The organism is Halomonas litopenaei, assembly GCF_017303055.1.
Taxonomy (GTDB): domain Bacteria; phylum Pseudomonadota; class Gammaproteobacteria; order Pseudomonadales; family Halomonadaceae; genus Halomonas; species Halomonas litopenaei_A.
On sequence record NZ_JAEKJT010000001.1, the window covers coordinates 224,600 to 338,528 of the forward strand.

Below are 113,929 nucleotides of genomic sequence, written 5' to 3' on the forward strand. Positions count from 1 at the left end.
CGCTGACCGGCTATCGCGTCGTGCGCACCCACGGGGCAGAGCAATACGAGATGACCCGCTTCCATGACGCCAGTGAGGTCAATCGTCGACAGAGCCTCAAGGAGGCCTTGACCAAGGCCACCAGCACCCCGGTCATCCAGCTGTTGGTCGCCCTGTCGCTGGCGCTGCTGGTGTGGCTGGCGATGTCGCCTGCGCTGATGGACAACATGACCCCAGGCGAATTCGTGGCCTTCATCACTGCAGCGTCGCTGATGGCCAAGCCCATCCGCTCATTGAGCGAGATCAATGGCACCATCCAGAAGGGGATCGCCGCCTCCAGTGAGCTGTTCGGCCTGCTGGACGAGCCCGAGGAAGTCGATAGCGGGAGCTTGGTCCCGGGTCGTCTGCGTGGTGACATTCAGCTCGAGCAGGTGCGTTTCGCCTATGGCAGTGACCAGCCGGAGGTGCTCAAGGGCATTGACCTCAGCGTTCGTCAGGGGGAAATGGTTGCCATCGTCGGACGCTCGGGCAGCGGCAAGTCCACCCTGGTGAGCCTGTTGCCGCGCTTCTATCAAGCTACCGGCGGTCGCATTCTGATTGATGACGTAGCCATTGAGGAGTACCAGCTGACGGCGCTGCGTCAGCAGATCGCCCTGGTCAGCCAGCAGGTCACGCTGTTCAACGCCACCATCGCCGAGAACATCGCCTATGGCGTCCCAGACGCGGATCCTGCCGCGATCGAGGCTGCCGCCAAGGCGGCCCATGCCCACGAGTTCATCGAGCGCATGCCCGGCGGCTACCAGGCGCTGGTCGGAGACAACGGCGTGATGCTGTCAGGCGGCCAGCGTCAGCGCATGGCCATCGCCCGGGCGATATTCAAGGATGCCCCGATCCTGGTGCTCGATGAAGCGACCTCTGCGCTCGACACGGAATCCGAGCGCCATATCCAGGCGGCTTTGGAAGAGGTCTGCAAAGGCCGCACGACGCTGGTCATCGCTCACCGCCTGTCGACGATTGAGCGCGCCGATCGCATTCTCGTGATGGAGCAGGGGGAAATCATCGAGCAGGGCAGTCACAGTGAGTTGCTGGAGCGTGAGGGGGCTTACGCCGCCCTGCACCAGCTGCAGTTTCAGGAGGCCTGAATGGGGCTTGGTCAACGCTGGCTCGATGCCGCCTACCGAGGCTCGCCGTGGCTGACCTTGCTGCGCCCGCTGGAGCTTCTGTATCGGCGTGAAGTCGAGCGGCGCGCCAAGGCGTACCGAAAGGGTTCTCGCCAGGCCTGGCGAGCGTCCGTACCGGTCATCGTCGTGGGTAATCTGACCCTGGGCGGGACCGGCAAATCCCCGCTGGTGGCCTGGCTTGCTCGGCGCCTGAAGGAGCAGGGTTGCCGCCCTGGAGTGCTCTCGCGCGGTTATGGCGGTAAGTCGGACGCCTATCCACTGCTGCTGACGCCCACCACTGAGGTAGCAGAATGCGGCGATGAGCCCCGGATGCTGGCGGATCAGACCGGACTGCCGGTGGTGGTGGATCCGGACCGCCCGCGTGGCGCTCAGCGCCTCATCGATGAAGGCTGCGACGTGATTGTCACCGATGATGGCCTGCAGCATCACGCCCTGGCTCGCGACATCGAGCTGGTCGTGGTGGATGGCAGGCGCGGGTTCGGCAATCGACGCTGCTTGCCCGCCGGGCCCTTGCGTGAGCCCTTGGCCCGACTTTCCAGTGTTGACGCCTTGTTGATCAATGGCGATGGAGCTGCCAGCTTGCCCGCAGGGTACCGCATGCGGCTCGAGCCTTCAGGCTGGCGCCGGTTGGGGGATTCACGGGTCTATCCGCCGTCACCCTTGCCGTTCGACGGCCCAGTAGTGGCCGTGGCCGGCATCGGGCATCCGCAGCGATTTTTCGCCACCCTGGATGAGCTGGGGGTCGACTACCTGGCTCGGCCTTTCAGCGATCATCATCGTTATACCCCTGCGGATGTAACGACGGACAACGGGCAGCCAATGGTCATGACCGCCAAGGATGCGGTCAAATGCAGGGACCTGGCTCCGACTGATGGCTGGGTGCTGGATGTGGAGGCGCGTCCAGATCCTGACTTTATTCGCTGGTTCGATCAGCGCACGGCTGGTTGGTCGGATGGGCGCCGAGATACGGCGGCAGGCGCCTCCGGCGCTGACGGTATCCAATGACGAGATTCTGAAGTGGGGAGACGATGATGGACAAGGAACTTCTGGCAATGCTGGTGTGCCCCCAATGTCAGGGCAAGCTGCGCTATGACCGCGAGGCCAACGAACTGTGCTGTCTGTATGACGGTCTGGCCTATCCGGTACGAGACGGGATTCCGGTGATGCTGGCAGAGGAAGCCAGGGTCATGGACGTGGACGAGACGCTGAAGAGCCATCCAGGGCGCGGCGAGCCGCAAGGGTAGGGAGCAGTATCGATGCAGGATTTCATTGTCGTGATTCCAGCACGCTACGCCTCGACGCGGTTGCCGGGCAAGCCTCTGGCCGATATCGCCGGGCGTCCCATGGTGGCCAGGGTCTGGGATCTGGCCAAGCGCTCACTGGCCAGTCGAGTCGTGATCGCTACCGATGACCCGCGCATCGAGCAGACAATGTCTGACCTTGGTGCGGAAGTGGTGATGACCCGTGCGGATCACTCGACCGGCACCGATCGGCTGGCGGAAGTGGTCGACCTGCTGCAGCTGAACGATGAGGCAGTGCTGGTCAATGTTCAGGGCGATGAGCCCTTGCTGCCGCCGGAGCTTGTCAATCAGGTGGCGATTCGCCTGATGCGGGACGAGGGGGCATCGGTCGCGACCCTGGCAGAATCCATTGGCGATGTGGACACCTTGTTCAATCCCAACGTGGTCAAGGTGACCCGTGCCGCCTCGGGGCGGGCGCTGACCTTTACCCGGGCGCCGATGCCGTGGGACCGAGAGGGCTTCCGTGAGCCCCCCAGCGTATTGACCACCGATGCCTGGCTACGCCATATCGGGCTGTATGCGTATCGCGCGGGCTTTTTGCGCGCCTACAGCGAGTGGCTGCCCGCTCCTATCGAGCAGCTGGAGCAGCTGGAGCAATTGCGCGCGTTGCACTACGGACACGCTATTCAGGTGGCCCTGGCAGAGCAGACGCCAGGAGCCGGCGTGGATACAGAGGAGGACCTCGCCCGCGTGCGCGCTCACTTCGAGCAGCGGGCGAGAGGAGCCACGCCATGAGACTGGACGACTCGCCCGCGAAGATTCGTGTGCTGTTTGTCTGCCTGGGCAATATCTGCCGCTCGCCGACCGCAGAGGGAGTGTTCCGTCAGCAGGTGCGCGCGTTAGGCCTTGATGACCGTGTCGAGATTGACTCGTGTGGCACCGGCGGCTGGCACATCGGCGAGCCCCCCGATGCACGGGCGCAGCAGGCGGCGAAGCAGCGGGGCATCGATATTTCCGGGTTGCGTGGTCGGCAGCTGTGCCAAGAGGATTTTACGCGTTTCGATGTTGTACTGGCGATGGACCACGACAACCTCGCCGAGCTGGAGCGATGGATGCCGACCGATAGCCAGGCTTCGATAGGCTTGTTGATGGAGTGGGCCGGTGAGCCTGGGGCGGCCGTGCCGGATCCTTACTATGAAGGTGGCTTCGATAGGGTCTATGCGATGATCGAGCGGGCCTCCCAGGCGCTTGCGGCAGAGCTGGAACAGCGCCTGGAGGCGGTGAGGTGAAGCTATCCATCGAGCACGACGTGATGCTGTCCGGGGCCAACACGCTCGGCCTGCCCTGCAGGGCGGAGCGAGTGGCAGTCGCCAGGGATCGTCAGCAACTGGCAGCACTGCTGGAGAGCAGCCGCGATGAGCCGGTGACGCTGTTGGCCGGGGGCAGCAACCTGATCCTGCCCAGCGTGCTTCCAGGACTGACGCTTCGGCCCCAGCTGGACTACTGGTGGATCGAGCGTCGCGGCAGCGAGGCCCTGGTGCACGTGGGGGCGGGGGTCAGCTGGCATCGGCTGGTGATGGCCCTGGCTCGCGACGGCTGGTGGGGGCTTGAGAACCTTGCCCTGATTCCCGGTCATTGTGGAGCGGCACCCATACAGAATATCGGTGCCTACGGCGTCGAACTGGCCGACGTGCTGGCCTCGGTGAGCGTTCTTCATCGCGCCGACGGCAGGGCGGAGACTCTGGACGTAGATGCCTGTGGCTTCGGCTACCGGGAGAGTCGCTTCAAGGGGGAGTGGCAGGGGAAAGTGATCATCACCGACCTGACCCTCAAGGTGACTCGCCATGGAGCTCCCAGGCTCGGATATGGCGATCTGGCCCAGCGGGTGAGTGCCAAGGCGTCGGCCCTGGAGGTCGCCGAGGCCGTCTGTCAGGTGCGTCAGGAAAAGTTGCCGGACCCGCAGGTCCTCGGCAACGCCGGCAGTTTTTTCAAGAATCCTGTGGTGGATGCGTATCGGGCTGAGGCATTGGCCGAACAGTTTCCCGCCATGCCCCGCTACCTGCTGGAAGATGGCAGGGTGAAGCTGGCCGCTGGCTGGTTGATTGATCAGTGCGGTTTGAAAGGCTGGCGCGACGGCCACTTCGGCGTTCATGACCGCCAGGCGCTGGTGCTGGTGCATCATGGTGGTGGCGATGCACAGGAGCTGCTGACTTTCGCCGACAAGGTGGCTGGACGGGTGGCAGAGCGCTTTGGGGTTACGCTGGAGAGGGAGCCCCGCCTGGCCTAGGCGATGGTGGCCACGGGCCAAGGTCGCTGAGCACGGTGTCTATCACGTTTGCACAAAAAAACGCCCGCAGCCTTGGCTGCGGGCGTTTTTGGTTGGCCGAGACTAGACGTTGTGACTATCGCCCGTCTTGTCCTGGCTGGCAGCCACCGAGCCTGACTCACGCTTTCGCTGTTCGCGCGGGTCGTTGTGGGCACGGCGACGGCGGCGACGAGCAGGCTTGTCCGACGCGCTGCTCTTGCTGTCGCTATCGTCTTCTGCCTTGGCTTCAGCTGTCGGGGCCTCAGCAGCCTTGCTCTCAGCTTCCGCCTTCGTCTCTGCCGGCTTAGCCTCAGCCGCCTTCGCTTCAGCCGTCTTGGACTCGCTCGGCTTTGCTTCGGTCGGCTTGGTTTCGCTCGGCTTTGATTCGGTCGGCTTGGGCTCAGCAGGCTTTGACGCAACAGCCTTGCTGTCAGTCACCGCCTTGGCTTCCGTCGGCTTCGTTTCAGCCGCTTTGGCCTCAGCCGGCTGGGCCTCGACAGCCTTGGACTCAACAGCCTTGCTGTCAGTCACCGCCTTGGCTTCCGTCGGCTTGGCTTCAGCCGCTTTGGACTCAGCAGGCTTGGCCTCGACAGCCTTGGTCTCGGCAGGCTTGGACTCAACAGCCTTGCTGTCAGTCGCCGCCTTGGCTTCCGTCGGCTTCGCTTCAGCCGTTTTGGACTCGGCAGGCTGGGCCTCGACAGCCTTGGTCTCGGCAGGCTTGGACTCACTAGCCTTGCTGTCAGTCGCCGCCTTGGCTTCCGTCGGCTTCGCTTCAGCCGTTTTGGACTCGGCAGACTTGGACTCGACAGCCTTGCTGTCAGTCGCCGCCTTGGCTTCCGTCGGCTTCACTTCCGCTGGCTTGGTCTCAGCCGACTTGGTCTCGGCGGGCTTGGACTCAACGGGCTTGGACTCAGCAGCCTTGGTGTCAGCCGCCTTGCTGTCAGCTTCCGCCTTGGTGTCAGCTGGCTTGGCTTCGGTCGGCTTGGCTTCAGCGGTTTTGGTCTCAGTCGCCTTACTGTCCGCTTCCGGCTTGGCTTCAGCAGGCTTGGCTTCAGCGGTCTTGCTGTCAGCTTGCTGCTTGGGATCCGCTGCCTTGGCGTCGGTGGGCTTGGCGTCTGCCGTCTTGGCGTCAGCAGCCTTGGACTCAGTCCCCGCCGGGGCGTTGACGTTCTGGTCGGCCTTAGTGGCTGGGGCCTTGGGAGCGTCAGTGGTGCCCGCTTCGGCTGACTGACCATGGTCGTCGCTAGCGGCAGCCTCTGCCTGCAGGCGCTGTTGCTCCTTTACGGCATCGGGATTGATCGCCTGCTTGCGGCTGCGATTACGCGGATTGTTGCGGGTGCGCTTGGGCTTGGTGTCCTTGGGTGCGTCGCTGGCAGCCGGGCCGTCAGCCTGAGCGGCGCTCTGGCTGTTCTTGGCCGTGCTGGGCTTGGCACTGGATGCCTTACTGTCGTCGCCCTTGCGAGACTCCTGCTGACGCGGCTCTTGCTGGCGTGACGCCTGCTGACGTCCGTCGTCGCGACGTGAGCGCTGACGGTTGTCGTTGCCATCGCTCTTGTCGTTACGGGTGTCGGCCTTGGGCTGACGACGATCCTGCTGGCGGCGGTCCTGACCACTGCTGTCACTGCGACGTTCCTGGCCGCTGTTGTCACTGCGACGGTCCTGGTTATCGCTGCGCCCGGCGCGTTGGCTGTTGCTCTGCTGGCGCTGGTTGGTCTGACCGTTGCTGCGACGATTGCGCTGACGTCCGCTGTCGCTACGCTGGCCGCCGTCAGAGCGCTGCTGCCGTTCGGAGGCGTTGGCGTTCGTCTTGCGCGTGTCGGAGCGAGCGCTGTCGCTGGTGTCTTCTTCGCCGCCGAGGAAGCGAGCGAAGCCTTTCACCAGGCGCCCAAACAGTCCCGCATTGTGCACGCCCGCCTGACTGGTATTGGCTGCCGGCTGGCGCTGTTGCCGCGCAGGGGTCTGGCGGCTGGCGCGCTGAGGCGCTGCCGGGCGCGCTTCCTTGGCCACTTCTTCCTCGTTGAGAGAAGCGGGGGCGGGAGCGTTATGCACGACGCTCTTCACCGCTGCCTCGGCGCGCTGCACCGGCTTGCCGAACGCAGCGTCGGGTTCCTTGCCGACCTCGGTGTCGGTGGACAGCTCGAAGCTGGAGGCGTGGGCGGTGCCTTCTTCATCGACGTGATCATCGCGCAGGCGCTGCACGTCGTAGTGCGGCGTATCCATGTCCGGGCTGGGCAGCACGACCACGCGTACGCCTTGGCGACGCTCGATTTCGGCCAGTACGGCGCGCTTCTCGTTGAGCAGGTAGGTGGCTACCGGCACCGGCAGAATGGCGCGAATCTGCGCGCTGCGCTCCTTCATTGCCTCTTCTTCGATCAGGCGCATCACCGACAGCGACAGCGAGCGGACATCGCGGATAGTGCCCTGACCATCGCAGCGGGGACAGACCACGCCGCTGGTTTCGCCCAGGGAAGGGCGCAGGCGCTGGCGTGACATTTCCATCAAGCCAAAGCGTGAGATGCGTCCGATCTGGACCCGGGCGCGATCAAGCTTGAGGGCATCACGCGCGCGATTCTCGACCTCACGCTGATTGCGTGCGGGCCCCATGTCGATGAAGTCGATGACCACCAGGCCACCGATGTCCCGCAGACGCAGCTGTCGTGCGATTTCGTCGGCAGCCTCGAGGTTGGTCTGCAGTGCGGTCTCTTCAATATCGCTGCCGCGGGTGGCCCGCGCCGAGTTGATGTCGATGGACACCAGCGCCTCGGTGTGATCGATGACGATGGACCCACCGGAGGGCAACTTGACCTCCCGCTCGTAGGCCGTCTCGATCTGTGACTCGATCTGGAAGCGGGAGAACAGCGGTACCTCATCGGCGTACAGCTTGATCTTCTGCTGATAGGAGGGCATCACCTGGCGAATGAAGGAGAGCGCTTCCTGGTGAACCTCGGGGCTGTCGATCAAGACCTCGCCGATGTCCTGGCGCAGGTAGTCGCGCATGGCGCGAATAATGACGTTGGATTCGCGGTAGATCAGGAAAGGCGCAGAACGCTTGCCGGCCTCTTCGGTGATGGACTCCCACACCTGAACCAGATAGTCCAGATCCCACTGGAGTTCTTCCGGGGAGCGCCCGATACCTGCGGTACGGACGATCAGGCCCATCTTGTCAGGCACCGTCAGCTGGCCCATGGCTTCCTTGAGCTGGGCACGTTCCTCGCCTTCGATGCGACGCGAGATACCGCCGGCGCGGGCATTGTTGGGCATGAGGACCAGGAAGCGGCCAGCCAGGCTGACAAAGGTGGTCAGTGCAGCACCCTTGTTGCCACGTTCTTCCTTGTCGACCTGAACGATGACTTCCTGGCCTTCCTTGAGGACTTCCTTGATGCTGGGACGTCCTGAGGGCTCCTTGATGAAGTACTCGCGAGCGATTTCCTTGAGCGGCAGGAAACCGTGTCGCTCGGCACCAAAGTCGACGAACGCCGCTTCGAGGGAGGGTTCCACGCGGGTGATCTTGCCGCGATAGATGTTGGCTTTTTTCTGTTCCCGGGCACCGGATTCGATGTCCAGGTCGTACAGGCGTTGTCCATCCACCAGGGCGACGCGCAGCTCTTCAGGCTGGGTCGCGTTGATGAGCATCCGTTTCATGTTGTCTCGCAAAATGGGCGCGCCGGAGGGCGCCCATTGGCAACGGCAATGGTGAACCGCTGGTGCAGCGTGCTTGTGCTCAGCGCATGTCGCGGAAGCTGCGCCCGGCCACGACATCCAGCTGCGATCGCCGTGGCATGATCATGTTGAGTACGGGGCGGAGGGAGAACGTGTCTCGGTGGGGCCTTGCCCATCCGGTCCTGCCGTCACCGCCAACACCTGGCATTCAATCGATTCACCGTTGCCGGCCTCCGGCACGGTGTTGTACGTCTCCCGACGACAGTGGAGGGCGACCACTCAGGGTGGAGGCATGTCCGTTGCGTCGGGCGTGATGTTGTCACCTTTACATCGGCGGCGGGATCTCTCAGGGATCGTCGCGGCCTCTGCGGTAAACGCTGTGTCAGTCACATTTCGCTCAGGCCTGCGTGTCTGTCGTGCAGGCGCTTGCTGGGATCAATCGGACCCGGGGAGCGAGAGGGCAATATAACAGTAATGCCAAGGGTCAGCAATTGGCGACAAGCTGCGCTAGAATGGCGTTTTAATGCGGGTTTCCAGTGGAGTGACAGCGTGGCCGAAGGGCGTGACGTACAGTGGGTGGAAGTGACCGAGGGCCAGGTCGGCCAGCGCGTCGATAACTTTTTGATGAGTCGGCTCAAGGGCGCGCCGCGCTCGCTGGTGTACCGGATCGTGCGCAAGGGCGAGGTGCGGGTCAACAAGAAGCGGGTGAAGGCGGACACGCGTCTAGCGCTGGGGGATCTGGTGCGTATCCCGCCGCTCAAGCTGGCGCCACAGGAGGCTGTGCGCGAGGTCAGTGACAACCTGCGCAACCTGCTGGCCGGCAGTGTGCTGTTGGAAGGGCCGGACTGGATGGTGCTGAACAAGCCCTCAGGGCTTGCCGTGCATGGAGGCAGTGGCGTCAAGATCGGCTTGATCGAGGCGCTCCGCCAGGTGCGGGAAGATCTGGATTTTCTTGAGCTGGTGCACCGACTGGACCGTGACACCTCCGGCTGCCTGCTGTTGGCCAAGTCGCGTCCTGCGCTGCTGTCGCTCAACCAGTCCTTGAAGCAACACAAGATGAACAAGCAGTACCTGGCGCTGGTGGCCGGGCGCTGGCCCGCCCGACGTGACTTCGTGAGTGCACGCCTGGATCGCTACGACGCCGGCAATGGCGAGCGACGGGTGAGAGTCGATGCGGCGGGCAAGGTGGCGCGTACTCGTTTCGCCGTGCGCGAAACCTTTGCCGGTGCCACCCTGGTCGAGGCGGAGCCGATTACCGGTCGTACCCATCAGATTCGTGTGCATGCGACCCATGGCGGCCATCCATTGCTTGGTGATGACAAGTACGGCAGTCGTGAGGGCGCTCGCCTGAGTCGCGAACTGGGTCTTGAGCGGCTGTTCTTGCACGCGGCGTCACTGACGTTCCCCGAGCCGACCAGTCAGCGGCCGGTGCAGATTCGGGCGCCGCTGGATGACGCTCTCGAGGCGGTGCTCGAGCGCGCGAGAAAGCGTCAATAAGTCAGCTGGAGGAGGTCTCAGGCGGCCTGCTGGCATGTCCTTCAGGGGTATCTCGCCTGCACACCTTTTTGTGGCGGTGGCTGCTGCCATGACCAACTCTTCGGGTAAGGAGTCGGCGCCTTGCGGCGACGACTCAGGACAGTCCCAGAGGAGAGATGGCGATGCGTGTGTTGAGCGAGAAGGTGACCTTTGCCGGTCAGGATGGACAGCAGCTGGCGGCGCGCCTGGATCGCCCCGAGGGCAGCGAGCCCCAAGCCGTGGCGATCTTTGCGCACTGTTTCACCTGCACCAAGGATATTCTTGCCGCCAAGCGTATCGCCGCCGGACTGGTATTGCGCGGCGTAGCGGTGCTGCGCTTTGACTTTACTGGGCTGGGACACTCCGAGGGTGAGTTCGCCAACACCCACTTTTCATCGAATGTCGACGACCTGTTGGCGGCCGCTGCTTATCTGGAGGGAATGGGCTTGGCGCCAGGACTGCTGGTCGGGCACTCCCTGGGCGGAGCCGCAGTGCTGGCGGCGGCGGGTCAGCTGCCGGCGGTGAAGGCGGTGGCGACCATCGGTGCTCCGTTCGATCCGGCCCATGTGCTGCATAACTTTGGCGCAAGTCTGGAGCTCATTGAGCGACAAGGCGAAGTCAAGCTGGAGTTGGCAGGCCGCCCCTTCACCATCCGCAAGACCTTTGTCGACGACCTGCGTGAGCAGCGCCAGCGTCAGCGTATCGAGGCGCTAGGGCGCCCCTTGCTGGTGTTGCATGCGCCGGGGGATGAGACCGTCGACATCGAGAATGCCGCTGCGATATTCGGCGCCGCTCGCCATCCCCGCAGCTTTATCTCCCTGGATGATGCCGACCACCTGCTGACCCGGGCCGCCGACGCCGAGTACGCCGCCGAAGTGGTGGCCAGTTGGGCGTCCCGCTATCTGGGGCTGGTGGCGCCCAAGCCACTGCCGGGGGTGCCCGAAGGGGTGACCCGGGTGTCCGAGGCGGACCCCGGCGGGTTTCGCCAGGATGTGCTGGCGGGGGCGCATCATCTGCTGGCGGACGAGCCGCTATCCTATGGCGGAACCAATCTGGGATTTACGCCGTATCAGCTGCTCGCGGCCGCCCTGGGCGCCTGCACGTCGATGACGGTGCGTAGCTATGCCAGGCGCAAGAAGCTGGCCCTCGATGATGTGACGGTGGATGTCAGTCACGACAAGATTCATGCCGTGGACTGTAGCGAATGCGAGGCGAGCGGTGGCAAAATCGACCGCTTCGAACGTGTTCTCCACCTTGCCGGTGCCTTGACCCAGGATGAGCGTGATGCGCTGCTGGCCATCGCCGACCGTTGTCCTGTACATCTCACCCTGGAAGGTCAGGCCCTGGTGGTCACTCGACTGGCGGGCGAACCCCGCTGAGGGGTGGCAGGACACGACCCATGCAGTGAGGGCTCCCCTGCGGTGCCCGCCGAGGAGCCATGTCTTGCGCTACGATCTGACCATATTTGATTGGGATGGCACCCTGATGGACTCCATCGCCCGCATCGTTTCCTGTATGCAGGCGGCGGCCCGAGAGGTCGAGTGGGGCGAGTTGGGTGCTGCCGAGGTGCGCAACATTATCGGTCTGGGGCTGCCTGAGGCGATCGCGACGCTATGCCCCGGCATCTCTCCCGACCACGCAGAAAGACTGAAAGCGCGATATTCCTGGCACTTCGTCGAGGGAGATTCGACGCCGGTCACCTTCTATCCGGGGGTAGAGGCAGGGCTTGCTGAGCTCTCTCGGCAAGGCGCCTTGGCCGTGGCCACCGGCAAGAGCCGCAAGGGCTTGGATCGCATCTTCCGGCAGAGCGACACCGGGCGTTTCTTTGTGGGAAGCCGGACCGCCGATGAAACTCGCTCGAAGCCGCATCCGCAGATGCTGGAGGAGTTGCTCGCCGAGTGCGGCGTGCCGCCCGAGCGAGCGATCATGATCGGCGACACCGAATATGACATGGAAATGGCGCGGGCCATCGGCATGCCGCGTATGGCGGTCAGCTACGGTGTGCATGACGTGGCAAGGCTTGAGCGCACGCAGCCGGTGCTGATCGCTGATGACTTTGGTCAGGTGCTTGAGCACTTGCGCGGATAGTGGGATGGATCATCGGACGGCTAGCTGACGTCGTGGGTGCAATAGAGCGCCAGGTGGCGGTGATGACGAGTGGACAGCTTGTACCGTTGTCTGGCTATCCAGAGTGTCGAGGAGTGAGATATGGCAAACACGCCCAAGGATGATCCCTGGACCGAGGGGGAGGCGTCAGTGCAGCCTGCTGCGCCAGAGCGCGGGGGGGATGACAATGCTGAGGTCCTGCGAGAGCGTCAGAGGCTCGCGCAGATCGAGAGCATGGATCGCTGGATACAGGGCGTGCTGGTCGAGCAGCGGCGTGGGCGGCGGTGGAAGCTGTTCTTTCGCTTTGCCTGGCTGCTGCTGGTGGCGGGCGTCATTGCATCGGTGTGGTATGCGTTGACGATGACACCCGACGAGGATGCCGTGCAGGGGGAGCACCTGGCGCTGGTCAGTGTCGAGGGCGTCATCGACAGCGAGTCACCGGCGAACGCCGAACGCCTGATTGAGGGTCTCGAGGCCGCGTGGGAGGCGCCGGATGCTCGCGCCATCGTGCTTCACATCAATAGTCCGGGCGGCAGTCCTGTACAGTCACAGCGGGTGTATCGGGCGATTACGGCGCTGCGCGAACAGGGGGACAAGCCGATCATTGCCGTGATCGAGGACCTCGGCGCAAGCGGTGCCTATTATATGGCGGCGGCTGCGGATGAAATCGTGGCGGCTCCGTCCAGCCTGGTGGGATCCATCGGTGTGATCTATGCCGGTTTTGGGCTTGATCAAGTGATCGACGACCTCGGTGTCGAACGTAGAGTGTTTACCGCGGGTGATAACAAGGCATTTCTCGACCCCTTCTCCGAAATGCGCCCTGATCAGCAGGTGTTCTGGCAGAACGTGCTTGATACGACCCATCAGCAGTTTATTGACGCGGTCAAGGCCGGTCGTGGCGAACGCCTTGCCGAAGACCCGAAGGTCTTCAGCGGGTTGATCTGGACCGGGGAGCAGGCCCTGGAGCTGGGCTTGGTGGACCGCCTCGGCACTCTCGATGATGAGGCTCGTCACTGGCTGGACGAGCCAGTCATCGAGGACTATACCCCCTCCCAGGACCCGCTGGACCGTCTGGCTCGCCGCTTTGGCGTGTCGCTGGCGCATTGGATGGGGTTGCCCCAGGCAGCGTCGCCGCTGCGCTACCAATTACCTTGAGTCACTGTGCTGTCAGCTGCCTTGAGCCGCGAGCGCTATGAGTTGCCGGGAGTCGTTGCCTGGCGTGTAACGCTGACCACAGAGCATAATCCGCTGCCTTTGCCTTAAGTGGGCGGGTCAGGGCGTCGCCAGCAACGGATCCGCGCCTGCCTCTCGCAGCCATCGGCAGAGCAGGATCAGAGGTAGCCCAATCAAGCTATTGGGGTCGTCTCCCTCGAGTCGTTCGAACAGGGTGATGCCGAGGCCCTCCATGCGGAAGCTGCCGGCGCACTGCAGGGGTTGCTCGCGCTCGACGTAGGCCTCAATCTCGGCGGCGCTGAGCTGCCTGAAGACAACGTCGAAGTGCTGGTGTCCTACCCAGTGTCGTTGGCGGGCGGTGTCGAGCAGGGCGAGGCCGGTGACGAAGCGCACGCGCTCGCCGGAGAACTGAGCCAGCTGAGCGCGCGCACGCTCTGCCGTATGGGGTTTGCCCAGGATCTTGTCGCCAAACACGGCGACCTGGTCGGAACCGATGATCAGGTGCGACGAATAGATGTCCGCCAGGGCCATGGCCTTGGCGGAGGATAGTCGCTGGACCAGGGTCGTGGGAGATTCCTGTGGGCGCGGGCTCTCGTCAATATCGGGGCTGGCCCAGGAGAAGGGCAAGCCCAGGCGCTCGAGCAGTTCGCGGCGCCAGGGTGAGCTGGAAGCCAGGACCAGAGGTGTCATGCCGTTTTCCTTGTCGACAGTGTGGGGTAAGGCCGAGGCGCGGCGGCGTTAACGCCGGGCGTGCCGCGGATGAAAGATGAAACATGGTAACCTATTGAGTACTGGGCTTTGACAGGGGGCAGACGAGTGCCTATCATTGCGCGCCTATGTTGACCTCACGATTGCCCGGCCGGGTCGAGCCCTATAAGCTCGCAGCCCAAGCCGAACACCTTGAAGGCCTGGTGGCACTGGCCGAAATGAGTCGCTTGACCGACGAAGTCGGCGCTCAGCAGGGCGATGCCAGCGCGTGGCTGGAATTCGCCATCGACGCCCAAGGGCGTCGGGTGATCCGGGGGCGCCTGGAGGCCGAATTGCAGCTGCCCTGTCGCCGCTGCCTCGAGCCCATGGCTCAACATGTCGCAAGCGACTTCCTGCTCGGGCTCGTCAGCAGTGACGACCTGGCCGCGGACCTGCCTAGCACCCATGAGCCGGTGCTGGTGGAAAATGAACAGCTGGATCTCCTGGGTGTGATCGAGGATGAACTGATCCTCAGTCTGCCCCAGGTGGTCTACCACGACGAGTCAGAGTGTCCTGTCTCGCGCGACCAGCTGAGCAGCGGGGCAGAGGCCGAAGTTTCGGAAGCGCCCTCTGGCAGCCCCTTTGACGTGCTCAAGCGCCTCAAGGGCAACACCGATACCTGATCGATATTTTGTGGAGTGATTTCCCATGGCAGTTCAACAGAACCGTAAGACTCGTTCCAAGCGCGGCATGCGTCGTAGCCACGACGCCCTGAGCGCGCCGACCCTGTCCCAGGACAAGGAAACTGGTACTACTCACCTGCGTCACCACGTGTCTCCGGACGGCTTCTACCGTGGTCGCAAGGTTGTCGACGTATAAGTCGACAACGGCTGATGCTCGCTGGCCGCCGTAATGCGGATCGCCGTTGATGCCATGGGTGGGGACAAAGGTCCTCGCGCCACCGTGGCAGGCGCGGCCAGCGCTGTCATCGAAGACCCCCAGATCGATATCCAGCTGTTTGGCCCCAAGGCCCTGTTGGAAGATGAGATCTCACGCCTGCCGCGGCCTCTGGTCGCGGCGGCGTCGCATTTGCACCTCTGTGATGCTCCAGACGTCATCGCCGCCGATATGCGCGCCTCCCAGGCGCTGCGAAGCGGTGGCCGTTCGAGCATGGCGCGTATGCTGGAGAGTGTTGCAGCAGGTGATGCAGCGGTTGGGGTGAGTCCGGGCAACACCGGCGCTCTGATGGCGCTGTCGCGCCGAGCGCTGGGAATGGTGCCCGGCGTACCGAGGCCTGCCATCAGCACCGCCATCCCGACGCGGGATGATGGGCGCTGTTATTTGCTTGACCTGGGTGCCAATGTCGATGTTTCGGCAGAGCGATTGGTGGACTTTGCCCTGATGGGCGATATTATGGCCCGCCACGTTGATGGCCTGGTCGCCCCGAGGATCGCGCTGTTGAATGTCGGCGTTGAATCCACGAAGGGTTCTGCCGTGGTCCAGGACGCTGATGCCATGCTGCGACAGCTGCCTGGGCTCAACTATCTGGGGTTTATCGAGGGCGATGGCGTGTTTGCCGGCGAGGCAGACGTCGTGGTCTGCGATGGCTTTGTCGGCAATGTGCTGCTCAAGGCCAGCGAAGGGCTGGCCAAGATGCTGGTAAGGCGCGTTCAAGCCACCTTCGAGGCGCACTGGGGTAGTCGCCTGGTGGGACTGCTGGCGCGCCCAGCCCTTAAACGATTGAAGAGCGAACTGGATCCCGTTCGCTACAATGGCGCCAGTCTGCTTGGGCTGGCCGGGATCGTGATCAAGAGTCATGGCAGCTGTGACGCCCAGGGCTTTCACTACGCCCTGAGACGCGCGTCCCAGGAGGTGCGCCGTGACTTGCCGAGCCGGCTGCACGCCGAGCTCGACCATCGTCGTTTGGCACGGACGCGCACCCGCTGAGGGTGGGCGTGGTGCCGGGCGGCAGCCAACAAGAGCATAGGTGATCAAGATGACACAACCGCTTGCCCTCATCTTCCCTGGGCAGGGGTCGCAACAGATCGGCATGCTGCGCGATCTCGCCGAACGCTACAGCGTGGTGAGAACCACCTTCGAGGAAGCCTCCGAGGCACTGGGCTATGACCTTTGGCAGGTGGTCCAGGAGGGGCCGGAAGAGTCGCTGAATGCAACGGCATGCACGCAGCCAGCGCTGCTGGCATCCAGCGTGGCCATCTGGCGTGTCTGGCAGGAGCTTGAAGGGCCTCGCCCCGGTGCCATGGCTGGCCACAGTCTCGGCGAGTACAGCGCCATGGTGTGCGCTGGAGCGCTGCCGTTTGCAGAAGGTATTCGTCTCGTGCGTCTGCGCGGCGAGGCCATGCAGCAGGCGGTGCCTGCGGGGCAGGGCGCCATGGCGGCCATACTTGGGCTGGACGACGCTGCGGTAGAGCAGGCCTGTGCGTCCGCCGCTGAAGGCGACGTGGTCTCGGCGGTCAACTACAATGCACCCGGTCAGGTGGTGATTGCGGGCAGCAAGGCGGCCGTAGAGCGCGCCATTGTGGCGTGTCAGGAGGCTGGGGCAAAGCGCGCTATGCCGCTGCCGGTATCCGTGCCGTCTCACTGTGCCTTGATGCGCCCTGCGGCCGAGAAGCTCGAGCAGGCCTTGGCCGAGGTCGAGTTGAAGGCGCCCCGCTATACCGTGATCCAGAACGTGGACGCGCAGGCTCACGCGGACGTGGCGACGCTGCGCACACGGCTGGTCGAGCAGCTGTATCAGCCGGTGCGCTGGGTCTCCTGTGTCGAGAAGATGGTGGCGGATGGCGCTGACGTCTTTATCGAGTGCGGGCCTGGCAAGGTGCTGACAGGGCTGAACAAGCGCATTTCTCGCGGTACGCGCGGGCTGGCGGTGAATGACCCCGACAGCCTTGCTGCGGCGCTTGAGTTGGCGCGTGAGGTGCCCGCGGTTTGACGGTGGCTGACGCCCTGACGCGTCGCCTTTTGGCCCGGCAAGAAGCCGGGCAGCAATGACCAAGCAATGGAAGTGACCATGACAACCGAGCCTAGAGTCGCCCTGATCACCGGAGCCAGTCGCGGGATTGGCCGAGCCATTGCCCACGAGCTGGGTCGGCAGGGTCGCATTGTGATTGGCACCGCCACGTCTGATGCTGGTGCAGACCGCATCGACGCGGACCTCAAGGAGCAGGGCATTCAGGGGGCGGGCCGCCGCCTGGACGTGACCGACATGGCCAGCATCGAAGCTCTGATGAAGTCCATCAATGACGAATTCGGTGCGCCGACGATCCTGATCAACAATGCTGGCATCACCCGTGACAACCTGCTGATGCGCATGAAAGAGGATGAGTGGGATGGCGTGCTGGATGCCAACCTGAAGTCCGTCTATCGTCTCAGCAAGGCCTGCCTGCGCGGCATGAGCAAGGCTCGCTGGGGGCGTATCGTGTCGATCAGCTCCGTGGTGGCCACCATGGGCAACGCCGGTCAAAGCAACTATGCTGCCGCGAAGGCTGGCATGGAAGGGTTTACTCGCGCCCTGGCGCGTGAGGTGGCATCTCGGGATATCACGGTCAACGCCGTGGCGCCGGGCTTCATTGCCACTGACATGACCGATGCACTGTCTGACGAGCAGCAGGACAAGCTCAAGGGGCAGGTGCCATTGGCTCGTCTGGGCAAACCCGAAGAGATCGCTGCTGCGGTAGGCTTCTTGACCAGTGAGGGCGCAGGCTATATCACTGGTGAAACCCTGCACGTCAATGGCGGCATGAACATGCGTTAAATGCACGCTCTGCGTGTGTTGCGTCGACCCCAAGGGGTCTATAAACTACCCCGCAGTTTAGTTGCGGAATTAACCAGCTGGTCATCAGAACGGCTAACGTGAACGACTGGAGTATGTCTAAATGAGCACCATCGAAGAGCGCGTGAAGAAAGTTGTAGCAGAGCGCCTGAACGTCAAGGAAGAAGATATTCAGAACTCATCTTCCTTCACCGAGGACCTGGGCGCTGATTCCCTGGACACCGTTGAGCTGGTGATGGCGCTGGAAGAGGAATTCGACACCGAAATTCCTGACGAAGAAGCCGAGAAAATTACCACCGTTCAGGAAGCGATCGACTACGTCAACGCCAACCAGTAAGCCCGTCTCGATACGTCGAGTCGGTCTTGCGGTGGCGGACATGTCCGCTTGCTGAAAGGCCGGGGAGTCTACTCCCCCATGAGCCGCTCTGGTTATTCCAGGGCGGCTTTTGCGTGGTCGGCCAGGTAGCCTCGAACCAGGTTGCCGGGGGGAGCACAGTGGCATCTGTCTCGGGTATAATGCGCGCAACCGACGGTCCCCTGAGGGCAGGGCCGCAATTTCAAGGAAGTCTGGAGGAAAGCTGATGGCTCGCAGAAGGGTAGTGGTGACCGGCCTTGGTCTGGTCACGCCGGTGGGCAACACCGTCAAGGAAAGCTGGGACAGCATTCTGTCCGGCAAGAGCGGTATCGCGCCCATCGAGCACTTCGATGTCAGCGGCTTCAATACCCGCTTTGGCGGCTCGGTGAAGAACTTCGACATCAGCCCCTATCTCAATCCCAAGGATGCCAGGAAGATGGACCTGTTCATCCAGTACGGGATTGCGGCAGGCGCTCAGGCGATTGAGGATGCGGGCATCGAGTGCACCGACGAAAATGCCGACCGCATCGGTGTAGCCATCGGCTCGGGCATTGGCGGCTTGCCGATGATCGAGCACAATCACAACGCGCTGAACAAGAGTGGCGCCCGGCGTATCTCGCCGTTCTTCGTGCCGGGGTCCATCATCAACATGATCTCCGGCAACCTGGCGATTCAGCACGGCTTCCGCGGTCCCAATATTGCCATCACCACGGCCTGCACCACCGGCACTCACAACATCGGCTACAGTGCCCGCACGATTGCCTACGGCGATGCCGATGTGATGGTCTGTGGTGGCGCCGAGATGGCGACCACGCCGCTGGGTCTTGGTGGTTTCTCGGCCGCTCGTGCGCTGTCGACGCGCAACGACGATCCCCAGTCGGCAAGCCGCCCCTGGGACAAGGATCGCGATGGCTTTGTGCTCTCCGACGGCGCTGGCGTGGTGGTCCTGGAAGAGTACGAGCATGCCAAGGCCCGTGGCGCCACCATCTACGCGGAGCTGATCGGTTTCGGCATGAGTGATGACGCCTACCATATGACGTTGCCACCGGAAGATGGTCGTGGTGCGGCGGCCTCCATGGCCAACGCCATCAAGGATGCCGGTATCGATGCCTCCGAGATCAACTACGTGAACGCTCACGGTACCTCGACGCCTGCCGGTGACCTTGCCGAGAGTCGCGCGGTCGAGAAGGTCATGGGTGCGGCGGCCAATCAGGTGGCCGTCAGTTCCACCAAGTCGATGATCGGTCATCTGCTGGGGGCCGCCGGTGCCGTAGAGGCCGTCTTCAGCATCCTGGCGATCCGTGATCAGGCGCTGCCGCCGACCATCAACCTGGACAAGCCCCAGGAAGGCTGCGTGCTGGATTACGTTCCGCACACCGCTCGCGATGCCAAGGTGGATGTCACGCTGTCCAACTCCTTTGGGTTCGGCGGCACCAACGGCACCCTGGTGTTCAAGAAGGTGTAATGGAAGAGCCCGTGCTGCCCCTGAGCGATCGGGGGCTTGCTTATGGTGACGGCCTGTTCGAGACGATTCTGGTGCGTGATGGCCGGCCGCTTCTGTGGGCCGAGCACGTGGATCGGTTGCTGCGAGGGTGTCGAGCGCTGAGTCTGCCGCCTCCGGGGTCGGTCGAGCTGATCGACAGCCTGGCATGTTGCGGTCCGGGCTTGGGGGTGCTCAAGCTGGTGTATACCCGCGGTAGCGGTGGCCGAGGCTATGCGCCTCCCCCGTCGGTGAGTCCGCGCCTGGTGTCGACCTGGTCTTCATTCACGCCGGACGCCCGGCGTTGGCACGAGGGCGTGCAGGTGCGCCTCTGCCGGCTGCGGCTGGCCGCACAGCCGGCGCTGGCGGGCATCAAGCACTTGGCGCGTCTGGAGAATGTCCTGGCACGCAATGAATGGCACGACACCGAGATCGCTGAGGGTCTGATGCTGGATGAGCATGGCGCGGTAGTGGAAGCGACCGCCATGAACGTGTTCTTGCGAGCGTCTGAAGAGGCTCCTGTGGTGACGCCGCCACTCGATCGTTGCGGCGTGGCGGGCACGCTGCGCCAGGCCTTGATCACGGCCGGAGCGGTCAGCGAGGCGCCGCTGGACGTCGATCAACTACAGGCGGGAGCGTCGCTGTGGGTGGGCAACAGCGTCCAGGGTGTCTGGCCGGTCAAGCAGCTGAGTGACAGCCAAGGGCGGCAACTATCGCATTGGACGGTCACGCCGTCCGGTAGCTGCCAGTTTCAGCAGCAGGCGCACGCCCTGTTGGGTTATTGAGGTGCCGCTGGCTGTCCCTCCGCTTCCCCCTCATGCGGTGCCAACGGATGTTGACCTGCGTCGAATCGGCGCAACCTGATAAGGAATGATCATGCGCACAGCGCTGAAAGCTCTGTTGATTCTTGTGGTGCTGGGTGCCACCGCGATGTTTGGTGGTTATCAGTACTGGCAGCAGCGCCTTGGGGCCGAGATTAGGCTGGATCAGCCCATGCTGTACGAGGTCTCTCCCGGCGACGGATTCAACCGCGTGGTGAGTGATCTTGAACAGCAGGGCGTGCTGGCCGATGCCTGGGCCTTCAAGTTGCTGACTCGGATCGAGCCCGATCGCGTGCCGTCGCTCAAGGTCGGCGAGTATCTGCTGGAGCCGGGCATGAGCGGCATGCAGGTGCTGGATAAACTGGCCAGCGCCGATGTCGTGACCTATAGCGTGACGATTCCGGAAGGCTGGACCTTTCAGCAGATGCGCGACGCTCTCGACGGTGCCGAAAAGCTGGCCCACCTGACGACCGACATGTCCAGCGATGACCTCATGGCAGAGCTTGGGCGAGAGGGTGATCACCCTGAAGGGCGCTTCTTTCCAGACACCTACACCTATCACAAGGGAGTATCGGACCTGGAAATCCTGCGTCAGGCCATGAAACAGATGGATGACCTGCTAGCCGGTGCCTGGGCCGAGCGCGACGATGACCTGCCGCTGGCGACGCCGTATGAGGCGTTGATCATGGCATCGCTGATCGAGCGCGAGACCGGTGCTCCCGAGGAACGTCGCGAGATCGCTGGCGTGTTCAAGCGACGGATGGAGCGCGGTATGCGGCTGCAGACGGACCCCACGGTCATCTACGGCATGGGAGAGCGTTATGAGGGCAACATCACCCGTGCCGATCTGCGTGAAGCCACCCCTTACAACACCTATGTCATCGATGGCCTGCCGCCGACGCCCATTGCGCTTCCAGGGCGTGCCGCCATTGAGGCAGCGGTGCATCCGGCCGAGGGCGAGACCCTGTATTTCGTGGCGAAAGGGGATGGCACGCATCATTTCTCGCGGACCCTTCGCGAACACAACAACGCCGTCAACCGTTACATTCGTGGCCGCTGACGATAGCGCCATGGGTTGATCCCCTGTTTCCACTACGGTGCTTCATGACTCACGACAAGCAAGAAAAGGCCGGGTTGCCGCGCGGTCGTTTCATCACCCTGGAAGGAGGAGAGGGGGTCGGCAAGTCCACCAACGTCTCCTTCGTGGTTGCCGAGCTCGAGGCGCGCGGTATCGAGGTGGTGCAGACCCGAGAGCCCGGCGGCACGCCGCGGGCCGAAGCCATACGTGAGCTGCTGCTGGCGGCCGCCGAGGAACCCCTGGACAGCGATGCCGAGCTGCTGCTGGTATTCGCCGCCAGGGCGCAGCATCTTGCTCAACGGATACGTCCGGCGCTGGCACGGGGTGCCTGGGTGGTCTGCGATCGCTTTACCGATGCCACCTTTGCCTATCAAGGTGGAGGTCGAGGGCTGTCCTTTGAACGTATTGCGCTGCTTGAGCGGCTGGTGCAGGCGGAGCTGACTCCCGACCTGACGCTGCTGCTCGATATGCCGTTAGAGGTCGCCGAGCAGCGCCTTGCGGCTCGGCTGGATCGCACCAAGACGTCGCGCGATCGCTTTGAACAGGAGCAGCGCGACTTTTTTGAGCGGGTGCGCCTGGCCTATCTCGCGCGGGCTGAGCAGGATTCACGGCGGGTGGCGACCATCGACGCCGACGGCAGTCTGGACATGGTCCAGCAGCGTATCCGCCTGGTGCTGGACGAGCGAGTGCAGCAATGGACGTAAGGCATGCCATGGCCGAGCCAATGCCGTGGCTGATGCCGCGCTGGCAGGAGTTGGTGAGGCTGATGGACAGCGCAAGGCTGCCCCACGCCGTGCTGCTGTCGGGACCTCGTGGGCTTGGCAAACAGACCCTGGCAGAAGCGCTTATCGCCCGTGCTCTTTGTGCTGCACCTGGCGAGACGGCCTGCGGCCACTGTCACGGCTGTCATATGCTGGCGGCAGGCTACCATCCTGACCTGCTGCGCGTGACGCCTGACGAGGGCAAGCGAATGATCCGCATCGACCCGATTCGTCAGGTCAATGCCTTCGTCTCGCAGACGGCCCAGCAAGGCGGGCGTCGGGTGATCGAGATTCGTCCTGCAGAGGCGATGAACGTGGCCGCCTCGAACGCATTGCTGAAAAGCCTCGAGGAGCCGGGTGAGGACACCCTGTTCGTGCTGGTGTCCGATATGCCGTCCCATTTGCTGCCGACCATTCGTTCTCGCTGCCAGCAGTGGAGCTTGAAGCCCCCCGCGTTGGAGGAATGCCTGCCATGGTTGTCCCGTGAGCTTGGCTCCGACGAGGAAGCGCGTTTCTGGTTTCGCGCGGCCGGAGGCTTGCCGCTGGCCGCCCGTGAGCTGGCCGAGCCAGGGTCACGCAGCCTGCGCCAGCAGCTGCATGAAACCTTTGATGCCCTGGTGCGAGGCGCCGAGCCGGTGGCCGAGGCGGCACGCCTGGACCGCCAGGCCATCGATGCCATCCTGTGGTACGGTATCGCCTGGCTCGAGGACTTGATTCGTCTCGGCCTTTCCGGAGAAGCCGCAGAGCTGCGCAACCCGGATCTGGCGCCGCTGTATCGGCAGGCCGTCAAGAATGCCCGGGTCCGGGACTGGTTTCGCCTGCTCGATTACGCCCGTGAGCAGCGTCGGCTGCTGGCCGAGGGGGGCAACCCCAATCCCCAACTGGTGCTCGAAGCCTGGCTGGTGCGCTGGGCTGCCCTGTTGCGCTCCTGAACGGCGTCAACGTGCGTTGATATCACTTTGCCGAGCAGGCGGCTCTCACCTGGTCGGGTGATCCCTGCCTGCTGTCAGTGTCCGACAAGAGATTCCGATGTTCATAGATTCCCATTGCCATCTCGATCGCCTTTCCGAGGATACCCACGGAGGAGATCTCGACGCCGCCCTGGAGGCGGCGCGTCAGCGTGGTGTGCAGCAGTTCCTGGCGATCAGTGTGACCCTTGAGGGAGCGCAGAATCTTGCCGCCATTCGGGCCCGGCATGCTGACGTCGTCATGTCGGTAGGCGTGCATCCGCTGCATTCGGTCGAGCACGAGCCCACGGTTGCCGATATCGTTGCCTGCGCCAAGGCGCATCAAGCGGTCGCGATCGGCGAGTCCGGCCTCGACTATCATTACGACAGCGTACCGGTCGATGTGCAGCGAGAGCGCTTTATTCGTCATCTCAAGGCGGCGACCGAGCTATCTCTGCCGATCGTGATTCATACGCGTGAGGCGCGGGAGGAAACGCTGGCCCTGATGCGCGAGCATAGCGACCCCTCGGTAGGTGGGGTGCTGCACTGCTTCACTGAAGACCTGGATATGGCCAGGGAAGCCGTGCGGCTAGGGTTCTACATCTCGCTGTCAGGGATCGTCACCTTCCGCAACGCCAAGCAGGTGAAAGAGGTGGCCCGCCGGGTTCCTCTCGATCGTCTGTTGATCGAGACCGACAGTCCTTATCTGGCTCCGGTGCCACACCGCGGCAAGCCTAATGAACCGGCTTGGGTGGTCGAAGTGGCCCAGTGTATCGCCGACGAGCGGGGGATCAGTGTCGAGGAGGTGGCCATGCAGACCACCGCCAACTTCTATCGTCTGTTTCCTGCGGCAGCCCCCGAGGCGCCGGAGGAAATCAAGCAGGCCTTACGTGATGCTGGCTTCGTCGAATAGCTGGCCGTCTTCAATGAGTAGCCGCCTGTGTTTATCGAGTGGGCGCCTGTCTTCATTGAGTAGCCGCCTGTTTTTATCGAGTAGGCGTTAGGGAGAACACGTTCATGCGACTGGATCACATCCTCCAAGGCATTGCTGAATTTGGCGAGCGTCCGCCGCTGGACGAGTGGGCTCCCGCGCTCAGCGGCGAGATGGATCTGGTCATCACCCGTGATGGTCGTTGGGTGCACGAAAGCCGTGATATCGAGCGTCCTGAGCTGGTCAGGCTCTTTGCACGCATCCTTCGGCGTGAGTCAGACGGTCAGTACTATCTGGTCACTCCGGTCGAGAAGTGGCGAATACAGGTAGAGGACACCGCGTTCGTCGTGGTGGATGCCGACTATGTCGACCCCTGCTGGTGGCTGACGACCAATGTGGGCGAGCGTGTGAGTCTGGGGAAAGCGGCGCGGCTGACCCTGACCACCACGCCCATGGGGGAGTGGGTGCCAGAGGTGGGGCTGCCGTTCGGGCTGAGTGCGCGTCTCGGACGCAACGTGTTCTATCGGCTGGTGGAGCTTGCAGAGGTGAAGGAGGCGGATCTGGGCATCCATAGTGAGGGTGTCTGGCAGCCGTTGGGGCGGTTGGAGGGCGAGTCGCGCTGATGTCTGCTGTTGGTGATAGGTTTCCCTCTTCTTCCGCGGACGCTCAAGCGGACACGCTGTGGTCGACGCTAACCCCGGAGCAGCAGGCCGTGGTGTCACATCAGCGCGGTCATGCCAGGGTGGCGGCGGTTGCCGGTGCCGGCAAGACCACCACGCTGGTCGCCAGGGTGTTGCACCTGCTGGCCGGTGGTGCCCAGGCTCGGCGCATGATGGTGCTGATGTTCAACCGAGCCGCGCGGGAAGACTTCCAGCAGCGCTTGGCCGCGATGGCGCCGGCGGGTATCGAGTTGCCCGAGGTGCGCACCTTCCATTCCCTCGGCCATCGACTGACGTCCAGTCTGGTGCGCTGGGGCGCCTTGCCTCGACGGGAACTGCTGACCGCCGACTGGCAGCAGGAGCGGCTGTTACGTCAAGCGACCCTTCAGGCCCTGGAAGACGTCGACGAAGACCGCGACGCGGCGCTGGAGCCAGATCGCATCGAGGAGCTGGCGCATTTCTGCGCGCTGGCCAAGGCCGAGGTCATCGAGCCCCAGATACTGTATGAGCGACTCGAGCTTGGCGATGGAACCCGCCATTTTGTCAGTGCCTTTCACTGTCTCGAAACCCTGATGGCCGACAATGGCGTCATGACCTACTCGGATCTGCTGTTCCGTCCCTTGCTGGCACTGGAAGGAGACGAGGGGTTGCGGCGTCGCGTGCAGGGGTTTCTCGACCACGTCATCATTGATGAATACCAGGACATCAATGCCGCCCAGCAGCGGTTACTGGCAGTGCTCGCCGGTACCCGGGCAGATGTCATGGCCGTGGGGGATGCCAACCAGTGCATCTATGAGTGGCGAGGGGCGCATCCCGACGCCATGCTCGATAACTTTACCCAGGTATTTGGCGCGGCGACCGACTACCCGCTGTCCACCACCTTTCGTCATGGTCATGCCCTGGCCCTGGCCGCCAATCATGCCATCGCCGGCAATGGCCGGGGGGCGGATCAGCTGTGTATCGCCGGGCCCAGCACGCCCCAGACCAGCCTGTCGGTGGCCCGAGGCGCGAGCGCCTTTCTGGAGACACTGGCGGCGTGGCAGCAGCAGGGCCGCTGTCTCAGCGACGCCTGCCTGCTGGTGCGCAGCTGGACCCTGTCGGTGCCTTTGCAGCTGGCGCTGTTGCGAGAAGGCATTCCCTTTCGCCTGGCCCGTGAAGACCGGTTCGTCTTCCGCCTTCCGTTGGTCGAGGCCCTGGCCGGTTATCTATCTCTTGCCCTGTGGCCGGAGCAGCTGCGCGATCCTGCCGCGTTGATGCCGATGTTCGCCCAGCCGACCTGCTTTGTGCCCCGGGAGGTGCTGTCCTCGCTGGTACAGCGCCTGGCCGAGACCCAGGCTTGGCCGGGGCCGGGTGATGCCCTGCTTGAGCGGCTCAAACCTCATCAGAAGCGCACGCTGAAGCGTCGCTGGGCGCTGCTGTGCGAGCTGCCTCGACTGTCGCGCCTGAGTGCGGATGCGCTGCTGGAGCACGTTGTCGCCGAAGTCGAGGCCGAAAAGGTGCTCAAGCGAGCCGCATCGCGACGTGACAAGGGCGAGGAGGACGTGCGCCTGCTCGACGTGCTGATCGAGCAGGCGCGCGAGGTCAAGGACGTCGCCACCTTCATCGAGCTGTTGCGACGACCGGTGGAAAACCAGGAACAGGGCGTGCTGATCAATACCGTGCATGGCGCCAAGGGACTGGAATGGCCGTTGGTGATCGTCGGCTCCGTCAATGAAGAAGACTTCCCGCACTACAGTCGCGACAACCCGCTATCGCCTCAACGACTCGAGGAAGAGCGTCGCCTGTACTACGTCGCCATTACCCGCGCCATCGAGCGGCTGGTCGTGTTGCATGACGGTGGCGACCACCGGCCGAGTCGTTTCATTCAGGAAAGCGCCTGCCAGGACGCCAGCGCGGTGGCCGAGGCTCTGTATGCTGGCACCAGTGAAGCGCCGCCGGCACCGTCGGAGCCTCTCAAGGTGGCGGCGCCGGCTCTGATCCAGCGCTACCTGGCGGCGATCGGTCAGAGCCTGACGCTCTCCGCGGCGGAGCGGGCCCGCGCTGACGGCGAGTATCGTGTCGGTGAGCGTGTTCGCCATGGGGTCTTTGGTGACGGCGAGGTCGCCGTCGTCGAAGGAGATCCTGCCAATCCGGTCATCGAAGTGCGTTTTGACCACGCCGGCAAGCGCCGACTGATCGCTCGCCGTGCCCCCATCGAGCGGCTGGGCCATCCCGCCTGAGCGCCGTCTTCCAAGGGTGACGCTAGCCTGTGACGTTGGCGTTGTGGACGGCAACGCCTATGCTGTCGGTTCCTTTGTCGAAACGGAGTTCGCCATGGTGCATCCATTGATCGATGCCGAGACCCTGCGCCAGGAACTGGAAAGCGAGACACCGCCGCTCGTGCTGGACTGTCGGGTTCGGCTTGGAGATCCCCAGGCTGGCGCGGCGTTGTGGCGACAGGCCCACGTGCCGGGTAGCCTGCATCTCGACCTGGACCGTGATCTATCCGGTCCGAGCGACGGTCCTGGCGGGCGGCACCCGCTGCCCACCCAAAGCGATTTTGCCGCCTCCCTGCAGCGGCTCGGGGTATCGCCACAGCAGCCGCTGGTAGTGGTGGATGACACCTCCGGTCAGCTGGCCGCTGCACGGGCCTGGTGGATGCTGTCGATATGGGCGGGTCACCCCCATGTCAGGCTGCTGGATGGCGGCCTGGGCGCCTGGGAAGAGATTGCCGGGGACTGGGAGGTTGGCGAGGCTGCTCCGCGGGAGCCGTCGAGCTGGCAGCCTGAGTTCGACACCAGCGGCATCGTCTCCCTGAATGAGCTGGTGGCAAGCGAGGTGCTGAAGGTGGATGCCAGGGCAGGAGAGCGGTTTCGCGGTGAAGTGGAGCCGCTGGACCCCCGCGCGGGCCACATACCCGGCGCCGTCAGCCGGCCCTGCAGCCTGAATCTGGACGAACATGGACGCTTCAAGCCGGCCGAGGCGCTCGACCGCGAACTGCCCCAGGCCGATAGCATCGTCGCCTATTGCGGTTCTGGGGTGACCGCCTGTCATAACCTGCTGGCCTATCGGCTTGCCGGACGTCCGCTGCCCCGGCTCTATGTCGGTTCATGGAGCGAGTGGAGCAGCGATCCGGCGCTGCCCGCCGAGGTAGGCCCGTCAGCATCACCATCGCCGGACTGACGTGGGATGGTGACCGCTGACGGGGCAGGCCAGGGCGTCAGGAGGAGGGTGTCAGGAGGAGGGCGACCGGGGGGCAGAACTGGCCGGTACCTCGTCGCCAGGGCGCCGTTCAAGTCGCGCCAGCAGCATGGCGTTGGCGGTGTTCCCCATCACGTTCAAGGCGGTGCGGAAGCCATCGGTAAAGCGGTCCACGCCGGCCACGACCGCAACGCCTTCCAGCGGCAAGCCTGCGGCAGACAGCACGGTGCTCATGGCAACCAGGCCGGCACCGGGCACCCCGGCGGTGGAGAATGACACCAGCAGGCCGGTCGCAAAGATGGTGGCCGCCAGCGTAAGCGTGATGTCGACTCCGAACAGCTGGGCAACGAACAGCGCGTTGAAGCCTTGCAGCACCGCAGCACCATCACGCTTGAGCGCCGTGCCGAAGGGTAGGGCAAAGGCGCTCAGCTGACTGGGTGCGCCGTAATCTCTGGCGTTGTTGAGGGCGATGGGTAGGGTGGCATTGGAACTTGCCGTACCCAGGGCGAAGCTCAGCGCCTCGCCGAAGTGGCGCAGGTAGGCCAAGGGGCGCGCACCGGCAACGGCCAGCAGCGCCAGGTAGAAGACCGCCATGGCCGCAATGGCCGCAAGCAGACCGACGACGTAAAGCCCCAGTTTCAATAGCAGGTCGAAGCCTTGGGTCGCCACCACCGAGGCGATCAAGGCAAACACCCCGATCGGGGCCAGGCGCAGCACCATCGACAGGATCTTCAGGGTGATGTTGTAGCCGCTCTGCAGCACGTCGATCAAGGGCCGGCTCTGCTCCGGTAGCTGACGCGCAGCAATGCCAACCATGGCCGCTGCCAGGATGATCTGCAGCAGGTTGGCCTGGGCCAGAGCTTCGAAGGGATTTTTCGGTACCAGGCCCACAAGCCATTGGGCGAGGGGCGTTGGGTCCCTTGCCTCGATGCTGGCAGAGCCGGCGCCGTCGACGCCGAGGCCAGGTGTCAGCCAGGCGGCGACCCCCATGCCGATGGCCAGAGCGACGGCGCTGGTGACAACGTAAAGCAGCAGCAGTTTGCCGGCGTAGCGGCCAACGTTCTCGCTGCGATCCACCTGGGTGAAGCTCAGTACCAGAGCGCAGAAGACCAGAGGCACCACGATGAACTGCAGCAGGCGCAGGAAGATCTGGCCCAAGGGGGTCAGCAGCTGGGTATCCAGCGCCGCCGCGAGCTCAGGAATGAACAGATTGATACCACCGCCGGCCACGATCCCGAGGATCAGGGCCAGCAGTATTTGACGGGTATGGGCCATGCTATCTCCCGGTGAAGAGGTTCGAGTTGGGGCTCACCCCCCGAGTGGCGAGCAAGCCAGTCGTCTACAGAGGTGGCTCTGGCTCAGCGTTGAGGGCGTCTGGCCCAGATGAGCGGGGGCACACTATTGAGTGCCGCCAAGCGCTTGGCAAGCGTTCCAATAGACCGATTTGTTATGACGTTAATGTCTTGTCACGAAACAAAAAAGCGGACGGGGTTTGCCCGTCCGCTGATGTCTTGCAGTGCCGCCTAAGCCGAGCGTCACATATTCGGGTAGTTGGGCCCACCGCCGCCCTCTGGGGCGACCCAGGTAATGTTCTGGGCAGGATCCTTGATGTCACAGGTCTTGCAGTGCACGCAGTTCTGGAAGTTGATCTGGAAGCGTGGGCTGCCGTCTTCACCTTCGACCACTTCGTAGACACCGGCCGGGCAGTAGCGCTGTGCGGGCTCGGCGTACTCGGGGAGATTCTTGTGAATCGGAATGGCCGGGTCGGTCAGGCGCAGGTGGCAGGGCTGGTCTTCCTCGTGATTGGTGTTGGAGAGGAACACCGAGGACGATTTGTCGAAGGACAGCTTACCATCCGGCTTGGGGTAGTCGATCTTCTCGAACTGACTCGCCGGCTTTAGCGCAGCGTGATCCGGCGTGGTGTCATGCACGCGTGGAAGCTTGCCGCCAAGAAGCTGATCAACGAAGTTGTAGGCGCCGCCGCCGACGGTGCCATACTTGTGAATGGCGGGGCCAAAGCTGGCGCTTTGCTCGAGCTCCTTGTAGGCCCAGCTGTCCTGCCAGCGGCGCTCGAAAGTGCTCAGCTCGTCGCCACCTTCAGCGGCCTGTGCCAGGGCGTCAAAGACGCTTTCGGCCGCCACCAGGCCGGACTTCATGGCGGTATGGATGCCCTTGATCTTGGCGAAGTTCAGGGTGCCGGCGTCGCAACCGATCAACAGACCACCCGGGAAGGTCATCTTGGGCAGGCAGTTGAGCCCGCCCTTGGCAATCGCGCGGGCGCCGTAGGCCACTCGCTTGCCCCCCTGCAGATGCTGGCTCAGCACGGGATGGTGCTTCATGCGCTGGAATTCGTCGAAGGGCGAGAGGTAAGGGTTCTGGTATCCCAGGTCCATGATCAGGCCGACGACGACCTGCTGGTTCTCGGCGTGGTAGAGGAACCAGCCGCCATGACTGTCCTTGTCGAGAGGCCAGCCAGAGCCATGCAGGACGAGGCCGGGTTGGTGCTGCTCGGCGGGCACATCCCACAGCTCCTTCAGGCCAATGCCGTAGTGCTGGGGGTCCTTGCCGGCATCAAGCTGGAACTCGCGAATCAGGCGTTTACCAATGTGGCCCCGTGCGCCCTCTGCAAACAGCGTGTACTTGGCCCGCAGTTCCATGCCGGGCATGTAGCCGCCTTTTTCGCTGCCGTCTGCGGCGACCCCCATATCGCCAATAAGAATGCCGCGGACCACACCATCCTCGACGATGGCGTCCTGTGCGGCGAAGCCGGGGAAAATTTCCACGCCCAGTGATTCGGCTTGCTCCGCCAGCCAGCGGCAAAGATTGCCGGCGCTGATGACATAGCGGGTCAGGTCGCCACCGGTGTTGTGCATGGACTTCGGCACCAGCGCGTTGGGCAGTTTCTGGGCCTTCTCGGCGTCCTTGAGCAAGTAGACTTCATCGCGGGTGGCTGGAGTGGACAGCGGAGCGCCGCGCTCCTCCCAGTCGGGGAACAGTTCAAACAGGGCGCGGGGCTCGAGCACTGCACCGGAAAGAATATGAGCGCCGACCTCTGAGCCTTTCTCGACAACGCACACCGTAAGTTCCTGCTCTGCCTCATTGGCTTGCTGCATCAAGCGGCATGCGGCGGCGAGGCCAGAGGGGCCGGCGCCAACGATGACCACATCAAACTCCATGGTGTCGCGTTCTACTTGTTCTGACATCTGGTGCTTTCCTCCTCAGGAAGACGCCGGCTGCCACCAACGTCTTACAGATTTTAAACGGTCGTTTGCTTCACGGTATAACTCATGATAGGCATAATAGCGTCGTCAGGTCATCCTTACGATGGTCGACTGTTGGCACAGCGCAGGGCGCCTTGCTGGGGATTGTTGCGCACGGCCGGGCTGTGGCACATTGAAGGAGCCGCTGCAGGCCCTATCAAACGCTTGCGTGAAGCGCCGCGACCTCGGGGCCGAGTCCACGCAGACGCCGGAATGAAAGGCGTTGGCGCGTTGGAGCGAGGTTGTTGGTGGGCCACGACGACGGTGGGAGAGGACCTGGCAGCGCTGTGTCAGGCAGGTAGCGGATGCTGCCCAGGGTGTTGCGTTATGCGCTAACTCCATGAGTGCATAGCGAAATGTTCTTGAATCGGCGGCTTGATGCAAGACGTCGAAGGGTGAGTCGATAGATAGTCGGCTCGCCGGTGTAGCGCTCAAGTGTGCAGAGGAAGCGTCGGTAGCGGGGAGTGCCCCAGCGGCGTCGGGGTCAGGGCAGCGCCCGGTGCTCGGCCGTGCTGTATGCCGGCGAGCGTGGCGGCTCTGTCGGGGGCGACACACCGTGCCAGCGTTTTCTTGAGGATTCCTTCCTTTTATTCAGGGTTCCCCAGTGAACCAAGTGAGGACGACATGAAAGTACTCGTCGCGGTCAAACGCGTCATTGATTACAACGTCAAGATTCGCGTCAAGCCGGACGGCAGTGATGTGGACCTGACCAACGTCAAGATGGCCATGAATCCTTTCTGCGAAATCGCCGTGGAAGAGGCCGTCCGACTCAAGGAGCAGGGCGTAGCGACCGAAGTCGTGGCGGTGACCGTTGGTCCCAAGGCGGCCCAGGAGCAGCTTCGCACCGCCTTGGCGTTAGGAGCTGACCGTGCCATTCACGTCGAGAGCGACGAGCGAGTGGAATCCCTGGGCGCCGCCAAGGCGCTGGCCAAGGTGGTCGAGAAGGAGGCGCCGCAGCTGGTGATTCTCGGCAAGCAGGCCATCGATTCCGACAACAACCAGACCGGCCAGATGCTGGCGGCCCTGACGGGCATGCCTCAGGGTACCTTCGCGTCCGCGGTGGAAGTGGAAGGTGAGACACTGAAGGTGGTGCGCGAGATTGACGGCGGACTGCAGACCGTTGCGCTCAAGCTGCCGGCCGTCGTGACGACCGACCTGCGCCTGAACGAGCCGCGCTACGCCAAGTTGCCTGACATCATGAAGGCGAAGAAGAAGCCCTTGGACGTGCTGACCCCGGCAGAGCTCGGAGTCGAGGTGGCCAGCGGGCTTACCCTGGTCAAGGTCGAGCCGCCGGCCGAGCGCCAGGGCGGTGTCAAGGTAGGCTCCGTGGATGAGCTGGTCGACAAACTGAAGAACGAAGCGAAGGTGATTGCATGAGCATCCTGGTTCTCGCAGAACATCATGACGGTCAGCTGGCTGACGCCACCGCCCACGTGGTTGCTGCTGCTCAGGCCATCGGTGGCGACATCGATGTGCTGGTGGCGGGTCAGGATCTGGGCAGTATTGCCGAGGCAGCGGCCAAGCTGGACGGCGTGGCGCGGGTGCGGGTAGCCGACAGCGAGGTCTTTGCCCATCAGCTGGCCGAGCCTCTGGCGGACCTGTTGGTCTCCCTGGCGGATGATTACAGTCACGTTCTGGCGGCGGCCTCCACCACCGGCAAGAACGTGCTGCCGCGCTTGGCGGCATTGAAGGACGTTGCGCAGATCTCCGAGATCATCGCGGTGGAAAGCGCCGATACCTTCAAGCGCCCGATCTACGCAGGCAACGCGATCGCGACCGTCCAGAGCGGCGACGCGCTGAAGGTGATTACCGTTCGTTCCACCGCCTTCGACGCCGTGGCGCAGGAAGGCAGTGCCAGCGTGGAAGCAGTCGACGCCGCTGTCGATAACGCACTGTCGAGCTTTGTCGGCGAGGAGCTGGCCAAGAGCGACCGTCCCGAGCTGGGTGCCGCACGAGTGGTCGTCTCCGGCGGCCGCGGTATGGGAAGCGGCGAGAACTTCAAGATTCTCGATAGCGTTGCCGACAAGCTGGGTGCTGCCATCGGTGCCTCGCGTGCGGCCGTGGATGCGGGCTTTGTCCCCAACGACATGCAGGTCGGCCAGACCGGCAAGATTGTCGCGCCGGATCTGTACATTGCCGTAGGCATCAGTGGCGCCATTCAGCACCTGGCGGGGATGAAAGATTCCAAGGTCATTGTGGCGATCAACAAGGATGAGGAGGCCCCCATCTTCCAGGTCGCTGACTACGGCTTGGTGGCGGATCTGTTCGAAGCGATTCCGGAGCTCGACAGCAAGCTGTAAGCGCATTTTCTGTGCGCCTGGTACGACGCCGCGGCCATTGGGCCGCGGCGTTTTTTTTGGCGCTGGCGCCGCAGCAGGGGACGGGCTCAGCAGCGGGGGCAGATCGCGTGGCCTGCTGTACCCGAGGCTCCTGCGGGGACGACAGGACAGCCGGCAGCGCTCCTGGAGGCTTGCCGGATGTCTGCAGGCTCGGCCTAGGCTGTGCAGCACCGCAACTCCAGGGGATGGCGTTTGGCGATTGATGCGCCGACGGTCCTGGGCTGGAGGGGCATCTGGACAGGGGGAAGCGGGGTATGTCCTTGTCTCGCATTGATAACTATTCGTGTTTCGGGTACTGTCTCTGCATTTGACGCGGCACGTCGATCCGACCGGGATGCGGCGAGCGAGACGGTATGGCGGAGGCCGAGGAATGGCGAAGACAGATCTGCGGGCATGGCTCAATGTCGGCACGGCAAGCTCAGGGCGAGCGGCGGTCAGCGCAGTGGCGTTGATGGTGGGGCTCGGCGTGAGTGGGGCAGCATGGGCGCAGTCAGAGCAGGCCAGTGGCGATGGTGAAGCCTTGGAGGCGCAGCGCACTCAGGCCGAACTGCAGCAGCGTATCGACGCTGCCGACGAAACGGTTCGCGAACGCATCGCCGAGCTGCGTCAGGCCGAACAGGAAGCGGAGCGTCTGGCGGCTTACAACGATTCGCTGGCGCCCCAGCTCGAGCGGTTGGCCACTACTCTGGACGAGCGCCGGGCGGGCATGGCCACCATGTCGGCGACCAGAGAAGCCTTGCCGGGTGTGCTCAGCGAGATGACCGAGCGTCTGGACCGATGGGTAGAGCAAGACATTCCCTTTCTGCACAGCGAGCGTAGCGCCCGGGTGACATCACTCGAGAACAGTCTGTCGAGCCCACAGCTGTCTAGCGCTGAAAAGCTGGAGCGGGTGGTCGCGGCCTGGCAGGCCGAATTGGCCTATGGGCGCGAGCTGGATGCATGGCGCGGCACCCTTGAGCAGGCAGATAGTCGTCGCGAGGTGGACTATCTGCGCCTGGGGCGGGTCGGCTGGTACTACCTGACGCCTGACGGCCATGAGGGCGGGGTGTGGCAGCAGGGCGAGTGGCAGCCTTTGAGCGCCGCGCAGCGCGATCAGGTCGAGAAGGGCATGCAGATTGTTCGTGATCAGCGTGCCCCGGACTTGCTCGAACTTCCCCTGTCACAATTAGGCGAGGAGGCCAACTGATGTTCTCTCCGATGAATGGCTCTCGTCATGGCGACGCCCACACCCGTAATGCGGGGGGAGTCGTGTCCCGCCCGTCCATGGCACGGTGCCGCACAGCGTTGGTGGCGGCGCTGTTGTCGACCGTCTCGCTGGCGGCGACTGCGCAGCAGAATAATGAGCAAGCGCAGCAGAATAATGAGCAAGCACAGCAGGATAATGGCCAGGCGCAGCAGGATAGTGAACAGACGCAAGTCGGCGAGCTGCCGCTCGCCACGTTCAAGCTAGAGCGTGAGGCCGCAGAGGCACGTGATCGAGAGCGCCTGGCTGGGCTCGTAGATGACAGCGAGGCGCTTGCCGCCGCTCTTGCGGACGCGCAGCAGCGCCGCGACGCCGCCCGCGCCGAACGTGAGCGGCTGGAGTCCGACATGGCCGAGACTCGCGCTGCGTTGGACGAGATCTCCGCCGCGCGAGACGCCGAGGGAGGAGACTTGACCGCGGTATTTTCCGCGGTGGCAGGTGCCACTGGCGAGCTACGAGATGAGCTGGGCCAGAGCTGGCTGACGTTAGGTGCCGAGACAGCGTTGCCGCCGCGTCTCGACGATGAGGCGATTCTCACCGTCCAGCATATCGAGGCGCTTGCCGATAGCCTGATGGGCATGACCGCAGAGACTGCCAAGGTGCGTCAGATAGAAGCGCCGGTGGCGGCATCCAATGGCGAGGTCGCCAGTCGTCCGGTGACCCGGGTGGGTGATCTGATGGCATTTTCTCAGGGCGAGCTGCTGGAACGGGTTGGCGAAGAGGGTCGCCTGGCGGCGGTGGAGCACACGCCGACGGCGGTGCGTAAAGCACTGACCGCCTACCAGGCCGGGGAGTCCGCCAACCTGCCCGTCGACCCTGCTGACGGTCGCGTTGTCGAGGCACTGTCGCGACAGCCCAGCCTGGTTGAGCGCTTCCACCAGGGCGGAGCGGTCGGCTATGTGGTCGTGGCGCTTGGCGTGCTGGGGCTGCTGGTAGCGGTTGGCCAGTACCTCTATCTGCTGAGGGTCAGCGTGACGACTCGACGTCAGCTTTCCAGCATGGAAAGCCTGCGCTCCGACAACCCGCTCGGGCGCGTGCTGTCCCGTTTCCACGCCTTTGGTGCAGATCATGCGCCCGAGGCGCTGGAGGCGCGCCTGGACGAGTGTCTGCTGGCGGAACAACCTCGCCTGGAGCGCGGCCAAGCGCTGGTCAAGATGCTGGCGGCGGTGGCCCCGTTGCTCGGCCTGCTGGGTACGGTGACGGGCATGATCGTGACGTTTCAGTCAATCACGGTGTTTGGTACTGGAGATCCCCAGCTGATGGCGGGGGGGATCAGCCAGGCGCTGGTGACCACCGTGCTGGGCTTGATCACTGCGGTGCCTCTGCTGTTTGCCCACACTGCGCTGGCGTCACGTTCACGCTCGCTGATCGGCACGATGGAAGGAAAGGCCAGTGCCGTGTTGGCTGACCGTCTGGAAACTCGCGCGGCGCCGGTGAGTGGGACCTCCACACAGCAGCAAGGAAGCAGGCAGCATGCCGACTCACCCCTGGCTTGAGCCCCTTTATTGGCTAGTCGACGCCGGTGGGCCAGTGCTGGTGGGTATCGCCGTGGTCGCCATGCTGCTGTTTTCGGTCGGGCTCGAGCGCTGGTGGTTTTTCCGCTTTCACTATCGCCCCGCGCGGGCCGCGCTGATGCGGCGCTGGGTAGAACGTCATGATCATGTCAGCTGGAGCGCTCGCACCCTGCGTGAGACCTGGGTGACGGAGTTGATTCGGCGTCTGCGTGGACCGCTTCCCTGGCTCAAGCTGCTGGTGGTGATCTGCCCGCTGCTGGGCCTTCTTGGCACGGTGACCGGCATGATCACGGTGTTCGACAGCCTGTCCCTGGCGGACAGCAATCAGGCCCGAGCCATGGCGGATGGGGTGGCGAGAGCGACGCTCCCGACGTTGACCGGCATGGCGGTGTCCGTGGTTGGCCTGCTGTTTATCACACGACTCGAACATATCATCCGGCGCGAGGATCAGCGGTTGCATGATCGCCTGGCCCGTGCCGCGGAGGACGCACATGCGTAGACGTCGACTGTCCGCCGGCGCCGAAGAATCCAGCGAGGTCAATCTGACCCCCATGCTGGATGTGGTCTTCATCATGCTGATCTTCTTCATCGTCACCACCAGCTTCATCAAGGAGAGTGGTGTCGAGATCGAAAGGCCAGAGTCATCGGCCGCGTCGGCAAGGCCTGACGTGCAGGTGCTGGTGGCCATTACTCCGGAGGGAGCCCTCTGGGTCGATGGGCAGCCCGTGGACATTCACCGTGTAGGCACGACAGTGGCCGGCATGCTGTCTGATGACGGTTCCGTGGTGATACAGGCGGATCGTAACGCGGCGACCGGTGTGCTGATCGAGACCATGGACCGTTTGCGTGATGCTGGCGTGGACAAGGTCGCGGTAGCGGCGGAGAGGAGCTCCGACGCATGAGGCGAGTGGTAGCCCTGATCGCGGGAGGCCTGTTGACGCTGGCACTGTTTGCGCTGCTGGCACTCCTGGTGTTGCCGCCGGAGTCGGAGCCTGAGCTGAGAGAAGAGATCACGCTGTCGCTGGCCGAGCCGGTGGCACCCCAGGCAGAGGCGCCGGCGGAGTCATCAGCGGCATCGTCGGCAGCGCCACCGCCGCCGCCCCCGGTGCAGGCCGCACCAGCGCCACCTGCACCGGCGCAATCGGCAGTCAGCGAAATACGCTTGCCGGACCCGGAAGTGGTGCCGCCCAAGCGGGAGGTCCAGACCCTGGACAGTCGCTTGCCGGAGCTGACAGAAACGCCGCCGGAGCCCAAGCCGCAGCCGCGACCAGAGCCGCGACCAGAGCCTCAGCCTGAGCCCCAACCTCGCCCCGAGCCGACACCGCAGCCGGTGGCGACCCCGGCACCTTCGCCTTCGCCTGCGCCCACCCAGGCGTCCAGCGGCAGCGGCAGTGCCGCCAGCGCGGGGGCCGGGGCAGCAGCGCCCGCGTCCAATGAGCCGGTCGATGTGGGGACGTCAGCCCGTGCCACGCGCAAGGTGCCGCCGGAGTATCCGCGTCGGGCGCAGCGTCGGGGACTCGAAGGTTACGTGGTCATGCAGTTCATTATTCGTTCCGACGGCAGCGTCGATCGCGGCAGCATTCAGGTGGTCGATGCCAGTCCACGAAGAGTGTTTGAGGACGCCGCACGGCAAGCCATTGCAGGCTGGCAGTTCGAGACAGCCTCCGGCCTGCGCCGGGCGCGCCAGCGTCTCGAGTTCCAGTTGAGGTAACGCCGGTGATGAAACCAGCAAGCGAGGTAGCCATGTCGACAACACCGCTGGCGGGACGAGCCCTGCGCAGGTTGCTGTCCATTGCAGTGGGGGCAGCGCTGCCTGTTGCAGCGTCGACCGCGCTAGCCGCACCGACCCTGTCAGGGGGCATCATTGCCGATCTCAAGGGGCTCGAGCAGCAACTTGCAGATGATCCATCTGCAGTTGAGGACAAGGCCGAAAGCCAGGCTCAGCGGCTCAGTGCCGGCAATGCGGCGGATCGCTGGGCGGCTGCCTTGTACCTGCAGCTTGCGGCAGGTGCCGAGTCCGCCCAGGGGCGGCATCAGCAGGCCGCACAACATCTTGCCGCAGCACGGGAACTCGACGGAATAGAGGCGCAGCAGCGTGACCGCTGGCAGCGCCAGGAAGCCGAACTGCGCATCCAGGCAGGCCAGTCGTCTCGCGCGGCGGTGCTGCTCGAGGACTGGCTCCAACGCCATCAGGACAGCGATGCACTGTGGCTGATGGCCGAACTGGCCGCCGAGCAGGAAGCGTGGGACGAGGCCGCAGACTGGGTCGAGCGGGCCAGGCATCAGGATGCCGACCCGACGGCTGAACGCCGGCAGTTCGCCGGCGCCGTCATGCAGCGCAGCGGCCGGCTGGATCAGGCATTGGCGGACCTGGAGGCTGCCTTGGCTGATCACCCCGCCAATAGCGAGGGCTGGCGGCGCGCGGCGGCCATGGCTCAGCGTCTGGGACAGCCGCAGCGGGCTGCTGCATTGTGGGAGTCTGGCTGGCGCCATGGTGCGCTATCCGGGAGTGATGACCTGGAGCAGCGCATCCAATTGCACCTGGCGGCAGGTACGCCCGCCCGCGCGGCTGAGCTGCTGGCCATGGCCATTGAGCAGGGTGTCCTCGAGGCCACCGAGAGCCGTCAGCGCCAACTGGCCGAAGCCTGGTTTCGTGCCCGCGATCGCCAGCGTGCCCTGGCCGCCTGGCAGGCATTGGCCAGCGACCATGACCGGGGTAGCGACTGGCTGCGCTTGGGACAGATTGCCGCAGCCTGGGGCCAGGAGTCCGTCGCGGTAGGGGCGCTGAAGCGAGCGCTCGAAAAAGGAGAAACCGACGCAACGTCTTGGTTGGCGGCACTTTCCGAGGAGACTCCACCAGCGGACGAAGGCTCTGACATGGGCGGCACAGACAGCTGAGCGATCGCCGCCCGCAGCGCGATTGGGTTGTCGACGATCAACGTTCAACCGTAGACTTTGCGCATGAAAACACTTCGAAGCCCTTTATTACTGGTCGTTGTTCCAACGGCTGCGATTATCGTGCTGGCGGCGGCGATCTTTGGCTCCCAGGCGCTGTCGGACAGTCGCCTCGATGACGACGCTCGGCGCGCCTTGGCCTCGGCGCTGGGCACTTCCTCTTCCATCGAGCTGGCTCAGTTGCAGGAAGTACGCTATGGCTACGGTCTATGCGGCTCCTATCGCCTGTCACCCGAGCAAGGGTTTGCGTCCTTCTACATGGACACCACGACGGGGGACGTGGAGCTAGACGTCAATTCTCGTCGTTTCAACACGCATTGTGGTCTGTCAGCGCTCTGCTGACAGGCGATGCAGTGCTTCCCAGGTGTCAGCCCTGATGCTGTCTCTGCCCATCGTCTGGAGTTCTCCCATGCGTTTCATGTCTGCTGCTGTGTCTCTTGGTCTTGCTGGCCTGTTGCTGGCTACCCCTGTCGTTGCCGCTGAGCTGGAGATCAGTGACGCGCGTCTTCGCGTGCTGCCTGGAGACAGGCCTGGCGCCGGCTACTTCCAGCTGCATAATCCGGGCGAAGCGGCTGTCGCCGTGGTAGGCGCCGAGACCGATGCCTACAAATCGGTGGAACTGCACATGAGCATGGAACAGGACGGCATGGCCATGATGCACGGTGTCGAGCGCTTCGAGGTGGGGCCGGGCGAGACGCGAGAGTTTGCACCGCAAGGCTACCATCTGATGTTTATGCAGCCCCAGGCGACCCTCAACGTCGGAGACAATGTCGACGTGACGCTGTTGCTGGAAGGTGGGGGAGACGTCGCGACCACCTTCGAAGTGGTGTCTCCGGCAGCGCTCTGACACCTCGGGTCATCGCACGGGCTCTGGGTTGCCACGCAAGCGAGTTCCAGCGGTGGTGGCCCGCCGTCGCTTGGGTTATGACGTAGTTATTATGTAGTTATGACGTAATGATGCTAGGCATGGGGGTAGGATGACGTCGTTTGGGAAGCGCGCCTTGGGGGTGTGTCTTGGACTAGGGTGGCTTGCGCTCGCGGGCTGCGAGGATGCCAATTGGCGTGGCACGGACATTTCGGAGACCATGCCGCCGTTGGACTTCGAGCTGGTCAGCGAAAGTGGCGCCGGGATCGATGAAGGGGATGTCGCCGGCGACACGGTGCTCGTCTATTTTGGCTTCACCCATTGTCCCGATGTCTGCCCGACCGCCTTGGCGCGCCTGTCCGCCGCACTGCGGGAACTGGACGAAGCGGTTCGCGAGGATGTCACGGTGCTTTTCGTCTCGGTGGATCCCGAGCGCGATACTCCTGAGGTGCTGAAGGCCTACACCGAGGCCTTTGGCCCCCGCTTTGTCGGCGTCACCGGGGACAAGGCAGCCTTGGACGAGGTCACCAATCGTTATCGTGTCAGCTATCGACTGGGGGAGCCAGAGGCGGATGGTAGCTACGACGTTGATCATTCCAGCGCCATCTTTGCCTTCGATGCCGATGGTGATGCTCGGCTGTTGATGCGCGACAGCGACTCGGTAGAGGCCATCGCGGCGGACATTCGTCGCCTGGCGCAGCAGGGCTAGCCCGCGCTAGCAAGCCGCTACATACACGCCGCTACATGAAAAGGGCCGCCCGGTGGGCGGCCCTTTTCTGCCATGCAACAGATATCGCCAGCGGCGCCAGGTACTGCCTACAGGTCAAACTCGGTCCACACTGGCGCATGATCGGACGGCTTTTCCATGCCGCGCAGGTCATAGTCGATGCCGGCCTGGGTGGCGCGTTCGGTGAGGCTTGAGGTGGTCAGGATATAGTCGATTCGCAGGCCGCGCTTGGGCTCACGATCAAAGCCCTTGGAGCGATAGTCGAACCAGCTGAAGCGATCGTCCACGGTGGGGTACAGGTGACGATAGCTGTCGACGAGTCCCCATCCCTTGATACCGCTCAGCCACTCGCGCTCCACCGGCTGGAAGCTGGTCTTGCCCTCCCGCAGCCAGCGCTTGCGGTTGGATTCACCGATGCCGATATCGATGTCTTCGGGCGAGATATTGAAATCTCCCATCACCGCGAGGCGCTGCTCGGGCGAATGCTGCTGGTCGAGCAGCTGTTGCAGCTGAGCGTAGAACGCGCGCTTGTGGGGAAACTTGGTCGGATGGTCGACGCTCTCGCCCTGGGGAAAGTAGCCGTTGTAGACCCAGACGGACTCGCCGTCGGCGCATGGCAGGCGTGCGCCAATCATGCGCCGCTGAGCGTCCTCATTGTCATCGGGAAAGCCGTAGCGGATTTCCTCTGGCGTCTGACGCGTCAGCAGGGCGACACCGTAGTGGCCTTTCTGACCGAAGAAATAGACCTGGTAGCCCATGGCCTCCACCGCCTCGCGGGGAAACTCGCTGTCCTGAACCTTGGTCTCCTGCAGCCCAATCACGTCGGGCTGGTGGGCCGCAATCAGGGCTTCCAATTGATGCAGGCGGGCGCGAATACCGTTGATGTTGAAGGACACCAGCCGCATCAGGAATCTCCCTTGCCAGCATCGCTGTCAGGAGTGTCCGGACGTGAGGGGTGGATCTCGATGTTGGGGGCAGCGCGCATGCGTTCCAGGCGCTTGGCCGCCTGGTTCTTGCGCTGCTGCTTTTTCTTGGCTGAAAAGCGCCGGGACGAGGTCACTTCGTCGGGGTTTTCGTGGCGCCATTGCTTGTAGTCCTTGCGCCGACCGGTGCGAATGGTCACCTTGTCGGCCAGCGAGCGGGTCTTCTTGCGGCGTGTCATGACGCGGGGCTCCTCTCTATAATGTGCGCATTCTAACAGGGCGAGGGCTGACGGGGCAGCCGTCGTCGTGCAACGAATACGCATCAGGCAAGCCCAAACCGCCAGAGGCTGTTACAATGGCTGGCTTGAGTCAGGACATGAGAGCAGCCGCTCTGCGTGTCCCGTTTGCATTCACCTCCCGAGACGGACACACAGCACAGCCTATGAGCGAGTCGGAACAGACCACCGCACCGGCCGAGAGCCGCAAGCCCAAGCGTCGCCGTCGCAAGCCGCGGCGCCGTCAGTCCAACTGGGACCTGCGCCAGTTCCAGGTGCCCGCCGTGGCGGGCAAGTGGCGGTTCCATGACTTCGATCTGCCGCTGCCGCTGATGCGTGCCATTCATGCCCTGGGCTTTGAATATTGCACGCCGATTCAGGCCGAGGCGCTGACCCACACGCTGCTGGGTGGGGATGTGGTCGGCAAGGCGCAGACCGGGACCGGCAAGACGGCCGCCTTCCTGATTTCCATGCTGGCCTACTTTCTGGAAGAAGAGGCGCCGGACGGTCAGAAGGCTGGCGCCCCGCGCGCGCTGATTGTGGCGCCAACCCGTGAGCTGGCGCTGCAGATCGAGAAGGATGCCAAGGCCCTGGCACGGTTCACCTCACTCAAGGTGACCAGCGTTGTTGGTGGCATGGATTATCAAAAGCAGCGCGATGGTCTGGCAGGCAACGTGGACATCCTGGTCGCGACGCCTGGTCGCCTCCTGGACTTCCAGCAAAAGCGGGACATCGATCTGAGTCAGGTCGAGGTGCTGGTGCTGGACGAGGCCGACCGCATGCTGTCGATGGGCTTCATTCCGGACGTGAAGCGTATCATTCGCTACACCCCCAAGCCCGAAGAGCGCCAGACGTTCCTGTTCTCGGCGACCTTCACCGAGGACATCCTCAATCTGGCAAGCCAGTGGACGCATCAGCCTTCCCACGTGGAAATCGCGGTGACCGTGGACAACGCCGCGAACATTGATCAACGCGTCTACATGGTCAGCGATGACGACAAGCAGCGGCTGCTGGTGCAGTTGTTGCAGCAGGAGTCTTTTGATCGCGTCATGGTGTTCGGCAATCGTCGCGACCTGGTGCGCAAGCTTCAGGACCTGCTCAAGAAGGCCGATATCAACGTGGCGATGCTCTCTGGTGATGTGCCCCAGAACCAGCGCATCCGCACCCTGGAGCAGTTCCGCGAGGGCGAAATCCAGGTGCTGGTAGCAACGGACGTCGCCGGGCGAGGGATACACATCGAAGACGTCAGCCACGTCATCAACTACACGCTGCCGGAAGATCCCGAGGACTACGTTCACCGGATCGGCCGGACCGGCCGTGCGGGAGCCAAGGGCGTCTCGATCAGTTTTGTTGGTGAGGAAGATGCCTTCTCGCTGCCCGAGATCGAGCGCTTCATCGGTGACAAGTTGCCTTGTGAACACCCACCGGAAGGGCTGCTTTAAGCTCACCTGGGTGAACGGGTTGCCTGTGTGACAGGGCCGGCTCAGTGCCGGCCCTGCTTGTCTGTGGGCAATGCCTGCCCGACTTCCGTGATCGCCGAACATAGCGGGACCCGCCATGCTGGATGATGCCCTAAAACGCGAGATTCAGACCGCTTATCGCCGTGTGCTGGAGGCGTTGGAGCTAACGCCTCGCTACGGTCAGCGCCTGATGATCGCTGAAATTTCGCGCACCCTGGCCTCCATCGAAACGGATGAGGACGGCAAGCGCACGAGCGACGAGCATGTCTGCGTGCTGGAGGCGGGCACCGGTACCGGCAAGACCCTGGCCTACCTGCTGGCGGCATTGCCGGTGGCCAAGGCGCGGGGCAAGCGGTTGGTGCTGGCGACCGCGACGGTGGCGCTGCAGGAGCAAGTGCTGCATCAGGATCTTCCTTCGCTGAAGGCCCATAGCGGACTGTCCTTTGACTTTGCCCTGGCCAAGGGGCGGGGGCGCTATGTCTGTGTGGCCAAGCTTGATGCCGCCATGGACGGGGTAGAGGACAACCCCACGCTGTCGCTGTTCGAGCAGAGCCTGGACAGCGCCAGTGGCGACGACTTCAAGGATCTGGTCGCCGCCATGGGCGACGCCTACGGCAACGGTCGCTGGGAAGGGGATCGTGACAGCTGGGGTGAAGCTATCGACGATGCGCACTGGCGGCGCCTGACGGTAGATCATCGCCAGTGCACCAATCGTCGTTGTGGCCACTTTGGCGCCTGTGCGTTCTTTCGCGCTAGGCGCGATCTTGATCAGGCCGATGTCATCGTCGCCAATCACGATCTGGTGCTGGCGGACCTGGCGCTCGGGGGCGGCATGGTGCTGCCTGATCCAGCGGACTGCATCTACGTCTTTGACGAAGGACACCACCTGCCGGACAAGGCCATCTCGCACTTTACCCACCGCTTCAGCGTGGGTGGGGGCTTGCGCTGGCTGCGCAATCTCAAGGGTTCGCTGACAGAGCTCAATACAGCGTTGGGCGTGCAGCCCACCTTGGCACGGCTGCTGGCGGCGCTGCCGGTGGCCATGGATGCCCTTGAGCCAAGACTGGGTGAGATTTTTGCGCTGGGGCACCAGCTCGCCGAGCGTCCCCACGGCCTGGCCGACGAAGAGGATGGTGCCCAGCACCGCTTCGAGATGGGGCGCGTGCCAGAGGCCTTACGCACCCAGGCGGAGGGGCTGGTCGTGCCCTTCGCCGAGCTCTGCCGTCACCTGGAGTCGATGACCGATATCCTGCGTGAAAGCCTGGATCCCGAGAAGTCCACGGGGCTGGCACGTGAGCAGGCAGAGGCCTGGCTGCCCCTGTTGGCACTGTTGCACGGCAGGGCGCTGGAGGCCCATGCCCTGTGGCAGGCCTTTGCCGAGATGGATCCCGCGGACGCGCCGCCCAGGGCCCGCTGGCTGACGCTCGAGCGCTTCCAGGGGGAGCCCGAGCTGATCTTTTCGGCTAGCCCGGTGTCGGCGGCGCATACCCTGGCGCGCTCGCTGTGGGGGCGCTGCCACGGTGCCGTGGTGACCTCGGCGACATTGACGGCGCTGGGTCGCTTCGAGCGCCTGCAAGAGCGTGCCGGTCTGGCCAATCGTTATCGTTACCAGCGACTGCCGAGCCCGTTCGACTATTCGCGGGCCGTGTTGAGTGTGCCTAAGGAAGCGGTGGATCCGTCTGACCGTGAAGGGCATGAGCGGGCCATCGTTGACTTCGTCGAGGCTCTCGATGCCAGCGAGGCGGTGCTGGTGCTGTTTTCTTCTCGTGCACAGCTGCGCGGGGTAGAGAAGGCGTTGTCACGGGAGCGTCGCGAGCGGGTGCTGGCGCAGGACCGGTTGCCCAAGCGCGAGCTGGTCACCCGTCATCGACAGCGGGTCGACGACGGCGAAGGCAGCATCCTGTTTGGTCTGGCAAGTTTTGCCGAAGGCATCGATCTGCCCGGGGATTACCTGACGCATGTGGTTATTACCCGCTTGCCCTTCGCGGTGCCTGATGATCCGGTAGGCGCGACCCTGGCCGAGTGGATCGAGAGCCAAGGCGGCAATTCGTTCATGCGCATCAGCGTACCCGATGCGTCGATCAAGCTGGTGCAGGCCTGCGGCCGGTTGATCCGCAAGGAAGCCGATCGTGGCCGGATTACGCTGCTCGACCGCCGTGTGCTGACCCGTCGTTATGGTCGGGCACTGCTTGATTCACTGCCGCCCTTCGTGCGCGAGGTGGACGGAGTGCGCCAGTCAGGTTGAGCGGGCTCAGGCGGCAAAGATGGGGTGTGTCAGCACAACGCAACGAGCCCGCCATTGGCGGGCTCGTTGCGTGAAGACGCTGGTGCAGCCAGCTCTCTGGCTTGGTGGGGCTAGCCGAGGCGCTTGGTCAGTACCGGGGCCAGGCGCTCGTTCATGCCGCGCAGCGCTTCCACGGTAGTGTCCCAGTCGATACAGGCATCGGTGACCGAAACGCCGTAGGCCATTTCGCTGCGATCCTGCTTGATCTTCTGGTTGCCCCAGCCGATGTTGGACTCGACCATCAGCCCGATGATCGAGCGATTGCCGTCCAGAATCTGGTGGGTGACGTTGTCGAGCACCAGTGGCTGCAGGGCAGCGTCCTTGTTGGAGTTGGCGTGGGAGCAGTCGATCATGATGTTCGGCTTCACCCCAGCCTTCTTCAGCTCTTGCTCCGCCAGCGCCACGCTGACGCTGTCATAGTTAGGCTTGCCGTTGCCTCCGCGCAGAACCACGTGGGCATAGGCATTGCCACGGGTGCGGATGATGGCGACCTTGCCCTGCTGGTCGATGCCGAGGAAGTTATGGGGGTGAGCCACCGACTGCAGCGCATTGACCGCCACGTCCAGGCTGCCGTCAGTGCCGTTCTTGAAGCCCACCGGACAGGACAGGCCAGACGACATTTCGCGGTGGGTCTGAGACTCGGTGGTGCGAGCACCGATCGCCGACCAGCTGATGCAGTCCTGCAGGTACTGAGGGGAGATCGGGTCAAGCGCTTCGGTGGCCAGTGGCAGGCCAAGCTCCGACAGTTCCACCAGCAGGCGCCGAGCGATGTGCAGTCCTTCCTCGATCTCGAAGGAGTCGTTGAGGTGAGGGTCGTTGATCAGTCCCTTCCAGCCAACGGTGGTGCGCGGCTTCTCGAAATACACGCGCATGACGATGAACAGGCTGTCCTTTACCTCATCGGCGAGGCGGCGCAGACGGCGCGCGTAATCCAGCGCTGCGTCGACGTCGTGGATGGAGCAGGGGCCGACGACCATCAGCAGGCGCGGGTCGCTGCCGTCGAGAATATTCTGGACGGTCTTGCGGCCTTCGATCACCGTGGCCTCTGCCTCGGCGGACAGTGGAATTTCCTGCTTCAATTGCTCTGGGGTGACGAGAACATCCTGGGCCAGGACGTTGAGGTTGTTCACCTGCTTGTCGGACATGAGGTCTACCTGTGTGTATCGTGTCAGCGCTGACGTTTTTGCGTGGTCCTACTATCCCTTGAGGCAAGGGAAACTTCAATCGTTCAACGGAACCTTGTCGCGCATCCGCTGTCCGACCGGCTTCAACAAATAGAGCCAGAGAACGCTTGATGCGAGACACGGAAACAGGAACACTTGTGCCTTTTATCATGACGAGTCTTATGACCTATACGTCGCCGACGGGTGAAAGGGGCTTCCCTGTTGCCACGGGCCAGTCCGAGGGTCCGGCGCCGTCAGCCCGACACCGTCGGGGAGGAGAGAGATGACGGCCAAGGAAACGGACCAGCAACTGGTAGCGCGAGCCCAGAAGGGCGATACCCGCGCCTTTGATCTTCTGGTCAAGAAGTATCAGCACAAGATTCTCGGACTGATCGGGCGCTACATCAATGATCATGCCGAGGTGCAGGACGTTGCTCAGGAGGCCTTTATCAAGGCCTATCGCGCACTTGGCAAGTTTCGGGCTGAGAGTGCTTTCTATACCTGGATGTACCGTATTGCCATCAACACCGCCAAGAACCACCTGGTATCACGTGGTCGGCGTCCGCCGGGCAGTGATCTGGACATCAACGATGCCGAGATTCTGGACATGAGCGGTCGGCTCGCTGACATCGAGACGCCCGAGGCCTCGATTGCTCGGGATCAGCTTGAGTCAGCGGTGTTTGAGGCCATCGAAAATCTGCCCGATGACCTGCGTACCGCGATCACCCTGCGTGAACTCGACGGTCTGTCCTATGAAGATATTGCCCAGATCATGCAATGTCCGGTCGGTACCGTGCGATCGCGTATCTTCCGCGCGCGGGAAGCAGTGGATCAGCATATTCAGCCGCTGATGACCACGTCGCGCAATGCGGAATCCCTGTCTGAATAGGCGGCAGGAGCGGCTTTAGTGGCCTGGGGAAAAGGGCAAATCATGCGACTTCCCCATTTTTTTCAAATTGAGATGAACTGTTGGCGAGAATGGGCGTCTTACCCAGTGACTGACCGATACATGCATTGGGCTTCCATTGCCTCACGCCGCACGCTGTAGCTGGCTTCAAGGCGGCAGAACAAAGGCAGTTCGGTAGTGGAACCTGACGCCGATTCTAGGGTCTTGGACCTGTAGGCGTGACGCTTCGTCGAAATGAGGTGTGGAGAATGAGTCTGAACGCACGGGAATCGCTTTCAGCCCTGATGGACAATGAAGGTGACGAGCTGGAGCTGCGTCGGGTGCTGAAGGCACTGGATGGCGACCAGGACAGCGCAGAAAGCTGGCGCCGTTACCATCTGATGCGGTCTGCTCTGCGCCGCGAGACAGATACCGATCCCTCCGTGGATCTGTCGGCCGGCATCATGGCCCGACTGGAGGATGAGCCTGCTCCGCTGGTGGAGTCGTCCCCACAAGGCACAGCGCAGCGTGGAGGCATTGGCCTGGCGCGCGGAGCGGGCATTGCGGCGGCGGTGTCGTTGATGGTGATCAGCGGCGTGCAGTTCTACAACTCGTCCTTTGATGCCGCGCCTGCCGCTGGCACTGCAGGCTTGGCCGCCGGAAACGGTGCCGCCCAGCCGGCCAGCGTGTCTAATGCCAATGCCGGCGCGGAGCTGGCCAGCGTGGCGGCCTCGCGCCCCTCGCTGATGGATTTGCCGATGTTCCAGTCCGGGGCCGGCAATGGAGCTACGAATAGCGGGTTGATGACGGTCGGTGCGCAGGTGGCGTCACCGATGATGCTGTCACCTTCGGCCCAGCAATCCCGGGTCAGCGATCAGGCCCAGGCACAGCTGTTGCAGTCCTACCTTGATCGGCATGCCCAGGGCGCCGCCTTCAGCAGCGCCGACAACTGGATGCCGATGCTGCGCAGTACGCCCGTCGAGGCGCGCTGAACAGACGCGGATTGCCGCAGCGATGACTGTCGCTTGCGCACATGATGGATTTGTCCGGCCCCTGATGGGGCCGGGCGTCGTTAATGACAAGCCTGTCGGGACACACCTCCTATGCCATATGCAGGGCCGCATGCTTCCGTGACGGGTCGGCTGACGCTCCTTCTCGCCTGCCTGTGCCTTTCTCCGCTGACGCTGGCGCAGAGCGCGCCCGTCTCCTCCAGCCCTGCGCTTGCCGGGGCGCCGTCTGAGGCGGCTGATGTTCAGAGCGTCTATGACTGTGCCGCGCTACCTGCACTGGCGCCTCCCTCTGAACCGGGAGAATGGTTCGAGCGCAGCGTGTGGGCATCCCATTGTTACCAGTATCAGGCCCGCGCGGTGCGGATTGTCGATGACGAGGTGGTTACCCTGTCGGTAGCGCGAGACATCCGTCAGGGGGTGGAGCGAGATCGCCTGCACTTTCTTGATGGACCTAATCGTTCGCTGCTGCGAGAGGGCGGTGCCTTTCGCTTCGAACTGCCTTCCCCGGAGGGTGCCGCACCGGCTTCCCCCGAGGCCCTGGTCGAGCATCTGAGCCATTTCTATCGCCTGCGACTCGACGGTGAAGAGCGCATTGCCAACCGGGCGGCGGTGCGGCTCGAGCTGCTGCCCCTGGATGACATGCGCTACGGCTATCGCATGTGGCTGGACCGGGAAACGGCGATTCCTCTAAAGCGGGCGCTGATCGATGACAACGGGCGCGTGCTGGATACCTTCCAGGTTGTCGCGATGACACCGCCGCAGCGCTATCAGGGCAGGGTCGAACTGAAGCGCCCCGCGTCCTCTGCGACCCTCGCCTGGCGCGCCGGCTGGCTGCCGGGTGGGTTCGTTGCCCAGCCTCTGATGGCGATGGCGGACGATACCGATGAGCCCCGTCGTCACAAGCTTTACAGTGATGGCCTGTCGACCATCAGCCTGTTTGTCGAGCCGGTTGCCGGGGCGCGGGCGCTGCGTCCTGGGGTGCACCGACTGGGCGCCAGTCACGCCGCGGTACGTCGGATTCAGCAGCAGGGACAGTTGCTCCAGGTGGTGGCCGTCGGTGAGTTGCCCCCCAGCGTATTGATCCGAGTGGTCGAGACCCTGGAGATGGGAGAGGCGTCATCGGCTCCCTCGTTGACGACTGACGGCCAGAGCGCGTCATCATGAGTGGGTCCTGCGCCACCGCAGAGGCGACCGTGATCGGCTGGACCCTCGACGGTATTCGGGTGGCCGTGAAGCCTCAGCCTGGCTGCGGGCAGTGTGCTGCGCGGGGCGGTTGCGGCGCCCGTTGGCTGTCCCAGGACACGCCTGAGCGCCGTGAGCTTGAGGTGGCGACCACATCCCGGCCTCCCATTGGCAAGCCTGTGACGATCAGGCTGGCCTCGGCGACGCTGGTGCGAGCCAGCGTGTTGATGTACGGGCTGCCGCTATGGGTGGCGTTGGGCCTGACCCTGCTGGTGGAGCTGGCCTGGCCGGAGCACTGGTCATCGCCTCTCGCCTTTGTTGCTGGGCTGGTGGTCGGCGCGGCGTTGCTGCGTCGTCATCTGCAGCGGCAGGGAGCACAGTTTCGCCCTCAGTTGGTGGGCGCGCCTGTCGATGTGTCGGACGAGGCGGCCGAGGTGCGGTCTCGTTAAGGGTGGCTTGCTCGCTAACGATTGAACCTTTTGCGCTGGCGACGGTAAAACATGTAGCGACCCCAGGGACGCATCGAATAGATGACGCACAGAGCGGTGTATTCCGTGCCTCTCTCAGGTCGCTTCTCTCGCAATCAGAGTCCTAGCAGGAGCCTTGCATGAAGCCGATGACTCGCACCCTGTCCACGTGGATGGCGCTGATGGTGGGCATGGTCGTAGCCCAATCCAGTCTGGCCAGGGATCTTCCCGATTTCACCGAGTTGGTCGAAGAGGCCGCCCCAGGCGTGGTCAATATTTCCACGACCCGCGTGACAGAAGGGTATTCAACGCCCTTTGGCAACTTTGGCGGTCAGGAGATTCCCGATATCTTCCGTCACTTCTTTGGGGATCGCTTTCCGGTACCCCCGGGCGGTGGCGGTGGTGGCCACACCGAAGAGCGCCAGTCGCTCGGTTCTGGTTTCGTGATCGATGCCGATGGCTACATCATGACCAATGCCCATGTGGTGGAGGGTGCCGACGAGATCATGGTTCGCCTCAATGATCGTCGGGATCTCAAGGCCGAACTGGTCGGTGCTGATGAGAAGACCGACGTGGCGGTGCTCAAGGTCGACGCCAGTGACCTGCCGACGCTGTCCCTGGGGGACTCCGATGACCTCAAGGTTGGCGAGTGGGTAGCGGCCATCGGCTCGCCCTTCGGCTTTGATCATTCGGTGACGGCGGGCATCATCTCTGCCATCAATCGCACCTTGCCGCGGGATGCCTATGTGCCCTTTATCCAGACGGACGTGGCGATCAACCCCGGGAATTCCGGCGGTCCGCTGTTTAACCTGGACGGCGAGGTGATCGGTATCAACTCGCAGATCTTCACACGTAGCGGCGGCTTCATGGGCCTGTCGTTCGCGATTCCGATCAACGTGGCCATGGACATTGCCGATCAATTGCGTAGCGAAGGCCATGTCACCCGTGGTTGGCTGGGCGTGATGATTCAGCCGGTCTCCAAGGATCTGGCAGAGTCCTTTGGCATGGAGCGGCCAGAAGGCGCCTTGATCGCCGATGTCGACCCGGATGGTCCTGCCGCCCGGGACGGTCTGGAAGCGGGGGATATCGTGCTGGAAGTGGACGGCGAAGCCGTCGAGCGTTCCAGCAGCCTGCCGCGCTTGATTGGTCGCGTGGCCCCGGACAGTGAGGTTGAGCTGAGCGTGCTGCGTGGAGGAGATCGGCAAACCCTGACGGTCACCGTGGGCGACTGGCCTGAAGCGTTGGCTGGGGGCAGTGGTGAGTCCTCCAGCAGCGCCTCGCCGGCCCGCCTGGGGATTGCGGTGCAGGCGCTGACACAGGCGGAGCTCGGCAAGTACGGCATCGACGCTGGTGTGCGGGTCAGCGATGTGGATCCCCGTGGCGTGGCGGCGGCTTCCGGTATTCGCCCTGGCGACATCATCGTCAGTGTGGATCAGACGCCGGTGGAAAGCGGCCGCCAGTTGAGCCAGCTGGTGCGTGAATTGCCCGCTGATCGTGCGGTGCCGGTGCGTTTGTATCGCGATGGGCGCTCGCTGTTCGTGGCGCTGCGCCTGGCCGACGACTGAGCGCCAACAGGCATTTTTTGCTGGTGACGAACGCCCGGGTTCACCCCCGGGCGTTGTCGTCTTCTGCCACGCTACAACAGCCCGCCGATGCGGCTTGGGATGCGCGGGGCAGGGGATGCCGGTACAATGGCGCCAACTTTTTCTCGGCGTCACCCAGGCAAGGTTGTTCTCGTTGCCCTTCGGCGCGTTCTCAAGATGGAATCATCCAGCATGTCAGAACCTGATAACCGCAAGGTAATCAACAATATACGCAACTTCTCGATCATCGCTCATATTGACCATGGCAAGTCTACCCTGGCCGATCGCCTGATCCAGAACTGCGGAGGCCTGACCGAGCGTGAGCTCAAGGATCAGGTGCTGGATTCGATGGATCTGGAGCGTGAGCGCGGTATTACCATCAAGGCCCAGTCGGTGACGCTGGATTATCATGCCAATGATGGCCAGACCTACCAGCTCAACTTCATCGATACGCCAGGGCACGTCGACTTTTCCTATGAGGTGTCGCGTTCGCTGTACGCCTGTGAGGGCGCGTTGCTGGTGGTCGATGCCGCTCAAGGGGTGGAAGCCCAGTCCGTCGCCAACTGCTATACCGCCATCGAGCAAGGCCTCGAGGTGTTGCCGGTGCTTAACAAGATGGACCTGCCCCAGGCGGATCCGGACAAGGTGGCTCACGAGGTAGAGGAAATCATCGGCCTCGACGCGACCGATGCCTGCCAGGTTTCCGCCAAGAGCGGCATGGGCATTGACGCCTTGCTGGAGCGCCTGGTGCGCGACATCCCGCCGCCCAAGGGGGATCCCGAGAAGCCGCTGCAGGCGCTGATCATCGATTCCTGGTTCGATAACTACCTTGGCGTGGTATCCCTGGTCCGTATCTTCGATGGTGTATTGAAGAAGGGCGAGAAGATTCGCATTCTGTCGACCGGGCGTGACTGGCAGGCCAACGAGGTGGGGATCTTCACGCCGCTGCGCAAGGAAACCGATATCCTGCGCGCCGGCGAGGTGGGCTTTGTGGTAGCCGGTATCAAGGACATCCACGGGGCGCCGGTGGGGGATACGATTTCCCACGCCAAGACTCCTGACGTCAAGCGTCTGCCCGGGTTCCAGAAGGTCAAGCCTCAGGTGTACGCAGGCATGTTCCCGGTCAGCGCAGATGACTACGAGGACTTCCGTGACGCCCTGGAAAAGCTGGCACTGAACGATGCTTCGCTGGACTATGAGCCGGAAAACTCGGATGCCCTTGGCTTTGGTTTCCGCGTCGGCTTCCTCGGCACGCTGCACATGGAAATCGTTCAGGAGCGCCTGGAGCGCGAATACGACCTGGACCTGCTGACCACCGCTCCCACGGTGGTCTATGAACTGGGAATGAAGAACGGCGAGGTTCGCTACGTTTCCAACCCGTCGAAGCTGCCTGACATGGCGGACGTCGAAGAGATGCGTGAGCCGATCGTTCGGGCCAGCATCCTGGTGCCCCAGGAGTTTGTCGGCAACGTGATCAGCGAGTGCGAACTGCGCCGCGGTACCCAGAAGGACATGCTGTTCCTGGGCAGCCAGATCCAGCTGACCTACGAACTGCCGATGAGCGAAGTGGTCATGGACTTCTTCGATCGACTCAAGTCGATCTCCAAGGGCTATGCCTCACTCGAGTACAATTTCGAGCGCTTTGAAGCGGCCAAGCTGGTGCGTCTTGACGTTCTGATCAACGGTGATCGGGTCGATGCGCTGGCGGTCATCATCCATCGTGATCACGCCCACAGCCGCGGCCGGATCCTGGTGGAGAAGATGAAGGAGCTGATTCCCCGTCAGATGTTTGACGTGGCGATTCAGGCTGCCATCGGTGGTCAGGTGGTGGCGCGCTCGACCGTCAAGGCACTGCGCAAGAACGTCACCGCCAAGTGTTACGGCGGTGACATGACGCGTAAGAAGAAGCTGCTCGAGAAGCAGAAGGCCGGCAAGAAGCGCATGAAGCAGGTCGGTCGCGTGGAAATTCCTCAGGACGCCTTCCTCGCCGTACTCAAGGTGAACGACTAGCGTTCCCCTCGGGCGTGGTGCACGTCCCGGCGTAGTTGCCGGGGCCATCCGCCCGATCCCTATTGTCTATCAAGCCACCTGGAATGACTGATATGGACTTCTCCCTGTTGCTGGTGATCGCGGTTGCCGTCACTGGCCTGATCTGGCTGCTCGACCTGGTCTGGTGGCGTCCTCGCCGTCGAGCCCACACCGAGATGGCCGAAGCCGGCACCACCGAAGGGGTAGGCACCACAGCGCGGACCCTGGCCAGCAAGGAACCCTGGCCGGTGGACTATGCCAGGTCCTTCTTTCCAGTGCTGCTGGTGGTGCTGGTGCTCAGAAGCTTTGTGGTGGAACCGTTTCAGATTCCCTCGGGCTCGATGCGTCCGACCCTCGAGATCGGCGACTTCATTCTGGTCAACAAGTTTACCTACGGCCTTCGGCTGCCGGTGAGCAATACCAAGGTGCTGGACGTCAACGAGCCGGAGCGGGGAGACGTGATGGTGTTCCGCTTTCCCCAGGATCCCTCGGTGAATTTCATCAAGCGGGTCGTGGCGGTGCCGGGAGATACCCTGCGCTACGTTGACAGGCAGCTTTACGTCAATGGCGAGGCCGTGCCCAAGACGTTGCTTGACGATGCTCCCGACAGTGCTCCAGGCGAGCTGCTGTTCTCCGAACAGCTGGGCGAGCATCAGCATCAGATCTACAATAATCCTCGTGCTACTAGCCCGTTGGTCCATGATGTGGTCGTGCCTGAAGGCATGTACTTTGCCATGGGTGACAACCGGGACCATTCCAATGACAGCCGCTATTGGGGCTTCATCCCCGAAGAAAACATCGTCGGCAAGGCCTTCGCAGTGTGGATGCATTGGGACGGTGGATTGCCGAGTTTCGCCAGCGTGCGGTCGATTCCTTGATCGCATCCTGGCGGCCAGGTGTCCCCATCGTCAGATTACAGAATTAACAGGAGCGTCGTGAGCAATCCCCTGATTCCCTTCAGTCGCCGAATTGGCCATGATTTCCAGAACCCCGATCTTCTGGAACTGGCCATGACCCACCGCAGTTACGGTGGTCGAAATAACGAGCGCCTCGAGTTCCTCGGTGACTCGATCGTCAACTTTGTCATTGCCGAGGCCTTGTTTGCCCGTTTCCCTGAAGCTCGGGAAGGGCAGTTGTCGCGTCTGCGGGCCCGCCTGGTGAAGGGACAGACGCTGGCGGAACTGGCCCGGGAGATGCGCTTCGGGGAGTGTCTGCGCCTGGGCTCCGGCGAGATGAAGAGCGGCGGCCATCGGCGCGAGTCGATTCTGGCCGACGCCGTCGAAGCGGTGATCGGCGCGATCTATCTGGATGCGGGTATGGACACGGTCAGAAGCCGTGTGCTGGCCTGGTTCGAGGAACGTCTGGGGCGTATTGACCTCAAGGAGTCCCAGAAAGACCCCAAGACCCGCCTGCAGGAATTTCTGCAGTCCCGTCAGGCGCCACTGCCGCGTTACGAGGTGACCTCGGTGGAGGGTGAGGCGCATGCCCAGACCTTTACCGTCGAATGCCACGTCGAGATGCTCGACGAACACACGATCGGCACCGGAGCCAGCCGTCGCCACGCCGAACAAATGGCGGCAGAAAGCGCCTTGAAGCGTCTTGACCCGAAGGGAGCCAGCGCATGAGCCAGACCTGTGGATTTGTGGCCATTGTCGGTCGACCCAACGTCGGCAAGTCGACGCTGATGAATCGCATTCTTGGCCAGAAGATATCGATCACGTCACGTCGCCCGCAGACGACGCGCCATCAGGTGCTCGGGATCAAGACCGAAGGCGAAGCCCAGACGATCTTCGTGGATACGCCAGGTATCCATATTCTCGGCAAGGATCGCAACAAGGCCATCAACCGCTTCATGAACCAGGCGGCGGTGCAGGCCCTGCGTGATGTGAACTGCGTGGTGTTCCTGGTCGATCGTACGCGCTGGACGGAAGAAGACCAGATCGTGCTGGACCGTCTGGCCAACGTGAAGGCACCGGTCATCCTGGCGGTCAACAAGGTGGATCGTCTGCAGGACAAGGCGTCATTGCTGCCTTGGCTCGCGGAGCTTGGCAACAAGCGTGAGTTTGCCGCCGTTGTGCCGATTGCTGCCCAACACGGCACCAACGTGCCCGAGCTTGAAGCCGAGATCGACAAGCACCTGCCTGAAGGCATTCACTACTTCCCGGAAGACCAGGTTACCGACAAGAGCATGCGCTTCCTGGCCGCCGAGATGGTGCGCGAGAAGGTCATGCGTCAGTTGGGTGATGAGCTGCCCTACCAGATGACGGTGGAGATCGAGGAGTTTCGTGACGAGGCCCGGGTGGTGCACATCAGCGCGCTGATCCTGGTGGAACGCCAGGGGCAGAAGAAGATCCTGATTGGCGAGAGCGGCGATCGGATCAAGAAGATTGGCCGCGAAGCCCGACTGGACATGGAACGGGCGCTCGACAAGAAGGTCATGCTCAACCTGTGGGTCAAGGTGAAGCGTGGCTGGTCCGATGACGAGCGAGCGCTGAAGAGCCTCGGCTACGACCTCGACTGAAGCCCTCCGCCGCCGGCCAGGCCGGCGGCCCCTTCGCTGCCTCTTTTCGGACGCGACGCGACATGCAGCCGCAACCCGCCTTTCTCTTACACAAGCGACCCTATCGCGAGACCAGTGCCCTGGTCGAATTGCTGACCCTGGACCACGGCCGCGTGCGCGCCGTGGCTCAGGGCGTGCAGCGTCCCAAGAGCCGAGCACGCGGTCAGCTGCAGCCGTTCGCCCCATTGCACCTGACCTGGCAGGGGGAGCGTGAGCTGAAGCGCCTGAGACTGATGGAGTCTCGCGGCCCAGCGGCAATGCTGGTGGGTGAGGGACTGCTGTGCGGGTTGTATGCCAACGAGCTGCTGACGCGCCTGCTGCCGGTGGAGTTTCCCGTGGCCCAGGTCTTTGCGTTCTATGCCTCGGCCGTCGACGCATTGGCCGTGCCCGCCAGCCGCGCGTCAGCTCTGCGCCGCCTGGAATACGCCCTGCTTGATGCGCTGGACGCCTTGCCTCGCTTTAGCGTGGCGAGCGGTGCCAGTCTGGATCCTCAGGCTCGCTATCGATTTGATGCCGCGAGCCGAACCTTTGTGGCCGCGGGCAGCGGGCTTGATGGTCGCACCCTGAAGCTGCTGTCGTCTGCCGACTGGGGCGAGCCTGGCCTTGCCGGTCCCGCCAAGGTCCTCAGCAGGGCAGCCTTGGCCCCTTTGCTGGGGGACCGACCGCTGCGCTCGCGCGGGTTGATGGTGTCCATGGCGCAACGGCGCCGGCAACAGCCTTGAGCGCTTTGGGCAACAGCCTTGAGCGATACGGGATATAGCGAGCCCTGAGCGTTGTGGGATACGGCCCTGAGCGTTGTGGGATACAGCCTTGAGCGTTGTGAGAAACAGCCCTGAGCGTTGAGAGAAACAGCCCTGAGCGGCACTGATACTCGCCCCGAACCTCGCAAGCGATCGATGCATGGGGGTGATACCATGCGCGCTAGAGCAGCGCGTTCGGCTTGCCGGTACCGGTGATGGCGCGCCGCTCATCACCCTCTAGACGGAGAACTCTGATGCACCCCCCAAGACTGCTGCTGGGCGTCAACATCGATCACATTGCCACTCTGCGTCAGGCCCGAGGAACTCGCTACCCTGATCCGGTTCAGGCTGCCTTGTCGGCAGAAGAGGCGGGTGCTGACGGGATTACCGTGCATCTACGTGAGGACCGTCGCCATATTCAGGAGCGTGACGTACGTGTGTTGGCTGAAGTGCTCAACACGCGCATGAACCTCGAGATGGCGGTGACCGAGGATATGCTGGCCCTGGCCGAGGAGGTCCGTCCGGCACACGTCTGCCTGGTGCCCGAGAAGCGCGAAGAACTGACCACCGAAGGTGGCTTGGATGTGGTCGGTCAGTTTGACGCGGTCAAGGCCGCCTGCGAGCGTCTGGCAGCGGTGGGCTGCGAAGTGTCCCTGTTCATCGATGCCGATCCCGACCAGATTGCCGCTGCCCAGCGTGCCGGGGTGCCGGTGATCGAGCTGCACACCGGGGCCTACGCCGAAGCGACATCGGACCTGGAGTCACGCCGCGAGTATCAGCGTATCGTGGCTGGCGCCGAGATGGCCGTGGAGCTGGGGCTGATCGTCAATGCGGGACATGGTCTGCATTATCACAATGTGGAGGCGGTGGCGGCCATTCCCGGGCTGCACGAACTTAACATCGGTCACGCCATCATCGCGCGCGCGCTGTTTGTGGGGCTCAAGGAGGCCGTGGCAGAGATGAAGCGGTTGATGCTGTCGGGCTACGAGGCCGGCCTGGTGGCGGCCATCGAGGAGTTTGACCACGACCACGATCACGATCACGATCACGACCATGCCCATTGATGTCAGCGTGTCAGGGGGGCGCGGCTGGTGATTCTCGGAATCGGTACCGATATCGCGCGGATTGAGCGCTTCGAGGCCGCCGTGGTCCGCCATGGGCCGCGCTTTGCCCAGCGTATCCTGGGGCCCAAGGAACTGTTGCGCTACCCCCATGCCCCGCGCCCCAGCGCCTACCTGGCCAAGCGTTTTGCGGCCAAGGAGGCATGGGTCAAGGCGCTGGGCACGGGTCTGCGCCAGGGCATGCGCTGGACCGAGATCGAGGTTGTCAACGATGCTCTTGGGCGCCCCCATATTGCGCTGTCGGGAGAAGCCCTGCGCCTTGCGGGGGAGGCCGGCATGTCGCGCTGCCATCTGTCCTTGAGCGATGAAAGCGATGTGGTGGTCGCCTTCGTCGTGATCGAGGGCGGCGACGTCTCCAGGCGCCCAGACTAGCGGTGTGACTCGCGGTCCCCTGGGGCTTCCAGGGGCACTTCGCCGGAGGATGCCTGCCAGCGTTCGACCTGTTCCATGGCGTGTTGCAGGCTGGGTAGCAGGGGGCGGACGTCGTCGATACCGCGGGAGCGCAGGCGCGTTTCGAGGGTCTCGACCAGCAACGCCATGCGCGGTACGCCGCAGTATCGGCAGGCACCGTTCAGCGCATGGATGGCGTCGAGCAGGGCTTCCTCGTTCTCGTCCTCCAGTGCCGCCTGAATCTCCTGGCGGGTCTGCTCGAGGGAGGCCGCCAGGGTCGCCAGCAGTTGACGCGCCAGGGGCTCGCGTCCCCCCGCCAGTCGCGCTCCCAGCGCGATATCGATGTCCGGCAGGTCTTCTTCGCGGGTGGGTGCAGTGGGGGGCGCTTGCGGTGTCTCTTCCTCCAGTCCACTCCCCAGTCTGAGTGTCAGCAGCTCATCGAGTCGGGTCGTATCCAGCGGCTTGATCAGTACGTCATTCATGCCGTTGGCCAGCAATTCCCTCCGCTGGCTCTCGAGTACGTGGGCGGTCACCGCGATAATCGGTCGTTCGGCCCACTCGGCACTGAGTTGCCGGATCGCACGGGCTGTCTCCACGCCATCCATGCCGCCCATGCGAATGTCCATCAGTACCAGGTCATAGAGTTGCTGTTGGGCGAGCGCCAGAGCCTCTTCGCCGCTGCTGGCCAGGGTAACCCGTCGCCGCGGGCTTTCCACCAGCTCGCGCAGCAGCAGTCGGTTGGTTTCGCTGTCGTCCACCACCAGTAGCTGTGCCGTCTCGCTGGTTGCGTGATCGTCACTAGCGACAGCGCCGCCGGGCTGTGGTGTTGCTGCGTCGCTGTCGATCTCTGTCTGACGGTCCCGTGGCGCGTTCGCCGGTCCAGCGGTGCCGACAGCGTGGCCGACTGTCAGTGCCTGCTCGTTGGCCGGAGGTGGCAGGGCGGCCTCCGGTGCAGGCAGTGCCGTCACCGAAGGCGTCTTGGTCAGGGCGATGATCGGTTCCAGCGCGTTGGCCAGCGCCTGGCGTGCGAGGGGCTTTGACAGCACTCGCACATGGTGCGGTAGCTCCAGCGCCGGGATGTCCGGCAGGCCCGCGTTGATCAACAGCAGGGTGGGGCAGCTGCGGCCATTCAGTCGCTCACGCAGTTGGGCGAGCTCTGGGCCTTCCAGCTCCTCGACAGGTATCGCCTCGAGCGCCAGGCGCGCCTGCTGTGGGCTCTCCACGACGCGGCCTTCCCATTGGTTGAGCAGGTGCAGCAGGGCGCGGCGGGTGGCGCCGTGGGGTTCCTCGACAAAGATCGGCATCTGCTCAAGGGACAGCTCTGGCGTGCGGCTGCCTCCCGTGATGCCGGCCAAGGGCAGGGTGAAGTGAAAGGTCGAGCCCCGTCCAGGACTGCTGTCGACGCCGATGATGCCACCCATCTGTTCCACCAGCTGGCGCGATATGGCAAGCCCCAGACCCGTCCCGCCGTACTGGCGGGTATGGCTCGCAGCGGCCTGACGGAAAGCCTGAAACAGACGTCGTTGTTGGCTGTCACTGAGTCCGATACCGGTGTCACTGACGCTGATCCGAAGCTTCATGGGCTCATGCTGGGTGTCTTCGACCATGACCCTGACGATGATATCGCCGCGCTCGGTGAACTTGATGGCGTTGTTGACCAGGTTGGTGACGATCTGGCGGATGCGCAGGGGATCACCAATGAACTCCTCTGGCACGTCATCGTAGACCAGGCTCAGCAGCTGCAGGCCTTTTTGCTGAGCCAGCGGGGCCTGCAGCCCCAGCACTTCGTCGACCAGCGACTGAATGTCCACCGGCACGTTTTCCAGAATCAGCTTGCCCGCTTCCAGCTTGGAGAAGTCCAGCACATCGTTGACCAGAGACAGCAGGTTGTCGCAGGCGCGCTGTACCTGATCGAGCCACTCCCGTTGGCGGGTGTCGAGAGAGGAGCGACCAATCAAGCGGCAGAAGCCGATGATGCCGTTCAGGGGGGTGCGAATCTCATGGCTCATGTTGGCCAGGAATTCCGATTTCACGCGGTTGGCCTCCACCGCCTGTCGGTGGGCGAGATCCAGCTCGATGTTCTGCACCTCGATGGTTTCCATCGACTCCTGCAATTCTGCAGTGGCGTGCTCAATCTGCTGTTGAAGGTCGTCTCGCGCCTGGGCCTGGTGGTCGATCAAGGCGTTGACACGACTGCCCAGCGCCGCCAGCTCCCGAGGCTGGTCCAGGGCAAGATGGCTAGGCTGGCGGCCTGCGGCCAGCTGATCCAGCAGGTGGGAAATGTCGTCCATGGGCCGGGTCAGGCGTCGGCTCAGGGTCAGCGCGACCAGAAACAGCAGCAGCCCACTGACCAGCAGCGCCACCGCGGCTCTGGCCAGGTGGCTGTAGGTGGCCAGCAGCAGGAGTGATGCGTCGACGTCGAGGATCAGGTAGGCGGCGGTGACGCCCGGGACCGGCACCGTCATCACCCATTGGCGGTAGTGTCTGGTCAGTTGGGCCTGGCCCCCTGGGGTGGCGTCCAGAGCGGCCCCTCGCAGGCGTCCAAGCTCAATTACGCTCTGGTCGCGATGGATCAGGCGCAGTGCGCGAATGCTGGTGATATCCATCAACCGGTTGGCCGCGGCCTGCACCCCCGGCGTATCCCCCAGCGACAGCGCCGAGCCGAGCGTCGGCGCGACCAGCTGGGTGGCGGTAACCAGGTTCTGTTCCAGTGCCGATTGACGCAGGTCATGCTGTTGCTGCACGGTCAGGCCGACGGCCAGGCTGAGCAGCACCAGCGGCAGCCCCACCAGGGCCAGCATCAACCTTGTCTTCACGCTCATGGCACAGTCCTTGCCGAGTTACAGGCGTGCCGGGGCGGGAACCCGTCACGGCGCACGTTCCATGTCACCCCAAGTGAGCACGCCTGTCCAGTCGCGAGGGGCGTCGATATAATGGCCGCAGACGACGTTACAAGGAAAGCGTGATGGATTTCCCCTATCTCGAACAGCTGGTGGGTCATACGCCGCTGGTTCGGCTCAAGCGAATCACCGCAGGTCGCAACAATGTGTTGCTGGCCAAGCTGGAAGGCAACAACCCGGCGGGGTCGGTCAAGGATCGGCCGGCGCTGTCGATGTTCGACGAAGCCGAACGGCGCGGCGATATTGCCCCGGGAGACACCCTGATCGAGGCGACCTCCGGCAACACGGGTATCGCCTTGGCGATGGTGGCCGCGATGAAGGGCTATCGCATGGTTCTGATCATGCCGGAGAGTGCGTCGAGTGAGCGTAAGCAGGCGATGGCAGCCTACGGTGCGGAGCTGATCGAGGTCAGCAAGGAAGGTGGCATGGAGGCGGCCCGAGACCTGGCCGACACCATGGTCGCCAAGGGCGAGGGCAAGGCACTGGACCAGTTTGCCAATCCCGACAATCCGCTCGGTCACTACCGCACCACGGGACCAGAGCTGTGGCAGCAGACCGATGGTCAGATCACGCACTTCGTCAGTTCCATGGGGACCACCGGGACCATCATGGGCGTTTCTCGCTATCTCAAGGAGCAGCGCGACGACATCCAGATCATCGGCCTGCAGCCGGAGGACGGTGCCAGCATCGCCGGTATCCGTCGTTGGCCAGCGGCGTATCTGCCGAAGATTTTCGAGCCAGAACGGGTGGATCGGGTGCTCGATATTGGCCAGCAGGAGGCCGAGGTTCACATGCGCCGCCTGGCCCGCGAGGAGGGCATTCTTGCCGGAGTGTCTTCCGGTGGCGCCCTGGCGGGCGCCCTGCGGGTGGCAGAGCAGGTCGAGAACGCCGTGATCGTGTTTATCGTCTGCGACCGGGGTGATCGCTACCTGTCCACCGGCCTGTTGGCTCCGGAGGCTTGACGTGGGATTGGGAAAACGCCGTCCGCCGCGTCGTGCCTCTGGTGGCTCTGGACTGTCCGGCCAGCAGGCCAGGGAGCGTCAAGCGGCTCCGTCGCAAGCTGCCAAGGGAATGGTACACCAGGAGCTGGCGCAAGAGGGCCTGGTCGACGTTCACGGCCTGGCCCATGATGGCAGAGGAATTGCCCGCGGCGCGGACGGCAAGACGGTCTTCATCGACGCTGCCCTGCCCGGCGAGCGCGTCGAGGTGGCGGTTCACCTGACGCGCAAGCGTTTTGATGAGGCGCATGTACGCCAGCTGATCGACCCCTCGCCGGACCGGGTTACGCCACCGTGCCCCTACAATGACCGCTGTGGCGGCTGTGATCTGCAGCACCTGTCCCGCAGCGGTCAGCGCCGGCACAAGGCCGCGGTGTTATCCGATCTGCTGGCTCGCCAGGGGATCCAGGCAGAGATCGACAGTATCGAGGTGCTGGCGACCGATACCGAGGGGTATCGGCGTCGCGCCCGTCTTGGCGTCAGGGTCGATGCCGAAGGCGTCGTCCACATGGGCTTTCGTGCCAGGCGCAGTCACCGCCTGGTGTCGGTGACCTCATGCACCGTGTTGGTGCCAGAGCTGGCGGCACTGCTGCCAGCGTTGCACCAGCAGCTGTCGGCCCTGGCATCACCGCGACTGGTGGGACACGTGGAACTTCTCGCCAGTGACGACCAGGTGACGTTGGTGGTCCGCCAGCTGCGCGAGCATGCGCAAGATCTCGACCTCTGGCAGCAATGGGCACAGCACCACGGGGTGGCCCTGGCGCTGCTGTCCGGCCGGCAGTCGCCGTCCTTCGCCTGGGTGATCGAGCCCCGCGCCGCGCTCACCGTGCAGGTGCCATCCGCCCATGGCAGCATGGCGCTGGGGATTGCGCCCGGCGATTTTCTGCAGGCCAATGACGAGGTCAATCGACTGATGGTGGCGACCGCCCTGGCGTGGCTTGGCGCGCCTGGGACGCCAGACGAGCCCCTGTTGGACCTGTTCGCGGGCATCGGCAATTTCAGCCTTCCCCTGGCGGCGGCCGGGTATCAGGTCGCGGCCTGGGAGGGCGCTGCGCAGATGGTCGAGCGCTTGCGCGACAATGCCCAGCGCGTTGGCGTTGATGTGGCGGCCGACCAGGCCAATCTGCATGACCAGACCCAGGTGGAGAGGCTGTTGCAAGACCCGTCCATCGGCGTGGTGGTGCTTGACCCGCCCCGTGATGGCGCCGAGGCATTATGTCGGGCACTGGCCAAAAGTACGGTGCCCAGGGTCTTGTATATTGCTTGCGATCCCTCCACCCTTTCTCGCGATACGGCACATTTGTTGCAGGGAGGCTATCGTCTGCGACGAGTGGCCATGGCAGACATGTTCGTGCACACCTCGCACCTGGAGTCGATGGTGTTGCTCGAGCGTCCAACGTCGTCGCCACGCCAAGGAGTCAGGAGAGATGGTTAAAGTGCGGGAAGACCAGCCGCTGAATGCGGAGGGTCGGGTCGATATCGACCAGTGGGTGGCGCGGCTGCAGGAGGATGTCAAACTCGCTGACGCCAGTGAGCTTGCTGAGGCCTGCCGCTTGGCGGAGTCGCTGGAGCAGACGTCGGAGCGCCCCCACAAGTCCTGGCTGAAGGATGGCTCAAGCTTCCGCATGGGGCTCGAGATGGCGGACATTCTGGGTGAGCTGCGGCTGGACCAGACCGCCATCGAGGCGGCGGTGCTCTATCGTGCCGTGCGTGAGAAGCTGATCCAGCCCGAGCAGGTGGCCAAGCGCTTCGGTGATGAGGTTGCCCGCTTGATTCAAGGCGTGCTGCAGATGGCTGCCATCAGCAACACCCAGACCAGCACACCGGGGCTGCAGCAGCAGGATCAGCAGGATAATCTGCGCAAGATGCTGGTCAACATGATCGATGACGTTCGCGTGGCATTGATCAAGATCGCCGAGCGTACCTGCGCCCTTCGTCAGGTTCGGGACGCGCCGCGGGAGAAGCAGGTCCGGGTCGCTCGAGAAGTCTTCGATATCTATGCACCGCTGGCGCATCGTCTGGGCATCGGTCACCTCAAGTGGGAGCTCGAGGACCTGTCGTTCCGCTACCTGCATGAGGACGACTACAAGACCGTGGCGCGGCAGCTGGCCGAGAAGCGCCTGGACCGTGATCGTTATATTCAGGAAGTGGTGGACACCCTCAAGACGTTGATGTCGGCGCAGGGTATCCATGATTTCCAGGTGGATGGGCGGGCAAAACATATCTTTTCGATCTGGCGCAAGATGAAGCGCAAGCGGATCGACTTCTCCCAGGTCCATGACGTTCGCGCGGTCCGCATTCTGGTGCCGAGCGTCCAGGACTGCTACACCATGCTCGGTATTGTCCATTCCCGCTGGCACACGGTGCCGGACGAGTTCGACGACTACATCGCCAATCCCAAGAAGAACGGCTACCAGTCGCTTCATACGGCGGTCATCGGTCCGGAAAACAAGGTGCTCGAGATCCAGATTCGCACCTTCGCCATGCACGAAGAAGCGGAGCTGGGCGTGTGTGCCCACTGGCGCTACAAGGGCCACGACACCAACGCCCGCAGCGACAGCTACGAAGAGAAGATCGCCTGGCTGCGCCAGGTGCTGGAATGGCACGAGGAGGTCGGCGAGTTCGGCGATCTGCGAGAGGGCCTGACCAGCGATGTAGCTCCGGATCGCATCTATGTGTTCACCCCGGATGGTCATGTCATCGACTTGCCACGGGTCGCCACCCCCATCGACTTTGCCTACCGGGTGCATACCGAGGTCGGGCATCGCTGTCGCGGTGCCAAGGTCAACGGACGCATTGTGCCGCTGACGTACAAGCTCAAGACTGGCCAGCAGGTGGAGATCCTTACCGCCAACAAGAGCGCGCCAAGCCGTGACTGGCTCAATCCGAATCTGGGTTTCGTGCGCACTTCCAGGGCCAGGGCCAAGATTCAGTCCTGGTTCAAGCACCAGGCCAGAGACCAGAACGTCGAGGAAGGCAAGGCACTGTTCGAGCGTGAGATGAAACGTCTCGATGTGCACGACATGGATCTGGACACCCTGGCGAAGAAGGTCAACTACGCCAGCGCAGATGACATGTATGCTGCGCTTGGCGCCGGGGATCTGCGCATCGGTCAGGTGCTGCATCAGGCCCAGCAGCTGTTCGGCGACAGCGACGAGCAGGAACACCTGGACCGACTGCTGGCCAAGCAGCGTCAGCGTCCCGCCAAGACCCCGGATGGCGACATCACGGTGCTGGGGGTGGGCAATCTCAAGACCAACATGGCCAATTGCTGCCATCCGATGCCCGGGGAGCCGATTGTCGGCTTTATTACCCAGGGGCGTGGGGTGTCGATTCATCGTCAGGACTGTCCCAATATCCTGCAACTGAGGGTCGACGAGCCCCAGCGGGTCATTGAAGTCGAGTGGGGGTCGCGGGCGAGCAACCAGTATCCGGTCGACATCGAGATCCTTGCCTGGGACCGGTCCGGCCTGCTGCGGGATGTCACTGCCGTGCTGGGCCAGGACAAGGTCAACGTGCTGTCGGTGAATACGCGCACCGATACCGACGATGGCATCGCCAGACTGTCGATCACCGCCGAGGTGGATGGTCTGGAGACGCTGGAGCGACTGTTCTCGCGGATCCAGCAGTTGCCCAACATCATCGAGGTCAAGCGCAAGCGCGCCCAGGGGAGGTCGCGAGGATGAGTCGACGCTACGACATCGACGATCTGCTCACGCTGATGCGCGTGCTGCGGGACCCTCAACAGGGCTGCCCGTGGGACGTCAAGCAGCACTGGGACTCCATCGTGCCCCACACCCTGGAGGAAGCCTACGAGGTGGCTGACGCCATCGAGCGCCGGGCGTTTGACGAGCTTCCTGGTGAGTTGGGGGATCTGCTGTTTCAAGTGGTCTACTACAGTCAGTTCGGCCGCGAGGAAGGGCGTTTCGATTTCCATGATGTGGTGCATGTGCTGACCGACAAGATGCTCAAGCGCCACCCACATGTGTTTGTGGACGGCACCCTGGAGTCTCGCCGGCAGGGTGAGTCCGCGGCCGAGGTCGAGACGCGTCAGGTGAAGTCGCGCTGGGAGTCGCTGAAGGCGGCCGAGCGGGAGAGCCGTGCCGAGGGCGAGGCCCGTCATGTATCGGCGCTGGATGATGTGCCGCGCACACTGCCTGCCCTCAGCCGCGCGTCCAAGTTGTCCAAGCGCGCGGCGCGGGCCGGCTTCGACTGGCCCGACGCGGCTGGAGTGATGGACAAGCTGGAGGAAGAACTGGCCGAGGTGCGCGAGGCCCTGGAGGCCGGCGATCACGACCACGCGGCCAGTGAGGTGGGGGATCTGCTGTTTGCCACGGTCAACCTGGCACGCCGGCTTGGCGTCGACCCGGAGGCCTGCCTCAGGGGCACCAACGGACGCTTCGAACGGCGCTTTCGTTATATGGAAAGGGCACTGGTGGAGCAGGGCACGGCGCTGGAGCGTGCCTCCCTCGAACAGATGGAAGAGCGCTGGCAGGAGGCGAAGCGGCTGGAGCGCGAGCAGCCAGAACGCAAGCAGCCAGAACGCGAGCAGGCCTCGCCGCCACACCAGGGCTTGGCTGGCGCCGACTGATCCACGGGCACCTTACCACCACAACGTAGTGGGGCCGGCGTCAGGGGTCCCGCTGGACACAATAGACAAGGAGACCCCATGAGCCACGACCTGCACGAATCCCTGCGTGACAACGTCCGCATTCTCGGTGACAGCCTGGGACGCACGATTGCCGATGACCTCGGCCCGGGGTTTGTCTCGCGCATTGAAACGATTCGCGGACTGGCCAAGCGGGGACGCCAGGGAGAGGAGGCCGGCCAGCAGGAACTCATCGAGTATCTGCGTCGCCTGCCGGAGAAGGACCTGTTGCCGGTCACCCGCGCCTTCAATCAGTTCCTCAATCTGGCCAACATCGCCGAGCAGCACTACCGCGCGCGCTTTCGTCGGGTCGAGGACTACAAGCCAGGGATGCAGCCGGTACTGGGCGAACTGCTCGAGCGGGCGCGCCAGGAGGGTCATACCCCGCGCAAGCTGGTCGAGACGCTGGCCAACATGCGCGTCGAGCTGGTGCTGACGGCGCATCCGACGGAGGTCATCCGGCGCACGTTGATCCAGAAGTACGACGCGATCGATGACTGCCTGACCGCGATCGAATCCTCTGGTGAATACCCCGAGCGCGCGGCACGGGCCAAGGGGCGGCTCGAAGAGTTGATCAGCCAGGCCTGGCACACCGATGAGATTCGCCATGATCGGCCGACCCCGGTGGATGAGGCCAAATGGGGCTTCGCGGTGATCGAGAATTCCCTGTGGCAGGCGGTGCCGGATTTCCATCGAGACCTCGACAACCTGTTGCTCGAGAGCGCCGGTGAGCGCCTGCCGCTGGACGCCGCGCCGCTGCGCTTCGCTTCGTGGATGGGCGGCGATCGCGACGGCAACCCCAATGTCACCGCCCGGGTCACCCGGGAAGTGCTGCTGCTGGGGCGCTGGATGGCGGCGGATCTCTATCTGCGTGATCTCGAACAGCTCAAGATCGAGCTGTCCATGTGGAGCACCAACAGTGCCCTGCGTGCCGAGGTCGGCAATGTCGCTGAGCCCTATCGGGAGCTGCTCAAGCGCCTGGTGACGAAGGTCGAGGCGACCCGCGACTGGGCCAAGGCAGAGCTGGACGGCAAGAGCTACGACGGTGGGCCGATCATCGAGACCCGTGATCAGCTGTATGCGCCGCTGCTGGCCTGCTATCGCTCGCTGTGTGACGTCGGCCTGGACACCATCGCCAACGGCGTGCTGCTGGATACCCTGCGCCGGGTGGCGGTATTTGGCGTCACCCTGACCAAGCTGGATCTGCGCCAGGAAGCCGGACGTCACGCCCAGGTGATGGAAGAGCTGACCCACGACCTGGGGCTTGGCAACTATCGCGACTGGAGCGAGGAGCAGCGCCAGGCCTTCCTGCTGGCGGAACTTGAATCCGCGCGGCCGCTGATTCCGCGTCGCTGGGAATGTTCGGCGGAGACCCGCGAGACCCTGGACACCTTCCAGGTGGTGGCCGCCGAGCACGGCGAGGCACTGGGCACTTATATCATCTCCATGGCAGGCCAGCCCTCGGACGTGTTGACGGTGGCACTGCTGATGAAAGAAGTCGGCGGTCGCGTGGGCATGCCCATCGCGCCGCTGTTCGAGACCCTCGATGACCTGAACCGTGCGGGCGATGTGATCGACCGGCTGCTGGCGTTGCCTGGCTATCGCCAGTTTGCAGGTGACAGTCAGGAGGTGATGATCGGTTATTCCGACTCGGCCAAGGATGCCGGGCAACTGGCAGCGGCCTGGGCGCAGTATCGCGCCCAGGAAGCGCTGGTTGACGTGTGTCAGCGGCACGCGGTCGATCTCACCCTGTTCCACGGTCGCGGTGGTACCGTGGGTCGTGGCGGTGGTCCTTCCCACGCGGCGATCCTGTCGCAGCCGCCGGGGTCGGTCAATGGCAGCCTCAGGGTGACCGAGCAGGGCGAGATGATTCGCTTCAAGTTTGGCCAGCCGGATATCGCCCTGCGTTCCATGGAAATCTACGCCTGCGCGGTACTCGAGGCCTCGCTGCTGCCGCCGCCCAAGCCGAAGCCCGCCTGGCGTGACGAGATGGATCGGCTGGCCGAGATCGCCCACGCTGCCTATGTCGGCGTGGTGCGCAAGGATCCGGACTTCGTGCCGTACTTCCGCGCGGTCACCCCGGAAGGTGCGTTGGGTCGCCTGCCCTTGGGCTCGCGTCCGACCAAGCGGCGCCAGGATGGTGGCGTCGAGACCCTGCGCGCCATTCCCTGGATCTTCGCCTGGACCCAGATTCGCCTGATGCTGCCCGCCTGGCTGGGCACCGGCGAGGCCTTCGCCACGCGCCTGGCCGAACCAGGTGGCCTGGATGTCCTGCAAGAGATGCGTGAGCAGTGGCCCTTCTTCGGTACCTACCTGGATATGCTGGAAATGCTGCTGGCCAAGGCCGACGTGGAGCTGGCGGCCTACTACGAGCATCGACTGGTCGACGAACCCAGTCTCGAGGCGCTGGGTCAGCGACTGCGGGAGCGTTTCCGCAAGCTCCATGAAGAGCTGCTGAAGATCCTCGACCAGCAGGAATTGCTGGAGAAGACGCCGTTGATTCGTCAGGCCATCGAAGTGCGCAACCCGTACATCGATCCGCTGCACGGCTTGCAGGCCGAACTGCTGCAGCGTAATCGTGACGCGGACGGTGCCATCAGCGCGGATCTGTCCCGTGCCCTGATGGTCACCATGGCAGGTATCGCCGCCGGGCTGCGTAACACCGGCTGACGACGACCATGTAGCGCGCTGTTAGCGATGCCCACACTATCTGCCCGGCCATATGGCCGGGCAGATAGTGTGAGGTGCAAGGTATGCCAGCCCACAGGGATATGCGCTCAACTGAGGCCTTCACCCCTTCCTGAGGCGGCGCATCAACCAGGATTGGCTGACTCCTAGTGCCTCGGCGGCCTTGCGCGTGCTGCCATGCTGTTCGAGGGCCTGATCGATGGCCGTCCGCTCCAATGCTGCCAGGCGCTCAGGCAGTGGCTGTGGGTCACTGTCTTCAAGCGTTGCCAGCAGCGCGCCGTGGGACGTCGTGGCATCAGCGGCGGTACTCGGCTCCAGTTCGGGTAGGTCCAGGGCCAGATCGGCCACGCCGATGGTGCTGCCTTCGCAAAAGACGCTCATGCGCTCCAGCAGGTTCTCCAGTTCGCGCACGTTACCTGGCCAGTGATAGCGGCTCAGCGCTCTCAAGGCGGCGCGTTCAAGGCTCAGGTGACGCTTGTGGCGTTGTGCAATGTCCTTCAGCAGCTGCGTGGCAAGGCGGGGTATGTCCTCGGGGCGCTCGCGCAGTGGCGGCACCTCGATGGGCACGATATTGAGGCGATAGAACAGGTCAGGGCGAAAGCTCCCGTCCTGGACCCGGGTCGCCAGGTCGGCGTTGGTGGCAGCCACGATACGCACGTTGGCCTTCTGCACCTTGCCCCCCAACGGGTGGTACTGACGTTCCTGCAGCAGTTGCAGCAGCTTGGGTTGCAGCGGCAGCGGCAGCTCACCGATCTCGTCGAGAAACAGCGTGCCGCCTTCTGCCAGGGCGACATAGCCGACGCGACCATCACGATGGGCGCCGGTAAAGGCGCCACTGCGGTGGCCGAACAGTTCGGCCTCCAGCAGCGCTTCGGGGATGGCGGCGCAGTTGACGTGAATCAGCGGTTTGTCGGAGCGCGGGCTGTACTGGTGCAGGCGATTGACCAGCCAGCTCTTGCCGACCCCGGTTTCCCCCGTGACCAGCACGGTGGTATCGCTGGCGGCGGCTCGGTCCAGGCGTTCGAGGCACTGGCGATAGCGCGGACTGCGGCTGGGTGAGGCCGGACTGGTCTCGCTGGCGACCTGCTCTTGGCGAATGCGCTTGAGCTGGTGCATGACATGGTCAAGCAATGCCTGGGTGGTGTCCGGGGAGCGGGAGGCCAGCACGTCACGGTCCAGATTGCGTGTCTGTACCAGCACGGCATCGGGCTCGGCGGGAGAGCCTGAGTTCAGGCAGAACAGGCTGCCGTTCACCAGATAGTCCTTGCCGCGATAGCGGTGCACGACACTGACGGGCCTGCGTTCATCGATCACGAAGCGGGTGACCGACGGAGAAAACACGCCTTCCTGCTCCAGAGTGTAGACGTCGCTGGCATACAGCCGTGCTTCGGTGGTCTCGAGCTGGGACAGGCTGGCCTGGTTGACCCACAGCACGCGTCCCTCGAGGTCGGTAATGAAAATGCCATCCTCGAGTGCATTGAGGATGGCCAGCAGTTGATCGGGCATGAGGGTGCCGTGGTTCATCGAGGCTCCGGACAGTGACCAGGTGGGTCATGGTGTGCCCGGAGCGAGCGTTAGTAAAGATGGGAGAGGGGCTCAGCAGCCCCTCAGCCTGCTGTTACAGCCCAAGCTGGCTGAACAGGTAGCCCCACAGCGCGCCGGCGATGACCACGAACAGCACCATGATGAACCACACCTGGCGGTATTCGCGGATAAGTGCCTTGGCGCCGTTCGGGCGGGCCAGGATGTCGCGGATGGTGGTGTCGGACAGCCGCCGGGCGCGGATGTCGTCGAACACCTTCAACTCATAGTCCGAGGGCTGGCTCTTGAGTCCCACGGCAATCAGCGCCAGGGTGCCGAGCAGAATGGCGACCTGCAGGTTGTCGATGTGCAGCGGCAGTGCCAGCAGACCATGACGTTCCAGCTCGCCCACCACAATGAAGGTGATCGAGCCCACCAGCATGCAGGCCAGCGCGGCGTTGGCGCTCATCCGGCGCCAGTGGAGCGCAGCCACGATGGTCGGCAGCCAGGCCACGGCGAAGATGGCACCGGCATAGATGGAGATCCAGTAGATGCCGGCGGGGCGCGAGATCGCCACCGCGCAGACGATCAGTGCCACCACCGCCTGGGAGATGCGACCCAGGACGACCCCCTTGCGCTCGCTGACCTGGCGGTCAAACAGCTTTTCGTAGAGGTCTCGCGCCAGGGCAAAGCCTGTCAGCACGAACAGGGTGGACGCCGTGGACATGATGGAGGCCATCAGACCCGCCAGGCCGATGCCCGCCAGGGTCGGATTGGTGTGTTCCATGAAGCCGACAATCATGGCCCGGTCAGTCGGCTCGATACCCGGCTGGATGACTTGCATGGCGGCGGCGGCAAGAAACACCAGCAGCTGCATGGCGGGGGCAAAGAACACCCCGATCACCGCGACCTTGAGGATCACGAAGTCGTTCTTGGCCGGAAACACGCGGGAGACCAGTGCAGGGGTACAGGCGAAGAACAGGATCCACACCAGGAACTGCGAGATGGACCAGCCCAGCGGACGCTCATTGGCGCCACCGATGGTCCAGAAGCCGGGCAGCGTTTCGCCAAGGCCCTTCATGGCATCAAAGCCCGCATCGCCGATCAGTAGCGGGGCAATGACGAAGGCTATGGCCAGCATGGTGAAGAACATCATGGTGTCGGTGTAGACCACGCCATACATGCCGGACAGCGAGCAGAAAGCCAGCAGGGCCAGGGTGAAGGCGACGATGATCACCGGGAACGGGATGTCGATGATCTCGGCCAGTACCAGGCCCGCACCAATCAGCTGGATGATGCCGTAGCCGAGCAGGCCCACGACCATCAGGATCAACGCCACCACGCTGACCCATTTGTTGTTAAAGCGATAGTCGAAGAAGTCCATCATGGTGCGGCAGTTGAGCGCCTTGAGCTTGCGCCCGATGAAGACCACCGCGATCAGGGTGCCGACCCAGGCACCGAAGGAGCCCAGCGCCGCGATCACCAGGGGCCCCTCGCTGTAGGAAATGCCGGCGATGCCCATCAGGGTCACCGCACTCAGGAAGGTCGCAGCCAGGGTGCCGACGATCAGCAGCGTCGAACCCTGCTCGCCCATCACATAGAAGTCGTCCTTGTTCTTGATACGACGGGCGAGCAGTGCCGCCACCGCCACGTAGGCGGTGAGTACGGTAGCGAAGATTGCCAGAGTCATGGCAGGTCTCTCTTGTTACAGGTTGTGGTTGTGTTAGGGAAATGCGGCAGCAAATGCCTGCGCCGCCAATTCGCTGCGCCGCCAATTCGCTGCGCTGCCAATTCGCTGCGCTGCGGGCGCTTGGCGTCTCGTGGCGCTGGACCGATGTCTTCAGCACTTCCCTTTGGGTTGGCAAAGGGGTCAGCCCCGGGAAGTCTCGGGCTGTGGCGACGGGCTCCTGGTTTGCTGAGGGCTGGGCTGCCCAGATTGAGGCGCGCTGTCGGGCTGAGCGCCTTGCTTGAGCCGGCGAATGGTCGGGCGATACTCCCTGACCAGAATGACGCCGACAATAGCGACGGAAAGTGCCGTCGTGAGGAAGGCGTTGGCAAACAGAAACAGCACGTGGGGGTGGAAATCCATCGAAAAGCCTCTTGTTGTGGGGCGGGTATGGCGCGCACGCCTAGCCCGTCCTGTCATCGGGTCAGGTGTCGGCCAGTTCACACCAGTCCATCAAGGCCAGCGCCATGATTTCGGCCACGGCAAAGACATCGTCCAAGCGAATGTGCTCATCGGGATGGTGGGCCAGTCGAGTGATGCCTGGGCCGAACACCAGCGCCGGAATGCCGTACTGGGAAAGCAACCCGCCATCGGTTCCCCAGGGCGAGGCCTGCACCGCCGGCTGGCGGCCGTGGACCCGCTCGAAGGCATCGGCGAGCTGTGTCACCAAGGGGTTGTCCATATCGATGCCCCCTGGCTGCCAGCAGGCACCGTAGAAGGTGACGTCTACCGGGTGGTCGATGAACCAGTCGTCCACCTCTGCCAAGGCTGCCATGGCGTCCCGCAGGGACTGTTCCGCAGCCGCCACGGTCTCACCGGGGCCGACACCGATACGGCCTTCCATGGTGATATCGTCCGGCACGCTGGACGGCCAATCTCCACCGGCGATGCGGCCGAGATTGATCGGCAGAGGAATCGGTACACCGGCGTAGAGAGGGTCATCCAGCTCGGCGTTGCGGCGTGCCTCCAGGGCCTGGATCGCCTGAATCACGGGAACGCTTTTCTCCAGCGCGCTGACGCCCTCATAGCGGGTGCCGCCATGCGCCTTGACCCCGGACACCGTCAGCCTGAACCAGCGCGACCCTTGCTGGCGCGGAAACAACTTCTGCTCGCTGGGCTCGGGGATCAGCGCCGCATCCGCGGTGTAGCCTCGCTCCAGAGCCGCCAGGGTACCAGCGCCGCCAGCCTCTTCCTCGACCACGCTTTGCACAATGACGTCGCCCTTCAGGCGGATGCCCAGTGCCATCAGGGTTTCCACCGCTATCAAGGCAGACAGGTTACCGCCTTTCATGTCGGTGACGCCGCGACCGAACAGGCAGCCGTCGCTGACATGGCCGGAGAAGGGGTGATCCTGCCACTGGTCATGATCACCCTCCGGCACTACGTCGACGTGGCCATTGAGGATCAGCGAGCGGCCACCGCCAGCGCCTTTCCAGGTGCCCACGACATTGGGGCTACCGGCCAGGCTATCTCTCTGGCAATGGAAGTAGGGGTTGTCAGCGAGGGTGTCGATATCGATTTCCCACAGGTCGGTATCCAGCCCCAGCGCTTGGTAGCGCTCAGCAATGCGCTGCTGATAGTGCTGCTCGTGGCCGGGAAGCGTCGCCTCCTGAACCCATTCGCTCAGTAGTGAGATGTAGTCATCACGCCGTTCGTTGATGAGCGTGCGAATCTGATCATGCATCGAGACACTGCTCATGGGAGCCAGACTCCCTGTTGGGTTGTCGTTGTAGGGACCATCGTTGTAAAGACCATTGTTGTGAAGACCGTTGCTGTGAAGATTGCTGTGAGGACTGTTGCTGTGACGATCGACGCTGTGAACGAGCGTGACGGGGAGGCCCGCCGCCATGAAAATCATGGAGCGGATCGTCATAGCGGTGGTTGGCGTTGTGAGCGAGGGGACACCGCATCGCTGCCCACCTCGCTAGAGCTCGGTTGAGTCTATATCAACTCATTTGAGTCGAATTAGACTCAATTGCTCAGCTATCCTCACGCTCGGCCCTGGCGATGACGGCATCGCACAGCAGCTGGGTACCCAGTGCACAGTGCTCCGGCTCCGCGTACTCTGCCTCGTTGTGGCTGATGCCGTCGCGGCAGGGCACGAAGATCATGACCGTCGGGGTGACATGGGACAGGTGCACCGCATCGTGGCCTGCGCCACTCATCATGCAGGGAGCATCGAGTTGGCGGGCCTCGACGGCATCGCGCAAGGCGTCGATCAGCACCGGGTCAAAGGGCGTGACCGGGGAATGCCAGCGCCGCTCGAAGCTCAGCGTCACGCCCTCGGCCTCGGCGGACTCGTGGGCGATGCGCTCAAGCGCAGCGTCCAAGGCGTCAAGCTCGCTATCGCTGACATGACGAAGGTCGATCGTCAGCTCCACCTCACCGGGCACCACGTTGCGGGAAGGCTCGATGACCTTGAAGTCCCCCACCGTCAAGCGCGCGGCACCTTCGGAGTCGGCCATGACCTCCTCGCGCATGCGCTGTATCAACCGAGTGGCAGCCAGCAGCGGGTCGTGCCGGTAGCTCATCGGGGTGGGGCCAGCGTGAGCCGACTGTCCCGTCAGACGGATGTCGTACCAGCGAATACCTTGCACGCCGGTGACGATACCCACGGCATGGCCTTGTTCCTCAAGTACCGGTCCTTGCTCGATATGCAGCTCGAAGTAGGCGTCAAGGTCGGGTTCGCCCAAGGCTTGATCGCCGGCCTCGCCGCAGGCCTCGATGGCGTCGGCCAGGGTGATGCCCTGGCTGTCCTTGGCGTTGAAGAAGGTGGCGGCGTCCAGGCGGCCGGACCATACGCCACTACCGCCCATGGCAGGAGCGAAGCGGCTGCCTTCCTCGTTGGTCCATACGATCAGTTGCAGTGGACGCCGGGTGACGATGTCGCGCTCATGCAAGCTGCGCAGTACTTCCAGGCCGCCAAGCACGCCGAGAATGCCGTCGAATCGACCTCCCAGGGGCTGTGTATCCAGGTGGCTGCCCATGGACACTGCCGGCAGGTCGTCCTCGCGGCCACTGCGTCGGATAAACAGGTTGCCTGCCTTGTCCCGGCTCCAGCTACAGCCGATGGCTTCAATCCAATCCAGCAGCAGACGCCGACCTGCTGCGTCTTCCTCAGTCATGGCAAGTCGCCGGTTGCCGCCGTTGGGTGACGGGCCGATCTTGGCCATTTGCATCAGGCTGTCCCACAACCGCTGGGCATCGATATCGACAGGGCGCGACGAAGACGTCATGGCAGCAATTCCTTGTGATGTTGTGTTATGCCACAGCATCTAGCGAATCATGGGCCACTTCGAGAAAAAAATTGATTAAACAATGAGATAAGGTGTGTCGCAGGGCGCGACTTACGGCAGAAAGTGGCTCGCGGTTGCCGCGTCAAGCCTCTTTGAGTCGATATCGACTCGGAGATGGGCTGCCTATTCAGGGCAAGCAGGTCTTCAGCTGCCTGGGGGGCGTCCGCGAGTGGGCGAAGTGCTGGGAGAGTGCTGGGAGAGCGCTGGGAGAGCGCTGGGAGAGCGCTGGGAGCGTGCTGGCAAAGTGCTGACGAGTGCAGCAGAGGACCTTCCGATGGACCCCGGGATAGGGTCAGAAGGGCAAGTGAAAGGAGGCGGTGATCATGTTCAGGTGCTCCAGCTCTCGGTCATCCACTTCCTCGAACTCGACCTGCCCGATCCAGCTGGAAGTCATCCAGCGGGCACCAAATCCCTGCACCCGGGTAGAGCCGCTGGTGGAGTCGAAGGTGTTACGCCCGGTAACTGGATCGCTGATCCATTGTGCCATACCGGTCTTGCCGTAGACCCCGAACTGTCCGATCCGGTAGCCGGCCACCAGGCTGCCACCCAGGCTGGTAACGTCCTGCACGTGTTGACTGTCGCTGGCGGTCATGGGGACATCGTCGCTATGTCGATAACGCAACTCGGCGCCCAGGTCCCAGCCGGACACATCTTCTGGAGCCATACCGGCTGTCAGGCGGAATCCAGAGGTATAGCCGTCAGGTGTATGTACCTTGTCACCCTGCACCAGCACGCCGCTGTCGAGTCTGACGATTTCTTGGCCCATGCCAGAAAAGGCCGGAGTCGCCCCCTGGCCCGCGTCGTTGTCTGCCAGGGTCGACGTGGTGGTGTTTTCCTTGGCGCAGACCCCTTGGGCCGCCAGCGTCAGCAGGCTGACCAGCAGGAACAGGGTGATCGAGCGTCTCCGCGCGAGCGGTGAGCGTGGTGGCGAGTCGCTGTGGGCGATGCGCGTGGGTGACATCAAGAAGCGTGGAGCTGTCATGATGGTTGTCCTGGCGGAGCCTCTCCGCTAATGGCGACCCTTCCTGGGGCGGGTCGTGCCTCGTTAATACAGGCCCCGTGCACGCTGCCGTACTCGTCGGGGCCGGAGTCCTTGCTGCTTGACGACTGTCGCTCTTCACAAGCGCCGCTTTCAACAAGCGCCGCTCTCAACAAGCGTCGCTCTCAACAAGCGTCGCTCTCAACAAGCGTCGCTCTCAACAAGCGCCAATTTCTACGACGTTCCGCCAAGGAGGTAGCGCGTGGCGACTGTGACGAATCTCAAGTCGTCACCAGACAGCTACTATTACTGGACTACCTCTATCACCAGACAGTCTTTATCGCCGGACTGCCGTCATCGGCAGAGCCTTGCTGAGCATGGATAGCCATTCACTATAGACAGTAGCGACCATAGTATCTACGACTATCGTCGCGGCTGTCCTGTCTGATCTACCTTGCCTTTTGACCTTGCCTTGCCGCGTATCAGTCATCGGTGGTCTTGCTGTCGCGTTCTGCCGCATCAAACGTCGCGGGGCCGAGTGCTGCCCTGGCCTGCACCCAGGCTGGCGTTGGAGCTAAAAATAGCAATCGCTGCCCGTGGACGCTACTCCAGGCTTGCCTGATTCAAGCATTCAGGAAGTGCCAATATGCCGTCAGCCGAGGGCAGGGAAGGTTCGCGTCGCTCGCGGCGTCGAGCAGCGGGCCGAGGATGGCATCGTGCTCGGTGGGGCGACCCGCCTCGATGTCCTGAAGCATGGAGGCGCGATTGGCGGCGGTGTGCGCAATGACCTGCCAGACCCTGGCGTGCCAGGCGCTGTGTCCGTGCTGCTGCGGGTACGACCCGTCCAGCGCTGTTGCGGGAGGGGGGATGTCCAGGGCCGCCAGGATCAGACGGATTTCATCGATGACAGTGTTCACCTCATCGCGATAGGGGGCTTGTGCCAACTCGCCGTTACGGACTCGGTGGCGTGCCACCAGGGGATTGATGGCGGCATTGACGGCCAGCTTGTGCCATAGCCTGACCGAGATGTCTGCGACGGCCCGGGCATCCAGTCCGGCGTGGCGGAGTTGAGCGGCCAATGCCTCGGCAAGCTCAGTGCCGCTTGGGTTAGCGGTGCCGTCCAGATGACCGATCACGGTTTGCCCGTGACCGGCATGTACCACCCCGTGGTCGTCCTCGAGATAGGCGCCTTCGGTGGTGGAGGCGCATAGCACCGGCCCGGTCCAGGCCTCGGTGATGGGGCGCTGAACGCGCAGGCCGTTTTGCCACAGGATCACCGGCGTCTGCGGGGCAAGATGTCCGGCGACGGCGGCAAAGGCATCCTGGGTAGCGTATGACTTGGTGGTCAGCATGACCCGCTCGACGCCTTGGCAGGCCTCGCCGGGATCCGTACTGATGGTGAGTAGCAGTCGCTGGTGCTGGCCGTGGGGGTCCGTCAGTGATTGTTGCCGGGGGAGCGGACGTCGGCCAAGCAGCCGCACGGACTGCCCTGCAGCGCTAAGGCGACATGCCAGCAGGCGGCCAATGGCGCCCGGTCCCACGATCAGCGTGCTCATCAGGTGTTCCCCTTGCGTGGCGAGCGGCGCCTCCGGCCGCTGCTGGACTTGCGGTTGGCGCCGCCGTCGGAGGTGGTGCTGGAGGCGTCTCGTGCGCTGGATCCTTTTTTGGCCCTGGGCTGGCTCCGGCGCCGGCGAGTGCCAGCCCGTTTCGCGGGCGTGGCGGCGGCGACTTCACCCTGAGCGGAGCGCAGGGCGGACTGTAACCGCTGGCTGTCGGCGCTGGCGACCAGCGCAGTGAGGTCGACCACCAGCTGGGACACGAAGGGATCGGGCTCCGCTCGGGCTTCAGCGATATCCTCCAGGCGCTGCTCCCATAGCGCCGTCCTTTCAGGCCTGCTGACCGCATCCGGCAAGGAGTGAATCAGGCCGACGCCCAGGCGGGTCGCTCGCAGAGTCTTGGCCTTGCGCACCAGGTAGCCCCGCTCGATCAGTGTCTCGATGATGCCGGCACGAGTTGCTTCGGTGCCCAGCCCATCGGTATCTCGCAGGGTGCGCTTGACCTCGGCGTCTTCCACGTAGCGGGCGATGTTCATCATGGCCTTGATCAAGCTGGCGTCGGTGAAGGGTTCTGGCGCACGTGTCTCGCGCTGTTCCACCTCGGCGTTGATGGCCTGGCAGGTTTCTCCCTGGTGCAGGGCGGGCAGCGGAGGCGCCTCGTCACGGGTAGTGAACAACGGCTTCCAGCCAGGTACCAGCAGTGTCTGCCCCGACGCCGCAAAGCGCTCATCCAGGAGTTGGCATTCTGCCTTGACCTCCTGGGTCTCGAGGGCCGGGTAGAATTGTGCCAGGACGTTGCGGGCGATCAGCCGATAGACGTCGGCTTCCTGGGCGGACAGCCGCTCTGCGCTGAAGGGTTTGCCGGTCGGGGCCAGAGCATGGTGGGCGCCGACCTTGCTGTCATCGAAGGCGCGCGAGCGCAGCTGCATGTCGGCGTTGGCCAGCCAGCGTCCCAGCGTCGCATCATCTCGACAGGCGCTGGCCAGCTGCCCGGGCAAGCTCTTCAAGTGCTCTCGGGGCAGGTAGCGGCAGTCGGAGCGTGGGTAGGTGATGAGCTGGTGACGTTCGTAGAGGCGCTGGCAGATATCCAGCACCGCCTTGGCCGACAAACCATGACGTCGGGCGGCATCGACCTGCAGTGCTGACAGCGAGTATGGCAGCGGGGGAGGCTGGCGCCGGTGACGGGATTCGACTTTGGTGACGACACCCTGGCTGCCTGGCAAGCGCGCGGCCAGGGCCTGGGCCGGGGCCTCATCGAGCAGCCGGCCGCGTTCATCCAGCCGATGCTGTTCAGACGGTACCCACCAGGCCTTGAAGGTCCCTGCGGCGACGCGCACCTCTGCCCACAGCACGTGGAACGGATAGGGGACGAACTGGCGAATTTCCTCGTCGCGGCGTACCACCAGCCCGAGCACCGGTGTCTGTACACGGCCTACCGACAGCACGCCATCGTGACCCGCCTGTCGCCCTATCAAGGTCCAGGCTCGAGTCAGATTGATGCCATATAGCCAATCGGCACGCGCCCTGGTCTGGGCCGCGCGATAGAGAGCATGGTAGTGCCGATTGTCGCCGATACGTGACAATGCCCTGACGACCGCCGGGCGGTTGAGGTCATTGATCAGCAGGCGTGCTACGTCGCCTTTCCAGCCCAGATGCTCAATGACCTCCTGGACCAGCAGCTGTCCTTCTCGGTCCGGGTCGCCGGCGTGCACAAGTTGGCTGGCACGCTTGATTCTGGCGCGGATGACGGCCAGCTGACCTCGCGCCTTGGGCCGCGGTACCAGTTTCCACTGACTCGGCACGATGGGCAGGTGGTCCCGTCGCCATGGCTTGAGCGCAGGATCATAGGCATCCGGGGGCGCCTGTTCCAACAGATGCCCGAGACACCAGGTGACCTCGGTGTCGCCGACGGACAGGTAGCCGTCATGTTTCTGTGCAGCCCCAGGCAAGGCATCGGCGATGGCGCGCGCCAGGCTAGGTTTTTCCGCAATGATCAATCGCATGGCGCACCACAGACAGGATGTTTCTGGATATTCTTCCAGTATCTGAAGAGCGATGCCAGGTGTACCATGACGTGATTGATGTACAACTCTTATATCAATTTTTTATGCATCGAGAGTGGGCTGACCAGGCAGTCTTGTCATCTCGAGCGCTGCGACCGCTGCCGTTGGTGGCACGAGGAGCATCATGCGACAGGCTGGAAGAACGCGCCGTATGTTGGGTCTTTCGGTGCGCACGGGGACAACGCTACTGCGATCTCGGGTAGGCGGCAATGCCGACTGGCAGGCGCTTGGCGAGTCGCTGTTCGACGGCTTGTCGGAGCTGAAGGGGCCAGCCATGAAGCTGGCTCAGGTCATGTCCCAATGGGATGACCTGCTGCCTCCTGAACTCGCCGAGGAGCTGGCTCGCCTGCAGCGCAATGCCACTCCGGCGCCGTGGGAGGATATTCGGACGACGCTTGAGCAGGAACTGGGGGAGCTGCAGGCACTGTTTCGTCATGTCGAGCCCGCGCCCTTCGCCAGCGCGTCCATGGGGCAGGTGCATCTCGCCACCACCCTGGAAGGGCAGCAGGTGGTGCTCAAGGTACAGTACCCCGGCCTCGAGCAGGTGCTGGAGCAGGACCTGGCACAGGTCCGCCGTATCCTTCGCCTGGGGCGCTGGTTCAAGGTCTCCCAGAGTCGCCTCGATGCCTTGTTCGATGAATTGGCCGAGAGCCTGCGCCAGGAGCTCGACTACGTCGCTGAGGGCAACATGTTGAGGCGCTATCGTCAGCGCTATGACGCCTGGGGCAATATCCGCATTCCCGCACCTGTCGACTCCCTCTGCACGTCTCGAGTGCTGGGCATGGAGTATGTGCCGGGAACACCGCTGCGCGAGATCGAGCAGGTCGATGACGAACGACGGCAGCACGTGGCCAGCACGCTGGCGGACTGGCTGACAGAGGAACTGTTCGTCCATGGCGAGGTGCATGCCGATCCTCATGCCGGTAATTTTGCCGTGGATGATCAGGGTCGCTTGATCCTGTACGACCTGGGGGCGGTGATAGCCGTGCCGCCGGAGCGACTGAGGGGCATGCTGGCGCTGCTGTCGGCGACCCTGGAACGGGACCCTGTGGCCATGGATGAGGCCCTTCGAGGACTCGGCGGGCGGCAGGGCGAAGGCGCGCCCTTGGCGTTATATCAGGAGTCGGCCGAGGCCATTGCCCCGCTGTTTGCGCCGGGGCTGCAGGATTTTGGCGATGTGCGTGTCCATCGGCGTCTGCGCGAGCTGAGTCCCAGAGTATGGAGCGCGCTGGACCGTCTCCAGCCACCGCCCGGCATGTTGATGTTGGCGCGCACGCTCAACGGACATTACTGGAACCTGGTGCGTCTCGAGGCGCGCCTGGATATGCAGAATCGAACAGCGCAGGTCTTTCAGACCTACGCCGGCCAGGGCGTGGGTCTGCCAAGCTGAGCTCTGCACTGTTAGACTGTGCCGTTTTTAATTTCAGGGGAGAGGGCGATGCTGGCGTTATGGGTGGATCAACTGCTGGGCTATGCCTCTGGCGCCCTGGCAGCCATTCGGCAGGATGAACGCTATCCCAGCCTGATGAGCTGGGCGCGGGAGCAAGGCCCGGACTGTGTGGGTGGCGACAAGTCGCTGGCCCAGGCGCTGGCGCCGGAGCTGTGGTCGCAGACGCCGCTGGCTCGGCTCGATTTCGCCTGTGAAACCCTGGCGCGCCCCGGCCGCAACGAGCCTTGCTGGTGTGACTCCGGACGCAAGATGAAACAGTGCTGTGGTGCGGTCAGCCTGCCGGGCCACCTGCCTCCACACCTGATGTGGATGCTGTCGCTGCGCGAGTGGAAGGGCGACGCACTGAAAGCGGCGCTGGCCAGCGGTCGAGCCCCCGCCCAGGCGCTGCTTGAGGCGGGCTTGATCGCGGCGGAGTCCGGTCAGCGCGGCCGTGCCCAGCAGATACTCGAGTCCCTGTTCACCAATGCGGACTGGGAGCGATTGCCCGAGCAGGCGGAGCCGGCCTTCGAGATACTGCTCGACCTGTTCCAGGAGCGCGGCTTCCATCGCAAGCGGGAGGCGCTGCTGGACGAGGTGCTGGAGCGAGGTCCGATGTTCCTGCGCGGGGTCGCCCTCGAGCGGCTGTGCCTGATGCATCTGGACAATGACGATCTGGATAGTGCCCGCGCAGCCTTCGTGCGTGCGCAACAGGCCCTGCCAGATTCGCCGACCCTGGCATACATCGAGGCCATGCTGCTGCTGCATGAAGGCAATGACGAGGAGGCGGTGGAGCGCTCACGCTTCTGGCTGCGTCGTCTGACCCGGCAGGGCGACCTCGATCCCGAGCAGTTGCAGTTTCTTGCCGATCTGGCCGACAACCCCGGCGCTACCCTGGCTGACCAGCTATTGAGCGCTGAAGAGGATCTGGCCGAGCCGCTGGTGGGGCTGCAGACCCTGCTGGCTGAGCTGCCGACGCCTCCGCCGATCAAGGTCGAACAGCAGGATGGTGTGCTGGTGTATCGCTCCACGGCACGGGAAGACACCCTGTTTGCGGCCTTCCAGGAAGGCTTTCAGGTGGACGTGGACCCGGACGCCCCCATGGGATTTCTGGGGGATCCCTGGATCAATGCCAGCGTCTGGTTGCCGGCGCTGTGTGCCAATCCCGAACAGCTCGATTCGCCGGCAGTACTGCAATCGGTGTCGCTGGCATTGACCAGTCGCTTCGGCAGCCTGCCGTGGATGGCGCCCAGCCTGTTCGAGCCGCTGGCCGAACGGCTTGAGCGCTGGCTGCAGCAGGTCAGCCAGAGCGGCGACGGTCCCTTCCAGTGGGATCAGGCGGACAACGCGCAGCTGCTGCGCGCGGGGCTGGCCCTGGTGGTCGGCATGGAGCGGGGATCGCGCCAGCATTCCCGTGAGTTGGCCGAGTTGCTGCTGTCGCTGGACGAGCAGGACAGCCTCGGCTTGCGTGAGCTGGTGCTCGACCAGTTGCTGCGTGAAGGCCGTGACGGCGAGGCGTTGTCGATGAGTCGGCAGGCGCTGGAGCAGGCAAGCGAAACGGATGCCGCTGAACAGGATGCGCCGCTGTTGGGCATGTACATGGGCCAGGTGCTGGCACTGTACCGACTGGGGCAGCTCGACGACGCGGCGGCCGCGTTGGAGAGTGCCAAGCGCCATAACAGCCATGCGGTCTCTCTGCTGTGCAGCGACAACCCTCAGCGCGCGGCGACGCCTCCCAATGGGCAATTGGCAGAGCCTGGCACCCGTGCCGAAGCCTGGCAGTACCGCACCCTGATGCGTGACCAGTGGCGGACGACTCCAGGGGCGCTGGACTGGTTGCAGGAACGCGGTTCACGCCGCTGAAGTGACCGCCCAGCGAGCGAATGTCAGCCGCACCTTTGCGTCTGACGTTCGCTACCGGTATCAGGCCTCGGCGCTGGGGGTCTCTTCCTTCACCTGGAGGCCTTTACCTTCACCTGGAGGCCTTTACCTTCACTTGGAGGCCTCTTCCTTCACATAATGCCGTTTGATCCACAGCGCCATCGCCACCGCCGGAAGGCCAAGAAGCGAGGCCAGCACGAAGAAGCTGGGGTAGCCCCAACCCTCCACGACCAGTCCGCCAAAGCCTGACAGAAACTTGCCAGGCAAGGTCATCAGTGACGAGAACAGCGCATATTGAGTGGCCGTGTAAGCGCGAGACGTCAGGCTTGAAAGAAACGCCACGAACACCACGCTGGCCAGACCGTTGCTAAGGTTGTCGCCCATGATGGTCAGCACCAGCAATTCTTTCTGAGCGCCGCTCATGGCGAGCCAGGTGAACATCAGGTTGGTGAGCACGGTGGCGGCAGCCCCTATCACCAGGATGCGTCCGATGCCGAAGCGCACGACCAGGACCCCGCCGAGCAGTCCCCCCAGTAGGCTCATGACCACGCCAAACACCTTGGTCACGGTGGCGATGGTGTCCAGACTGAAGCCCAGGTCAACGTAGAGCGGATAGGCCATCGACGCCATCGCCAGGTCGCTGATGCGGTAGATGCCGATGAACACCAGCAGTCCCAGGGCACCTAGCCCAAAGCGCGAGAAGAAATCCAGGAAAGGACAGACCACCGAGCCGATCAGCCAGGCCCCGGTGCGCCGGAACCAGGCGGGTTGGCCTTGGCTGGCACGCAGGAAGCTCCTGACCCTGGGTTCTGCGCTGAGGCGCTGTGCCAGGGGCTTGCGGGGAGGCTCGGGGCGCAGCAGCACGGTGATCATGCCAATGGCGGTCAGTGCGGCCATGCACTGATAGGACAGTTGCCAGGAGCCCAGGTCGGCCAGGTACAAGGCTCCTGCGCCGGCCATGATCAGGCCACCGCGATAGCCAATGATGTAAGTCGAGGCCATGGCTGCCTGCACATCGTCTTCCGCTGACTCGATGCGAAAGGCGTCGATGGCGATGTCCTGGGTGGCGGAACCGAAGGCGACCATCAGGGCGAATAGCGCCACGCTGCCAAGTTGCTGTGCAGGATCAAGCGTTGATAGGCCCACCAGTCCGGCCATCATCAGCGTCTGGCCGGCCAGCATCCAGCTGCGTCGCTGGCCCAGCCAGCGTGTCAGCAGAGGCAACCGAAAGGCGTCGACCACAGGCGCCCAGAAGAACTTTATCGAATACAGCAGTCCTATCCATGAGAAGAAGCCGATGGCTGCCACCTCAACCCCGGAGGTGCGCAGCCAAGTCGTCAGGGTGGAAAACACCAGCAGGAACGGAAGGCCGGCAGAGAAGCCCAGAAACAGCATGGCCAGTACAGGCGGCCGCAGATAGACGCCAAGGGCCTCGATCCAGCGGCGCATGGCCGAAGGGGTGGGCATGTGAAAGCCTCCTTGCATGATGGTCGGCGATCCGAATGGTAAAATGCGCTCAGTATCCCGGCGCTGCTCGGCGAATTGTTGCAAAGCCGCAGGGACGATACCAGCGGCGCGCGACAAGCCGCGTCGGTGGCGAGCCGGAAACTGAGACCAAGACAGGCCCCCAGGTCATATCCTTGTCCGCCTGGTGGGTGCCCGGAAGGAGTTACATGAGTCACAGCATCAACGAGACGGTCACTGGTGGCGATTCCACGCCGCGCTGGTACGTGATCCAGTGCAAGGGTGGGGAGTCCTTTCGCGCCGCTCAGCATCTGGCCAATCAGGGCTACGAACTCTTCCATCCGGTGCTTGAAGTGCAGAAGAAGCGCCGCAACAAGCTGACCTGGGTCGAAGAGCCACTGTTTCCTTACTACCTGTTTCTTCGCCTCGACCAGGTCGAAAGCAACTGGCGCCCCATTCGCTCGACCCGGGGGGTGTTGAAGATCGTCACCTTCGGCCTGTCGATGCCGGTACCGGTCAGTGACGAGCTGGTCGAGCTGTTGCGTCGGCACGGGCAAGAGAAGGACGAAGGCCCGGGGCAGCTGTATTTCCGCGCCGGCGAGAGCGTCGAAATCACCGACGGTCCGTTCAAGGACCTGAAGGCAGTGTTCGATAGCCACAAGGGGGAGGAGCGCGCCATCGTGCTGCTCAACATGCTGCATCGCCAACAGCGCCTTGAAATGCCTGTCGCCGCCTTGAAGCGTCAGGACTGAGACTTATCTCCGAAAGGAACGCATCATGAAGATTGCCCCTCAGAAAGTGGCCCAGCTCCATTATGTGCTCAGTAATAGCCACGGTGAGGTGCTCGACGACTCGCGTCAGCGAGGCGAGCCACTGGAATACCTTCACGGCCACGACAACCTGATGGCGGGGCTCGAGCGAGCGCTCGAAGCGACCGAGCCGGGTTCTCGTGTCGATGTCACCCTGGCCCCTGACGAAGCATACGGACGCAGGGATGAGTCTCTGGTCCGTGAGGTGGGGCGTCAGGCGTTCCCCGCGGCGGAATTGCGCCCTGGGATGTGTTTTCAGACCCCCGGCGATGCCGGTCCCCAGATCGTCACCGTGGTCGAGGTGAAGGCCACCACGGTGGTGATCGACACCAATCACCCACTGGCGGGGCAGACCCTGCGCTATCAGGTCGAGGTGCTGGAGGTACGCGACGCGACCCGCGCTGAACTGGCGAAGGGGCACCCACTGCCCGCGGGTACCGAAGCCTCATCGGTGGAAGATCGCAAGGTGCTGTAGGCCGCTGGCTGACCACCGCTCGCGCTGTCCGCGACCGCCAGAAAAAGCCGCCCTTGGGCGGCTTTTCGCGTGAATGGACGACGGCTGATATGGCGGCGGGCGAATGTCGCACAGGGACCCTTGACTCAGGTCAGCACAATTCATCAGGAGGGCGGCTAAGCTTGAACCATCAACACAGCAAGGGGAGGGCAGGGCCATGTATCTCGATGATGCAGTGATCTTCGGTCTGGGGGCTGTCGCCCTTTCTGTGGTCTTCATGGCGGGCTGGATCGCCTTTGTCATTCGCGACAGTCATCGTCGCAAGCGATAGGTTCCGCGCAGACAGGTTGGGTGTCATGTGCACGGAACCCAGCCATTGACCAGCGTCAGGGGAGGGGGAGTCATCCCCCTTTTTCAACCGGCCCTTCGGGGCCGGTTTTTTTTATCTGCAGGAGTCACAGCACGGCATGAGCAGCCCTGCGGCTGTCGCGTCGCCGCCAGGTCAGACCTGTACCAACGGCCCGGACGCCTCAGCGCCCGGGACCGTTGAGGGCCCTGTTACAGGGCGATGCGCTGCTTGAGGAAGTCGACGATGGCGTCGGCGGGCACCATGGTGGCGTCACTGTCGCGGCGCCCCTTGTACTCAAGCTCGCCCTTGTCCAGGCTACGGTCTCCCACCACCAGGCGATGGGGAAGGCCCATCAGCTCCTGGTCGGCAAAGCGCACGCCGGGACGCAGATCACGATCATCCAGCAGCACGTCGAAGCCTGCCGCGGTGAGCTCGTCATGCAGGCGATCGGCCGTTTCGCGCACGCGCTGGGACTTGTGTGCGTTCATCGGCACAATGGCCACATGGAAGGGGGCGATCGCATCGGGCCAGATGATGCCGTTGTCGTCGTGGTTCTGCTCGATGGCAGAAGCCACCACCCGGGTCACACCAATGCCGTAGCAGCCCATCCACGGGTGGATGGCACGACCTTCGTCACCGAGCACGGTGGCATTCATGGCTTCGCTGTACTTGCGGCCCAGCTGGAACACGTGACCGACCTCGATACCGCGCTTGATCGACAGTACCCCCTTGCCGTCCGGCGAGGGGTCGCCTTCGACCACATTGCGGATGTCGGCCACCTGGGGCAGCGCCACATCACGCTCCCAGTTGATGCCGAAGTAGTGCTTGCCGTCGACGTTGGCACCGGCGCCGAAGTCGCTCATCAGCGCGACGCTGCGGTCGATCACGATCGGCATGTCGAGTCCCACCGGTCCCAGTGAGCCAGGCCCTGCGCCAACTGCAGCACGGATCTCTTCTTCGCTTGCCATGGTCAGCGGGGTGGCCACCTGCTCCAGATGCTCGGCCTTGACCTCGTTGAGCTCGTGGTCGCCGCGCACCAGCAGCGCCACCAGACCGCCTTCGCTGCCCTTGACCATCAGTGTCTTGATGGTCTTTTCGATGGCAAGGCCATGCTGTTCCACCAGGGTGGCGATGGTCTTGGCGTTGGGGGTGTCGACCAGGCGTAGCTCCTGGCTGGGCGCTGCACGGCTGGCGTCACTGCCCAGCGGCGCCGGCAGCGCTTCAGCCTTCTCCATGTTGGCGGCGTAGCTGGACTCGGTGGAGAACACGATGTCGTCCTCGCCGGAGTCGGCCAGTACATGGAACTCGTGGGAGCCGGTGCCACCGATGGAGCCGTTGTCGGCGATCACCGGACGGAAGTCGAGACCCAACCGCGTGAAGATGCGCACATAGGCGTCATACATCTTCTGGTAGGTATCCTTGAGGGACGCCTCGTCCTGATGGAAAGAGTAGGCGTCTTTCATGATGAACTCGCGCGAGCGCATGACCCCGAAGCGCGGACGAATCTCGTCACGGAACTTGGTCTGAATCTGGTAGAAGTTGGCTGGCAGCTGCTTGTAGCTGGCAATTTCCTTGCGCACCAGGTCGGTAATGACTTCTTCATGGGTCGGGCCGACACAGTAGTCGCGCTGGTGCCGGTCCTTGAGGCGCAGCAGCTCAGGTCCATACTGCTCCCAGCGGCCAGACTCCTGCCACAGCTCGGCAGGCTGTACGGCGGGCATCAGCAGCTCCTGGGCGCCGGCGCGATCCATTTCCTCGCGCACGACCCGTTCCACCTTGCGCAGAGTGCGCAGGCCCAGTGGCAGCCAGGTGTACAGGCCAGAGGTCAGACGGCGGATCATGCCCGCACGCAGCATCAGCTGGTGGCTGACGACTTCAGCGTCGGCAGGCGTTTCCTTGAGGGTACTGATCAGCAGGTCGGTGGCGCGCATGGGTCCGCAGATTCCTTCACATCGAGTCGATAGATCGTAGAGCGTCGAGGGATACGGCAGAGTCTTCTATTGCCGGTGATCAGGCGCTGCCTGATATCGGTCGACGCTCGCAATGGAGAGTGTGGTGTTGACGATGTCACTCATCGAAAGTGTCGAGCATTGTACGGTGAAGCCGTCGCGGCGGCAAAACAGTGTCATGCAGTCATATAAATGGTGTCGACGTGCGCAAGGTCTGGCCGATGGCGGGGAGCGAACCGGAATCTACGTGCCGCAGCGGAGTCGACAGCGGGAGTGCTGCGCAGCGTTGGCCAGGTCAGCTAAGTGGTGCAGAAAAACGTGCTAGGATGCGTGCGAGTTTTCTCATGGAAGATGTCGCCAAGGCGGCGGGATGGCCTCCACGGCCGCCCCAGGCAGCGATATCGACCGTGTTACCATCGCGCTAGAAACAGCAAAGGAAGTTGTTCATGTTACGTCCACCCCGTCTGCTTACCGGCCTGGTCCTGGCCACTACCCTGACCTCACTCGCCGGCTGCGGCACCGTTTTTCATCCGGAGCGCAAGGGGCAGATCAGTGGACGTATCGATCCGGTGGTGGCCGTCGCCAACGGTGTGGGCCTGCTGTTCTTCATCGTGCCTGGCGTGATTGCCTACGCGGTAGATTTCTCCAACGGCACGATCTACCTGCCCGGCACCAGCACTACCTCGGTCGATGCATTGCCCATGGGCGAGGCCCGTGATCTGGCGAGCCTGGAGCAGCTGATCAGTGAACGCGCCGGCACCGCGGTGAGCCTGAGCAATGAGCTGGTGCGCGTCGAGCAAGTGGCGACCCTGGACGAGGCGCTGGCGATGGTGCGTATGGCCAGTGACGAGGCGTCTCATGGAGCAGCGCCCACCTCCAGCTAGCTTGGTAACGTGCCTGGGGCCTTCTCAGGCGCGGCGCCATGCCCCCAGGGCAACGATGACCAGTCCAGCGATCAATCCCCAGAAGGCTGATCCAATCCCCGCCAGGGTCAGGGGAGAGGCGGTGACCGCAAAGGTCACCAGCGCCGCGTCCAAATGGCGAGCGTCGGAAAAGGCGGTGGTCATCGCCCCACCCAGGGTGGCCATCAGTGCCAGTCCCGCCACTACCGCGATCAATCCCTCAGGCAAGGCAGCGAACAGCGCGGCCACGGTAGCGCCAAGGGTCCCCAGCACCAGGTAGCCGATACCGGCTGCCACGCCGGCAGTGTAGCGGCGATGCGGGTCAAGGTGCGCCTCTTCCCCCAGGCAAGGCGCCGCGCTGATGGCGGCCATGTTGATGCCATGCCCAGCGAAGGGAGCCATCAGCAGCGACGCCAGCCCGGTGGTGCCCAGGCAGGCGCCGACAGGAGGCGAGTAGCCCGCACTGCGGACCATGGCCAGGCCCGGCAGATGCTGAGTGGTCAGGGCCACAGCGAACAGCGGCACCCCAATGCCCAGACAGGTCGCCAGGTCAAACGCCGGGGAGACCCATTCAGGTCGCGTCAGCATCAGCGAGACCTGGGCGACCTGGAAATCCCCCCGCGCCAGGCTTATCGCGATCCCGGCCATCAGCACCGTGATGATGGCAAGCCTTGGCAGCCAGCGTCGGCACAGGATCCATACGCTCAATAGCAGCAATGGCATCCAGGGATCGACACGGACAGTAGCGAAGATATCGAGAACGAACGGCAGCAGAATGCCCGCCAGCATCGCTGAGGCCAATGCTGCCGGGACGATGGCCATGATCCGCGTGACCACGCCGCTGGCGGCGACCAGCAGCATGCACACCGAGGCCACGATGAACGCGCCCACGGCCTGGTCGAAGGCGACCCCCGGTAGCTGGGTGACCAGCAGGGCTGCGCCCGGCGTCGACCACGCCGTCAGCAGCGGCATGCGATAGCGCCAGGACAGTCCCAGGGTGGTCAGGCCCATGCCAATGCCCAGGGCCCACATCCAGGAGCCGATCTGTGATGGGGGAATCGCCGCCGCCTGGGCGGCCTGGAAGATGATGGCGGCGGAGCTGGCGTAGCCGATTAGTACCGACACCAGCCCTGCTGCCACGGTGGATGCATGCAGGTCGTTGGCCAGCTGACGCTTTTCGCGGGGAGTCGCTGGCTCAGCAAGAGTGGAAGACGGCTCGGTCATGGGGCGTGTCGCTGTGTGTTGGGAAAGGGGGGGGGTAAATTGTGCGTTATAACGTCCAAGGCTAGCAGCGGGCGTTATAACGCACAAGCGCTGTGGGCTCGAGCCTCTGTATACTGGTGCGCGTCACGCATTTTCATGAGAGACGACATGTCGGACACTGCCCACCACATCGGCCACCACATCGCCAGCTCCCTCAAGGCGCTGCGCCAGGCGCGGGGCTGGAGCCTGGCACATACCGCCAGAGAGACCGGGGTCAGCAAGGCCATGCTGGGCCAGATCGAGCGTGGGGAGTCGAGTCCTACGGTGGCGACGCTGTGGCGCATCGCCAGTGGTTTTCGGGTGAGTTTCTCGTCGTTGTTCGGTCAAGGCCCAGGCACCGATGACTCGCCGCTGGAGCAGCGCCACTGCAGTACCAGTGATTCAGTGTGGGGGCAGGACAGCGCCGGGATGCAGGCAAAGTTGTTGTTTCCGTACGATCCCCTGCTGGGCTTCGAGATGTTCGAGATTGAACTCGCCGCAGGCGCTGAAAGCGCCTCCAGCCCCCATGCGCCTGGGGTGGTCGAGCACCTGGTCGTGCTCGAGGGCACGCTGGTGCTGGCTGTGGGCGATGAGTGGCACCGCTTGACGGCGGGGGAAGGGCTACGTTTCTGTGCTGACCGGCCGCACCTGATGCGCAACGAAGGGCCCGCGGTGCTGCGTTTTCACGACGTGATCCATTACCTGCCCGGCGCGGCTGGAGGAGCGGCTGGTTGAGGCTCAGCTGGTTGAGGAGCGGCTGGTTGAGGCTCGGATGGTTGAGGCTCGGCCAGCGTCGCCAGCGCCTCTGGCTGGTATCGCTCCAGTAGAGCCCACAGACGTGCGCAGGTGTCTGCGTCGAGATCTCCGCTGAAGTCGGCGGGACGAAAGTGAAGCTGGAACGCTCGCAGGGTGGCGCGGGTCGCGTCATCCAGCACGCCGCTGACGTCGATGTCATAGCCCCAGGCACGCAGCGCCCGCTGCACCGTCTCAATCGAGGGGAGGCTTCCTCCTGCGATGCGTTGGCGAGCGTCGAAGCGCTGGGCATAGTGGGCCACCCGCTCCGGCTCGGGCCAGGCACCAATGCCGGCATCATGCAGCCGTTTCCAGGGAAACGCCGGGCCCGGGTCCAGCTTGCGCGTGGGCGCGACGTCAGAGTGTGCCAACACGTGCCTGGCCTCGATGCCATGCCGCTCGATGATATCTCGGGACAGGGCGATCAGTGCCTCAATCTGGCTGTCGGGGTAGGGCATCCAGCCGACCCCCTCGGGGGGCTCCAGCTCGCTGCCGACCCAGGGCTGGTCGGGGCCCTGATTGACAATCTCGATGCCGATGGAGGTATCGTTGAGGCCGATGCGGTTGCCCCAACGGCTGGCGCCGGCGTGCCAGGCACGACGAGACTCGGGCACCAGCTGAAACACCACGGGTGAGCCCTGCAGACGTCGTGTTGGCAAAGGCAGTAGATAGTGGCTGGAGACCCGTGGTCCAGTGAGTGCGCGCAGCGAGTCCGCCTGGTTTTCATCGGTATAGTGCAGGATCAAGAAATGCACGCGGCTGTTGTGGCCCCGAGCGGGGTGACGATGGTCCACCACATAGCCGTCACGGGGTTCCAGAGCGGGCCTAGAGTAGGCTTGAATCAGCCCTTGTGTGGCGACCCCGGTGGCCATGTCGCAGCCGGCCAGCCACACCGATGCGCCGGCAAGCAGCAAGGGTCTGAGTCGGCGAAGTGTCTGCGGCAGGTGGGGCATCGACGGGTCCTTGATCAGATCCGGGGTCGTGGTCTAGCGAGCCAGCTCGCGCATGGCCTCGTCGAGTCCTTCCAGCGTCATGGCGTACATGCGCTCCTGCACCAGCTCGTGGATGATCCTGGTCGAAGGCGTATATTCCCAATAGCGTGGCGGGTTGGGGTTGAGCCAGACCAGTCGCGGGTAGCGCTCCACCAGTCGCTTCAGCCAGATGCCGCCCGGCTCCTCGTTGAAGTGTTCGACGCTGCCGCCGGGGTGGGTGATCTCGTAGGGTGACATCGACGCATCGCCCACGACCACTACCTGGTAGTCCGCGCCGAAGGTGCGCATCAGCTCCAGCGTGGAATACCGCTCCTTGTGACGGCGCGCATTGTTTCGCCACACGCCTTCATACAGACAGTTATGGAAGTAGAAGTGCTCCAGGTGCTTGAACTCGGAACGCGCCGCCGAGAACAGCTCCTCGCAGACGCGAATGTGGTCGTCCATGGAACCGCCCACGTCCAGAAACAACAGCACCTTCACCGCGTTGTGGCGCACCGGTCGCATGCGCAGGTTCAACAGGCCGGCATCCCGAGCGGTGTCGCGAATCGTGGCGTCGATATCGAATTCGTCCAGCGCACCCTGTCGAGCGAAGCGGCGAAGACGGCGCAGTGCCATCTTGATGTTGCGCGGCCCCAGGGCCTGATCATCGTCATAGTCGCGGAAACGGCGTTCGTCCCAGACCTTGATCGCACGACGATGGCGCGAGCCATCCTGGCCGATACGCATCCCCTCGGGGTTGTAGCCATAGGCGCCGAAGGGGCTGGTACCGCCGGTACCGATCCACTTGTTGCCACCGGCGTGGCGTCCCTGCTGTTCCTTGAGGCGTTGCTTGAAGGTCTCGATCAGCGCCTCGAGTCCGCCCAAAGACGTGACCTGCGCCTTTTCCTCTTCGCTCAACTGGCGCTCGAACTCCCGGCGCAGCCACTCCTCGGGGATCAGTGCGTCAATGGCCGCATCGAGGCTTTCCACCGACCCGATCCAGGCGGCGAAGGCGCGATCGAAGCGGTCGAAGTGGCGCTCATCCTTGACCATGATGGTGCGGGCCAACTGATAGAAGGCGTCCACATCGGCAAAGGCAATGCCGGAGTCCACGGCGGCATGCAGGTCCAGCAGTTCGCGCAGGGATACCGGGACCTGCTGGCGCCTGAGACTGTCGAACAGATCGAGAAACATCAGCGCCCCTGACGCCGCACCATAAAGGCCAGGCGCTCCAGCAGAGCCGTATCCTGCTCGTTCTTGACCAGGGCGCCGGCCAGGGGCGGCAGACTCTTGGCTGGATCGCGCTGGCTCAGGGCTTCCCGCGCCACCTCGTCGGCCATCAGCAGTTTCAGCCAATCGACCAGCTCAGACGTGGAGGGGCGCTTCTTGAGGCCCGGCGCCTCGCGCAGCTCAAAGAACACTTCCAGGGCCTGGCTGACCAGCCTTGGGGCGATATCCGGGAAGTGTACGGCGACGATACGCTCCATGGTGGCGCGGTCGGGAAACTCGATGTAGTGGAAGAAGCAGCGGCGCAGGAAGGCGTCGGGCAGCTCCTTCTCGTTGTTGGACGTGATCACCACGATGGGGCGGTGGTGCGCCCGGATCGTCTCGCCGGTCTCGTAGACAAAGAATTCCATCCGATCGAGTTCCTGCAGCAGGTCATTGGGGAACTCGATGTCGGCCTTGTCGATCTCGTCGATCAGCAGTACCACCCGTTCGTCGGCGGTGAAGGCTTCCCATAGCTTGCCGGGGCGCAGGTAGTTGGCCACATCCTCGACCCCGTCGATGCCGAGCTGGGAATCTCGCAGACGGCTGACCGCGTCGTACTCGTAGAGGCCCTGGGCGGCCTTGGTGGTGGACTTGATGTGCCAGGTCACCAGGCGGGAGCCCAGGGACGCGGCCAGTTCTTCTGCCAGCAGCGTCTTGCCGGTGCCTGGCTCGCCCTTGATCAGCAGCGGGCGCTCAAGGGTGACGGCCGCATTGACGGCCTGCTTGAGCGCATCGGTAGCCACGTAAGTGGCGGTGGAGTTGAACGCCATGGAAAAGCATCCTGTAACTGATGGCGGATGTCGAACGAGTGTACGGCGCCGCCGCAGACGGGTCTAGCTGCGCTGCGCGTCGTCACGATAGAGCCGAATCAACGTCGCCGGATCGCTCTCGCCTTCGCCCCTGGCCAGTCGACTGCGCATCAGCTGGGCGGCCAGCGCTGCCATCGGCGTGGCGCTGGCTTGGCGATAACCCTGAGCGGTGGCCATGTCGACATCCTTGAGCAGGGTGCGCAGGTGCCAACTGGGCGCCTTAAAATCACGCTCGGCCATGCGCGGCACCAGCATGCGAAAAGGCGTTGAGTCGGCAAAGCCGCCCGCCAGGGCCTCTGGCAACAGGCCGGCATCGACACCGCTGGACTCGGCCAGTGCCACCATTTCGGCGATCGCTGCGGTATTGCAGGCCACCAGCAGTTGATTGCACAGCTTGGTGACCTGGCCTGCGCCTACCGGACCCATATGGGTGATGCGCGAGGCCAGTGGTTGCAGGATCGTCCTGGCGGCGTTCACGTGGGCTCGGTCGCCTCCACACATGATCGCCAGGCTGCCGGCCTCGGCACCCGCCACGCCACCGGAGACCGGGGCGTCGACCCAGCTGAGGCCGGATTCGGCGGCCAGCTGGGCAAGCTCCCGGGTGGCGGCCGGGTCGGCGCTGGTCAGGTCGATGATGGCGCCACCGGGACGCGCGTTGGCGATGACCCCCTCGGCCCCGAGCATCAGCTCGCGCAGCACCTCGGTATTGGCCACGCAGGTGATCACCACGTCTACCTGAGCGGCCAACTGTGCCACGCTATCGGCGACCCTGGCGCCGGTCTCCGCAGCGACGGCGTCGGCCTTGGCTCGAGTGCGGTTGTAGAGGACCAGCGGATGACCGGCCTTGGCTAGCCGGCGGCTTAGCGGGTCGCCCATCAGACCGATACCGATAAAGCCGAGGCGGGGCAGCAACGCGGACATGGTAGAACTCCTTGGCAGGGGAGAAGGGAGCGGCGTCTTGAGTTGGCCGGGCAAGGGAAGACAGCATGCAGCAAGGTGTGTTTCTGGCTCAACTGGGTTGCGCGCTGAGGCCCCGTCGCCTAGCGTGGAAGGCTTTGCTACCGACGCTGCCGCCACGAGATCCGCCATGCTCGAGTATACCTTGGCCCACTGGGTCACCTTTCTGTCGGCAGCCTTGCTGCTGAATCTCTCACCGGGGCCTGACATGGCTTTTGTACTGGGCCAGACCGCGCGACATGGCCGCCGTGGGGGCTTCGCTGCGATGTTCGGGGTATGGAGTGGGGCGGGCGTGCATGTGCTGATGGCGGCGCTGGGTTTGTCCGCCGTGCTGGCAACGTCCGCGGTCGCCTTCGGCCTGATCAAGTGGGTCGGCGCGGCGTACCTGCTGTGGCTAGGCATTCAGGCGTTGCTCGCCCGCCCGTCCAGCGAAACGGCGGCGCCGGCCCCGTCTCTGCCTGGGGCTGCCAGCATCTATCGCCAGGGCGTTGTGATCTCTCTGTTGAACCCGAAGGTCGCCATCTTCTTCCTGGCCTTTCTGCCTCAGTTCGTGGTGCCAGGCGCAGGGCCGGCCAGCCTCCAGCTTGCCCTGCATGGGTTCTTGATCATTGCGGTGGCAGGACTGATCGAGCCGCCGCTGGTGATCCTGGGCGCCAGGCTGGTCACAGCGCTGCGCGGCAATCGTCGTCTTGGTCTATGGTGTGAGCGAGGGTTGGGGGCGCTGTTCATTGGCCTGGCGGCCAGGCTGGCCATGAGTGAGCGCAGCCCATAACGCTTAAGCCGGAGGCGAGCTCATGCGCCTGAGAATCCTGTCTGACCTGCACCTGGAGCACTTCGAGGGGGATCGCCTGCTGCCCGACATCGAGGCCGATATGGTGATCCTGGCAGGTGATATTCATCTAGGCGTGCAGGGAATCGAGTGGGCTGCTGCGCGCTTTCCCGATCATCCGGTGATCTACGTGCCGGGCAATCACGAATTTTACAAGCATCGCATGGAGCCACTGCGCAAGGAGATGCGTGAGCGCGCGGCCACGCTGGGCATTCACCTGCTCGACAACGCACGACTTGAACTCGACGGCGTGCGCTTTCTGGGGACGACACTGTGGACCGACTTCGCGCTCTACGATGAGCGTCCCGACCCGCAGGACATCCCTGCGGAGACGCTGTCCGCTGCACTCAGGCAGATGCCCGACTTCGCGATCATCGAAGAACCTGATGGCGAGGTCTTCTCGCCGGAGCGCAGCGTCGAGCTGCACCGCGATAACCGGGCCTGGCTTGAGACCGAGCTAGCCAGGCCCTTCGCCGGCGCCACGGTGGTGGTCAGCCACCATGCTCCCCTGGCCGAGTGCATTCCTGCCCACTATCAGGGCGACCCGCTGTCGCCGGCCTTTGCCTCGCGCCTCGAGTCGCTGATGGAGGGCGTGGCGCTGTGGGTCCACGGCCACGTCCACGACCCGGTGATGCTGACGCTGGGGGACACCCGCGTGGTGGCCGTGCCCGGCGGCTATCCCGGCGAGCGTTCGGAGGACGAGCTGCGCCTGGATCGGGTGGTCGAGGTCGAGAGCATGGCGTCGCAATCCCGGCAGGCCTGAACTAGCCCCCCTGCAGCTGTTCCTTGAGCTTGCTGGGCAGCTTCTTGATGATCAATCGGTCATGTTCTTCGTCGTACTCGATGCTGTTGCCCAGCAGGTGGGAGTCGAAGCTGATCGAGACGCCCTCGGCGCGGCCGGTGAAGCGGCGGAACTGATTGAGGGTGCGCTTGTCCGGCGGGATTTCCGGTGACAGGCCGTAGTCGGCGTTGCGAATGTGCTCGTAGAAGGCCCGCGGATTGTCATCGTTGACCAGGGCGGAGAGCTCATCCAGGGTCATCGCTTCACCGCGACTTGCCTGGTCCTGGGCGTAGTCGATCAGCGCATCGGTCTTTTCCCGCGACGCTTCCTCCTCCATGTCTTCCTGCTCGACATAGTCGCTGAAGGCCTTCAGCAAGGTACGGGTTTCGCTCTTTGGATCGACGCCTTCGCTAGCGCCCAAAAGGGCCTGCAGGTCGTCGGCCAGCTTCTTCGCGCCGCGATCTGCCAGCATCGACAGGTACTGACTCGACGGGCCGCCGTCCTGCCATTGGGTCAGGTTGAGGCGGAAGGCCAGCGACATCTGACTGTGATTGAGCTGCCCGGTGATGCCGACGCGACCGTCTTCACCGATGACGAAACCGTCCCGATGGTGAACCAGGGCGACGAACAGGTGGCGGGTCTCGCCCTGGCGCTGGTCGACCATGAGCAGGTGGCCTCCGGTGGGCAGGTGCGCGTCGACCACGCCCTTGATGGCCTCGCCAAGCTCCCTGGCCAGTGCCTGAAAGTCTCGCTCGCCGTCGAGGAAGGCACGAAACTCGGCAGGGAAGCGGCTGGTGGTCGCCACTACCGGACCTTCATCAGAGGCGGCCAGGCCAGAGGAGCCTGCACCAGAGGTCCCTGTCGCGGAGGAGTCCTCGTCGTCCCAAGGGGCGACATCCTCGCCGCTGGCGTCGCTATTCTGCACGCTCGGGCGATCCGTGGTGCTGGGGGGAGCGTGCTCATTGAGCCGGCCCCAGCGCTTGGCCTTGCCGTGGTAAGCGTCGGTCAGGCGGGTGACCAGGCTGTCCAATGCGTCGCTGTCGGGATGCAGCTCGCTGGCATGCTTAAGCGTTGCCGGGATGTCGCTGGCGCTCTTGTCCAGGCGCTGGATGACACAGGCAGAGATCGGCATGGAAACCTCGTGACCAAAAAACGGCGGCAGATGATAGCGTACTTGGGGCGTCAGACCGAAGCCGATTCATGGCTTGAGGCGATAGCCGCTGCGGAAGATGGCATGGATGACCGCCAGCGCCAGGGCCATGAACAGCAGAATCATGCCCAGACTGACCCATACGCTGACATCGCCGAGTCCATAAAAGCTGTAGCGGAAACCCGACACCAGGTAGACCACCGGATTGAACAGGGTCACCGTTTGCCACAGGGGAGGCAGCATGTCGATGGAGTAGAAGGTTCCGCCGAGGAAGGTCAGCGGCGTGATGACCAGAAGCGGCACCAGCTGCAGCTTTTCAAAGCCATCGGCCCAGATCCCGATAATGAAACCGAGCAGGCTGAAGGTCAGTGCGGTCAGCACCAGAAACAGCAGCATCAACAGCGGGTGCATGATGGTAAAGGGCACGAACAGGCTGGCCGTTGCCAGCACGATCAAGCCGAGCATAATAGATTTGGTGGCGGCAGCGCCGACAAAGCCCAGCACGATCTCCAGCGGCGAGATGGGAGCCGATAGAATCTCGTAGACCGACCCCGAAAAGCGTGGGAAGAAGATCCCGAATGAGGCATTGGAGACACTCTGGGTCAGCAGCATCAGCATGATCAGCCCCGGCACGATGAAGGCACCGTAGGGAATGCCCTCGACCTCACTGATGCGTGAGCCAATGGCGGAACCAAAGACCACGAAGTACAGCGAGGTGGATAGCACGGGGGATACCACGCTCTGCAGCACGGTGCGCAGGCTTCGGGCCATCTCTGCCAGGTAGAGCGTCTTGACCGAGGTGATGTTCATGGTCGCTCCTTGACCAGATTGACGAAGATTTCCTCCAGCGAACTCTGGCGAGTGTGCAGGTCCTTGAATGCGATGCCGGCGGCGTCGACGTCTGCGAGCAAGTCGGCGATGCTGCTCTCACCGTCGTCTGCACCGTCATAGTGATAGACCAGCGCATGGCCCTCGTCGCTCAAGGCCAGGTGGTGGTGAGCCAGGGCGTGCGGAACAGCGTCGAGGGGTTCGCGCAAGTGCAGGGTCAATTCCTTGCGGCCGAGGCTCGCCATCAGCGCCTGCTTTTCCTCCACCAGCACCAGCTCTCCGGCACGAATGACGCCGATGCGCTCGGCCATCTCTTCCGCTTCCTCGATGTAATGCGTGGTGAGGATAATGGTGACGCCGCTCTCTCTGAGGCCTCGCACCACCTCCCACATGTCACGGCGCAGTTCGACGTCGACCCCGGCGGTGGGCTCATCCAGAAACAGTACCTGGGGTTCGTGGGCCAGTGCCTTGGCGATCAGCACCCGACGTTTCATGCCGCCGGACAGGGTGATCAGCCGGTTCTTGCGCTTTTCCCACAGGCTGAGCTGGCGCAGCACCTTCTCGATATGCGCCGGATCCTTGGGCTTGCCGAACAGGCCGCGGCTGAAGGACACCGTGTCCCATACGGTGGAGAAGGCTTCACTGGTCAACTCCTGGGGCACCAGCCCGATCAGCGAGCGGGCAGCACGGAAATCATCGAGAATATTGTGGCCGTCGACCCTGACGTGGCCTGATGAGGGATTGACCAGCCCGCAGATGACGCTGATCAAGGTGGTCTTGCCGGCCCCGTTGGGGCCAAGCAGGGCAAAGATCTCGCCGCGCTTGATGCTCAGGTCGATGCCCTTGAGCGCCTCGAATCCGCCGGCATAGACCTTTGTCAGCGCCTGGACATCAATGATCGGGGAGTCGCTCATGGGCGCCTTCCCCCGGGGGCAAGGTCGTGGTGCGGCGGGTGAGGCAGTCCTGGTGATTGCTCCATGCTGACGTCCTTATCGATGGCCTTCGCCCATCCTAGCGCGGTTGTCTGCATCTGCACACCGGCCCGATCCACGCCCTGGCCGGTGTGTCCCCTCCGCCGGGGCCGCAGGTTCATGCCGTCCATGGCTGCGGCGGACTTATTTCCTGGCGCTGACGTCAAGCATGCGGGGCAGGACATCCTGCTGCCTGGGATTCATGCGGTGATGAACCGCCATCAACACGTGCCCCAGGGCCATCGCGAACAGCGCCCACCCCAGCCAGCCGTGGAGCAGATTGGCAGGGAGCATCATCCACTCGATCTTGTCGCCGTCAAAGCCTGACATGAGCTCGATGCCGAAGGGCGAAAAGGCGCGCCCGGAGCCATATTGGCGCATCAGCGCAATCGACGGAATCACGACCAGCAGGGCGTATAGCGCGAGATGACCCAGATGCGACGGCAGGTTGAGGCTGGATGGGCGGCGGCGCTGGTTTAACAGCGCCCAGGCCACCCGGCCCAGCATCAGGATCAGAATCAGCAGGCCCACCGGCTTGTGGGTAGCCCAGGTCAGTTTATCCAGCCAGGAATCTTCGAACAGCACTGTGGTGATGGCCGTGACGAGCTGCCACAGCACCAGGGCGGCGATGCTCCAGTGGAAGAAACGGCTGATACTGCCATAACGTTCGGGTGAATCGATGATCGACATAGGGGACTCCTCATCCTCGGTCGGGGCGGTCGATGGTTGTTTTTGCATAGCCTAACTCGGCCCAGCGGGCAGGGCTGGGGAATTTTCCCAATAGAATGTGCACGAAGCTGCAGCCGTGGGTCGAACATGCCGTTCGGCACGGGACGTTACCGGGGCGGATGTAAGGAAGGCGGTGGTGGCGTCATCCAAACACTCTCGTCACCGACGACGTTGTCCCAAGAGGTCTCCTCCATGTTTCCTGAGTCTCCCCTGACGTTGAAACGAATGACCAGCAAGAACAAGGCGTGCGGTACTGTGACTCTGCCCCATTCGCCCGGGCGCTCGCTGTGGTTGGCGTCGCGGTTGGTGTTCGCCCTGACGCTGCTGATTGCGGTGACGCCCCAGGCGTCGGCACAGAGTGGCGAGCAGGTAACGCCCAGCGTGTCCCAGAACATCATGCAGCAGAAGTGGGTGTCAGACGATTCCAACCTGATCTCCACCGTCGTACTGGTTACCCTGGACCCTGGGGCCAGTCTGCCGCCCCATCGCCACGCAGGGCCAGCCTACGTCAAGGTGGCCGCCGGCGAGGTGATCTCACAGCTTGAGGGTGGGGAAGAAGAACGCTTTGGGCCTGGCGACGAGTGGCGAGAGCCTGAGGGCGTGCGTCATGTGAAGCTGGTCAATGCCAGCGATGAAAGTGCTGCGGAATTGATCGTGGTGATGATCCACACTCGCGGTGAACCCCTGACCCGAGTCGAGAAGACAGTGGAGTAGATAACAGCGGCAGGAAGGGGGGCAGAAGAGGCTGCCTAAGACACTGTTTTAGACACCAAGGCCACGCTTTGGCGTGGCCTTGGTTTGACTAGCATGGTTTGACTAGCTCGGTGTGACTCGCTCGGCGGGATATCAACCGCGGCTGGTGACTTCCAGCAGGTGGTAGCCGAACTGGGTCTTGACCGGGCCCTGGACCTTGTTGAGCTCGGCGGAGAACACGACTTCGTCGAACTCGCGCACCATCTGGCCGGGGCCGAAGCTGCCCAGGTCGCCGCCCTGGCGGCCGGACGGGCAGGAGGAGTGTTCGCGGGCGGCGTCGGCAAAGTCACGACCGTTCTCGATTTCGGCCTTGAGGGCCTGGCACTTGTCTTCGCTGTCAACGAGGATATGGCGAGCAGTAGCTTGAACCATGGGGAAACTCCAATTGAGTGCTGGGGGAATCAAAGGTGGGCGGAGCTTAGCATGCTGCGGCACACAGGGCATCCTGTCGTCGAGCGGAGGTAGCCGCCAGCGATGCCATGTTGACGATAGAAGTGATGGTGAGGAGTTGCCACGTGAACAAGGTTCTGGTCAGTGCTTGCCTGCTGGGAGACCCGGTGCGCTATGACGCCAGTCACAAGGCCCTGGGCGATGCGAGTCTGAGGCGCTGGCGCGAGGAGGGGCGGCTGGTACCCATCTGTCCGGAAGTGGCGGGAGGGTTGCCGACGCCAAGACCTCCCGCCGAAATCCAGGGAGGGCAGGGACGTCAGGTGCTGCACGGGCAGGCAAGGATCGCGGATGACGCCGGGGACGATCCCACCGATGCCTTTATCCGGGGTGCAAAGCTTGCGCTGTCCGCGGCCAGGCGCCATGGGGTTCGCCTGGCCCTGTTGATTGACCGCAGCCCCTCCTGCGGCAGCACCCAGATCTACGACGGCCATTTTGAGGGCACTCTGGTGGCCGGTGAGGGAGTCACCACGGCGTTGCTGCGTGCCTCTGGCATTGAGGTCTTCGCTCCCCACCAGCTGGACGCCCTGGGAGAGCGGCTGGCCCAGCTCGACGCAGACGAGGCGTTTTGAAGGGCGGGCGTCAGTGAGGGGCCACGCTCAAGGCTCGGACTGCTTGGCTTCCTCAGCCTCCTGTCGCTGCGGGACCGGCCTATGGGCCGCGCGCTATTCCTCAACCTATCCCTCAACCTCGGTGGGCGCTGGCGGAAAACTTACCGTCAGCGTGTGGTGGGCCCGGTCGCGCCGTACCTCGACTCGCGCCTGGGTCCCTGGCATTACGCGGTTCACCAATGCCTTGAGCTGCGCAGGCTGGTCAAGGCGTTGGCCAGCAAAGCGCAGCAGGCGATCACCGACGCGCAGCCCCGCAGCCTCGGCGGGGCTGTCGGCTGCCACCTGGTTGACTACCAGACCGCCTTCGTCCATTTCGACGCCAACCCCCAGTCGCGGTTCTTGCTTGAGCCTGTCGTTGTGCACCACAAAGATCGTATCGGCGAGCCCGTCGTCGGCCGTGCAGGCCTCGTCCACCGTCAGCGGTAGCAGGCTCGACACCGCGCGGATATCCAGGTGTGAAAGCTGCGTTTCGATGCCCTCGCCGTAGCTGGCATGTCCCATTCCCACCAGGCCCACCGCCAGGTAGCCGTCCTCTACCAGCTCGGTAAGTCCGTACGCCATGGCCGTGTCCCAGACCTGCTGGGCGTAGACGAAGTTATCGATCATTCCGGCATCGAATACGCTACTGCCGGTTTCGTCACCAAGTTCGGCCGCGTGCTGGGCCAGGCTCTCTTCCAGGCGCTGCCGGTAGGAGGGCGATGCCGGGGCCGGTTCCGGGATGCCGTGACGCTCAGTGGGTGGAACGGCCATGACACCTTGCTCGACCAGGCGTCGGCGCAGCTCCGGCGTGACGTTGAGTGCCTTCAGCGGCAGGCGATGGTCACGGGCAAAGTGCAGTATCGGCAGGTAGAGCGCGGCGTCAAAGCCCCAGTAGCGATACCACTGGCTCTGCTTGAGCAGCTCTGTCTCGTCGATATTTCCAGCCACCCAGGCATCCAGCGCCGCCTGGCTTTCCCTTGGCAGCATCTCCAGGCCGATGGCCAGGCGCGGATGCTGGGCGTGCAGGGCGCTGATCGCCGCCAGCTGAAAACGATGGTGGGCAGGCTGGTCGTGGCGCTCGCCCAGCAGTACCACCTGCTCGTCCGCCAGCGCCGCCCAGCCCATGGGAGGGGAGCGGCTGGTCAGGCTGTCTCCTGGCGTTCGCCAATCGCCGGGGAGGGCACAAGCGGTGCCCGGGGCGCCTGTCGAGGGCGCGGCGACGGGTGGCGGGGTGTCATCGCCCATAGGGGACGCCAGGGCCATGTTCAGCGGTGCCGACAGTGATACCAGCATCGACGCCAGCGCTGGCAGACATAGCCGGACATGGCGGTGTTGGGACATGGGATGAGTCTCCTGACATCGAGGGTCTTGAGTATGGCGATGGTCCCCATGGGGATATCGCCGCAGGTGCTAGGGCAGTGCTATCAAAGGCATCGCACGGTCACATTTCAACAACAACCCGATGGTGACGACAGTGGATCATAGTCTTTCAGAGCTGGCGAATCGTCGCCAGGACCCCAATCGCGGCCTGCGTCGCGGCTTGCTGTTTCTCAGTGTGGTGCTGGTCGCCAGCCTGTCCGGCCACTGGCTGATCCAGGATGGCCACTATGGCGCCTACTCGCTGGTACCCACGGTGGTTGTCATTTCCATGGCGCTGATCACCCACCGTACCCTTGAGGCGCTGATGGCCGGGTGTCTTAGCGGTTTCATCATCCTCTCACCTTCCAGCGCCATCCAGGACATGGCGCTGGCGGGGCTGGAGGTCATGCAGCAGCCGACCATGGGCTGGATCGCCCTGGTCTGTGGGCTACTGGGTGCCTTGATTGGCCTTCTGCAGTTCGTCAGGGGCACCGAGGCCTTCAGCGATAGCGCGGGCCGCCTGTTGACCACGCGTCGACGGGCCATGCTAGGGGCCACGGGCCTTGGCATCCTGATCTTCATCGACGATTACCTCAATGCCATGACGGTATCGGCGGCGATGAAGAAGCTGTTCGATCGACTCAAGATTTCCCGCTCGATGCTGGCCTATATCGTCGATTCCACCGCGGCGCCGATCTGTCTGCTGATACCGTTCTCGACCTGGGCCATCTATCTGGCGGGACTGCTGGAAAGCCAGGGCATTGCTGCCACCGGAGATGGCTTCGCCACCTATCTCGGCCTGATACCGATGCTGTTCTACCCCTTGATTGCGCTGTTGGTGGTACTGCTGGTAGCGCTGGGGGTGTTGCCTGCCCTTGGGCGCATGCGCGCGGCAGAGGCGGGAGATGAGCTGGTGGATGATAGCAGCGCCGAGCAAGCCGACGAGGTGCAGCGCCAGATCACGCCCCGCTTGATCAATTTCGTACTGCCGGTGACCACGCTGCTGCTGGCGACCTGGTGGTTCGGTATCGATGCGCTGATCGGCGTTGGCTTCGCCCTGCTGGTTGCCCTGGCGCTGTATGCAGCGCAGCGGATCGCGCCACTCAATCGCATGTTTGATGAGCTCCTGGGGGGCTTTCAGCAGATGCTGCTGCCCCTCGGCATTGTGTTCGCCGCCTTCCTGCTGCAAACGGTGAACCAGAACCTCGGCCTGACCGAGACGCTGGTGGCCTGGGTCGAACCTTTGATGCAGGGAAGCTGGTTGCCGGGCGTCACCTTCCTGCTGCTGTCCGGACTGGCCTTTGCGACGGGGTCCTTCTGGGGCGTCTACGCCATCGCCTTTCCCATCGTGATTCCCCTGGCCGAGGCGACAGGGGCCTCCATGGGGCTGACCCTTGGGGCGATGATTTCGGCCGGTGCCTTCGGTTCCCACGCCTGTTTCTTCGGTGACTCCACCGTGCTCAGTGCACGTGGCTGCGGAGTGACGCCGATCCAGCACGCCCTGACACAGCTGCCGTACGTGCTGCTGGCGGCAGGTGCCAGTGCCATTCTTTATTTCCTGCTGGGGTAGCCACGAATGCAACGACGTACGGCCTTTGCCTTTCATGAGCACTGCCTGTGGCACGACAACGGTCCCTGCTCGGTCTTTGCGACGCCTGGTAAACATGTCCAGCCTGCGGCCGCGGTGGAACACCCGGAGACCAAGCGACGCCTCAAGAATCTGCTGGAAGTCACCGGACTGATGGATGAGCTGGTGCCGATCAAGGGGGCCCCTGCCGATGAGAGCGATCTGCTGCGTTTCCATACCGCGGAGTATCTGGCGCGGCTGGCGCAGATGAGCGAGTTTGGCTTTGGTGATGCCGGGGAGTGCGCGCCGCTGCGGCGTGACAGCTACGACATCGCCCGTCGCTCCACCGGACAGGCGATGGCCGCCATGGATGCCGTGCTGAGAGGCGAGGCCGACAACGCCTATGCCCTGTGTCGCCCGCCAGGGCACCACGCCGAGCGGGACCGAGGCCGCGGTTTCTGTCTGCTGGGAAATATCCCGATCGCGGTCATGACCATGATGGCGCGCCATCCGCTTAAGCGTGTCGCGGTCATCGACTGGGACGTGCACCATGGCAACGGCACCGAGCAGGCATTCTGGGAGCGCGATGACGTGCTCACCCTGTCGCTGCACCAGGACCGCAACTACCCCGTCGACAGTGGAGACATCGAAGATATCGGGGGCGGCGCTGGCCGCGGCTACAACCTGAACGTGCCGTTGCCGCCGGGCTCGGGTATCGGCGCCTACCAGGCGGCCATCGAGCGCGTGGTGGTGCCGGCGCTGGAGCGCTTTCGCCCAGAGCTGGTGGTGGTGGCCTGTGGTTACGACGCCAGCGCCATGGATCCCCTGGGCGGCATGATGCTCAATAGTCAGGCCTATGCGGAGATGACGGCCAGGCTGCTCGATGTGGCGGACAGACTGTGCCAGGGCCGCCTGGTGATGGTGCATGAGGGAGGCTACAGCGAGGGCTACGTGCCGCTGTGTGGTCATGCGGTCATCCAGACCCTGGCAGGATCAGCGATCCAGGCCGATGACCCCATGAACGACGAGATCGCACGCTGGGGCCAGCAGACGTTGCAGCCGCATCAGGAGGCTTTGCTGGCACGCCTTGATGGCTTGGTCAGACACCTGGGGTGACGTATTCTGACCCGATGGATGTTTGCCGCCCCTGCCGTTTGCCCTCGAAGGTGCTGCCACCGAGCGATCTTGCGCCGGTGGCGCGCCTTGCCGACCGCGTGCGTTCGCCCAATTTTCTCGAGGGGTTAGGGGAGGTGCTGGGTGCCTATGCCCCGGGGATCAGCTATGCGGTGATGCACTTCCCCGGCGTGGGTAGGCCCACGGTGCTGGCGCATAACCTGTCGGCGGTGCTCGATCGTCGGGTGCTGTTACCCTACGTGGAGCGCATGTACCTGCTCGACCCGTTTCATCAGCATTGGCAGTCCCAGGCGGCGCCAGGGGTGTGGTGGCTTGAAGAACTGGCACCCGCCGGCTTCCGCGAGACAGAATACTTCGCGACCTACTACCGCAACCTGGGCCTTGAACGGGAAGCCGCCGCGTTCTTTTCGCTGGGAGAAGGGGATGGCATCACGATGTCCTTTGGTGCCTACGGTGCCCTGGAGGAGGGCGCCGATCACGTCACCCTGATGGCCCAGGTGGCCTATCTGTTTCCTCTGCTTGAGTCACTGGTTCGCCAGTTCTGGCTGGTGTCGAGTCTGCACCTGCCGCGGGAGGAACAAACGCCAAGCCTGCTGGCGAGCTTTGGACAGGATCGCCTGAGCGAGCGTGAGCGAGAGACCGCCTGGCTGATTCTGCGGGGACATACCAGTCCGGAGATCGCGAGCAAGATGGGAATTTCTACCGGCACCGTCAAGAATCATCGCAAGCGACTGTATGCCAAGCTGAACATCTCGAGCCAGGCAGAGCTGTTCCGGCAATTTATGCTATTTCAGCACCAGTCCGATGGACGCGCCTGACAGGCCCCGTGTCTGCTACCATGGCGCGCCTGTCCCCTTGACCACACGACCGATGTCGTCCTTGCGCGCATGACTGCTAGCTTGAGCCACACCGAGCGCCTCGCGGCGCTGACCCGCCTGCTTGCCGAGTGGCACTGGCTGTGGTCGCCGACCCCCTTCACCCACGGCTCCATCCCCTGGTCCGACCGCGCGCAGGCCGGGGATATCGCTGCCTGCCTCGAAGCGCTGGATGACCAGCGCTGCCAGCGGCTGCAGCAGCGGCCCTTCGACGACTCGCCGCTGGCGGCCTGGCTACCGGTGGCCGAGCTGAAGCGACTTATCGACGTTGCCCCGGGGCCGCCGGCGATCGACGCCCCCGAGGCCTGGGCGTCCCACGTGGGTGGTCGCAAGTGGGCGCAGATGCTGGCGTTTGCCCCTCAGGTCGAGCAACTGCGTGGCCAGCGCCTGGTCGAATGGTGCGCCGGCAAGGGCCACCTGTCGCGGCTGTTGGCGCGCTGGCACCATGGCCCGGTGCGTGCTCTGGAGTGGCAGCCAGCGCTCTGTCGCAGTGGCCAGGCGCTGGCCGACCGCCAGGGGCTTGAAGTGAGTCTGGTGGAGCAGGACGTGATGCAGCCAGGTGCGGCCGAGCAGCTTGACCACGCCGATCAGGTGGTGGCGCTGCATGCCTGTGGCGATCTGCACGTGCGCCTGCTGCAGTTGGCGCGGGACAAGCGCGTGGCGGTGACGCTGGCGCCATGCTGCTACCAGCGGACCCGGGATGAGCGCTACCGACCGTTGTCCGCCCAGGCCCGATACCAGGCTGAGCTGCATGACCTGGCGCTGGATCGTGAGACGCTGGCCATGGCGGTGCAGGAGACGGTGACCGCCAGCCGGGGAGAGCAACGTAAGCGCGAACGGGCCAACGCCTGGCGGCTTGGCTTCGATGAGCTGCAGCGGGAGCTGCGCGGGACGGACGACTACCTGGCGGTGCCGAGTCTGGCCTACGGGCAGATGCCAGATGACTTCGCCGGGTTCTGTCGCTGGGCCGCCCGGGAGAAGGGGCTGGCGCTGCCTAAGGGGGTCGACTGGGAAGCGTTCGAGCGTCGCGGTGTGGCGCGGCTGGGGCGGGTCAATCGATTCGAGCTGGTGCGCCACCTGTTTCGCCGACCACTGGAGCTATGGCTGGTCCTGGACCGGGCCCTGTGGCTCGAGGAGGCCGGCTTCGAGGTGCGCTTGAGCGAGTTCTGTGAGCGAGCGCTGACGCCCCGCAACCTGGCCCTTGTAGCCACCCCGCAACCGCCAGCCTGACCGGGCGCAGAGCCCCACGGCCGCGCTGAAGCGCCGTCGTTGAGTCGTCGCGCCGCCGCGGCTGGGCCCCGGCGGCGCGACCTGGGTTCAGCTGCGCTTGCCGCGACGGAACTGCTCGACCTCCCAGGCCTTGGCGCGCTGGATCAAGGGGGTGATGCTGGAGCCCTGGATCAGGATCGAGAACACCACCACCGAGTAGGTCATCACCAGGATGATTTCACGCACATCGATGTTCTTGTCGGGGATCACGTCAATGCCGGCAGGAATGGACATCGCCATCGCCAGCGCCAGACCACCACGCAGGCCACCCCAGGTCAGGATGCGCACGGAGTAGGGGTTGTAACGGCGGAAGCGATGGAAGCCAACATAGGCGACGCGCACGCTGAGATAGCGCGACAGCAGTACCAGCGGTACGGCGGCGATCATCAGCACCCAGTCTTCAGGGTGGAAGCTGAACGATAGCATGGTCATGCCGATCAGCAGGAACAGCACGCCGTTGAGGAATTCATCGACCAGCTCCCAGAAGTGATCGAGATGCTGCTGGGTCTCCTCGGAGAAGCCCTTGCGCCGGGTTCTGTTGCCGATGATGATGCCCGCCACCACCATGGCGAGGGGGCCCGAGACCTCCAGGAACTCAGCGAACACATAGCCGGAGGTGGGCACCAGCAGGGTCAGCATCAGCTCCATGGAGTGATCCTCGGTATGCCGGATCAGGTAGTGGAATAGCTGGCCAAGGACGAAGCCGTAGAGGATGCCGCCCAGTGCTTCCTGCAAGAACAGATGGCCGACGCTCATGACGGTGGGGGTCGCACCGCCAAAGGCGATGGCAAACAGCGTGACAAACAGCACCAGTCCAAAGCCGTCGTTGAACAGCGATTCGCCCTCGATCTGAGTGGAGATGCGACGCGGCGCGTTCATCTTCTTGACGATGGCCAGTACCGCGATGGGGTCGGTGGGCGAGATCAGTGCACCAAACAGCAGGCAGTAGATCAAATCGAAGTCGATGCCCAGCCAGCCGACCAGCAGCCACAGGGTATAGCCGATAAAGAAAGTGGAGAACAGGGTGCTGCCCATCGCCAGAATGGCGATTTCCCATTTCTGATCACGCAGGTGGGGGAGCTTGATCCCGAGAGCGCCGGCAAACAGCAAAAATCCGAGGATCCCCTTCAGCAGGAAATCCTCGAAATTCAACTGGTTGATGGCATTCTCTGCGGTTTCATCAAGGGCGAACCAGCCCGCGTGCCCAGCGATGACAATGGCAAGTGACAGTATCAGCGCCCCGGCAGTGATGGCGATGGTGGTCTGGAACTTGCCTATCTTGCCGTTGATCAAGGAGATCACCATCGCCATCGCGGCGAGCAGGCATAGGGTGTCGTACACCGACATGGAGTGAAGCCTCTGAAGTGGTTGGGGTAGGGGGAGAGATAGCGGTGGAAAGCAGCGTCGGCAGCGCGGTTGGGAGCTCGACGGAAATAGGATGGGTAACAGGGGCTGACACGGCTGGCGAGACAGCGGCGGTAGCAGCGGATGAGACAGGGGCAGAGACGTCGGATGAAGAAGCCCCCGAGACCGCTATGGCGCTGGCCCGAACCTTGGCCCGACCACCTGAGATGCGGTGACGACCGAATACGGCCGACGGGATGAACATTGCTGTGATACCCGCATGATATGAATGCGTGGCGGGCAGAAGAGGCGATAATGACATGTCCATCGCGACAGCCGGGTCCTGAGCATGAGGCGCGTTCACGCGCCTTGCTGAAAGCGAAAAAGGGCTGCAAGCAGTGGGGTTCAGGGGCTCGCTGGCTCCTGCCTGGTGGAAGCGTTCCCGGCGGAGGTCAGGCGCCGGTTAAAGGGCGCATCTGGGGTCCTGTCCACTGCATTTCGCAGCGCAGCAAAGTATACGCGGCTCACGTGTCGGTTACAGCCCGGATGTCGCATTTTTTGAAGCTAAAGTGCATGGGCTGTCAGAGATGGCGGACAGCTGCTACCAAGGTATGATGAGCCAGACCGAAACGATCGGACAGCGCTCCTTTCGAGGGCCGCTGCACCGCCCCCAATAACCCGCAGGAGTCCTCATGCCCGAGCATGATATCGCCCGCCATCTGAGCGCCGGCCAGGCCCACCTTCGCGGTATTGATTCCGCCTGGGCGCGACTTGTCGACCAGGTCGGAGACTGCCGACTCACGACCGCAGTGGAGCGCAGTCCCTACGAGTCCCTGGCACGGTCGGTGGCCTATCAGCAGCTGCATGGCAAGGCCGCCGCGGCCATCGTGGGGCGTCTTGTCGCACGGTTCCCGGGACAGGATTTTCCCTCGCCTCAGCAGTTGGCGGCGCTGGCGCCGGAGACCTTGCGGGAATGCGGCTTTTCCGCGCGCAAGGTGGCGACCTTGCAAGGCCTGGCCAGTGCCGCGATGGCAGGTGACATACCGGGGCGGGAAGAGGCCGCCGAGATGGACGACGAGGATCTGGTCAAGCGCTTTACCCGGATCAAGGGCATTGGGCGCTGGACGGTGGAAATGATGCTGATCGGGACCCTTGGGCGGCCGGATATCCTGCCGGTAGACGACTTCGGCATCCGTGACGGCACGCGCTACCTGTTCGGGCTGGATCACATGCCAACCCCCGCCGAGACGCGGCGACGTTGCGAGCCATGTCGCCCCTGGCGCACGCTGGCATCCTGGTATCTCTGGCGCGCCAACGAACAGCCGGACTATCGGCGTCTCGGTCAGTAGAAACCGCCACGAAAAGACTGACATGAAGTAACAGGTCAGCGGTGCCGTCCATCCTCGCGATCGTTGTCAGTCGCGCCGTCGGTAAGGATCGGGCATGGCCTGCTCTGGCCGCCAGCGTGAGCGCTCGCCATTGAGCGTCACGATAAGCTGGCGCGGCCCACCATGGTCCCGATGCTCGCAAAGATAGATACCTTGCCAGGTGCCGAGCTTCAGCTCGCCATCTCCCACCGGTATGGTCAGTGCGGGCCCCAATAGACTCGCCTTGAGATGGGCGGGCATATCGTCGCTGCCCTCATCGGTATGGCGGTAGTAGGGAGCGTCCTGGGGCACCATTTGATTGAAATGGCGCTCGAAATCGCCGCGCACGCTGGGGTCGGCATTCTCGTTGATGGTTAGCGACGCAGACGTATGCTGGATGAACACATGCAGCAGCCCGACGCGCATCGCCGGCAGGTCCGGGAGTGCCTTGACGATCTCGTCGGTAATCAGGTGAAACCCCCGTGGACGGGCGGAGAGGCGAAGGCTGTTCTGGAACCACATGGCGGTCGATCTCGAAGCAGAAAAGGATAAACGCTCAGAAGGTAACATCCCGAGAGCTCAGGGTGGGAAGCGTCGTCACAGCAGCGCGGCCAGTTCTGCTGCGTCGGCGGCCACCACCACACCTGCGCCGCGCATGCGGGCCAGTGCCTGCTCGCATTGCTGCGGGTCGATGCCGCGACAACCTGCCAGATTAAGGTAAACCTGAAAGTCGGCGTCGCGAAGCTGCATCACCGTCGTGACGACGCAGTAGTCCAGGGCCAGTCCGCCGACGATCACCCTGTCGACGCCGCGCCCCCGCAGGAATTCGATGACACCGGTGCTGACCCGATCATTCAAGTCGTGAAAGCAGGCGCCGTAGGGGTGGCAGTCGGGATCGAGGCCCTTGCTGACCATGTAGTCGTAGCCCTCCACCGGATGCGGCAGGCCGTCCAGCAGTTCGAAGCCGCGGGTGCCGACAACCGCATGACGGTACCAGCGGACATCGACATTGGGGCCGGCAATTGCGCTGTCGACCGGCGTCAACAGCTCATCCTGATGCTTCGCCAGCCAGACCGGGTTGGCCGGGTGGGCGTCCCGGGAGCCTACACGCAGATCGGCAAGCCTGGCCTGGGCGTTGAGCTCGTCCACGATGGCATCGCCATCGGCTACCGGCAGCTCGTCGGGACATAGCGGGGTAAAGGTCTTCTGGGGATCGACATCGAAAGAGGCAATCTGGCTCATGGGACGCTCCTGAGTAACAGGCTCTGCCGGGAAGCGGGGCTTCTGACTAGCAGCTTCACAACTAGCGGGGCTTCTGACGAATGGACTCACGCGCTGGCGAAATGCTGCCTCAGCGTTGCCACATAGGTGTCATCGATGCTCATGCTCTTGCCAGGGTCGTCGGAGATCTTGGCCACCGGCTGGCCGTTGCACTCGACCATCTTCATCACGATGCTCAGCGG

General features: G+C 63.6%; 104 protein-coding genes (2 of these 104 cut by a window edge). 71 read left to right on the forward strand and 33 right to left on the reverse strand.

Annotated elements, in window-relative coordinates; all coding sequences use genetic code 11:
* The 6 genes in view from msbA to murB are tightly spaced (at most 26 nt apart) and all read left to right on the forward strand, a layout consistent with a single transcriptional unit that may run on beyond the window.
* Nucleotides 1-1,121: the 3' portion of a lipid A export permease/ATP-binding protein MsbA gene (gene msbA / locus JF545_RS01125; RefSeq protein WP_206937359.1), read on the forward strand. Its footprint begins 775 nt before the window's first position; only the last 1,121 of its 1,896 coding nucleotides appear in the window; the start codon falls outside the window, past its left edge; its stop codon occupies nt 1,119-1,121.
* Nucleotides 1,122-2,165, forward strand: coding sequence for a tetraacyldisaccharide 4'-kinase (gene lpxK / locus JF545_RS01130; RefSeq protein WP_206937362.1), 1,044 nt, complete (start codon nt 1,122-1,124; stop codon nt 2,163-2,165).
* Between the two features lie 26 nt (nt 2,166-2,191).
* Nucleotides 2,192-2,404: a Trm112 family protein gene (locus tag JF545_RS01135; RefSeq protein WP_206937364.1), complete on the forward strand. Its 213-nt coding sequence runs from the start codon at nt 2,192-2,194 to the stop codon at nt 2,402-2,404.
* Nucleotides 2,405-2,416: 12 nt separating this feature from the next.
* Nucleotides 2,417-3,196 (forward strand): 3-deoxy-manno-octulosonate cytidylyltransferase, encoded by a 780-nt coding sequence (gene kdsB, locus JF545_RS01140; RefSeq protein ID WP_206937367.1) that lies wholly within the window; start codon nt 2,417-2,419, stop codon nt 3,194-3,196.
* The gene (locus JF545_RS01145) at nt 3,193-3,690 is read left to right on the forward strand and encodes a low molecular weight protein-tyrosine-phosphatase (protein ID WP_242520551.1); all 498 of its coding nucleotides are present in this window, start codon (nt 3,193-3,195) and stop codon (nt 3,688-3,690) included. The genes kdsB and JF545_RS01145 overlap by 4 nt, the downstream gene beginning before the upstream one ends.
* Complete coding sequence (gene murB, locus JF545_RS01150; RefSeq protein WP_206937369.1) at nt 3,687-4,688, forward strand: UDP-N-acetylmuramate dehydrogenase; 1,002 nt, start codon at nt 3,687-3,689, stop codon at nt 4,686-4,688. Before JF545_RS01145 ends, murB begins: the two co-directional genes overlap by 4 nt.
* Before the next feature lie 102 nt (nt 4,689-4,790).
* Here murB and JF545_RS01155 read toward each other — a convergent pair whose 3' ends face one another.
* Entirely contained in the window at nt 4,791-8,348 is a 3,558-nt protein-coding gene (locus tag JF545_RS01155) for an Rne/Rng family ribonuclease (RefSeq protein WP_206937372.1), read from the reverse strand.
* 567 nt (nt 8,349-8,915) lie between these two features.
* Here JF545_RS01155 and JF545_RS01160 point away from each other — a divergent pair.
* From JF545_RS01160 to sppA, 4 genes are all read left to right on the forward strand, one after another.
* Nucleotides 8,916-9,863 carry an RluA family pseudouridine synthase gene (locus JF545_RS01160; protein WP_206937374.1) on the forward strand — a complete coding sequence of 316 codons (948 nt, stop codon included), beginning with the start codon at nt 8,916-8,918 and terminating at the stop codon, nt 9,861-9,863.
* Between the two features lie 161 nt (nt 9,864-10,024).
* The gene (locus JF545_RS01165) at nt 10,025-11,260 is read left to right on the forward strand and encodes a bifunctional alpha/beta hydrolase/OsmC family protein (RefSeq protein ID WP_206937377.1); all 1,236 of its coding nucleotides are present in this window, start codon (nt 10,025-10,027) and stop codon (nt 11,258-11,260) included.
* Nucleotides 11,261-11,324: 64 nt separating this feature from the next.
* Nucleotides 11,325-11,969 carry an HAD-IA family hydrolase gene (locus tag JF545_RS01170; RefSeq protein ID WP_206937379.1) on the forward strand — a complete coding sequence of 215 codons (645 nt, stop codon included), beginning with the start codon at nt 11,325-11,327 and terminating at the stop codon, nt 11,967-11,969.
* Nucleotides 11,970-12,089: 120 nt separating this feature from the next.
* Nucleotides 12,090-13,142, forward strand: a complete 1,053-nt coding sequence (sppA, locus tag JF545_RS01175; RefSeq protein WP_206937382.1) for a signal peptide peptidase SppA — start codon at nt 12,090-12,092, stop codon at nt 13,140-13,142.
* A gap of 117 nt (nt 13,143-13,259) precedes the next feature.
* Here sppA and JF545_RS01180 read toward each other — a convergent pair whose 3' ends face one another.
* Nucleotides 13,260-13,850: a Maf family protein gene (locus JF545_RS01180; protein WP_206937384.1), complete on the reverse strand. Its 591-nt coding sequence runs from the start codon at nt 13,848-13,850 to the stop codon at nt 13,260-13,262.
* A gap of 146 nt (nt 13,851-13,996) precedes the next feature.
* On the opposite strand from JF545_RS01180, the gene JF545_RS01185 reads away from it, so the two are divergent.
* The 15 genes from JF545_RS01185 to JF545_RS01255 all read left to right on the forward strand — a co-directional run bounded on the left by JF545_RS01185 (nt 13,997) and on the right by JF545_RS01255 (nt 27,831).
* Nucleotides 13,997-14,530, forward strand: a complete 534-nt coding sequence (locus JF545_RS01185) for a YceD family protein (protein ID WP_206937387.1) — start codon at nt 13,997-13,999, stop codon at nt 14,528-14,530.
* A gap of 25 nt (nt 14,531-14,555) precedes the next feature.
* Nucleotides 14,556-14,726 carry a 50S ribosomal protein L32 gene (rpmF, locus tag JF545_RS01190; protein WP_010627954.1) on the forward strand — a complete coding sequence of 57 codons (171 nt, stop codon included), beginning with the start codon at nt 14,556-14,558 and terminating at the stop codon, nt 14,724-14,726.
* A gap of 33 nt (nt 14,727-14,759) precedes the next feature.
* Nucleotides 14,760-15,794: a phosphate acyltransferase PlsX gene (gene plsX / locus JF545_RS01195; RefSeq protein ID WP_206937389.1), complete on the forward strand. Its 1,035-nt coding sequence runs from the start codon at nt 14,760-14,762 to the stop codon at nt 15,792-15,794.
* A gap of 49 nt (nt 15,795-15,843) precedes the next feature.
* The gene (fabD, locus tag JF545_RS01200; protein WP_206937422.1) at nt 15,844-16,797 is read left to right on the forward strand and encodes an ACP S-malonyltransferase; all 954 of its coding nucleotides are present in this window, start codon (nt 15,844-15,846) and stop codon (nt 16,795-16,797) included.
* Between the two features lie 78 nt (nt 16,798-16,875).
* Complete coding sequence (gene fabG / locus JF545_RS01205) at nt 16,876-17,619, forward strand: 3-oxoacyl-ACP reductase FabG (RefSeq protein WP_206937425.1); 744 nt, start codon at nt 16,876-16,878, stop codon at nt 17,617-17,619.
* A gap of 121 nt (nt 17,620-17,740) precedes the next feature.
* On the forward strand, nt 17,741-17,974 hold the full coding sequence (gene acpP / locus JF545_RS01210; RefSeq protein WP_021820799.1) for an acyl carrier protein: 234 nt from the start codon (nt 17,741-17,743) through the stop codon (nt 17,972-17,974).
* Nucleotides 17,975-18,218: 244 nt separating this feature from the next.
* Nucleotides 18,219-19,457, forward strand: a complete 1,239-nt coding sequence (gene fabF, locus JF545_RS01215; RefSeq protein ID WP_206937433.1) for a beta-ketoacyl-ACP synthase II — start codon at nt 18,219-18,221, stop codon at nt 19,455-19,457.
* On the forward strand, nt 19,457-20,257 hold the full coding sequence (gene pabC, locus JF545_RS01220; protein WP_206937436.1) for an aminodeoxychorismate lyase: 801 nt from the start codon (nt 19,457-19,459) through the stop codon (nt 20,255-20,257). Before fabF ends, pabC begins: the two co-directional genes overlap by 1 nt.
* A 91-nt stretch (nt 20,258-20,348) precedes the next feature.
* Nucleotides 20,349-21,353: an endolytic transglycosylase MltG gene (gene mltG / locus JF545_RS01225; RefSeq protein ID WP_206937439.1), complete on the forward strand. Its 1,005-nt coding sequence runs from the start codon at nt 20,349-20,351 to the stop codon at nt 21,351-21,353.
* A gap of 44 nt (nt 21,354-21,397) precedes the next feature.
* Nucleotides 21,398-22,075, forward strand: a complete 678-nt coding sequence (gene tmk / locus JF545_RS01230) for a dTMP kinase (protein ID WP_206937441.1) — start codon at nt 21,398-21,400, stop codon at nt 22,073-22,075.
* Nucleotides 22,066-23,064, forward strand: coding sequence for a DNA polymerase III subunit delta' (locus JF545_RS01235; protein ID WP_224852037.1), 999 nt, complete (start codon nt 22,066-22,068; stop codon nt 23,062-23,064). Before tmk ends, JF545_RS01235 begins: the two co-directional genes overlap by 10 nt.
* 97 nt (nt 23,065-23,161) lie before the next feature.
* Nucleotides 23,162-23,992 (forward strand): TatD family hydrolase, encoded by an 831-nt coding sequence (locus JF545_RS01240; protein ID WP_206937443.1) that lies wholly within the window; start codon nt 23,162-23,164, stop codon nt 23,990-23,992.
* 104 nt (nt 23,993-24,096) lie between these two features.
* Entirely contained in the window at nt 24,097-24,633 is a 537-nt protein-coding gene (locus JF545_RS01245) for a DUF1285 domain-containing protein (RefSeq protein ID WP_206937444.1), read from the forward strand.
* Entirely contained in the window at nt 24,633-26,888 is a 2,256-nt protein-coding gene (locus JF545_RS01250; protein ID WP_206937446.1) for an ATP-dependent helicase, read from the forward strand. Before JF545_RS01245 ends, JF545_RS01250 begins: the two co-directional genes overlap by 1 nt.
* Before the next feature lie 94 nt (nt 26,889-26,982).
* On the forward strand, nt 26,983-27,831 hold the full coding sequence (locus JF545_RS01255) for a sulfurtransferase (protein WP_206937448.1): 849 nt from the start codon (nt 26,983-26,985) through the stop codon (nt 27,829-27,831).
* A gap of 51 nt (nt 27,832-27,882) precedes the next feature.
* On the opposite strand, the gene JF545_RS01260 is transcribed toward JF545_RS01255, so the two are convergent.
* Both JF545_RS01260 and JF545_RS01265 read right to left on the reverse strand, forming a co-directional pair.
* Nucleotides 27,883-29,124: a dicarboxylate/amino acid:cation symporter gene (locus JF545_RS01260; protein ID WP_206937452.1), complete on the reverse strand. Its 1,242-nt coding sequence runs from the start codon at nt 29,122-29,124 to the stop codon at nt 27,883-27,885.
* Nucleotides 29,125-29,384: 260 nt separating this feature from the next.
* Nucleotides 29,385-31,052 (reverse strand): electron transfer flavoprotein-ubiquinone oxidoreductase, encoded by a 1,668-nt coding sequence (locus JF545_RS01265; RefSeq protein ID WP_206937455.1) that lies wholly within the window; start codon nt 31,050-31,052, stop codon nt 29,385-29,387.
* Nucleotides 31,053-31,733: 681 nt separating this feature from the next.
* On the opposite strand from JF545_RS01265, the gene JF545_RS01270 reads away from it, so the two are divergent.
* From JF545_RS01270 to JF545_RS01320, 11 genes are all read left to right on the forward strand, one after another.
* The gene (locus tag JF545_RS01270) at nt 31,734-32,486 is read left to right on the forward strand and encodes an electron transfer flavoprotein subunit beta/FixA family protein (protein WP_206937458.1); all 753 of its coding nucleotides are present in this window, start codon (nt 31,734-31,736) and stop codon (nt 32,484-32,486) included.
* The gene (locus tag JF545_RS01275) at nt 32,483-33,409 is read left to right on the forward strand and encodes an electron transfer flavoprotein subunit alpha/FixB family protein (protein WP_206937461.1); all 927 of its coding nucleotides are present in this window, start codon (nt 32,483-32,485) and stop codon (nt 33,407-33,409) included. The genes JF545_RS01270 and JF545_RS01275 overlap by 4 nt, the downstream gene beginning before the upstream one ends.
* 409 nt (nt 33,410-33,818) lie before the next feature.
* On the forward strand, nt 33,819-34,634 hold the full coding sequence (locus JF545_RS01280) for a DUF3450 domain-containing protein (RefSeq protein ID WP_242520552.1): 816 nt from the start codon (nt 33,819-33,821) through the stop codon (nt 34,632-34,634).
* Nucleotides 34,634-36,187, forward strand: a complete 1,554-nt coding sequence (locus tag JF545_RS01285) for a MotA/TolQ/ExbB proton channel family protein (protein ID WP_242520553.1) — start codon at nt 34,634-34,636, stop codon at nt 36,185-36,187. The genes JF545_RS01280 and JF545_RS01285 overlap by 1 nt, the downstream gene beginning before the upstream one ends.
* On the forward strand, nt 36,165-36,704 hold the full coding sequence (locus JF545_RS01290) for a MotA/TolQ/ExbB proton channel family protein (RefSeq protein WP_206937464.1): 540 nt from the start codon (nt 36,165-36,167) through the stop codon (nt 36,702-36,704). Before JF545_RS01285 ends, JF545_RS01290 begins: the two co-directional genes overlap by 23 nt.
* Nucleotides 36,697-37,107: an ExbD/TolR family protein gene (locus JF545_RS01295; protein ID WP_206937467.1), complete on the forward strand. Its 411-nt coding sequence runs from the start codon at nt 36,697-36,699 to the stop codon at nt 37,105-37,107. Before JF545_RS01290 ends, JF545_RS01295 begins: the two co-directional genes overlap by 8 nt.
* On the forward strand, nt 37,104-37,916 hold the full coding sequence (locus JF545_RS01300; RefSeq protein ID WP_206937470.1) for an energy transducer TonB: 813 nt from the start codon (nt 37,104-37,106) through the stop codon (nt 37,914-37,916). Before JF545_RS01295 ends, JF545_RS01300 begins: the two co-directional genes overlap by 4 nt.
* A 32-nt stretch (nt 37,917-37,948) precedes the next feature.
* Nucleotides 37,949-39,103 carry a hypothetical protein gene (locus tag JF545_RS01305; RefSeq protein WP_242520554.1) on the forward strand — a complete coding sequence of 385 codons (1,155 nt, stop codon included), beginning with the start codon at nt 37,949-37,951 and terminating at the stop codon, nt 39,101-39,103.
* A 63-nt stretch (nt 39,104-39,166) separates the two neighbouring features.
* A complete protein-coding gene (locus JF545_RS01310) occupies nt 39,167-39,502 on the forward strand; it encodes a hypothetical protein (RefSeq protein WP_206937474.1) in 336 nt (111 codons plus the stop codon).
* A 67-nt stretch (nt 39,503-39,569) separates the two neighbouring features.
* Complete coding sequence (locus tag JF545_RS01315; protein ID WP_206937476.1) at nt 39,570-40,007, forward strand: copper chaperone PCu(A)C; 438 nt, start codon at nt 39,570-39,572, stop codon at nt 40,005-40,007.
* A gap of 238 nt (nt 40,008-40,245) precedes the next feature.
* Nucleotides 40,246-40,734 (forward strand): SCO family protein, encoded by a 489-nt coding sequence (locus JF545_RS01320; RefSeq protein ID WP_206937479.1) that lies wholly within the window; start codon nt 40,246-40,248, stop codon nt 40,732-40,734.
* Between the two features lie 107 nt (nt 40,735-40,841).
* Here JF545_RS01320 and xthA read toward each other — a convergent pair whose 3' ends face one another.
* Together xthA and JF545_RS01330 are read right to left on the reverse strand one after the other, a co-directional pair.
* Nucleotides 40,842-41,657 carry an exodeoxyribonuclease III gene (gene xthA / locus JF545_RS01325; RefSeq protein WP_206937481.1) on the reverse strand — a complete coding sequence of 272 codons (816 nt, stop codon included), beginning with the start codon at nt 41,655-41,657 and terminating at the stop codon, nt 40,842-40,844.
* Entirely contained in the window at nt 41,657-41,914 is a 258-nt protein-coding gene (locus tag JF545_RS01330) for a hypothetical protein (RefSeq protein ID WP_206937484.1), read from the reverse strand. The genes xthA and JF545_RS01330 overlap by 1 nt, the downstream gene beginning before the upstream one ends.
* A gap of 203 nt (nt 41,915-42,117) precedes the next feature.
* Here JF545_RS01330 and rhlB point away from each other — a divergent pair, with 203 nt between their 5' ends.
* Together rhlB and dinG are read left to right on the forward strand one after the other, a co-directional pair.
* A complete protein-coding gene (gene rhlB / locus JF545_RS01335; RefSeq protein ID WP_206937487.1) occupies nt 42,118-43,392 on the forward strand; it encodes an ATP-dependent RNA helicase RhlB in 1,275 nt (424 codons plus the stop codon).
* 115 nt (nt 43,393-43,507) lie between these two features.
* Complete coding sequence (gene dinG / locus JF545_RS01340; protein ID WP_206937489.1) at nt 43,508-45,655, forward strand: ATP-dependent DNA helicase DinG; 2,148 nt, start codon at nt 43,508-43,510, stop codon at nt 45,653-45,655.
* Nucleotides 45,656-45,765: 110 nt separating this feature from the next.
* On the opposite strand, the gene JF545_RS01345 is transcribed toward dinG, so the two are convergent.
* Nucleotides 45,766-46,839, reverse strand: coding sequence for a 3-deoxy-7-phosphoheptulonate synthase (locus tag JF545_RS01345; RefSeq protein WP_206937503.1), 1,074 nt, complete (start codon nt 46,837-46,839; stop codon nt 45,766-45,768).
* Nucleotides 46,840-47,140: 301 nt separating this feature from the next.
* Here JF545_RS01345 and rpoE point away from each other — a divergent pair, with 301 nt between their 5' ends.
* From rpoE to JF545_RS01405, 12 genes are all read left to right on the forward strand, one after another.
* Nucleotides 47,141-47,746: an RNA polymerase sigma factor RpoE gene (gene rpoE / locus JF545_RS01350; RefSeq protein ID WP_206937507.1), complete on the forward strand. Its 606-nt coding sequence runs from the start codon at nt 47,141-47,143 to the stop codon at nt 47,744-47,746.
* Between the two features lie 266 nt (nt 47,747-48,012).
* The gene (locus JF545_RS01355; protein WP_206937510.1) at nt 48,013-48,735 is read left to right on the forward strand and encodes a sigma-E factor negative regulatory protein; all 723 of its coding nucleotides are present in this window, start codon (nt 48,013-48,015) and stop codon (nt 48,733-48,735) included.
* A 111-nt stretch (nt 48,736-48,846) separates the two neighbouring features.
* Nucleotides 48,847-49,917, forward strand: a complete 1,071-nt coding sequence (locus JF545_RS01360) for a MucB/RseB C-terminal domain-containing protein (protein ID WP_206937528.1) — start codon at nt 48,847-48,849, stop codon at nt 49,915-49,917.
* Nucleotides 49,914-50,384: a SoxR reducing system RseC family protein gene (locus JF545_RS01365; protein WP_206937531.1), complete on the forward strand. Its 471-nt coding sequence runs from the start codon at nt 49,914-49,916 to the stop codon at nt 50,382-50,384. The genes JF545_RS01360 and JF545_RS01365 overlap by 4 nt, the downstream gene beginning before the upstream one ends.
* A gap of 158 nt (nt 50,385-50,542) precedes the next feature.
* Nucleotides 50,543-51,967 (forward strand): DegQ family serine endoprotease, encoded by a 1,425-nt coding sequence (locus JF545_RS01370; protein WP_206937534.1) that lies wholly within the window; start codon nt 50,543-50,545, stop codon nt 51,965-51,967.
* 210 nt (nt 51,968-52,177) lie between these two features.
* Nucleotides 52,178-53,995 (forward strand): translation elongation factor 4, encoded by a 1,818-nt coding sequence (lepA, locus tag JF545_RS01375; protein WP_206937537.1) that lies wholly within the window; start codon nt 52,178-52,180, stop codon nt 53,993-53,995.
* Nucleotides 53,996-54,087: 92 nt separating this feature from the next.
* Nucleotides 54,088-54,891: a signal peptidase I gene (gene lepB, locus JF545_RS01380; protein WP_206937539.1), complete on the forward strand. Its 804-nt coding sequence runs from the start codon at nt 54,088-54,090 to the stop codon at nt 54,889-54,891.
* 57 nt (nt 54,892-54,948) lie between these two features.
* Nucleotides 54,949-55,638, forward strand: a complete 690-nt coding sequence (rnc, locus tag JF545_RS01385; protein ID WP_206937543.1) for a ribonuclease III — start codon at nt 54,949-54,951, stop codon at nt 55,636-55,638.
* Entirely contained in the window at nt 55,635-56,534 is a 900-nt protein-coding gene (era, locus tag JF545_RS01390; protein ID WP_206937566.1) for a GTPase Era, read from the forward strand. Before rnc ends, era begins: the two co-directional genes overlap by 4 nt.
* A 62-nt stretch (nt 56,535-56,596) precedes the next feature.
* Nucleotides 56,597-57,295 (forward strand): DNA repair protein RecO, encoded by a 699-nt coding sequence (gene recO, locus JF545_RS01395; protein WP_206937591.1) that lies wholly within the window; start codon nt 56,597-56,599, stop codon nt 57,293-57,295.
* Nucleotides 57,296-57,567: 272 nt separating this feature from the next.
* Nucleotides 57,568-58,377: a pyridoxine 5'-phosphate synthase gene (pdxJ, locus tag JF545_RS01400; protein ID WP_206937606.1), complete on the forward strand. Its 810-nt coding sequence runs from the start codon at nt 57,568-57,570 to the stop codon at nt 58,375-58,377.
* 27 nt (nt 58,378-58,404) lie between these two features.
* The gene (locus JF545_RS01405; RefSeq protein WP_206937609.1) at nt 58,405-58,806 is read left to right on the forward strand and encodes a holo-ACP synthase; all 402 of its coding nucleotides are present in this window, start codon (nt 58,405-58,407) and stop codon (nt 58,804-58,806) included.
* Here JF545_RS01405 and JF545_RS01410 read toward each other — a convergent pair.
* The gene (locus JF545_RS01410; protein WP_206937624.1) at nt 58,803-61,646 is read right to left on the reverse strand and encodes an ATP-binding protein; all 2,844 of its coding nucleotides are present in this window, start codon (nt 61,644-61,646) and stop codon (nt 58,803-58,805) included. The genes JF545_RS01405 and JF545_RS01410 overlap by 4 nt on opposite strands.
* A 143-nt stretch (nt 61,647-61,789) precedes the next feature.
* On the opposite strand from JF545_RS01410, the gene cysM reads away from it, so the two are divergent.
* The 5 genes from cysM (at nt 61,790) to ppc (ending at nt 70,040) form a co-directional block, all read left to right on the forward strand.
* The gene (gene cysM, locus JF545_RS01415; RefSeq protein ID WP_206937626.1) at nt 61,790-62,686 is read left to right on the forward strand and encodes a cysteine synthase CysM; all 897 of its coding nucleotides are present in this window, start codon (nt 61,790-61,792) and stop codon (nt 62,684-62,686) included.
* 1 nt (nt 62,687) lies between these two features.
* A complete protein-coding gene (gene rlmD, locus JF545_RS01420; RefSeq protein ID WP_206937628.1) occupies nt 62,688-64,157 on the forward strand; it encodes a 23S rRNA (uracil(1939)-C(5))-methyltransferase RlmD in 1,470 nt (489 codons plus the stop codon).
* Nucleotides 64,150-66,408, forward strand: coding sequence for a GTP diphosphokinase (relA, locus tag JF545_RS01425; protein WP_206937630.1), 2,259 nt, complete (start codon nt 64,150-64,152; stop codon nt 66,406-66,408). The genes rlmD and relA overlap by 8 nt, the downstream gene beginning before the upstream one ends.
* Nucleotides 66,405-67,313, forward strand: coding sequence for a nucleoside triphosphate pyrophosphohydrolase (mazG, locus tag JF545_RS01430; protein WP_206937661.1), 909 nt, complete (start codon nt 66,405-66,407; stop codon nt 67,311-67,313). The genes relA and mazG overlap by 4 nt, the downstream gene beginning before the upstream one ends.
* Before the next feature lie 78 nt (nt 67,314-67,391).
* Nucleotides 67,392-70,040 carry a phosphoenolpyruvate carboxylase gene (gene ppc / locus JF545_RS01435; protein ID WP_206937664.1) on the forward strand — a complete coding sequence of 883 codons (2,649 nt, stop codon included), beginning with the start codon at nt 67,392-67,394 and terminating at the stop codon, nt 70,038-70,040.
* Between the two features lie 120 nt (nt 70,041-70,160).
* Here the strand turns inward: ppc and JF545_RS01440 are convergent, their stop codons facing one another.
* From JF545_RS01440 to JF545_RS01475, 8 genes are all read right to left on the reverse strand, one after another.
* Nucleotides 70,161-71,582, reverse strand: coding sequence for a sigma-54 interaction domain-containing protein (locus JF545_RS01440; protein WP_206937678.1), 1,422 nt, complete (start codon nt 71,580-71,582; stop codon nt 70,161-70,163).
* 94 nt (nt 71,583-71,676) lie between these two features.
* On the reverse strand, nt 71,677-73,269 hold the full coding sequence (locus JF545_RS01445; protein ID WP_206937694.1) for a sodium:solute symporter family protein: 1,593 nt from the start codon (nt 73,267-73,269) through the stop codon (nt 71,677-71,679).
* Between the two features lie 180 nt (nt 73,270-73,449).
* Nucleotides 73,450-73,668 (reverse strand): hypothetical protein, encoded by a 219-nt coding sequence (locus JF545_RS01450; RefSeq protein WP_206937697.1) that lies wholly within the window; start codon nt 73,666-73,668, stop codon nt 73,450-73,452.
* Between the two features lie 61 nt (nt 73,669-73,729).
* On the reverse strand, nt 73,730-75,004 hold the full coding sequence (locus tag JF545_RS01455) for a peptidase (RefSeq protein ID WP_206937701.1): 1,275 nt from the start codon (nt 75,002-75,004) through the stop codon (nt 73,730-73,732).
* Between the two features lie 280 nt (nt 75,005-75,284).
* Nucleotides 75,285-76,541 (reverse strand): M20 family metallo-hydrolase, encoded by a 1,257-nt coding sequence (locus JF545_RS01460; protein WP_206937704.1) that lies wholly within the window; start codon nt 76,539-76,541, stop codon nt 75,285-75,287.
* Between the two features lie 352 nt (nt 76,542-76,893).
* Nucleotides 76,894-77,583, reverse strand: coding sequence for a hypothetical protein (locus JF545_RS01465; RefSeq protein WP_206937708.1), 690 nt, complete (start codon nt 77,581-77,583; stop codon nt 76,894-76,896).
* Between the two features lie 620 nt (nt 77,584-78,203).
* Nucleotides 78,204-79,136 (reverse strand): ketopantoate reductase family protein, encoded by a 933-nt coding sequence (locus tag JF545_RS01470; RefSeq protein ID WP_206937711.1) that lies wholly within the window; start codon nt 79,134-79,136, stop codon nt 78,204-78,206.
* Nucleotides 79,136-81,139, reverse strand: coding sequence for a DNA topoisomerase III (locus tag JF545_RS01475; RefSeq protein WP_206937714.1), 2,004 nt, complete (start codon nt 81,137-81,139; stop codon nt 79,136-79,138). The genes JF545_RS01470 and JF545_RS01475 overlap by 1 nt, the downstream gene beginning before the upstream one ends.
* 184 nt (nt 81,140-81,323) lie before the next feature.
* Here JF545_RS01475 and JF545_RS01480 point away from each other — a divergent pair, with 184 nt between their 5' ends.
* Together JF545_RS01480 and JF545_RS01485 are read left to right on the forward strand one after the other, a co-directional pair.
* Nucleotides 81,324-82,589 (forward strand): ABC1 kinase family protein, encoded by a 1,266-nt coding sequence (locus JF545_RS01480; protein ID WP_206937717.1) that lies wholly within the window; start codon nt 81,324-81,326, stop codon nt 82,587-82,589.
* 48 nt (nt 82,590-82,637) lie between these two features.
* Nucleotides 82,638-84,488 (forward strand): SEC-C domain-containing protein, encoded by a 1,851-nt coding sequence (locus JF545_RS01485; protein WP_206937721.1) that lies wholly within the window; start codon nt 82,638-82,640, stop codon nt 84,486-84,488.
* Between the two features lie 129 nt (nt 84,489-84,617).
* Here the strand turns inward: JF545_RS01485 and JF545_RS01490 are convergent, their stop codons facing one another.
* A complete protein-coding gene (locus tag JF545_RS01490) occupies nt 84,618-85,973 on the reverse strand; it encodes an AmpG family muropeptide MFS transporter (RefSeq protein WP_206937724.1) in 1,356 nt (451 codons plus the stop codon).
* Nucleotides 85,974-86,179: 206 nt separating this feature from the next.
* On the opposite strand from JF545_RS01490, the gene rfaH reads away from it, so the two are divergent.
* The 3 genes from rfaH to ccoM all read left to right on the forward strand — a co-directional run bounded on the left by rfaH (nt 86,180) and on the right by ccoM (nt 87,564).
* Complete coding sequence (gene rfaH / locus JF545_RS01495; protein WP_206937742.1) at nt 86,180-86,722, forward strand: transcription/translation regulatory transformer protein RfaH; 543 nt, start codon at nt 86,180-86,182, stop codon at nt 86,720-86,722.
* A gap of 25 nt (nt 86,723-86,747) precedes the next feature.
* Complete coding sequence (locus tag JF545_RS01500) at nt 86,748-87,254, forward strand: FKBP-type peptidyl-prolyl cis-trans isomerase (protein WP_206937745.1); 507 nt, start codon at nt 86,748-86,750, stop codon at nt 87,252-87,254.
* A gap of 196 nt (nt 87,255-87,450) precedes the next feature.
* Nucleotides 87,451-87,564: a cytochrome c oxidase subunit CcoM gene (gene ccoM, locus JF545_RS20050; RefSeq protein ID WP_277987364.1), complete on the forward strand. Its 114-nt coding sequence runs from the start codon at nt 87,451-87,453 to the stop codon at nt 87,562-87,564.
* 227 nt (nt 87,565-87,791) lie between these two features.
* Here ccoM and JF545_RS01505 read toward each other — a convergent pair whose 3' ends face one another.
* Complete coding sequence (locus tag JF545_RS01505; protein ID WP_206937748.1) at nt 87,792-89,513, reverse strand: proline--tRNA ligase; 1,722 nt, start codon at nt 89,511-89,513, stop codon at nt 87,792-87,794.
* A gap of 464 nt (nt 89,514-89,977) precedes the next feature.
* Here JF545_RS01505 and JF545_RS01510 point away from each other — a divergent pair, with 464 nt between their 5' ends.
* On the forward strand, nt 89,978-90,415 hold the full coding sequence (locus JF545_RS01510; protein ID WP_206937751.1) for a hypothetical protein: 438 nt from the start codon (nt 89,978-89,980) through the stop codon (nt 90,413-90,415).
* Nucleotides 90,416-90,439: 24 nt separating this feature from the next.
* Here the strand turns inward: JF545_RS01510 and JF545_RS01515 are convergent, their stop codons facing one another.
* Nucleotides 90,440-91,657, reverse strand: coding sequence for a benzoate/H(+) symporter BenE family transporter (locus tag JF545_RS01515; protein ID WP_206937762.1), 1,218 nt, complete (start codon nt 91,655-91,657; stop codon nt 90,440-90,442).
* Between the two features lie 147 nt (nt 91,658-91,804).
* Between JF545_RS01515 and JF545_RS01520 the strand changes: the two genes are divergently transcribed.
* Nucleotides 91,805-92,410 carry a helix-turn-helix domain-containing protein gene (locus tag JF545_RS01520; protein WP_206937764.1) on the forward strand — a complete coding sequence of 202 codons (606 nt, stop codon included), beginning with the start codon at nt 91,805-91,807 and terminating at the stop codon, nt 92,408-92,410.
* Here the strand turns inward: JF545_RS01520 and JF545_RS01525 are convergent.
* The 4 genes from JF545_RS01525 to JF545_RS01540 all read right to left on the reverse strand — a co-directional run bounded on the left by JF545_RS01525 (nt 92,374) and on the right by JF545_RS01540 (nt 96,437).
* Nucleotides 92,374-93,420, reverse strand: a complete 1,047-nt coding sequence (locus tag JF545_RS01525) for an N-acetylmuramoyl-L-alanine amidase (protein WP_242520555.1) — start codon at nt 93,418-93,420, stop codon at nt 92,374-92,376. The two genes, JF545_RS01520 and JF545_RS01525, sit on opposite strands and share 37 nt — an antisense overlap.
* Nucleotides 93,421-93,453: 33 nt before the next feature.
* Nucleotides 93,454-94,632 (reverse strand): vWA domain-containing protein, encoded by a 1,179-nt coding sequence (locus JF545_RS01530; RefSeq protein WP_206937766.1) that lies wholly within the window; start codon nt 94,630-94,632, stop codon nt 93,454-93,456.
* Nucleotides 94,632-95,477, reverse strand: coding sequence for an AAA family ATPase (locus tag JF545_RS01535; protein WP_206937768.1), 846 nt, complete (start codon nt 95,475-95,477; stop codon nt 94,632-94,634). The genes JF545_RS01530 and JF545_RS01535 overlap by 1 nt, the downstream gene beginning before the upstream one ends.
* A 63-nt stretch (nt 95,478-95,540) precedes the next feature.
* Nucleotides 95,541-96,437: an NAD(P)-dependent oxidoreductase gene (locus tag JF545_RS01540; RefSeq protein WP_206937770.1), complete on the reverse strand. Its 897-nt coding sequence runs from the start codon at nt 96,435-96,437 to the stop codon at nt 95,541-95,543.
* 166 nt (nt 96,438-96,603) lie between these two features.
* On the opposite strand from JF545_RS01540, the gene JF545_RS01545 reads away from it, so the two are divergent.
* Nucleotides 96,604-97,245 carry a LysE family translocator gene (locus JF545_RS01545; RefSeq protein ID WP_206937772.1) on the forward strand — a complete coding sequence of 214 codons (642 nt, stop codon included), beginning with the start codon at nt 96,604-96,606 and terminating at the stop codon, nt 97,243-97,245.
* 22 nt (nt 97,246-97,267) lie between these two features.
* Complete coding sequence (locus JF545_RS01550; RefSeq protein ID WP_206937774.1) at nt 97,268-98,065, forward strand: metallophosphoesterase; 798 nt, start codon at nt 97,268-97,270, stop codon at nt 98,063-98,065.
* Nucleotide 98,066: 1 nt separating this feature from the next.
* Here JF545_RS01550 and JF545_RS01555 read toward each other — a convergent pair whose 3' ends face one another.
* From JF545_RS01555 to JF545_RS01570, 4 genes are all read right to left on the reverse strand, one after another.
* The gene (locus JF545_RS01555; RefSeq protein ID WP_206937776.1) at nt 98,067-99,215 is read right to left on the reverse strand and encodes a nucleoid-associated protein; all 1,149 of its coding nucleotides are present in this window, start codon (nt 99,213-99,215) and stop codon (nt 98,067-98,069) included.
* Nucleotides 99,216-99,281: 66 nt separating this feature from the next.
* Nucleotides 99,282-100,043, reverse strand: coding sequence for an ABC transporter permease (locus JF545_RS01560; RefSeq protein ID WP_206937778.1), 762 nt, complete (start codon nt 100,041-100,043; stop codon nt 99,282-99,284).
* Complete coding sequence (locus JF545_RS01565) at nt 100,040-100,975, reverse strand: ABC transporter ATP-binding protein (protein ID WP_206937786.1); 936 nt, start codon at nt 100,973-100,975, stop codon at nt 100,040-100,042. The genes JF545_RS01560 and JF545_RS01565 overlap by 4 nt, the downstream gene beginning before the upstream one ends.
* Nucleotides 100,976-101,176: 201 nt before the next feature.
* Nucleotides 101,177-101,722: a cytochrome b gene (locus tag JF545_RS01570; RefSeq protein ID WP_206937788.1), complete on the reverse strand. Its 546-nt coding sequence runs from the start codon at nt 101,720-101,722 to the stop codon at nt 101,177-101,179.
* Nucleotides 101,723-102,016: 294 nt separating this feature from the next.
* On the opposite strand from JF545_RS01570, the gene JF545_RS01575 reads away from it, so the two are divergent.
* Nucleotides 102,017-102,475 carry a cupin domain-containing protein gene (locus JF545_RS01575; RefSeq protein ID WP_206937790.1) on the forward strand — a complete coding sequence of 153 codons (459 nt, stop codon included), beginning with the start codon at nt 102,017-102,019 and terminating at the stop codon, nt 102,473-102,475.
* Between the two features lie 132 nt (nt 102,476-102,607).
* On the opposite strand, the gene JF545_RS01580 is transcribed toward JF545_RS01575, so the two are convergent.
* Nucleotides 102,608-102,886 carry a peptidylprolyl isomerase gene (locus JF545_RS01580; RefSeq protein ID WP_206937791.1) on the reverse strand — a complete coding sequence of 93 codons (279 nt, stop codon included), beginning with the start codon at nt 102,884-102,886 and terminating at the stop codon, nt 102,608-102,610.
* Between the two features lie 143 nt (nt 102,887-103,029).
* Between JF545_RS01580 and JF545_RS01585 the strand changes: the two genes are divergently transcribed.
* A complete protein-coding gene (locus tag JF545_RS01585; protein WP_206937793.1) occupies nt 103,030-103,533 on the forward strand; it encodes a DUF523 domain-containing protein in 504 nt (167 codons plus the stop codon).
* A gap of 105 nt (nt 103,534-103,638) precedes the next feature.
* Here JF545_RS01585 and JF545_RS01590 read toward each other — a convergent pair whose 3' ends face one another.
* On the reverse strand, nt 103,639-104,892 hold the full coding sequence (locus tag JF545_RS01590; RefSeq protein ID WP_206937810.1) for a ChaN family lipoprotein: 1,254 nt from the start codon (nt 104,890-104,892) through the stop codon (nt 103,639-103,641).
* Nucleotides 104,893-105,025: 133 nt separating this feature from the next.
* Between JF545_RS01590 and JF545_RS01595 the strand changes: the two genes are divergently transcribed.
* The 4 genes from JF545_RS01595 to JF545_RS01610 all read left to right on the forward strand — a co-directional run bounded on the left by JF545_RS01595 (nt 105,026) and on the right by JF545_RS01610 (nt 109,716).
* Nucleotides 105,026-106,480 (forward strand): Na+/H+ antiporter NhaC family protein, encoded by a 1,455-nt coding sequence (locus tag JF545_RS01595; protein WP_315900667.1) that lies wholly within the window; start codon nt 105,026-105,028, stop codon nt 106,478-106,480.
* Between the two features lie 6 nt (nt 106,481-106,486).
* Nucleotides 106,487-107,593 (forward strand): class II histone deacetylase, encoded by a 1,107-nt coding sequence (locus JF545_RS01600; protein ID WP_206937814.1) that lies wholly within the window; start codon nt 106,487-106,489, stop codon nt 107,591-107,593.
* Nucleotides 107,590-108,429, forward strand: coding sequence for a helix-turn-helix transcriptional regulator (locus JF545_RS20115; protein WP_206937816.1), 840 nt, complete (start codon nt 107,590-107,592; stop codon nt 108,427-108,429). Before JF545_RS01600 ends, JF545_RS20115 begins: the two co-directional genes overlap by 4 nt.
* Nucleotides 108,430-108,510: 81 nt before the next feature.
* Nucleotides 108,511-109,716 (forward strand): methyltransferase, encoded by a 1,206-nt coding sequence (locus JF545_RS01610; RefSeq protein ID WP_242520556.1) that lies wholly within the window; start codon nt 108,511-108,513, stop codon nt 109,714-109,716.
* A gap of 87 nt (nt 109,717-109,803) precedes the next feature.
* Here the strand turns inward: JF545_RS01610 and JF545_RS01615 are convergent, their stop codons facing one another.
* Nucleotides 109,804-111,102, reverse strand: coding sequence for a cation:proton antiporter (locus JF545_RS01615; RefSeq protein ID WP_206937822.1), 1,299 nt, complete (start codon nt 111,100-111,102; stop codon nt 109,804-109,806).
* A gap of 689 nt (nt 111,103-111,791) precedes the next feature.
* Here JF545_RS01615 and JF545_RS01620 point away from each other — a divergent pair.
* Nucleotides 111,792-112,448: a DNA-3-methyladenine glycosylase family protein gene (locus JF545_RS01620; RefSeq protein ID WP_206937824.1), complete on the forward strand. Its 657-nt coding sequence runs from the start codon at nt 111,792-111,794 to the stop codon at nt 112,446-112,448.
* Between the two features lie 66 nt (nt 112,449-112,514).
* On the opposite strand, the gene JF545_RS01625 is transcribed toward JF545_RS01620, so the two are convergent.
* From JF545_RS01625 to pncB, 3 genes are all read right to left on the reverse strand, one after another.
* On the reverse strand, nt 112,515-112,988 hold the full coding sequence (locus tag JF545_RS01625) for a secondary thiamine-phosphate synthase enzyme YjbQ (protein WP_206937826.1): 474 nt from the start codon (nt 112,986-112,988) through the stop codon (nt 112,515-112,517).
* A gap of 75 nt (nt 112,989-113,063) precedes the next feature.
* Nucleotides 113,064-113,708, reverse strand: coding sequence for an isochorismatase family protein (locus JF545_RS01630; RefSeq protein ID WP_206937828.1), 645 nt, complete (start codon nt 113,706-113,708; stop codon nt 113,064-113,066).
* A gap of 86 nt (nt 113,709-113,794) precedes the next feature.
* A protein-coding gene (gene pncB / locus JF545_RS01635) for a nicotinate phosphoribosyltransferase (protein WP_206937830.1) crosses the window boundary here: on the reverse strand, nt 113,795-113,929 show its final stretch. 1,140 nt of this gene lie beyond the right edge of the window; 135 of the gene's 1,275 nt are visible here — the last part of the coding sequence; the start codon falls outside the window, past its right edge — the gene reads right to left on this strand; its stop codon occupies nt 113,795-113,797.

Coding starts and splice junctions, on each gene's coding strand:
- rpoE (WP_206937507.1), top strand. CDS start 47,141: ATGACGGCCAAGGAAACGGACCAGCAACTGGTAGCGCGAGCCCAGAAG.
- JF545_RS01570 (WP_206937788.1), bottom strand. CDS start 101,722: ATGTCGATCATCGATTCACCCGAACGTTATGGCAGTATCAGCCGTTTC.
- lpxK (WP_206937362.1), top strand. CDS start 1,122: ATGGGGCTTGGTCAACGCTGGCTCGATGCCGCCTACCGAGGCTCGCCG.
- sppA (WP_206937382.1), top strand. CDS start 12,090: ATGGCAAACACGCCCAAGGATGATCCCTGGACCGAGGGGGAGGCGTCA.
- JF545_RS01520 (WP_206937764.1), top strand. CDS start 91,805: ATGTCGGACACTGCCCACCACATCGGCCACCACATCGCCAGCTCCCTC.
- mltG (WP_206937439.1), top strand. CDS start 20,349: ATGCGCACAGCGCTGAAAGCTCTGTTGATTCTTGTGGTGCTGGGTGCC.
- JF545_RS01550 (WP_206937774.1), top strand. CDS start 97,268: ATGCGCCTGAGAATCCTGTCTGACCTGCACCTGGAGCACTTCGAGGGG.
- JF545_RS01540 (WP_206937770.1), bottom strand. CDS start 96,437: ATGTCCGCGTTGCTGCCCCGCCTCGGCTTTATCGGTATCGGTCTGATG.
- JF545_RS01450 (WP_206937697.1), bottom strand. CDS start 73,668: ATGGATTTCCACCCCCACGTGCTGTTTCTGTTTGCCAACGCCTTCCTC.
- ppc (WP_206937664.1), top strand. CDS start 67,392: ATGAGCCACGACCTGCACGAATCCCTGCGTGACAACGTCCGCATTCTC.
- JF545_RS01155 (WP_206937372.1), bottom strand. CDS start 8,348: ATGAAACGGATGCTCATCAACGCGACCCAGCCTGAAGAGCTGCGCGTC.
- fabF (WP_206937433.1), top strand. CDS start 18,219: ATGGCTCGCAGAAGGGTAGTGGTGACCGGCCTTGGTCTGGTCACGCCG.
- JF545_RS01185 (WP_206937387.1), top strand. CDS start 13,997: ATGTTGACCTCACGATTGCCCGGCCGGGTCGAGCCCTATAAGCTCGCA.
- JF545_RS01290 (WP_206937464.1), top strand. CDS start 36,165: ATGCCGACTCACCCCTGGCTTGAGCCCCTTTATTGGCTAGTCGACGCC.
- JF545_RS01555 (WP_206937776.1), bottom strand. CDS start 99,215: ATGCCGATCTCTGCCTGTGTCATCCAGCGCCTGGACAAGAGCGCCAGC.
- JF545_RS01515 (WP_206937762.1), bottom strand. CDS start 91,657: ATGACCGAGCCGTCTTCCACTCTTGCTGAGCCAGCGACTCCCCGCGAA.
- JF545_RS01310 (WP_206937474.1), top strand. CDS start 39,167: ATGAAAACACTTCGAAGCCCTTTATTACTGGTCGTTGTTCCAACGGCT.
- JF545_RS01245 (WP_206937444.1), top strand. CDS start 24,097: ATGCGACTGGATCACATCCTCCAAGGCATTGCTGAATTTGGCGAGCGT.
- pdxJ (WP_206937606.1), top strand. CDS start 57,568: ATGCACCCCCCAAGACTGCTGCTGGGCGTCAACATCGATCACATTGCC.
- JF545_RS01360 (WP_206937528.1), top strand. CDS start 48,847: ATGCCATATGCAGGGCCGCATGCTTCCGTGACGGGTCGGCTGACGCTC.
- JF545_RS01300 (WP_206937470.1), top strand. CDS start 37,104: ATGAGGCGAGTGGTAGCCCTGATCGCGGGAGGCCTGTTGACGCTGGCA.
- rpmF (WP_010627954.1), top strand. CDS start 14,556: ATGGCAGTTCAACAGAACCGTAAGACTCGTTCCAAGCGCGGCATGCGT.
- mazG (WP_206937661.1), top strand. CDS start 66,405: ATGAGTCGACGCTACGACATCGACGATCTGCTCACGCTGATGCGCGTG.
- JF545_RS01180 (WP_206937384.1), bottom strand. CDS start 13,850: ATGACACCTCTGGTCCTGGCTTCCAGCTCACCCTGGCGCCGCGAACTG.
- kdsB (WP_206937367.1), top strand. CDS start 2,417: ATGCAGGATTTCATTGTCGTGATTCCAGCACGCTACGCCTCGACGCGG.
- JF545_RS01250 (WP_206937446.1), top strand. CDS start 24,633: ATGTCTGCTGTTGGTGATAGGTTTCCCTCTTCTTCCGCGGACGCTCAA.
- JF545_RS01235 (WP_224852037.1), top strand. CDS start 22,066: ATGGACGTAAGGCATGCCATGGCCGAGCCAATGCCGTGGCTGATGCCG.
- JF545_RS01560 (WP_206937778.1), bottom strand. CDS start 100,043: ATGAACATCACCTCGGTCAAGACGCTCTACCTGGCAGAGATGGCCCGA.
- pabC (WP_206937436.1), top strand. CDS start 19,457: ATGGAAGAGCCCGTGCTGCCCCTGAGCGATCGGGGGCTTGCTTATGGT.
- JF545_RS01275 (WP_206937461.1), top strand. CDS start 32,483: ATGAGCATCCTGGTTCTCGCAGAACATCATGACGGTCAGCTGGCTGAC.
- dinG (WP_206937489.1), top strand. CDS start 43,508: ATGCTGGATGATGCCCTAAAACGCGAGATTCAGACCGCTTATCGCCGT.
- JF545_RS01490 (WP_206937724.1), bottom strand. CDS start 85,973: ATGCCCACCCCTTCGGCCATGCGCCGCTGGATCGAGGCCCTTGGCGTC.
- lepB (WP_206937539.1), top strand. CDS start 54,088: ATGGACTTCTCCCTGTTGCTGGTGATCGCGGTTGCCGTCACTGGCCTG.
- JF545_RS01330 (WP_206937484.1), bottom strand. CDS start 41,914: ATGACACGCCGCAAGAAGACCCGCTCGCTGGCCGACAAGGTGACCATT.
- JF545_RS01280 (WP_242520552.1), top strand. CDS start 33,819: ATGGCGAAGACAGATCTGCGGGCATGGCTCAATGTCGGCACGGCAAGC.
- xthA (WP_206937481.1), bottom strand. CDS start 41,657: ATGCGGCTGGTGTCCTTCAACATCAACGGTATTCGCGCCCGCCTGCAT.
- JF545_RS01505 (WP_206937748.1), bottom strand. CDS start 89,513: ATGCGCGCCACCGACCTGCTGATCAGTACCCTCAAGGAAACGCCTGCC.
- JF545_RS01305 (WP_242520554.1), top strand. CDS start 37,949: ATGTCGACAACACCGCTGGCGGGACGAGCCCTGCGCAGGTTGCTGTCC.
- JF545_RS01615 (WP_206937822.1), bottom strand. CDS start 111,102: ATGTCGGTGTACGACACCCTATGCCTGCTCGCCGCGATGGCGATGGTG.
- JF545_RS01145 (WP_242520551.1), top strand. CDS start 3,193: ATGAGACTGGACGACTCGCCCGCGAAGATTCGTGTGCTGTTTGTCTGC.
- JF545_RS01485 (WP_206937721.1), top strand. CDS start 82,638: ATGCTGGCGTTATGGGTGGATCAACTGCTGGGCTATGCCTCTGGCGCC.
- JF545_RS01440 (WP_206937678.1), bottom strand. CDS start 71,582: ATGAACCACGGCACCCTCATGCCCGATCAACTGCTGGCCATCCTCAAT.
- JF545_RS01165 (WP_206937377.1), top strand. CDS start 10,025: ATGCGTGTGTTGAGCGAGAAGGTGACCTTTGCCGGTCAGGATGGACAG.
- ccoM (WP_277987364.1), top strand. CDS start 87,451: ATGTATCTCGATGATGCAGTGATCTTCGGTCTGGGGGCTGTCGCCCTT.
- fabG (WP_206937425.1), top strand. CDS start 16,876: ATGACAACCGAGCCTAGAGTCGCCCTGATCACCGGAGCCAGTCGCGGG.
- lepA (WP_206937537.1), top strand. CDS start 52,178: ATGTCAGAACCTGATAACCGCAAGGTAATCAACAATATACGCAACTTC.
- JF545_RS01590 (WP_206937810.1), bottom strand. CDS start 104,892: ATGTCCCAACACCGCCATGTCCGGCTATGTCTGCCAGCGCTGGCGTCG.
- tmk (WP_206937441.1), top strand. CDS start 21,398: ATGACTCACGACAAGCAAGAAAAGGCCGGGTTGCCGCGCGGTCGTTTC.
- JF545_RS01370 (WP_206937534.1), top strand. CDS start 50,543: ATGAAGCCGATGACTCGCACCCTGTCCACGTGGATGGCGCTGATGGTG.
- recO (WP_206937591.1), top strand. CDS start 56,597: ATGCAGCCGCAACCCGCCTTTCTCTTACACAAGCGACCCTATCGCGAG.
- JF545_RS01365 (WP_206937531.1), top strand. CDS start 49,914: ATGAGTGGGTCCTGCGCCACCGCAGAGGCGACCGTGATCGGCTGGACC.
- JF545_RS01470 (WP_206937711.1), bottom strand. CDS start 79,136: ATGAGCACGCTGATCGTGGGACCGGGCGCCATTGGCCGCCTGCTGGCA.
- JF545_RS01295 (WP_206937467.1), top strand. CDS start 36,697: ATGCGTAGACGTCGACTGTCCGCCGGCGCCGAAGAATCCAGCGAGGTC.
- relA (WP_206937630.1), top strand. CDS start 64,150: ATGGTTAAAGTGCGGGAAGACCAGCCGCTGAATGCGGAGGGTCGGGTC.
- JF545_RS01320 (WP_206937479.1), top strand. CDS start 40,246: ATGCCGCCGTTGGACTTCGAGCTGGTCAGCGAAAGTGGCGCCGGGATC.
- JF545_RS01475 (WP_206937714.1), bottom strand. CDS start 81,139: ATGCGATTGATCATTGCGGAAAAACCTAGCCTGGCGCGCGCCATCGCC.
- JF545_RS01580 (WP_206937791.1), bottom strand. CDS start 102,886: ATGGTTCAAGCTACTGCTCGCCATATCCTCGTTGACAGCGAAGACAAG.
- JF545_RS01260 (WP_206937452.1), bottom strand. CDS start 29,124: ATGGCCCATACCCGTCAAATACTGCTGGCCCTGATCCTCGGGATCGTG.
- JF545_RS01455 (WP_206937701.1), bottom strand. CDS start 75,004: ATGAGCAGTGTCTCGATGCATGATCAGATTCGCACGCTCATCAACGAA.
- JF545_RS01255 (WP_206937448.1), top strand. CDS start 26,983: ATGGTGCATCCATTGATCGATGCCGAGACCCTGCGCCAGGAACTGGAA.
- JF545_RS01465 (WP_206937708.1), bottom strand. CDS start 77,583: ATGACAGCTCCACGCTTCTTGATGTCACCCACGCGCATCGCCCACAGC.
- JF545_RS01265 (WP_206937455.1), bottom strand. CDS start 31,052: ATGTCAGAACAAGTAGAACGCGACACCATGGAGTTTGATGTGGTCATC.
- JF545_RS01285 (WP_242520553.1), top strand. CDS start 34,634: ATGTTCTCTCCGATGAATGGCTCTCGTCATGGCGACGCCCACACCCGT.
- JF545_RS01620 (WP_206937824.1), top strand. CDS start 111,792: ATGCCCGAGCATGATATCGCCCGCCATCTGAGCGCCGGCCAGGCCCAC.
- JF545_RS01625 (WP_206937826.1), bottom strand. CDS start 112,988: ATGTGGTTCCAGAACAGCCTTCGCCTCTCCGCCCGTCCACGGGGGTTT.
- JF545_RS01565 (WP_206937786.1), bottom strand. CDS start 100,975: ATGAGCGACTCCCCGATCATTGATGTCCAGGCGCTGACAAAGGTCTAT.
- JF545_RS01525 (WP_242520555.1), bottom strand. CDS start 93,420: ATGCCCCACCTGCCGCAGACACTTCGCCGACTCAGACCCTTGCTGCTT.
- JF545_RS01535 (WP_206937768.1), bottom strand. CDS start 95,477: ATGGCGTTCAACTCCACCGCCACTTACGTGGCTACCGATGCGCTCAAG.
- JF545_RS01135 (WP_206937364.1), top strand. CDS start 2,192: ATGGACAAGGAACTTCTGGCAATGCTGGTGTGCCCCCAATGTCAGGGC.
- era (WP_206937566.1), top strand. CDS start 55,635: ATGAGCCAGACCTGTGGATTTGTGGCCATTGTCGGTCGACCCAACGTC.
- JF545_RS01530 (WP_206937766.1), bottom strand. CDS start 94,632: ATGTTTCTCGATCTGTTCGACAGTCTCAGGCGCCAGCAGGTCCCGGTA.
- JF545_RS01270 (WP_206937458.1), top strand. CDS start 31,734: ATGAAAGTACTCGTCGCGGTCAAACGCGTCATTGATTACAACGTCAAG.
- JF545_RS01500 (WP_206937745.1), top strand. CDS start 86,748: ATGAAGATTGCCCCTCAGAAAGTGGCCCAGCTCCATTATGTGCTCAGT.
- fabD (WP_206937422.1), top strand. CDS start 15,844: ATGACACAACCGCTTGCCCTCATCTTCCCTGGGCAGGGGTCGCAACAG.
- JF545_RS01240 (WP_206937443.1), top strand. CDS start 23,162: ATGTTCATAGATTCCCATTGCCATCTCGATCGCCTTTCCGAGGATACC.
- cysM (WP_206937626.1), top strand. CDS start 61,790: ATGGATTTCCCCTATCTCGAACAGCTGGTGGGTCATACGCCGCTGGTT.
- JF545_RS01460 (WP_206937704.1), bottom strand. CDS start 76,541: ATGACGTCTTCGTCGCGCCCTGTCGATATCGATGCCCAGCGGTTGTGG.
- JF545_RS01410 (WP_206937624.1), bottom strand. CDS start 61,646: ATGAGCGTGAAGACAAGGTTGATGCTGGCCCTGGTGGGGCTGCCGCTG.
- JF545_RS01355 (WP_206937510.1), top strand. CDS start 48,013: ATGAGTCTGAACGCACGGGAATCGCTTTCAGCCCTGATGGACAATGAA.
- JF545_RS01545 (WP_206937772.1), top strand. CDS start 96,604: ATGCTCGAGTATACCTTGGCCCACTGGGTCACCTTTCTGTCGGCAGCC.
- rfaH (WP_206937742.1), top strand. CDS start 86,180: ATGAGTCACAGCATCAACGAGACGGTCACTGGTGGCGATTCCACGCCG.
- JF545_RS01510 (WP_206937751.1), top strand. CDS start 89,978: ATGTTACGTCCACCCCGTCTGCTTACCGGCCTGGTCCTGGCCACTACC.
- JF545_RS01600 (WP_206937814.1), top strand. CDS start 106,487: ATGCAACGACGTACGGCCTTTGCCTTTCATGAGCACTGCCTGTGGCAC.
- JF545_RS01630 (WP_206937828.1), bottom strand. CDS start 113,708: ATGAGCCAGATTGCCTCTTTCGATGTCGATCCCCAGAAGACCTTTACC.
- JF545_RS01480 (WP_206937717.1), top strand. CDS start 81,324: ATGCGACAGGCTGGAAGAACGCGCCGTATGTTGGGTCTTTCGGTGCGC.
- JF545_RS01345 (WP_206937503.1), bottom strand. CDS start 46,839: ATGTCCGACAAGCAGGTGAACAACCTCAACGTCCTGGCCCAGGATGTT.
- acpP (WP_021820799.1), top strand. CDS start 17,741: ATGAGCACCATCGAAGAGCGCGTGAAGAAAGTTGTAGCAGAGCGCCTG.
- JF545_RS01445 (WP_206937694.1), bottom strand. CDS start 73,269: ATGACTCTGGCAATCTTCGCTACCGTACTCACCGCCTACGTGGCGGTG.
- plsX (WP_206937389.1), top strand. CDS start 14,760: ATGCGGATCGCCGTTGATGCCATGGGTGGGGACAAAGGTCCTCGCGCC.
- rhlB (WP_206937487.1), top strand. CDS start 42,118: ATGAGCGAGTCGGAACAGACCACCGCACCGGCCGAGAGCCGCAAGCCC.
- JF545_RS01315 (WP_206937476.1), top strand. CDS start 39,570: ATGCGTTTCATGTCTGCTGCTGTGTCTCTTGGTCTTGCTGGCCTGTTG.